94 protein-coding genes, 2 pseudogenes and 1 riboswitch are annotated in these 111626 nt (G+C 70.6%); of the genes and pseudogenes, 57 read left to right on the forward strand and 39 right to left on the reverse strand.

Features of this window, described 5'->3' with window-relative positions; all coding sequences use genetic code 11:
• Positions 1 to 656: 656 nt before the first annotated feature.
• From araB to mmsB (ACLQ3F_RS03635), 13 genes are all read left to right on the forward strand, one after another.
• Entirely contained in the window at positions 657 to 2339 is a 1683-nt protein-coding gene (araB, locus tag ACLQ3F_RS03575) for a ribulokinase (RefSeq protein WP_357205443.1), read from the forward strand.
• Positions 2336 to 3028 (forward strand): L-ribulose-5-phosphate 4-epimerase, encoded by a 693-nt coding sequence (locus tag ACLQ3F_RS03580; RefSeq protein ID WP_238686382.1) that lies wholly within the window; start codon positions 2336 to 2338, stop codon positions 3026 to 3028. The genes araB and ACLQ3F_RS03580 overlap by 4 nt, the downstream gene beginning before the upstream one ends.
• Before the next feature lie 128 nt (positions 3029 to 3156).
• On the forward strand, positions 3157 to 4164 hold the full coding sequence (locus ACLQ3F_RS03585; RefSeq protein ID WP_425845966.1) for an ABC transporter substrate-binding protein: 1008 nt from the start codon (positions 3157 to 3159) through the stop codon (positions 4162 to 4164).
• A 188-nt stretch (positions 4165 to 4352) separates the two neighbouring features.
• Positions 4353 to 5894: a sugar ABC transporter ATP-binding protein gene (locus ACLQ3F_RS03590; RefSeq protein ID WP_357205448.1), complete on the forward strand. Its 1542-nt coding sequence runs from the start codon at positions 4353 to 4355 to the stop codon at positions 5892 to 5894.
• Positions 5891 to 6961, forward strand: a complete 1071-nt coding sequence (locus ACLQ3F_RS03595) for an ABC transporter permease (RefSeq protein ID WP_355006878.1) — start codon at positions 5891 to 5893, stop codon at positions 6959 to 6961. Before ACLQ3F_RS03590 ends, ACLQ3F_RS03595 begins: the two co-directional genes overlap by 4 nt.
• On the forward strand, positions 6958 to 7947 hold the full coding sequence (gene yjfF / locus ACLQ3F_RS03600) for a galactofuranose ABC transporter, permease protein YjfF (RefSeq protein ID WP_425845970.1): 990 nt from the start codon (positions 6958 to 6960) through the stop codon (positions 7945 to 7947). The genes ACLQ3F_RS03595 and yjfF overlap by 4 nt, the downstream gene beginning before the upstream one ends.
• Before the next feature lie 26 nt (positions 7948 to 7973).
• A complete protein-coding gene (araA, locus tag ACLQ3F_RS03605; RefSeq protein ID WP_357205451.1) occupies positions 7974 to 9476 on the forward strand; it encodes an L-arabinose isomerase in 1503 nt (500 codons plus the stop codon).
• A gap of 341 nt (positions 9477 to 9817) precedes the next feature.
• Positions 9818 to 11938, forward strand: a complete 2121-nt coding sequence (locus ACLQ3F_RS03610; protein ID WP_425845973.1) for a family 43 glycosylhydrolase — start codon at positions 9818 to 9820, stop codon at positions 11936 to 11938.
• A gap of 411 nt (positions 11939 to 12349) precedes the next feature.
• Positions 12350 to 13336: a LacI family DNA-binding transcriptional regulator gene (locus ACLQ3F_RS03615; protein ID WP_357205456.1), complete on the forward strand. Its 987-nt coding sequence runs from the start codon at positions 12350 to 12352 to the stop codon at positions 13334 to 13336.
• Positions 13337 to 13637: 301 nt separating this feature from the next.
• On the forward strand, positions 13638 to 15293 hold the full coding sequence (locus ACLQ3F_RS03620) for a glycoside hydrolase family 27 protein (RefSeq protein WP_425845977.1): 1656 nt from the start codon (positions 13638 to 13640) through the stop codon (positions 15291 to 15293).
• Positions 15294 to 15605: 312 nt separating this feature from the next.
• Entirely contained in the window at positions 15606 to 16748 is a 1143-nt protein-coding gene (gene chvE / locus ACLQ3F_RS03625; protein ID WP_357263640.1) for a multiple monosaccharide ABC transporter substrate-binding protein, read from the forward strand.
• Between the two features lie 85 nt (positions 16749 to 16833).
• On the forward strand, positions 16834 to 18372 hold the full coding sequence (gene mmsA, locus ACLQ3F_RS03630; protein ID WP_124860735.1) for a multiple monosaccharide ABC transporter ATP-binding protein: 1539 nt from the start codon (positions 16834 to 16836) through the stop codon (positions 18370 to 18372).
• Positions 18369 to 19619, forward strand: a complete 1251-nt coding sequence (gene mmsB / locus ACLQ3F_RS03635; RefSeq protein ID WP_355006870.1) for a multiple monosaccharide ABC transporter permease — start codon at positions 18369 to 18371, stop codon at positions 19617 to 19619. The genes mmsA (ACLQ3F_RS03630) and mmsB (ACLQ3F_RS03635) overlap by 4 nt, the downstream gene beginning before the upstream one ends.
• Before the next feature lie 179 nt (positions 19620 to 19798).
• Here the strand turns inward: mmsB (ACLQ3F_RS03635) and ACLQ3F_RS03640 are convergent, their stop codons facing one another.
• The gene (locus ACLQ3F_RS03640; protein ID WP_425845981.1) at positions 19799 to 21178 is read right to left on the reverse strand and encodes a DUF7594 domain-containing protein; all 1380 of its coding nucleotides are present in this window, start codon (positions 21176 to 21178) and stop codon (positions 19799 to 19801) included.
• A 213-nt stretch (positions 21179 to 21391) separates the two neighbouring features.
• Between ACLQ3F_RS03640 and ACLQ3F_RS03645 the strand changes: the two genes are divergently transcribed.
• The 4 genes from ACLQ3F_RS03645 to ACLQ3F_RS03660 all read left to right on the forward strand — a co-directional run bounded on the left by ACLQ3F_RS03645 (position 21392) and on the right by ACLQ3F_RS03660 (position 26489).
• Positions 21392 to 22687 (forward strand): MFS transporter, encoded by a 1296-nt coding sequence (locus ACLQ3F_RS03645; RefSeq protein ID WP_425845984.1) that lies wholly within the window; start codon positions 21392 to 21394, stop codon positions 22685 to 22687.
• The gene (locus ACLQ3F_RS03650) at positions 22684 to 23667 is read left to right on the forward strand and encodes a TolB family protein (protein WP_425845987.1); all 984 of its coding nucleotides are present in this window, start codon (positions 22684 to 22686) and stop codon (positions 23665 to 23667) included. Before ACLQ3F_RS03645 ends, ACLQ3F_RS03650 begins: the two co-directional genes overlap by 4 nt.
• 215 nt (positions 23668 to 23882) lie before the next feature.
• Positions 23883 to 25049, forward strand: coding sequence for a peptidoglycan DD-metalloendopeptidase family protein (locus ACLQ3F_RS03655; protein ID WP_425845990.1), 1167 nt, complete (start codon positions 23883 to 23885; stop codon positions 25047 to 25049).
• Between the two features lie 66 nt (positions 25050 to 25115).
• On the forward strand, positions 25116 to 26489 hold the full coding sequence (locus tag ACLQ3F_RS03660) for an N-acetylmuramoyl-L-alanine amidase (RefSeq protein ID WP_425845992.1): 1374 nt from the start codon (positions 25116 to 25118) through the stop codon (positions 26487 to 26489).
• Between the two features lie 23 nt (positions 26490 to 26512).
• Here the strand turns inward: ACLQ3F_RS03660 and ACLQ3F_RS03665 are convergent, their stop codons facing one another.
• Genes ACLQ3F_RS03665 through ACLQ3F_RS03675 form a run of 3 tightly spaced genes read right to left on the reverse strand, consistent with a single transcriptional unit; the run spans position 26513 to position 30249 of the window.
• On the reverse strand, positions 26513 to 27094 hold the full coding sequence (locus ACLQ3F_RS03665; protein WP_357263625.1) for a TetR/AcrR family transcriptional regulator: 582 nt from the start codon (positions 27092 to 27094) through the stop codon (positions 26513 to 26515).
• Between the two features lie 51 nt (positions 27095 to 27145).
• Positions 27146 to 27811 carry a PH domain-containing protein gene (locus ACLQ3F_RS03670; RefSeq protein ID WP_425845995.1) on the reverse strand — a complete coding sequence of 222 codons (666 nt, stop codon included), beginning with the start codon at positions 27809 to 27811 and terminating at the stop codon, positions 27146 to 27148.
• Positions 27808 to 30249 carry a PEP/pyruvate-binding domain-containing protein gene (locus ACLQ3F_RS03675; RefSeq protein ID WP_425845998.1) on the reverse strand — a complete coding sequence of 814 codons (2442 nt, stop codon included), beginning with the start codon at positions 30247 to 30249 and terminating at the stop codon, positions 27808 to 27810. The genes ACLQ3F_RS03670 and ACLQ3F_RS03675 overlap by 4 nt, the downstream gene beginning before the upstream one ends.
• A 122-nt stretch (positions 30250 to 30371) precedes the next feature.
• Here ACLQ3F_RS03675 and ACLQ3F_RS03680 point away from each other — a divergent pair, with 122 nt between their 5' ends.
• The 3 genes from ACLQ3F_RS03680 (at position 30372) to ACLQ3F_RS03690 (ending at position 34504) form a co-directional block, all read left to right on the forward strand.
• Positions 30372 to 31031: a M23 family metallopeptidase gene (locus ACLQ3F_RS03680; RefSeq protein ID WP_357205107.1), complete on the forward strand. Its 660-nt coding sequence runs from the start codon at positions 30372 to 30374 to the stop codon at positions 31029 to 31031.
• Between the two features lie 72 nt (positions 31032 to 31103).
• The gene (locus tag ACLQ3F_RS03685; protein ID WP_354942245.1) at positions 31104 to 31334 is read left to right on the forward strand and encodes a DUF2188 domain-containing protein; all 231 of its coding nucleotides are present in this window, start codon (positions 31104 to 31106) and stop codon (positions 31332 to 31334) included.
• A gap of 206 nt (positions 31335 to 31540) precedes the next feature.
• Positions 31541 to 34504: a fibronectin type III domain-containing protein gene (locus tag ACLQ3F_RS03690; protein WP_425846002.1), complete on the forward strand. Its 2964-nt coding sequence runs from the start codon at positions 31541 to 31543 to the stop codon at positions 34502 to 34504.
• A 175-nt stretch (positions 34505 to 34679) separates the two neighbouring features.
• On the opposite strand, the gene ACLQ3F_RS03695 is transcribed toward ACLQ3F_RS03690, so the two are convergent.
• The 4 genes from ACLQ3F_RS03695 to ACLQ3F_RS03710 all read right to left on the reverse strand — a co-directional run bounded on the left by ACLQ3F_RS03695 (position 34680) and on the right by ACLQ3F_RS03710 (position 38826).
• A complete protein-coding gene (locus tag ACLQ3F_RS03695) occupies positions 34680 to 35603 on the reverse strand; it encodes a hypothetical protein (RefSeq protein ID WP_425846006.1) in 924 nt (307 codons plus the stop codon).
• A 76-nt stretch (positions 35604 to 35679) separates the two neighbouring features.
• The gene (locus ACLQ3F_RS03700; protein WP_425846009.1) at positions 35680 to 36225 is read right to left on the reverse strand and encodes a hypothetical protein; all 546 of its coding nucleotides are present in this window, start codon (positions 36223 to 36225) and stop codon (positions 35680 to 35682) included.
• Positions 36226 to 36374: 149 nt separating this feature from the next.
• Positions 36375 to 37397, reverse strand: coding sequence for a DUF4331 family protein (locus tag ACLQ3F_RS03705; RefSeq protein WP_425846011.1), 1023 nt, complete (start codon positions 37395 to 37397; stop codon positions 36375 to 36377).
• 169 nt (positions 37398 to 37566) lie between these two features.
• Entirely contained in the window at positions 37567 to 38826 is a 1260-nt protein-coding gene (locus ACLQ3F_RS03710) for a family 16 glycosylhydrolase (RefSeq protein ID WP_357205092.1), read from the reverse strand.
• A gap of 377 nt (positions 38827 to 39203) precedes the next feature.
• Between ACLQ3F_RS03710 and ACLQ3F_RS03715 the strand changes: the two genes are divergently transcribed.
• Entirely contained in the window at positions 39204 to 39602 is a 399-nt protein-coding gene (locus ACLQ3F_RS03715) for a hypothetical protein (protein WP_112585399.1), read from the forward strand.
• Between the two features lie 18 nt (positions 39603 to 39620).
• Here the strand turns inward: ACLQ3F_RS03715 and ACLQ3F_RS03720 are convergent, their stop codons facing one another.
• The 3 genes from ACLQ3F_RS03720 to ACLQ3F_RS03730 all read right to left on the reverse strand — a co-directional run bounded on the left by ACLQ3F_RS03720 (position 39621) and on the right by ACLQ3F_RS03730 (position 43495).
• Entirely contained in the window at positions 39621 to 41087 is a 1467-nt protein-coding gene (locus tag ACLQ3F_RS03720) for an aminotransferase class V-fold PLP-dependent enzyme (RefSeq protein WP_425846015.1), read from the reverse strand.
• On the reverse strand, positions 41077 to 42762 hold the full coding sequence (locus ACLQ3F_RS03725) for an ATP-binding cassette domain-containing protein (RefSeq protein WP_425846018.1): 1686 nt from the start codon (positions 42760 to 42762) through the stop codon (positions 41077 to 41079). The genes ACLQ3F_RS03720 and ACLQ3F_RS03725 overlap by 11 nt, the downstream gene beginning before the upstream one ends.
• Before the next feature lie 112 nt (positions 42763 to 42874).
• Positions 42875 to 43495, reverse strand: coding sequence for a TetR/AcrR family transcriptional regulator (locus tag ACLQ3F_RS03730; protein ID WP_355006852.1), 621 nt, complete (start codon positions 43493 to 43495; stop codon positions 42875 to 42877).
• Positions 43496 to 43563: 68 nt separating this feature from the next.
• Between ACLQ3F_RS03730 and ACLQ3F_RS03735 the strand changes: the two genes are divergently transcribed.
• From ACLQ3F_RS03735 to ACLQ3F_RS03780, 10 genes are all read left to right on the forward strand, one after another.
• Complete coding sequence (locus ACLQ3F_RS03735) at positions 43564 to 44280, forward strand: SDR family NAD(P)-dependent oxidoreductase (RefSeq protein WP_425846021.1); 717 nt, start codon at positions 43564 to 43566, stop codon at positions 44278 to 44280.
• Positions 44281 to 44430: 150 nt separating this feature from the next.
• The gene (locus ACLQ3F_RS03740) at positions 44431 to 44823 is read left to right on the forward strand and encodes a PPOX class F420-dependent oxidoreductase (protein WP_393221251.1); all 393 of its coding nucleotides are present in this window, start codon (positions 44431 to 44433) and stop codon (positions 44821 to 44823) included.
• A gap of 72 nt (positions 44824 to 44895) precedes the next feature.
• Positions 44896 to 46074: a glutathione-independent formaldehyde dehydrogenase gene (locus ACLQ3F_RS03745; RefSeq protein ID WP_425846024.1), complete on the forward strand. Its 1179-nt coding sequence runs from the start codon at positions 44896 to 44898 to the stop codon at positions 46072 to 46074.
• 542 nt (positions 46075 to 46616) lie between these two features.
• Positions 46617 to 48164, forward strand: coding sequence for a multiple monosaccharide ABC transporter ATP-binding protein (mmsA, locus tag ACLQ3F_RS03750; RefSeq protein ID WP_357207873.1), 1548 nt, complete (start codon positions 46617 to 46619; stop codon positions 48162 to 48164).
• Positions 48161 to 49459 carry a multiple monosaccharide ABC transporter permease gene (mmsB, locus tag ACLQ3F_RS03755; RefSeq protein WP_425846028.1) on the forward strand — a complete coding sequence of 433 codons (1299 nt, stop codon included), beginning with the start codon at positions 48161 to 48163 and terminating at the stop codon, positions 49457 to 49459. The genes mmsA (ACLQ3F_RS03750) and mmsB (ACLQ3F_RS03755) overlap by 4 nt, the downstream gene beginning before the upstream one ends.
• 52 nt (positions 49460 to 49511) lie before the next feature.
• Positions 49512 to 50615, forward strand: coding sequence for a sugar-binding protein (locus ACLQ3F_RS03760; protein WP_357207869.1), 1104 nt, complete (start codon positions 49512 to 49514; stop codon positions 50613 to 50615).
• Positions 50616 to 50727: 112 nt separating this feature from the next.
• Positions 50728 to 51990, forward strand: coding sequence for an ROK family transcriptional regulator (locus ACLQ3F_RS03765; RefSeq protein WP_425846031.1), 1263 nt, complete (start codon positions 50728 to 50730; stop codon positions 51988 to 51990).
• A 158-nt stretch (positions 51991 to 52148) separates the two neighbouring features.
• Complete coding sequence (locus ACLQ3F_RS03770) at positions 52149 to 53114, forward strand: ATP-binding cassette domain-containing protein (RefSeq protein WP_357263607.1); 966 nt, start codon at positions 52149 to 52151, stop codon at positions 53112 to 53114.
• The gene (locus tag ACLQ3F_RS03775; protein ID WP_425846035.1) at positions 53111 to 53941 is read left to right on the forward strand and encodes an ABC transporter permease; all 831 of its coding nucleotides are present in this window, start codon (positions 53111 to 53113) and stop codon (positions 53939 to 53941) included. The genes ACLQ3F_RS03770 and ACLQ3F_RS03775 overlap by 4 nt, the downstream gene beginning before the upstream one ends.
• A gap of 70 nt (positions 53942 to 54011) precedes the next feature.
• Positions 54012 to 55100 carry a DNA glycosylase AlkZ-like family protein gene (locus ACLQ3F_RS03780; RefSeq protein WP_425846038.1) on the forward strand — a complete coding sequence of 363 codons (1089 nt, stop codon included), beginning with the start codon at positions 54012 to 54014 and terminating at the stop codon, positions 55098 to 55100.
• A gap of 47 nt (positions 55101 to 55147) precedes the next feature.
• Here ACLQ3F_RS03780 and ACLQ3F_RS03785 read toward each other — a convergent pair whose 3' ends face one another.
• The 3 genes from ACLQ3F_RS03785 to ACLQ3F_RS03795 all read right to left on the reverse strand — a co-directional run bounded on the left by ACLQ3F_RS03785 (position 55148) and on the right by ACLQ3F_RS03795 (position 57514).
• A complete protein-coding gene (locus ACLQ3F_RS03785; RefSeq protein WP_425846040.1) occupies positions 55148 to 56134 on the reverse strand; it encodes an ABC transporter permease in 987 nt (328 codons plus the stop codon).
• The gene (locus ACLQ3F_RS03790) at positions 56131 to 57021 is read right to left on the reverse strand and encodes an ABC transporter ATP-binding protein (RefSeq protein ID WP_357206278.1); all 891 of its coding nucleotides are present in this window, start codon (positions 57019 to 57021) and stop codon (positions 56131 to 56133) included. Before ACLQ3F_RS03790 ends, ACLQ3F_RS03785 begins: the two co-directional genes overlap by 4 nt.
• An 85-nt stretch (positions 57022 to 57106) precedes the next feature.
• Positions 57107 to 57514, reverse strand: a complete 408-nt coding sequence (locus ACLQ3F_RS03795) for a GntR family transcriptional regulator (protein ID WP_357228121.1) — start codon at positions 57512 to 57514, stop codon at positions 57107 to 57109.
• Between the two features lie 263 nt (positions 57515 to 57777).
• On the opposite strand from ACLQ3F_RS03795, the gene ACLQ3F_RS03800 reads away from it, so the two are divergent.
• Positions 57778 to 59046 carry an Nramp family divalent metal transporter gene (locus tag ACLQ3F_RS03800; protein ID WP_425846043.1) on the forward strand — a complete coding sequence of 423 codons (1269 nt, stop codon included), beginning with the start codon at positions 57778 to 57780 and terminating at the stop codon, positions 59044 to 59046.
• Between the two features lie 72 nt (positions 59047 to 59118).
• Here the strand turns inward: ACLQ3F_RS03800 and ACLQ3F_RS03805 are convergent, their stop codons facing one another.
• From ACLQ3F_RS03805 to ACLQ3F_RS03815, 3 genes are all read right to left on the reverse strand, one after another.
• Entirely contained in the window at positions 59119 to 59250 is a 132-nt protein-coding gene (locus ACLQ3F_RS03805; protein ID WP_425846046.1) for a hypothetical protein, read from the reverse strand.
• A gap of 127 nt (positions 59251 to 59377) precedes the next feature.
• Positions 59378 to 59650, reverse strand: coding sequence for a hypothetical protein (locus tag ACLQ3F_RS03810; protein WP_357206283.1), 273 nt, complete (start codon positions 59648 to 59650; stop codon positions 59378 to 59380).
• 266 nt (positions 59651 to 59916) lie between these two features.
• Entirely contained in the window at positions 59917 to 60867 is a 951-nt protein-coding gene (locus ACLQ3F_RS03815; RefSeq protein WP_425846048.1) for a hypothetical protein, read from the reverse strand.
• A 150-nt stretch (positions 60868 to 61017) separates the two neighbouring features.
• Here ACLQ3F_RS03815 and ACLQ3F_RS03820 point away from each other — a divergent pair, with 150 nt between their 5' ends.
• The 4 genes from ACLQ3F_RS03820 (at position 61018) to ACLQ3F_RS03835 (ending at position 65023) form a co-directional block, all read left to right on the forward strand.
• A complete protein-coding gene (locus ACLQ3F_RS03820; RefSeq protein WP_425846050.1) occupies positions 61018 to 62130 on the forward strand; it encodes a hypothetical protein in 1113 nt (370 codons plus the stop codon).
• Between the two features lie 29 nt (positions 62131 to 62159).
• On the forward strand, positions 62160 to 63209 hold the full coding sequence (locus ACLQ3F_RS03825; RefSeq protein WP_425846053.1) for an NAD(P)H-dependent flavin oxidoreductase: 1050 nt from the start codon (positions 62160 to 62162) through the stop codon (positions 63207 to 63209).
• A 67-nt stretch (positions 63210 to 63276) separates the two neighbouring features.
• A complete protein-coding gene (locus ACLQ3F_RS03830; protein WP_425846055.1) occupies positions 63277 to 64374 on the forward strand; it encodes an SRPBCC domain-containing protein in 1098 nt (365 codons plus the stop codon).
• Between the two features lie 13 nt (positions 64375 to 64387).
• Positions 64388 to 65023 (forward strand): CG0192-related protein, encoded by a 636-nt coding sequence (locus tag ACLQ3F_RS03835; RefSeq protein WP_425846058.1) that lies wholly within the window; start codon positions 64388 to 64390, stop codon positions 65021 to 65023.
• A gap of 45 nt (positions 65024 to 65068) precedes the next feature.
• On the opposite strand, the gene ACLQ3F_RS03840 is transcribed toward ACLQ3F_RS03835, so the two are convergent.
• Complete coding sequence (locus ACLQ3F_RS03840; protein ID WP_425846060.1) at positions 65069 to 67105, reverse strand: glycosyl hydrolase family 28-related protein; 2037 nt, start codon at positions 67103 to 67105, stop codon at positions 65069 to 65071.
• Positions 67106 to 67324: 219 nt separating this feature from the next.
• On the opposite strand from ACLQ3F_RS03840, the gene ACLQ3F_RS03845 reads away from it, so the two are divergent.
• The 3 genes from ACLQ3F_RS03845 to ACLQ3F_RS03855 all read left to right on the forward strand — a co-directional run bounded on the left by ACLQ3F_RS03845 (position 67325) and on the right by ACLQ3F_RS03855 (position 69376).
• Positions 67325 to 68407: a PIN domain-containing protein gene (locus ACLQ3F_RS03845; RefSeq protein WP_357261474.1), complete on the forward strand. Its 1083-nt coding sequence runs from the start codon at positions 67325 to 67327 to the stop codon at positions 68405 to 68407.
• A gap of 323 nt (positions 68408 to 68730) precedes the next feature.
• A complete protein-coding gene (locus ACLQ3F_RS03850) occupies positions 68731 to 68952 on the forward strand; it encodes a hypothetical protein (RefSeq protein ID WP_030335934.1) in 222 nt (73 codons plus the stop codon).
• A gap of 265 nt (positions 68953 to 69217) precedes the next feature.
• Entirely contained in the window at positions 69218 to 69376 is a 159-nt protein-coding gene (locus tag ACLQ3F_RS03855) for a hypothetical protein (protein WP_357196921.1), read from the forward strand.
• 41 nt (positions 69377 to 69417) lie between these two features.
• On the opposite strand, the gene ACLQ3F_RS03860 is transcribed toward ACLQ3F_RS03855, so the two are convergent.
• The 4 genes from ACLQ3F_RS03860 to ACLQ3F_RS03875 all read right to left on the reverse strand — a co-directional run bounded on the left by ACLQ3F_RS03860 (position 69418) and on the right by ACLQ3F_RS03875 (position 73292).
• Entirely contained in the window at positions 69418 to 69966 is a 549-nt protein-coding gene (locus ACLQ3F_RS03860; protein WP_425846063.1) for a DUF1062 domain-containing protein, read from the reverse strand.
• Positions 69967 to 70182: 216 nt separating this feature from the next.
• On the reverse strand, positions 70183 to 71244 hold the full coding sequence (locus ACLQ3F_RS03865; protein ID WP_425846065.1) for a Gfo/Idh/MocA family oxidoreductase: 1062 nt from the start codon (positions 71242 to 71244) through the stop codon (positions 70183 to 70185).
• Positions 71245 to 71346: 102 nt separating this feature from the next.
• Positions 71347 to 72012, reverse strand: coding sequence for a response regulator transcription factor (locus ACLQ3F_RS03870; RefSeq protein WP_425846068.1), 666 nt, complete (start codon positions 72010 to 72012; stop codon positions 71347 to 71349).
• Entirely contained in the window at positions 72000 to 73292 is a 1293-nt protein-coding gene (locus ACLQ3F_RS03875) for a sensor histidine kinase (RefSeq protein WP_425846071.1), read from the reverse strand. Before ACLQ3F_RS03875 ends, ACLQ3F_RS03870 begins: the two co-directional genes overlap by 13 nt.
• A 162-nt stretch (positions 73293 to 73454) precedes the next feature.
• On the opposite strand from ACLQ3F_RS03875, the gene ACLQ3F_RS03880 reads away from it, so the two are divergent.
• The 3 genes from ACLQ3F_RS03880 to ACLQ3F_RS03890 all read left to right on the forward strand — a co-directional run bounded on the left by ACLQ3F_RS03880 (position 73455) and on the right by ACLQ3F_RS03890 (position 76622).
• Positions 73455 to 74150 carry an SDR family NAD(P)-dependent oxidoreductase gene (locus tag ACLQ3F_RS03880; protein WP_425846074.1) on the forward strand — a complete coding sequence of 232 codons (696 nt, stop codon included), beginning with the start codon at positions 73455 to 73457 and terminating at the stop codon, positions 74148 to 74150.
• Complete coding sequence (locus ACLQ3F_RS03885) at positions 74144 to 75778, forward strand: MFS transporter (protein WP_425846076.1); 1635 nt, start codon at positions 74144 to 74146, stop codon at positions 75776 to 75778. The genes ACLQ3F_RS03880 and ACLQ3F_RS03885 overlap by 7 nt, the downstream gene beginning before the upstream one ends.
• 76 nt (positions 75779 to 75854) lie before the next feature.
• A complete protein-coding gene (locus ACLQ3F_RS03890; RefSeq protein ID WP_355006822.1) occupies positions 75855 to 76622 on the forward strand; it encodes a TetR/AcrR family transcriptional regulator in 768 nt (255 codons plus the stop codon).
• A 3-nt stretch (positions 76623 to 76625) separates the two neighbouring features.
• Here ACLQ3F_RS03890 and ACLQ3F_RS03895 read toward each other — a convergent pair whose 3' ends face one another.
• Positions 76626 to 77447 (reverse strand): helix-turn-helix transcriptional regulator, encoded by an 822-nt coding sequence (locus tag ACLQ3F_RS03895; RefSeq protein ID WP_425846080.1) that lies wholly within the window; start codon positions 77445 to 77447, stop codon positions 76626 to 76628.
• 131 nt (positions 77448 to 77578) lie between these two features.
• On the opposite strand from ACLQ3F_RS03895, the gene ACLQ3F_RS03900 reads away from it, so the two are divergent.
• The 3 genes from ACLQ3F_RS03900 to ACLQ3F_RS03910 all read left to right on the forward strand — a co-directional run bounded on the left by ACLQ3F_RS03900 (position 77579) and on the right by ACLQ3F_RS03910 (position 80988).
• Complete coding sequence (locus tag ACLQ3F_RS03900; RefSeq protein WP_425846082.1) at positions 77579 to 78496, forward strand: SDR family NAD(P)-dependent oxidoreductase; 918 nt, start codon at positions 77579 to 77581, stop codon at positions 78494 to 78496.
• Between the two features lie 109 nt (positions 78497 to 78605).
• Positions 78606 to 78827: a hypothetical protein gene (locus ACLQ3F_RS03905; protein WP_357196895.1), complete on the forward strand. Its 222-nt coding sequence runs from the start codon at positions 78606 to 78608 to the stop codon at positions 78825 to 78827.
• Positions 78820 to 80988, forward strand: a complete 2169-nt coding sequence (locus ACLQ3F_RS03910; RefSeq protein WP_425846085.1) for a hypothetical protein — start codon at positions 78820 to 78822, stop codon at positions 80986 to 80988. The genes ACLQ3F_RS03905 and ACLQ3F_RS03910 overlap by 8 nt, the downstream gene beginning before the upstream one ends.
• A gap of 32 nt (positions 80989 to 81020) precedes the next feature.
• Here ACLQ3F_RS03910 and ACLQ3F_RS03915 read toward each other — a convergent pair whose 3' ends face one another.
• The 3 genes from ACLQ3F_RS03915 to ACLQ3F_RS03925 all read right to left on the reverse strand — a co-directional run bounded on the left by ACLQ3F_RS03915 (position 81021) and on the right by ACLQ3F_RS03925 (position 83107).
• The gene (locus ACLQ3F_RS03915) at positions 81021 to 81419 is read right to left on the reverse strand and encodes a hypothetical protein (RefSeq protein WP_355006817.1); all 399 of its coding nucleotides are present in this window, start codon (positions 81417 to 81419) and stop codon (positions 81021 to 81023) included.
• A complete protein-coding gene (locus ACLQ3F_RS03920; protein ID WP_357196887.1) occupies positions 81416 to 81865 on the reverse strand; it encodes a hypothetical protein in 450 nt (149 codons plus the stop codon). The genes ACLQ3F_RS03915 and ACLQ3F_RS03920 overlap by 4 nt, the downstream gene beginning before the upstream one ends.
• Positions 81866 to 82228: 363 nt before the next feature.
• Complete coding sequence (locus ACLQ3F_RS03925; protein WP_425846089.1) at positions 82229 to 83107, reverse strand: alpha/beta fold hydrolase; 879 nt, start codon at positions 83105 to 83107, stop codon at positions 82229 to 82231.
• A gap of 138 nt (positions 83108 to 83245) precedes the next feature.
• Here ACLQ3F_RS03925 and ACLQ3F_RS03930 point away from each other — a divergent pair, with 138 nt between their 5' ends.
• Positions 83246 to 86602: a BTAD domain-containing putative transcriptional regulator gene (locus ACLQ3F_RS03930; RefSeq protein WP_425846091.1), complete on the forward strand. Its 3357-nt coding sequence runs from the start codon at positions 83246 to 83248 to the stop codon at positions 86600 to 86602.
• 136 nt (positions 86603 to 86738) lie between these two features.
• Entirely contained in the window at positions 86739 to 88313 is a 1575-nt protein-coding gene (locus ACLQ3F_RS03935; protein ID WP_425846094.1) for a Na+/H+ antiporter, read from the forward strand.
• A 7-nt stretch (positions 88314 to 88320) separates the two neighbouring features.
• On the opposite strand, the gene ACLQ3F_RS03940 is transcribed toward ACLQ3F_RS03935, so the two are convergent.
• From ACLQ3F_RS03940 to ACLQ3F_RS03960, 5 genes are all read right to left on the reverse strand, one after another.
• Positions 88321 to 89067, reverse strand: coding sequence for an amino acid ABC transporter ATP-binding protein (locus tag ACLQ3F_RS03940; protein ID WP_355006812.1), 747 nt, complete (start codon positions 89065 to 89067; stop codon positions 88321 to 88323).
• Positions 89064 to 89837, reverse strand: coding sequence for an amino acid ABC transporter permease (locus ACLQ3F_RS03945; protein WP_425846098.1), 774 nt, complete (start codon positions 89835 to 89837; stop codon positions 89064 to 89066). The genes ACLQ3F_RS03940 and ACLQ3F_RS03945 overlap by 4 nt, the downstream gene beginning before the upstream one ends.
• A 39-nt stretch (positions 89838 to 89876) precedes the next feature.
• The gene (locus tag ACLQ3F_RS03950) at positions 89877 to 90743 is read right to left on the reverse strand and encodes an ABC transporter substrate-binding protein (protein ID WP_425846101.1); all 867 of its coding nucleotides are present in this window, start codon (positions 90741 to 90743) and stop codon (positions 89877 to 89879) included.
• A gap of 100 nt (positions 90744 to 90843) precedes the next feature.
• Positions 90844 to 90987, reverse strand: a complete 144-nt coding sequence (locus ACLQ3F_RS03955) for a hypothetical protein (protein ID WP_355006809.1) — start codon at positions 90985 to 90987, stop codon at positions 90844 to 90846.
• Between the two features lie 32 nt (positions 90988 to 91019).
• Positions 91020 to 91131, reverse strand: a riboswitch (SAM riboswitch).
• Between the two features lie 86 nt (positions 91132 to 91217).
• Entirely contained in the window at positions 91218 to 93176 is a 1959-nt protein-coding gene (locus tag ACLQ3F_RS03960; RefSeq protein WP_425846103.1) for an amino acid transporter, read from the reverse strand.
• Positions 93177 to 93331: 155 nt separating this feature from the next.
• Here ACLQ3F_RS03960 and corA point away from each other — a divergent pair, with 155 nt between their 5' ends.
• Entirely contained in the window at positions 93332 to 94465 is a 1134-nt protein-coding gene (corA, locus tag ACLQ3F_RS03965; protein WP_425846105.1) for a magnesium/cobalt transporter CorA, read from the forward strand.
• A 16-nt stretch (positions 94466 to 94481) separates the two neighbouring features.
• Here corA and ACLQ3F_RS03970 read toward each other — a convergent pair whose 3' ends face one another.
• Positions 94482 to 94667 carry a hypothetical protein gene (locus ACLQ3F_RS03970; protein WP_357196860.1) on the reverse strand — a complete coding sequence of 62 codons (186 nt, stop codon included), beginning with the start codon at positions 94665 to 94667 and terminating at the stop codon, positions 94482 to 94484.
• 208 nt (positions 94668 to 94875) lie between these two features.
• Entirely contained in the window at positions 94876 to 95391 is a 516-nt protein-coding gene (locus tag ACLQ3F_RS03975) for a 2'-5' RNA ligase family protein (protein ID WP_393221341.1), read from the reverse strand.
• A 78-nt stretch (positions 95392 to 95469) separates the two neighbouring features.
• On the opposite strand from ACLQ3F_RS03975, the gene ACLQ3F_RS03980 reads away from it, so the two are divergent.
• Positions 95470 to 95979, forward strand: a complete 510-nt coding sequence (locus tag ACLQ3F_RS03980) for a mycothiol transferase (RefSeq protein WP_357196854.1) — start codon at positions 95470 to 95472, stop codon at positions 95977 to 95979.
• 9 nt (positions 95980 to 95988) lie between these two features.
• Here the strand turns inward: ACLQ3F_RS03980 and ACLQ3F_RS03985 are convergent, their stop codons facing one another.
• Complete coding sequence (locus tag ACLQ3F_RS03985; RefSeq protein WP_357261501.1) at positions 95989 to 97035, reverse strand: NAD(P)-dependent alcohol dehydrogenase; 1047 nt, start codon at positions 97033 to 97035, stop codon at positions 95989 to 95991.
• 161 nt (positions 97036 to 97196) lie between these two features.
• Here ACLQ3F_RS03985 and ACLQ3F_RS03990 point away from each other — a divergent pair, with 161 nt between their 5' ends.
• Positions 97197 to 97646: an SCP2 sterol-binding domain-containing protein gene (locus tag ACLQ3F_RS03990; RefSeq protein ID WP_425846112.1), complete on the forward strand. Its 450-nt coding sequence runs from the start codon at positions 97197 to 97199 to the stop codon at positions 97644 to 97646.
• Complete coding sequence (locus ACLQ3F_RS03995; protein ID WP_425846114.1) at positions 97643 to 99706, forward strand: glycogen debranching N-terminal domain-containing protein; 2064 nt, start codon at positions 97643 to 97645, stop codon at positions 99704 to 99706. Before ACLQ3F_RS03990 ends, ACLQ3F_RS03995 begins: the two co-directional genes overlap by 4 nt.
• Before the next feature lie 45 nt (positions 99707 to 99751).
• Here ACLQ3F_RS03995 and ACLQ3F_RS04000 read toward each other — a convergent pair whose 3' ends face one another.
• Complete coding sequence (locus tag ACLQ3F_RS04000; protein ID WP_425846117.1) at positions 99752 to 100255, reverse strand: DinB family protein; 504 nt, start codon at positions 100253 to 100255, stop codon at positions 99752 to 99754.
• A gap of 134 nt (positions 100256 to 100389) precedes the next feature.
• Between ACLQ3F_RS04000 and ACLQ3F_RS04005 the strand changes: the two genes are divergently transcribed.
• Positions 100390 to 101295, forward strand: coding sequence for a DUF72 domain-containing protein (locus ACLQ3F_RS04005; protein WP_425846119.1), 906 nt, complete (start codon positions 100390 to 100392; stop codon positions 101293 to 101295).
• A 36-nt stretch (positions 101296 to 101331) separates the two neighbouring features.
• Here ACLQ3F_RS04005 and ACLQ3F_RS04010 read toward each other — a convergent pair whose 3' ends face one another.
• Entirely contained in the window at positions 101332 to 101703 is a 372-nt protein-coding gene (locus ACLQ3F_RS04010; protein ID WP_357196836.1) for a hypothetical protein, read from the reverse strand.
• A 198-nt stretch (positions 101704 to 101901) separates the two neighbouring features.
• Complete coding sequence (locus tag ACLQ3F_RS04015; protein WP_357196833.1) at positions 101902 to 102531, reverse strand: hypothetical protein; 630 nt, start codon at positions 102529 to 102531, stop codon at positions 101902 to 101904.
• A 197-nt stretch (positions 102532 to 102728) separates the two neighbouring features.
• Between ACLQ3F_RS04015 and ACLQ3F_RS04020 the strand changes: the two genes are divergently transcribed.
• Positions 102729 to 102899, forward strand: a complete 171-nt coding sequence (locus ACLQ3F_RS04020; protein ID WP_181541054.1) for a hypothetical protein — start codon at positions 102729 to 102731, stop codon at positions 102897 to 102899.
• Between the two features lie 19 nt (positions 102900 to 102918).
• Here the strand turns inward: ACLQ3F_RS04020 and ACLQ3F_RS04025 are convergent, their stop codons facing one another.
• Together ACLQ3F_RS04025 and ACLQ3F_RS04030 are read right to left on the reverse strand one after the other, a co-directional pair.
• A complete protein-coding gene (locus ACLQ3F_RS04025) occupies positions 102919 to 103782 on the reverse strand; it encodes an alpha/beta fold hydrolase (RefSeq protein WP_425846123.1) in 864 nt (287 codons plus the stop codon).
• 143 nt (positions 103783 to 103925) lie between these two features.
• Positions 103926 to 105182: a hypothetical protein gene (locus ACLQ3F_RS04030; protein WP_357230173.1), complete on the reverse strand. Its 1257-nt coding sequence runs from the start codon at positions 105180 to 105182 to the stop codon at positions 103926 to 103928.
• A gap of 353 nt (positions 105183 to 105535) precedes the next feature.
• On the opposite strand from ACLQ3F_RS04030, the gene ACLQ3F_RS04035 reads away from it, so the two are divergent.
• The 4 genes and pseudogenes from ACLQ3F_RS04035 (at position 105536) to ACLQ3F_RS04050 (ending at position 111483) form a co-directional block, all read left to right on the forward strand.
• Entirely contained in the window at positions 105536 to 107593 is a 2058-nt protein-coding gene (locus ACLQ3F_RS04035) for a DNA gyrase/topoisomerase IV subunit B (protein WP_425846129.1), read from the forward strand.
• Between the two features lie 101 nt (positions 107594 to 107694).
• Positions 107695 to 107952, forward strand: a pseudogene (locus ACLQ3F_RS04040) (DNA gyrase subunit A); the annotation flags it as partial.
• A 168-nt stretch (positions 107953 to 108120) separates the two neighbouring features.
• Positions 108121 to 108750: pseudogene (locus tag ACLQ3F_RS04045) on the forward strand (LAGLIDADG family homing endonuclease); the annotation flags it as partial.
• Between the two features lie 423 nt (positions 108751 to 109173).
• Complete coding sequence (locus tag ACLQ3F_RS04050; RefSeq protein WP_425846192.1) at positions 109174 to 111483, forward strand: DNA topoisomerase (ATP-hydrolyzing); 2310 nt, start codon at positions 109174 to 109176, stop codon at positions 111481 to 111483.
• The last annotated feature ends 143 nt before the right edge of the window (positions 111484 to 111626 follow it).

A 111626-nucleotide genomic window follows, 5' to 3' on the forward strand; every position in this document is an offset into this window, starting at 1 on the left:
CCGCGCGTTGGCCGCGTTGGCCGCGTTGGCCGCGTTGGCCGAGGTCGACCAGGCCGCGGTGGCCCGGTCCGAACGCGGCCGATCACTCCGCCCGCGACCCCGCGACCCCGCGATGTGAAAGAGAGCCCGAGTAGAGCTTTGCCTCCGGGTCGCCCGACGCGCCGTCGGGCGCGCGGGGCGACCGGGCGGGGCGGGCACACCAAGACGTTGAATGTTATCGATAACACTGGGTGGTGGACCGGCTTCGCGTCGGGTGGGTCGCCCTCCGGGGGCGCTCAGCCAAGAGCCAGCATGGTCGTCGATGGCTGCCGAGCGGGTTCGAGCACGCGACCGTGACGCCTCGGGAATGTTATCGCTGCCATCATCTCCGGGGGAGAAGTGGCCGCTATCGGACGGCGATGTCGCAATGTGCGGCGGACCAGACCTGTCACGTCGCCCTGTTGGCGGCTCTCCGGGCGGCGTTCGTACCCGGCGCGGGCCCCAATCGTCGGATGGTTGCCGCAGTTGAGGGCGAAATGGTGATTCTGGGCCGGTTTGCTATCTACCTCCCGAGTCGGCCCGCCTTTCGCGTTCCGTTACGGAGCTGTTGCGGGTAGATGTCTTGACGAGGCTGGATGTGAGCGTTAACACTATCCCCGTTAACGGTGGAGGTGAACATGAACCGTGTGGACGGAGCTGACGACCGCTACGTCGTCGGTGTCGACTATGGCACCCTGTCCGGGCGAGCTCTGGTGGTCCGTGTCGGCGATGGTGCCGAGTTGGGGACCGCGGTGCACGAGTACGGCGATGGCGTGATCAGTACGGCTCTCCCGGGAGGCCGAACGCTGCCCCCGGACTGGGCCCTGCAGAACCCGCAGGACTACCGCGACGTGCTGAGGTACGCCGTCCCGGCGGCACTGTCCGCCGCGGGGGTGGACCCGGCGGCGGTGGTCGGCATCGGCATCGACTTCACCGCCTGCACCGTGCTGCCGACGCTCGCCGACGGCACCCCGCTGTGCGAGACGCCCGAGCTGCGCGACCGCCCGCACGCCTGGGTGAAGCTGTGGAAGCACCACGCCGCGCAGCCGCACGCCGACCGGATCAACGCGCTCGCCCACGAGCGGGCCGAGCCGTGGATCGGCCGGTACGGCGGCAAGATCTCCGCCGAGTGGCAGTACGCCAAGGGCCTGCAGCTCCTGGAGGAGGACCCGGAGGTCTACGACCGGGCCGAGCGCTTCATCGAGGCCGCCGACTGGATCGTCTGGCAGCTCTGCGGCACCGAGACCCGCAACGTCTGCACGGCCGGCTACAAGGGCATCCTCCAGGACGGTCACTACCCCTCCGAGGGCTTCCTGACCGCTCTCAACCCCAACTTCGGCGACTTCGTGGCCAAGCTCGACGGCCCGTTGCTGCCCCTCGGGGCCCGGGCCGGCGCGCTCACCGCCCAGGCCGCCGCCTGGACCGGCCTGCCGGAGGGGATCGCGGTGGCCGTCGGCAACGTCGACGCGCACGTCACCGCGGCGTCCGCGCAGGCGGTGCAGCCCGGTCGGCTGGTCGCCATCATGGGCACCTCGACCTGTCACGTCGTCAACGGCGCGGAGGTCGCCGAGGTGGCCGGCATGTGCGGTGTGGTTGATGGGGGCATCAGCCCCGGCGCGTGGGGTTACGAGGCCGGGCAGAGCGGTGTCGGCGACATCTTCGGCTGGTTCGTCGAGCACGCCGCCCCGGCCGGCGTCGACTCGCACGAACGCCTCACCGAGCTGGCCGCGAGTCAGCCCGTCGGCGCGCACGGCCTGATCGCGTTGGACTGGTGGAACGGCAACCGTTCCCTGCTGGTCAACCACGACCTCAGCGGGATGATCGTCGGCATGACCCTGGCCACCCGGCCGGCGGACATCTACCGGGCCCTGCTGGAGTCCACCGCGTACGGCACCCGGATGATCATCGAGGCGTTCGTCGACGCCGGAGTTCCGGTGAACGACCTGGTGATCGCCGGTGGTCTGACCAACAACGCGCTGCTGATGCAGATCTACGCCGACGTGACCAGGCGACCGCTGAACATCATCGCCTCGGCGCAGGGGCCGGCGCTGGGCTCGGCGATCCACGCCGCCGTCGCCGCCGGTGAGTTCCCCTCGATCCACGAGGCGTCGCAGGCCATGGGTCGGGTGCATGAGGCCGTCTACCGTCCGGACCCCGAGCGGGCCCGCGCCTACGACGCCCTCTACGCCGAGTACCGGACGCTGCACGACCACTTCGGTCGTGGCGGCAACGACGTCATGCTCCGCCTGCGGGCGATCCGCAACGCGGCGGTCGAGACCGCCGCGACCACCCACGATGCCCCGTTGGAGGTGGTGGCGTGAACGCCGAGGTGACCCGACAGATCGCCGAGCTGCGCGAGACCGTGGCCCGCCTGCACGCCGAGCTGACCCGGTACAACCTGGTCGCCTGGACGTCCGGCAACGTCTCCGCGCGGGTCCCCGGCCAGGACCTGATGGTGATCAAGCCGAGTGGGGTGAGCTACGACGACCTCACCGCGGCCACGATGGTGGTGTGCGACCTCGACGGCGTTCTCGTCGAGGGCGACTTCGCCCCGTCCAGCGACACCGCCGCCCACGCCTACGTCTACCGGGCCATGCCCGAGGTTGGCGGGGTCGTGCACACGCACAGCTCGTACGCGACCGCCTGGGCCGCGTGTGGGGAGTCGATCCCCTGCCACCTCACCGCCCAGGCCGACGAGTTCGGTGGGGAGATCCCGATCGGCCCGTTCGCGCTGATCGGCGGTGACGACATCGGCAAGGGCATCGTCGCCACGCTCGCCGGGCACCGCTCGCCGGCGGTGCTGATGCGCAACCACGGCGTGTTCACCATCGGCCGTGACGCCCGCGCGGCGGTCAAGGCAGCGGTCATGTGCGAGGACGTGGCGCGTACCGCGCACCTGGCCCACACCCTCGGGCAGCCGGTCCCGATGGCGCAGGCCGACATCGACTCACTCTACGACCGCTACCAGAACGTCTACGGCCAACAACCAGTCGCACCGGCGGGTTCCTGACCCTGCACCGAAGACCCGGGACCCGTCGGTCTGCACCACGACGCACCAGCACGCACCACCCGCGTACGCCGCTCTTCGCACCTCTGCGGTCGGCGCGGTTACCCACCACATCCAGCCAAGGAGATTCGATGGGAAAGATGCGAACGCAGTCCGTTCGGTGGCGCGCTGCCGCGGTCCTCGCCAGCGTGCTGCTGGTCGGCGGCGTGGCGGCCTGTGGCAACAGTGACACCGGCGGTGGCGGCGGCACCAAGGACGACGGCAAGATCACCATGGGCTTCTCCCAGGTCGGTGCGGAGAGCGGATGGCGTACCGCCAACACCATCTCGATCAAGGAGGCTGCGACCGCGGCCGGCATCGAGCTGAAGTTCGACGACGCGCAGCAGAAGCAGGAAAACCAGATCAAGGCGATCCGCAACTACATCCAGCAGAAGGTCGACGTGATCGCCTTCTCACCGGTGGTGGAGTCCGGGTGGGACACCGTGCTCAAGGAGGCCAAGGACGCCGGCATCCCGGTCATCCTGACCGACCGCTCGGTGGACTCGGCCGACAAGTCGCTGTACAAGACCTTCCTCGGCTCGGACTTCGTCAAGGAGGGCAAGCTCGCGGGTGAGTGGCTGGTCGAGCAGAAGAAGACCGCCTCGGGTCCGGTGAACATTGTCGAGCTGCAGGGCAGCACCGGCGCGGCACCGGCCAACGACCGCAAGAAGGGCTTCGCCGAGGCGATCGCCGCCAACCCGAACCTGAAGGTCATCGCCTCCCAGACGGGTGACTTCACCCGGGCCGGCGGCAAGCAGGTCATGGAGCAGTTCCTCAAGGCCAACAAGCAGATCGACGTGTTGTTCGCGCACAACGACGACATGGGCCTGGGCGCGCTCGAGGCGATCACCGCCGCTGGCAAGGTGCCGGGCAAGGACATCACCATCATCACGATCGACGCTGTCAAGGACGGCATGCAGGCTCTCGCCGACGGGAAGTTCAACTTCATCGCGGAGTGCAGCCCGCTGCTCGGCCCGCAGCTGATGGACCTGGCCAAGAAGGTCAAGGCCGGCGAGACGGTGCCTGCTCGGATCGAGACCGAGGAGACCACCTTCACGACCGAGCAGGCCAAGGAAGCTCTGCCCAACCGCAAGTACTGATCGACGACGGGGTCGCCGCGTTCGCGTGGCGGCCCCGCCGCGTCGCTTCCCTACCCGAAACGGACCGGGCTTGGCCCGCGACGACCCCCGTACCCCGCCCGCCCGAGCGTCCCCCACGGACGACCGGGCGGGCGTGGCGGGAGCGTAGCGGCCCTTCCGTGTCGAGAACCCAGAAGAGGTCTGATGGGATGACGGATAGCCGTCCGGTCCTGACGATGACCGGGATCAGCAAATCCTTCCCCGGGGTGCGCGCACTCCATGACGTCAACTTCCGGCTCTTCCCCGGCGAGGTGCACGCCCTGATGGGCGAGAACGGCGCCGGCAAGTCCACCCTCATCAAGGTGCTCACCGGCGTTTACGACACCGACGAGGGCGCGATCACCCTCGACGGCGAGGCCGTGTCGTTCACCGGTCCGATGCAGGCGACCGCGGCCGGTGTGAGCACCGTTTTCCAGGAAGTCAACCTCTGCACCAACCTCTCGGTGGCGGAGAACATCTTCATCGGCCGGGAGCCCCGGGTCTTCGGCGCCGTCCGCTGGGGTGAGGTTCGCCGCCGGGCCCGAGACCTGCTCTCCCGCCTCGACCTCGACCTCGACGTCAGCGCGCCACTCGGCTCGTACTCGCTCGCGATCCAGCAGATGGTCGCCATCGCTCGCGCCATCGACATCAAGGCCCGGGTGCTGATCCTGGACGAACCGACGTCCAGCCTCGACGCCAGCGAGGTGGCGCAGCTGTTCCGCATCATGCGGCAACTACGCGACGAGGGCATCGCCATCCTGTTCGTGACCCACTTCCTCGACCAGGTCTACGAGATCGCCGACCGGATCACCGTGCTGCGCAACGGCGGGCTCGTCGGCGAGTACCTCACCACCGAGCTGCCCCAGCTCTCCCTGGTCGAGAAGATGATCGGCAAGGAGCTCGACGTCCTGGAGGGCATCGAGGAACACTCCCGGCGGGACCTGGCCGCGCTGGAGGAGGGCACCCCCCTGGTGGCGGTGTCGAACTTCGGTCGGGCGGGGGCGGTCGAGCCGTTCAGCCTCACCATCCACGCCGGCGAGGTGGTGGGCCTGGCCGGCCTGCTGGGCTCGGGGCGTACCGAGGTCGCGCGGTTGTTGTTTGGCGCCGACCGGAGCGACGGCGGCCAGGTGGCGATCGACGGCACGGCGAGCGGCCTGCGCACCCCCGCGCAGGCCATCGACCACGGCGTGGGCTTCTGTTCGGAGAACCGCCGGGCCGAGGGGATCGTCGCGGACCTCTCGGTCCGCGAGAACATGATCCTCGCGATGCAGGCGGCCCGCGGCTGGCTGCGGCCCATTCCGCGTCGCCGCCAGGACGAGCTGGTCGACAAGTACGTCAAGGCCCTCAACATCCGGCCCGCCGACCCGGAGGTGCCGGTCCGCAACCTCTCCGGCGGCAATCAGCAGAAGGTGCTGCTGGCCCGGTGGTTGATCACCGAGCCGCGACTGCTGATCCTCGACGAGCCGACCCGGGGCATCGACATCGGGGCTAAGACCGAAATCCAGAAGCTCGTGACGCAGCTGTCCGACGGGGGCATGGCGGTGCTGTTCATCTCCGCCGAGCTGGAGGAGGTGCTGCGCCTCAGCCACAAGGTGGCCGTCATGCGGGACCGGCAGATGGTCGCGCAGCTCGCCAACGACGAGAGCCTGGACGCCGACCGCGTCATGCAGACCATCGCCAGCGGATCCCACCGGGAGGAGGCAGACCGATGAACGACACCATGAGCCGCTATCGGACGATGATGGGTCACCGGCTGTTCTGGCCCGCCGCCGTGCTGTTCGTCATGCTCGCCGCGAACACGATCTACCGGCCCGGGTTCCTGTCCGTCGAGCTCAAGGACGGGCACCTGTACGGCACGCCGGTCGACATCCTTCGGCTGAGCGCACCGCTGATCCTCGTCGCGCTGGGCATGACCCTGGTCATCTCCACCGGCGGCATCGACCTGTCGGTGGGCTCGCTCTGCGCGATCAGCGGCGCGATCGCCTGCATGTACATCAGCAAGCAGCCCGACCAGAACAGCCTTGGCGTGGTGGTGACCGCCCTCGCGATGGCGATGGGCGTCGCGCTCGTGCTCGGTGCCTGGAACGGGGTGCTGGTGGCCGTGATCGGGATCCAACCGATCATCGCCACCCTGATCCTGATGGTCGCCGGCCGAGGTCTCGCCCAGCTGATCACCGAGGGCCAGATCATCACCATCAACTCCGAGCCGTACCGGGCGATCGGCCTGGGCCACGCGTTGACGCTGCCGCTGGCCATCTTCATCGCGCTCGCCGCGGCCCTGCTCGTCGCCGCGTTCACCCGTCGCACCGCACTCGGCATGATCATCGAGTCGGTGGGCGGCAACGCCATGGCCAGCCGGCTGGCCGGCATCCGGTCCGGCCGGGTCATCTTCCTGGCGTACGTGATCAGCGCCGCGTGTGCCGCGGTCGCCGGTTTCATGATGACGGCGAACGTCTCCAGCGCCGACGGCAACGCCGCGGGCCTCTGGGTCGAGCTGGACGCGATCCTCGCTGTCGTCATCGGCGGTACGTCCCTCGCGGGCGGCCGGTTCTTCCTGAGTGGCACGATCATCGGCGCGCTGATCATCCAGACCCTGACCACCACGGTGTACGCCATGGACATCTCGCCGCAGACCTCGCTGCTGTTCAAGGCGGTCGTCGTCATCGCCGTCTGCCTCATCCAGGCGCCGGCCTTCCGGGCCCGGTTCAGCCGACGTAGGCGCAACGTCCCGCCGCCCGCCACCATCGCCGACAAGCCGAAGGAGCAGGTGCCGGCATGACCACTGGAACGCTTACCGCCGGTCGTACCCGGTTCCGGCTGCCGAGGAAGCAGATACCGGTCCTGGCGACGCTCGCCCTGCTGCTGGTGATGTACGGCATCGGCGTCTCGCAGTACACGGCGTTCTCCAACGTCCAGGTCATCTTCAACGTCTTCATCGACAACAGCTTCCTGCTCGTCGTCGCGGTGGGCATGACCTTCGTGATCCTCACCGGGGGCATCGACCTGTCGGTCGGTTCGGTGGTCGCGATGACGGCGATGGTGTCGGCCGCGCTGCTGCAGGACGGCATGCCGGCGGCGCTGGTGCTGGTCATCGCCCTGCTCATCGGTCCGACGCTCGGCCTGTTGATGGGCTGCGTCATCCACTTCTTCGAGATCCAGCCGTTCATCGTGACGCTCGCCGGGATGTTCTTCGCCCGGGGCATGTGCACCTTCATCTCCGGCGCGTCGATCCCGATCACCGACGGGTTCTGGACCTCGATGTCGCAGGAGCGGATCGGGGACCCGCGGGGCAACTTCGTGTCGATCAGCGTGCTGATCGCCTTCGTGGTGGTCGTCATCGCCGCGTACGTGCTGGCCTACACCCGGTTGGGACGCAACGTCTACGCCATCGGCGGCAACCCGCAGTCGGCGCTGCTGATGGGCCTGCCGGTGGGGCGGACCCGGATCGCCGTCTACACGATCAGTGGTCTGTGCTCGGCCATCGGCGGGATCCTGCTGTCCTTCTACACCCTCTCCGGCGCGCCGCTGATCGCCGTGGGGATGGAGCTGGACGTCATTGCCGCCGTCGTCATCGGTGGCACTGTGCTCACCGGCGGCGCGGGTTACGTCTTCGGCACGGTGCTCGGCGTGCTGGTTCTCGGCGTGATCCAGACTCTCATCACCTTCGACGGGAGCCTCAACTCCTGGTGGACCAAGATCGTGATTGGCGGTCTGCTCTTCGCGTTCATCCTGCTTCAGCGCCTCATCGGAATCCGTTACAAGTGACCGCCCCTCTCGCGGAAGGCAACTCCATGGCACCACACACCGAACCCGAGATCTGGTTCCTCACCGGCAGCCAAGGCATGTACGGCGAGGAGACGCTCCGCCAGGTGGCCGAGCAGTCTCGCCAGATCGCGGCCGCGCTCGACGACTCGCCGCAGATTCCCGCCCGCGTGGTCTGGAAGCCCGTCCTGACCAACAGCGGTGAGATTCTGCAGGTCTGCCGGGACGCCGCCGCTCAGGGTGCCGTCGGGGTCATCGCCTGGATGCACACGTTCTCGCCGGCCAAGATGTGGATCTCCGGTCTGGACGCGTTGCAGACACCGCTGCTGCACCTGCACACCCAGGCCAACGTTCTGCTGCCGTGGAACGACATCGACATGGACTTCATGAACCTGAACCAGGCCGCCCACGGCGACCGCGAGTTCGGGTACATCCAGACGCGTCTCGGCGTGGCCCGCAAGACGGTGGCCGGGCACGTCAGTGACCCGCGGGTGACCAATCGGGTCGGGGCGTGGGCCCGCGCCGCGCTGGGCTGGTCGGCGATGCGGTCGCTGCGCCTGGCCCGTTTCGGTGACAACATGCGCGACGTCGCGGTGACCGAGGGCGACAAGGTCGAGGCCGAGCTGCGGTTCGGGGTCTCGGTCAACACCTACGGGGTCAACGACCTGGTCGAGGTGGTCGGCGAGGTCACCGACGCGCAGGTGGACGACCTGGTCAAGGAGTACGAGGACACCTACCGCATCGTCGGCGCGCTGCTGCCCGGCGGCGAGCAGCACGATTCCCTGCGGTACGCCGCGCGCCTGGAGCTGGGCATGCGCGCCTTCCTGGACGCCGGTGGTTTCCGGGCCTTCACGACGAACTTCGAGGACCTCGGTGGGCTGCGTCAGCTTCCGGGCATCGCCGTGCAGCGGCTGATGGCGGACGGCTACGGCTTCGGCGGTGAGGGCGACTGGAAGACCTCGGTCCTGGTCCGCACCCTCAAGGCGATGTCGGTGGGCGTGAGCGGCGGCACGTCGTTCATGGAGGATTACACCTACGACCTCACCCCGGGCAACGAGTTGGTGCTGGGCGCCCACATGCTGGAGGTCTGCCCGACCATCGCCTCCGACGTGCCCAACGTGGAGATCCATCCGCTGAGCATCGGTGGCCGGGAGGACCCGGTCCGGTTGGTGTTCGACGCCGCTGCCGGTCCGGCCGTGGTGCTCGGGCTGGCCGACATGGGGGAGCGCTTCCGGCTCGTGGCCAACGAGATCGACGTGGTGGCCCCGCCGCAGCCACTGCGTCGGCTGCCGGTTGCCCGTGCCGTCTGGCGTCCGCGCCCCGACCTGCCGGTCTCGGCCGAGTCGTGGATCACCGCGGGCGCCCCGCACCACACCGTCCTGTCGCAGGCGGTGGGCGTGGAGGAGCTGCACGACCTGGCGGAGATGAGCCGTACCGAGCTGGTCGTCATCGACGCCGCCACGGAGCCTCGCCGCTTCGCCGACGAGCTGCGCTGGAACCAGGCCTACCACCGGCTGGCTCGCGGCTTCTGATCAGCGCGGCCTGACGGCCCCCCTCGACACGGGTGGTCCATCCCTGCCTGCGGGCTGGGTGGACCACCCGTTCGCGTGTGTCCTGGCAGCGACGCGAGGCGGCTGTGTTACGGCTTGACTAACAGCATGTTATCGCTCACAGTCTATAGCCAAGATGGTCGATGTCTTTGGCTGTCCGGCCACGCGCGCTCCCCACCTCTCCCGGTTTCGGCATCTCGCCGCCGTCACTGTCGGGCTGGCGGTGTTAGCGATCACATGGCCGGGCTCGGTCAGATCGGCGCCCCGCCCGGTGCCGCGGACGCCGACCCAGATCGCTCGGTTCGCGTCAGCAGAGGAGGATCATGCTTTCCATCGGTCGGGTTTCCCGGGGTGCGCCCCGTCGGCGCGGGTGGCTGTCGAGACTTGCTGTCGCCGCGATGGCGCTGGTGGTCGGTGGCGCGGCCTCAGCCGTCGCCTCGTCGCCCGCGTCAGCGGCGACTGTCGACACCAATGCGTGGTACGTGTTGGTGAACCGCAACAGCGGCAAGGCGCTGGACGTCTACAACCTGGCGACGAACGACGGCGCGCGGATCACCCAGTGGACCCGCAACAGCGGCAACCAGCAGCAGTGGCAGTTCGTCGACTCCGGTGGTGGCTACTACCGGGTGAAGTCGCGGCTCTCCGGCAAGGTGCTGGACGTCTCGGGCTTCTCGACCGCCAACGGCGGCAGCATCGTGCAGTGGAGCGACACCAACGGCACCAACCAGCAGTTCCGGCTTGCCGACTCCGACGGTGGCTACGTCCGGTTGATCAACCGCAACAGCAACAAGGTGATGGAGGTGCAGGGCGCCTCGACCGCCGACGGCGGAAACATCGTGCAGTACGACGACTGGAACGGCACCAACCAGCAGTGGCAGTTCGTCCGCGTCGACGGCGGGACGGACCCCACGACGCCGCCCCCCACCACGCCGCCCCCGTCGAACGGTACGTTCTCGAACCCGGCCATCTGGCAGGACTTCGCCGACGTCGACATCATTCGGGTCGACAACGTCTACTACCTGACGTCGTCCACCATGCACTACTCGCCCGGCGCGCCGGTCCTGCGCTCGTACGACCTGGTGAACTGGGAGTTCGCGGGTCACGCCGTACCCCGACTCGACTTCGGGTCGAAGTACGACATGAGCGGCGGTAACGCGTACGTCGACGGGATCTGGGCGTCGACGTTGAACTACCGGCCGAGCAACAGGCAGTACTACTGGGCCGGGTGCATCGACTTCGCGCAGACCCACATCTACACCGCGTCCGCCGTCGACAGCACGTGGAGCAAGCACGCCACAATCCCCAACTGCTACTACGACGCCGGCCTGCTGTTCGACGACAACGACACCCCGTACGTCGCGTACGGCAACGGCACCATCAGCGTCGCGCAGCTCTCCGCGGACGGGAAGTCCCAGGTTCGTGCCCAGCAGGTGTACCAGACGCCGTCGAGCATCGGGACGCTGGAAGGCGCCCGCTTCTACAAGCGCAACGGCGCGTACTACATCTGGCTCACCCGCCCGGCCAACGGCCAGTACGTGCTGAAGTCGACGAACGGCCCGTTCGGCCCGTACGAGCAGCGTCAGGTGCTGCTCAACCTGCCCGGCCCGATCTCCGGTGGCGGTGTGCCGCACCAGGGTGGGCTGGTGCAGACCCAGAACGGGGACTGGTACTACATGTCCTTCGTCGACGCGTACCCCGGTGGTCGGATGCCGGCCCTGGCCCCGATCACCTGGACCGGCGACGGGTGGCCCGTGCTGCAGACGGTCAACGGCGCGTGGGGCAGTTCGTACCCGAAGCCGAATCTGCCCGCCCCGCCCCGGGCGGTCAAGCCGCTCACCGGCACCGACACGTTCGCCGGCACCACGCTCGGCCCGCAGTGGGAGTGGAACCACAACCCGGACAACAGCAAGTGGTCGGTCAACAACGGGCTGAACCTGCAGACCGCCACCGTCACCGGTGACCTGTACAAGGCGCGCAACACGCTGACCCACCGCATCCAGGGTCCCACCTCGACCGCGACCATCGAGTTGGACTACTCCACCATGCGCGACGGTGACCGCACCGGCCTGGCGGTGCTGCGCAACTCGTCGGCCTGGATCGGGATCAGACGCGACAACGGCTCCACCCGGCTGGTCATGCAGAACGGTCTGACGATGGACGGCAGCTGGAACACCACGAGTACCGGCAGCGAGGTGGCGAGCACCGCCGTCTCCGGTGGCCGGATCTGGTTGCGCGCCAACGCCGACATCAGACCAGGTTCCGGCCGACAGGCACGCTTCTCGTACAGCACGGACGGGGTGAACTTCACCTCGTTCGGCAACGCCCTGACACTGGCGAACAACTGGCAGTTCTTCATGGGCTACCGGTTCGCCGTGTTCAACCACGCGACGCAGGCGCTCGGTGGCGCGGTCACCGTGCGGCGGTTCGACCTGACCACCCCGTGACACCGATCACACGACGATCGCTCTGACCGGTGGCGCAGCGACGCAGGCCTGGCGGCATGTGTTGCCCGCGCCACCGCGTCAGGTCCTCGCCGGCCTGTTCCGCGCTCTGTCCAGGAGTGAGGAACAGGCCGGCGCACCACACAAGGACCATGTCCCGTACCGGTTGGTGCGGGATTCCGGACGGCACCGCGTTGTACGGCTTCGGCGCGTCGGGCGGTCCCCGCACACGCATGCCGTGTCCGGGGTCGTTGCTGGCGTAGACTGTCGGCGATCCAGCGCTGGTCACCTGGGATTCAGCACCGGCGTGGTGACTGAGCGAGGGGGATCGGGCCGGACCGCTCCAGTCGACGTCGACGGGCCGCGGGCCGGAGATGTAGCGGGGGGAGCGAAATGGCCGTCCACGGTCCCGCGATGACGGACGTTGCTCGTCTCGCCGGTGTCTCCCATCAGACGGTGTCGCGGGTGCTCAACGGGCACCCCAACGTCCGTGAGCAGACCCGGCTTCGGGTCCGCGCGGCGATCGCCGAACTCGGCTACCGCCCCAACGGCGCGGCACGCGCCCTGGTGACCGGTCGATCGCAGGTCATCGGCGTGGTCGCGCAGAACACGACGCTCTACGGTCCGGCATCGCTGCTGGCCGCGCTGGAGCAGACCGCCGCCGAAGAGGGCTTCGCGGTCAGCGTCGGCAGCGTGCGGAACCTGGACCACCGCTCCATCTCGGCCGCCGTGGAGCGGCACCTGTCGCACCGGGTCGCCGGCATCGTGGTCATCGCCCCGGTCGAGTCGGCCGGTGAGGCGCTGGAGCGCCTGCCCAAGGATGTCCCGCTGGTCACGGTCGACGGTGACCCGAGTCGGCCGGTGCCGTTGGTGACCGTCGACCAGGTGGCGGGCGCCCGGGCGGCGACGCAACATCTGCTCGACGCCGGGCACCGCACCGTCTGGCACGTCTCCGGGCCGACCGACTGGTTCGACAGCGTGGGTCGGATCGACGGTTGGAGGCAGGCGTTGCTGGCCGCCGGGCTGGATCCGCCGCCGCCGATGCCGGGGGACTGGTCCGCGGCCTCGGGTTACCGCTGCGGGCAGATGTTGGCGCGGATGCCGGAGGTCACCGCCGTCTTCACCGCCAACGACCATCTCGCGCTGGGCGTGCTGCGGGCGCTGCACGAGTTCGGCCGACAGGTGCCGCACGAGATCAGCGTGGTCGGCTTCGACGACGTGCCGGAGGCGGCGTACTTCATTCCGCCGCTGACCACCGTCCGACCGGACTTCGACGCGGTGGCGCGAGCGAGCCTGCAGATGCTGCTGTCGCAGATCGAGTCGGGCACCGGCGGGGCGCTGCGGCAGACCATCGCCCCCGCTCTGGTCGCCCGCGAGAGCGTCGCTCCACCTCGCCGCTGACCGTCGGAGCAACCGCAGGTCGCCCCGCGTAGTGCGGGGAGCAGTCCCACCGCAGCGCGTATGGGTCCGCGCCAGCGTGCGCGAATTCCGCCTTCCTCGTCTGATAAGACGTGACTCGATGGGTTGCACAGTGTGACCAATCGATGTCTAGCGATGCAGAGCGGTGAAGGTATTGAACCTCGTGAAATGTCGCCGTAACATGATGGGCGTCTCTGTTAACGCTAACAAAAATTGGCACCCAACTATCGGCGTACCGACCAGAGATCGTAATCACGGGCGGGCGTCACTGACAGGAGGCTCGATGAACCGCAATACCCGAGGTCGTCGCTGGGGGAGCGTACTGGCGGCCGGAATACTGCTCGCCGGCACCCTCGTCGGCCTCCGTGCCCCGGCGGCGCAGGCACTCGACAACGGCGTGGCGCGTACGCCCCCCATGGGTTGGAATTCATGGAACTCGTTCGGCTGCAACATCAACGAGGCGCTGATCCGGCAGACGGCTGATGCGATCGTCAGCAGCGGCATGCGCGACCTGGGCTACAACTACGTCGTGGTCGACGACTGCTGGTTCAACCCCAACCGGGACAGCTCCGGCAACATCCAGGGCGACCCCACCCGGTTCCCCAGCGGCATGAAGGCGCTCGGCGACTATCTGCACGCCCGGAACCTGAAGTTCGGCCTCTATCAGGTGCCGGTCGACAAGACCTGTGCCCAGTACTTCGGCTCCTACCCCGGCGCGACCGGCAGCCGCGGCCACGAGGTGCAGGACGCACGCCAGTTCGCCGCCTGGGGTGTCGACTTCCTCAAGTACGACTGGTGCTCGCCGGAGGGCAGCATCAACGACCAGGTGACCACCTTCGCCAAGATGCGTGACGCCCTGGCCGCCACCGGCCGACCGATCGTCTACAGCATCAACTCCAACAGCATCCACGCCAAGACCGGCCCGCAGCGCAACTGGGGCGACGTGGCGAACATGTGGCGAACCACCGAGGACATCACCAACGCGTGGGACACCGGCCAGAGCAACGGGTACCCGATGGGCATCCAGAACATCATCAACGTGACCGTTCCGCTGGCGTCCTACGCGCGCCCGGGTGGGTTCAACGACCCCGACATGATGGAGGTCGGTCGCGGCGGCATGAACGACACGGAGATGCGCAGCCACTTCGCCATGTGGGCGATCATGGCGTCTCCGCTGATCGCCGGCAACGACGTGCGGAACATGAACGCCGCCACGCAGACCATCCTCAAAAACGCCAACCTGATCGCGATCAACCAGGACTCGCTCGGGTTGCAGGGGGCGCAGGTGTCGTTCGACGGCACGCGTCGGGTGTTGGCCAAGCGGCTCGCCAACGGTGACGTCGCCGTCGCCCTCCTCAACCAGGGCGGCTCGACGACGACGATCTCGACCACGGCAGCGGCCATCGGCAAGTCCGGCTCGTCGTTCACCCTGGTCGAGGCGTGGACCGGCGGCACGAGCACCAGCAGCGGGACCATCAGCGCCAGCGTCCCCGCGCACGGCACCGTGGTGTACCGGGTCAGCGGTGGCGGGACGACTCCTCCGACGACGCCGCCGCCGACCACGTCGAGCGCGTATGCCAGCGCCGCCTCCGGCCGCTGCCTCGACGTGCCGAACAGCAACACGACGAACGGCACGCAGCCGGTCATCTGGGACTGCAACGGCGCCGCCAACCAGCGCTGGACCAGGAGCGGCCAGACCCTTCAGGCCCTGGGCAAGTGCCTGGACGCGCCGTCGAACGCCGCGGCCGGTGCCAAGGTGCAGATCTGGGACTGCAACGGCGGGACCAACCAGCAATGGGCGGTCAACTCCAACGGCACGATCAGCAACGCGCAGACCGGGCTCTGCCTGGACGTCAACAACAACGCGACGGCCAACGGCACCACGGTGATCCTCTGGACCTGCACCGCGGCGGCGAACCAGCGGTGGTCGCAGCGGTAGCCGACCGGGGTCGCCGACCGCCGAGGTCGAGGCGGCCCGCCTGATCCGACGGTGGTGCTGGTGCCCGCGGACGACAGATGTCGTCCGCGGGCATCCGTCTGTAGAGTGCGGCGGACGAACACGCAGAGTTGCCGCGTCCTGCCCTTCCGGCGGATCGGCCACATGGCTACGCTCGCCTGGATGCTCCGTTACGAGACCGTGACACCGGTATTTCGGATCTGGTGTTGACGCAATCTATGTGAGCGCTAACACTACCCGAAAGATGACAGTGGGCCCCGGCAGTCGGCGGGGGAGTCCAGAGAGGAGAAGCCCGTGGGCAGGAAATTCCTGGTTGCTCTCGGCGGCGCGGCACTCGCGCTGAGTTTGGCGGCGTGCAGCGGCGGGGGTGCGGGCAGCGGTGAGAAGTCCGGCGACGAGAAGCCGAGCGACCTGACCATCGGTGTTTCGATGCCGACCCAGACGTCGGAGCGGTGGATCGCCGACGGCAACGCGGTCAAGTCGAAGCTGGAGGCCAAGGGCTACAAGGTCGACCTCCAGTACGCCGGCGACGACATCCCCACGCAGTCGCAGCAGGTCGACCAGATGATCACCCAGGGTGCGGACGTCCTGATCCTCGCCGCGATCGACGGCACTGCCCTCAGCAGCCAGCTGCAGGCCGCCGCGGCCGCGAAGATCCCGGTCATCTCCTACGACCGACTGATCCGTGGCAGCAAGGACGTCGACTTCTACGTCAGCTTCGACAACTACAAGGTTGGCGTCGCCCAGGGCACCGCGCTGCTCGTCGGTCTCGGCCTGCTGAACAAGGACGGCTCGAAGGGCACCGCCAAGGGGCCGCTGAACGTCGAGCTCTTCGCCGGGTCGCTGGATGACAACAACACCCAGTTCTTCTTCGGCGGCGCGATGGACACGCTGAAGCCGTTCATCGACGACGGCACGCTCGTCGTCAAGTCCAAGCAGACCACCCCCGAGCAGGTAGCCACCCTGCGGTGGCAGCAGGAGACCGCGCAGAAGCGGATGGAGAACCTGCTGACCTCGGCCTACAACGACGGCTCGAAGGTCGACGGGGTGCTCTCGCCGTACGACGGCATCTCCCGCGGCATCATCACCGCCCTGCAGAACGCCGGCTACGGCAAGGGCGCGAAGAAGCTCCCCGTGGTGACCGGCCAGGACGCGGAGATCGCCTCGATCAAGCTGATCAACGACGGCGTGCAGAGCTCCACGGTCTTCAAGGACACCCGGCTGCTGGCCGAGCAGGCCGTGAACGCGGCCGAGGCCTTCCTTCAGAAGAAGGAGCCGCAGGCCAACGACACCAAGACGTACAACAACGGTGTCAAGGTCGTCCCGGCGTACCTGCTGCCGATCGCGACCGTCTACAAGGACGACATCAAGGCGACGCTGATCGACTCCGGCTACTGGACGGCGGAAGAGGTCGCCGCCGGTCAGGCCAAGAAGTAAGCCACTCGTCGGGCCCGGCGGTCACACCCGCCGGGCCCGACGCCTGGGCGTGTACCGCGTCCAGACCTGACGGAGGACAGTGACCATGGACGACACCATCCTCGAGATGCGTCGCATCACCAAGACCTTCCCCGGCGTGACCGCGCTGGAGGACGTCACCCTCGCAGTGCGCCGCGGGGAGATCCACGCCATCTGTGGTGAGAACGGCGCCGGCAAGTCCACCCTGATGAAGGTGCTGTCCGGCGTCTACCCGTCCGGCTCGTACGACGGCGAGATCCTCTTCGACGGCAAGCCGATGCAGTTCCGCGGCATTCGCGACAGCGAGGCCAACGGCATCGTCATCATCCACCAGGAGCTCGCTCTGGTGCCGTACCTGTCGATCGCGGAGAACATCTTCCTCGGCAACGAGCGGCGCGGCCGCAGCGGGCTCATCGACTGGAACTTCGCCAACGCCGAAGCAGCGAAGCTGCTGGCGTCCGTCGGGCTGCACGAGAACCCCGTCACCCCGGTCATTCAGCTCGGTGTCGGCAAGCAGCAGCTGGTGGAGATCGCCAAGGCGCTGTCGAAGAAGGTGCGCCTGCTCATCCTGGACGAGCCGACGGCCGCACTCAACGACATCGACTCGGCGCACCTGCTCGACCTGCTGCGGGCGCTCAAGGAGCAGGGCATCACCTGCATCATGATCTCGCACAAGCTCAACGAGATCACCGCCATCGCCGACTCGACCACCGTCATCCGTGACGGGCGCGCCGTGGAGACCCTCGACATGAGGTCGGACGAGGTGACCCAGCAGCGGATCATCCGCGGCATGGTCGGGCGCGACCTGGACAGCTTCTACCCCGACCGCGAGTCGTCGCCCGGTGACGAGGTCCTGCGCATCGAGGACTGGACGGTGCGGCACCCGGTCCAGGACCGGATGGTCGTCGAGGGCGTCGGGCTGTCCGTACGCGCCGGCGAGGTCGTCGGCATCGCGGGCCTCATGGGCGCCGGTCGGACCGAGCTAGCCATGAGCGTGTTCGGTCGGTCCTACGGGCGCGACATCCGGGGCCGACTCTTCGTCCACGGGCGGGAGGTGCAGGCGCGCACCGTCGCCGAGGCGATCGACAACGGCATCGCCTACGTCACCGAAGACCGCAAGCGCTACGGGCTCAACCTCATCGACGACGTGCGGCGCAACGTGTCCGCCGCCGCGCTGGACCGGCTGTCCCGCCTGGGCTGGGTGAACGGCAACGAGGAGATCAAGGTTGCCGAGACGAGCCGCAAGGAGATGAACATCCGCACGCCGAGCGTCATGGCGGTGGTCGGCAAGCTCTCCGGCGGCAACCAGCAGAAGGTCGTGCTGTCGAAGTGGCTGTTCACCGACCCGGACGTGCTGATCCTCGACGAGCCCACCCGCGGGATCGACGTCGGCGCCAAGTACGAGATCTACACAATCATCAACCGGCTGGTGGCCGCCGGTAAGGCAGTGATCGTCATCTCCTCCGAGCTGCCGGAGCTGCTCGGAATGTGCGACCGCATCTACACCCTCGCCGCCGGCCGGATCACCGGCGAGATGCCGGTGGCCGAGGCGACTCAGGAGAGCCTCATGGAGCTGATGACCAAGGACAAGGAGCTCGTCGGATGACCAGCATCAAGACCCCTTCGACGGAGCGCCCCACGCCCCCGGACAGCGCGCCCGGCGCAGCCCTGCACAGCGGGACGAGCGACCTGCGGGCGCTGGTGTTGAACAACCTGCGGCAGAGCGGGATCTACGTCGCCCTGGTCGTCATCGTCGCGCTCTTCGCGGTCCTGACCGACGGGGTGTTGCTGAGCCCCGGCAACATCACCAACATCGTCCTCCAGTACTCGTACATCCTGGTCCTCGCGATCGGGATGGTCATCCTGATCATCGGTGGGCACATCGACCTGTCAGTCGGGTCGGTCGTCGCGCTCACCGGAGCGGTCTCCGCCGTCCTGGTGATCCAGCAGGGTCACCCGTGGTGGATCGGCGTCGTGGCCGCGCTGGTCGTCGGCGTCGCGGTCGGCGCGTGGCACGGGTTCTGGGTGGCGTACGCCGGCATTCCGGCCTTCATCGTGACCCTGGCCGGCATGCTGCTGTTCCGGGGTCTGACCCTGCGGGTGCTCGACAACATCTCGCTGTCGCCGTTCCCGTCCGAGTACCAGCAGGTCGCGGCGGGCTTCCTCAACGGCCTGCTCGGTGGGCAGGGCTTCGACGCCTTCACGTTGCTGATCGGCGCCATCGCCGTGGCCGGCTACGCGGTCAGCGGCTTCCGCACCCGCGTGGCGCGTATCCGCTACCAGCAGCCCGTCGAGTCGTTCCCGCTCTTCGTCGCCCGGGTCGTGCTGGTCGGCGCGGTCCTCATGTACTTCGCCTGGCAGTTGGCGCACGCCCGAGGGCTGCCGATCGTGCTGATCATCCTGGCGGTCCTGGTGCTGGTCTACGGCCTGCTCACCCGGCGTACCGTCTTCGGTCGGCAGGTCTACGCGATCGGCGGCAACCTGTCGGCGGCGGCGCTCTCCGGGGTGAAGGTCCGCACCGTCAACTTCTGGATGTTCGTCAACATGGGCTTCCTGGCGGCGGTGGCCGGCGTTATCTACTCGTCGCGGTCCAACGGCGCTCAGCCCGCCGCCGGCAACATGTTCGAGCTGGACGCCATCGCCGCCGCCTTCATCGGCGGTGCGGCGGTCACCGGTGGCGTGGGCACCGTGGTGGGCGCGATGGTCGGTGGTCTGATCATGGCGGTGATGAGCAACGGCATGCAGCTGATGGGCATCGACCAGTCGACCCAGTCGGTGGTGAAGGGTCTCGTTCTGCTCGTCGCGGTCGCCTTCGACGTCTACAACAAGCGTCGCGCCGGCACCGCCCGCTGACGCCTGCACGAAGCCGAGATGGCCCCTGACCGCTACGCGGTCAGGGGCCATCTGCGTTCCAACCGACTCCGCGATCTTGCACTTGGTGTCGACGATCTGCGGCTTCTGCGGCAGAAGTCGGGACAGAAAGTGCAAGATCGACGGGGCGGTGGGGTGAGGCTGGGGTGGGGTGGGGTGGGTTAGTGGCAGTTGGTGGTGCCGGTGTCGGTGTAGGTCTGGCCGGCTACCGGTACGAACTGCCAGTCGTAGCTGTTGGAGTGGAGGGTGAACTTCAGTAGCCCCCACGCGGAGCTGTTACGCGCCTCGCTGTTGGGCTGGATGGTGCCGAAGCCGTAGTGGCCGGCGCCGCCCATCCCGGCGACGAAGCTGCGCAGACCCCGGCTGGAGTCGGCGCCACCGGCCGGGTTCATCGGGGCGAACCGCTCGTACACGTGGTTGTGCCCCCAGACCACGACGTCGGCGTTGTAGTCGTAGAGAGCCTGGTACAGCGGGCGCGTCGACGTCGACGGCGCGTGGTTGGAGCTGGACGTGAACAGCGGGTGGTGCCAGTACGCGATAGTGCACGGCTTGCTGCTGGCGGCCAGGTCCGCGCGCAGCCACTGCTCCTGCGTCGAGCCGGCCGACATGCTGATGTTCGAGTTCAGCGACACGACGTGCCAGTTGCCCAGGTCGAACGAGTAGTACCCGCGACCGCTCGGGCCGGCCGACGTACCGAAGTAGTTGTAGTAGCCGCTCGCGCCCGACGTGTTGTAGTCGTGGTTGCCCGGCGACGGGCGGGTGCGGGACTTGTGCCGACCCCAGGTGGGCTCGTAGTAGCTGTTGAACTGCGACGCCGTCCCGCTGTCGTAGACGTTGTCGCCGGTGGTGAAGACCGTTCCCGGGATGCTGTCGAGCAGCGTCGCTGTGGCGCTGTCGCCGGAGCCCGAGTCGGCGATGTCGCCGGCGCCGACGAAGACCGGGTCGCCCGACGGGGGCGGCGTGGTGCTGCCGGTGGTGACCACCAATTGCGGAGCGTCAGCGCCGCTCTCGCGGGTGTCGTAGTAGGCGCCGTCACCGCTGGTCGAGGTGGCACCGAAGCTGTACGTGCCATTGCCGGTGACAGCGGCAGTGACGTCGACCTCGTACCAGGTGTTGCCGCTGACCGCGCCGATCGTGCCGAGCGTGGCCCCGTCGATGGTCGGCTGGTTGTTCCAGGTGGTGCCGGTCTCCGACCAGGTCGTGTTGGACATCCGGCGGAACGTGCCACCGGCGTCGCTGCCGCTGTTGCCGCTGATCGTGCGCAGTCGCAGCTTGGCGCCGGTCACCGTGCCGCTGACACCGCTCACCGTGAAGCGCAGGAACGAGCGCCGCACGGGCGAGTTGTCGACCACGACCTGCGTGGACGTGCCGTAGTTGGTGGCCGCCGTGTCGCTCTGGACGTAGGTGTCGGCGACGGGCGTGAAGGTCACGCTCGCCGCCGACGCCGCGCCGGCGCCGGTCACGACGACGGCGGCGGTCGCGGCGACGATCACCGTGACCACCCCCAGCGTCACCGACGGACGGGGGAATCGAATGTCCATCCAGGACTCCTTACCTCGTGGGAAGAGCGCAAGGAATGTAGGAAGGTCGATGAGCCGGCGGGCGACGGGCGGATGAACAGTGCGTCCCGACAGGCGAACACCTCGCTGTTGGGAGCCTGTTAAACAGTCCCTCGCCCGGATGCCACCCGCGGTGCGTTGTGCCTCCTCCACTGAGTACGGACGATGGCTGCCCGTCGATCAGAGGAGATGCTCGTGTACCTGTCGACCGTCTCCCGACCGGTCGCCGATGAGCCAGGATCGGGGCCTCGCCGCCGTCGGTTCACGATGGTCAGCGGCAATGTCGTCGCGCTCGGCACGGTCAGTCTGATCACCGACGTGTCGGCCGAGATGGTGGCCGCGGTCCTGCCGCTCTATCTGGTGCTGGGCCTGCACCTCAGCCCGGTGGCCTTCGGCGTGCTGGACGGCGTCCACACCGGCGCCACAGCGCTGCTGCGGGTCGTCGGTGGTTTCGCCGCCGACCGGTTCCGGCGGCGCAAGTTGATCGCCGGCATCGGGTACGCGCTCTCGGCGGTCGCGAAGCTCGGTCTGCTGCTCGCTGGTCGGTCGATCCCGGCGATCGGCGCGGTCATCGCCGTCGACCGGATCGGCAAGGGGGTGCGAAGCGCGCCGCGTGACGCGTTGATCACGCTCTCCACGCCACCGGAGGCGCTGGGTCGGGCGTTCGGGGTGCACCGGGCGATGGACAGCGTCGGCGCGTTCCTCGGGCCACTCGCCGCGTTCGCGGTCCTGCTGGTCGTCGGGCAGTCGTACGACGCGGTGTTCGTCACCAGCTTCTGCATCGCAGCCCTGGCCGTGGTGGTGCTCGTGCTCTTCGTCAGGGAGCAGCCGTCCGGCGAGGGGGTGGACGGCGGGGCGGCGGACGAGACCAACGAGGCGAAGGTCTCCGTCCGCGAGGCGTTCGGGCTGCTGCGCGCAGGACCGGCCCGGCGGCTGGTGCTGGCCGCCGCGATGCTCGGGCTGGCCACCATCGGCGACGGCTTCGTGTACCTGCTGCTGCAACGCCGAATGGACCTCGGCCTGCGCTGGTTTCCGCTGCTCGCGGTGGGAACCAGCCTGGCGTACCTGCTGCTCGCCGCTCCGCTCGGCGTACTCGCCGACCGGATCGGTCGCCTGCCCGTGGTGATCGGCGGCTACACCGCCCTCGGCACGACGTACCTGCTGCTGGCCGGCCCGGTCGACGGTTGGCCGCTGATCGCCCTCGCGCTGACCCTGTACGGCGCCTTCTACGCGGCCACCGACGGGGTCCTCATCGCGCTCGCCGGTCCGGTGCTGCCGGCGCGTCTGCGGACCACCGGAATCGCGTTGGTGCAGACCGGGCAGGCCCTCGCGTACCTCGTCTCCTCCGTGCTGTTCGGTCTGGCCTGGCAGGCGTGGGGGCCGGAGAGCGCGATCCGCGCGGCGGCCGTGGCCGTCGCCGGCGTCCTGGTCGGCACGCTGCTCCTGCTGGCCTCCCCGTCCCGACTCACCACCCGGAAGGTGCCCCGATGACCGCGATGTCGACCCGAGCGAAGCTCGGTGTGGTGGTCGCCTCGGCCGTGCTGTTGGGCGCGGTGGCGGCCGGCTACGCCGCCAGGGCCGGGCAGGTTCCCCGGACGCCGCCACCCGCCGACGCCGAGCAGGCGGTCACCTTGACGTCCGGGCCGCGCCTGCTGGCGATCACCGACCGGCACGTCTCCACAGTCGCCGCGACCGACCCCGCCGGGCCGCGCACGATCGCCGGCCTGGAATGCCTCCGGGTGTACGCGGCCGGCGGCACCGGGGTCTGCCTGAAGCCGGAGACCGCGTGGTCGTACCAGGTCGTCGTCCTCGACGCGACGCTGCGCCAGACGAGGGCGGTCAGTGTGCCGGGGCTGCCGAACCGTGCCCGGGTGTCGGCGTCCGGCCGGATGGTCTCCTGGACGACGTTCGTCGGTGGTGACTCGTACACCTCCAGTGGCTTCTCCACCCGCACCGGGATCCTCGACGCCCGCACCGGCACCACTGTGGCCTCGCTCGAAGAGTTCGCGATCACCCGGGACGGCCGGAGCTACCGCAACGCGGACGTCAACTACTGGGGCGTCACCTTCACCGCCGACGACAACCGCTTCTACGCGACGATGGCGACCGGGGGCAGGAGATACCTCGTCCGGGGTGACCTCGCGGCTCGTACCGTCGAGACGCTGAAGGAGAACGTCGAATGCCCGTCGCTGTCACCGGACGGCACCCGGCTCGCGTTCAAGGAGGCGGTCGACGCCGACCCGGCGAAGGGCTGGCGGCTGTCGGTCCTGGACCTGTCGAGCATGCGGGTCACCGCGACCGCCGAGGTCCGCAGCGTCGATGACCAGGCCGCGTGGCTGGACAACGGCAAGCTGGCCTACACGCTGCGCCGCGACGACGGCCAGCCCGACGTCTGGAGCGTTGCGGCGGACGGGTCCGGCACGCCGACGCTTGTCATCCCCGGCGCGGAGTCGCCGTCCCCGCTCACCTGACGGTCCGGTCCGCGGCCCCGGCGGTCCGGAAACCTGTAGGAAACCTTCGATGAGCGCGTTGACTTCGACGTTTTACTACACAACAATCGTCATCAATATTTACGTCCGTCTCCGTGGTCGTGCGATAGCCCCTGGTCAACCCGCTAGTACCTCAACCCCTGGTGGCTGCGGGCGCCCCATCGCTCTGGCCTGGACCCGTCGGAAGTGAGGGCACGATGAAACACGGTCGACGATTGGCCGGCGGCGTCGCCGCGGCCCTGATGACGATCACGAGCCTGATCGGGGCCGCGCCCAGTGCCGCCGCCGCAGCCGTGACCCCCACGCTCACCAGTGCGGTGACCGCCAAACTGCTCGGCACCGCCGAGCTGTCCGCCGCCGATGCCCAACCAGAGACCCGAATCACCGTCAGCCGCACCAGCGGCCGGTGGGCCTTCGGCACCGCCGTCGCGCTCGCGCCCCGACAGAAGGACGCCCACCCGACCGGGTCGATCTTCATCGCCCGGTCCGAGCCCGCCGGGTGGCGCATCGCCTTCGACGGCGAGGCAACCTTCGGTGCGCTGGCCGCCGAATCGCCCCTGATGACAAGCCAGGAGAAGAGCGTGCTCACCACAACCCCCACCCCGATGTACGCGGGCGGGGACTACCGGACCGGAATGGCCCTGCCGTTCGGTGTGGGCCAGACGTGGACGCTCACCAGCGGCCCGCACGGCTGGGGCGGAACCGAGTCGCCGTACAGCTCCGTCGACCTGGCCGGTGGCGACCAGGTGGTCCGCGCCGCCCGCGCCGGGGCGGCGTACACGATGTGTCAGGGGTGGATCCGGGTCATTCACGACCGGGGCTACTCGACCGACTACTACCACCTGTGGAACAGCATCTCCGTCAACGGCGCCAGCGTCGGCCAGGGCGCCGTCCTGGGCAACACCGGCACCGACGTCACCTGCGGCGGAGCCGCCTACGGCCGGCACGTCCACTTCGGGCTCCGGCAGAACAGCGCGTACGTGCCGATCGCCGGCCACGACATCGGCAAGTGGGTACTCGCCAACGGCGCCGCCGCGTACCAGGGCGGGGCGCGGCACGGGTCGGCCTGGGCCGGTGCCGGCGGCGGCCTGTACAACTACGGCGCGCTCGGCTTCAACCAGGGGGTCGTCGACGCGAACGGCGGCGGGGTGCTCACCCGACGTGCCGGGCCGGGGACCGGCTACGGCTCGCTGGGCTCGGTGGCCGACGGCGCAACGGTCACCATCTCCTGCTCCGCCAACGGCACCTCCCACACCGGCCGGTACGGCACCACGGCGCTCTGGAACAGGTTGAGCGACGGCAGTTGGGTGTCCGACGCCTACCTGTCGACCGGTGTGAACGGCCCGATCAACGGCTGGTGCTGACGAGGTCCATCCCTGCGGGTTGGCGGCTCACCGGCCGCCAACCGGCAGTCACCGCAAGGAGGGCTCATGTCCGTTCGCACCTTCCACCGGGGCCGGCTCCTGCTCGCCCTGACCACCGCCCTGACCGGACTCGTCGCGGTCGCGTCACCGGCTGTCGCCGACCCCGGTGGAACGCCAGCGCCGGCCGCCCCGCTCGCCGTCGCCTTCGACACCGCCGCGGCGCGGTACGACGTGCCACGCGACCTGCTGGTGGCACTGGGGTACGCCGAGTCGCGGCTCGACATGCACGCCCGCACACCAAGCGCGGCGGGCGGTCACGGGCTGATGCACCTGGCGAGCGTCCCCGGCGTGCGCACCCTGGACGAGGCTGCCGCGCTCACCCGGCTCAGCCCGACCGCGCTGCGGACCGAACCCACGGCGAACGTGCTCGGGGCGGCAGCCGTGCTGCGCTCGTACGCCGATCAGGCCGGCCTCACCGCCGCGGCGCGCGACGACGTGAACGGTTGGTACGGAGCGGTAGCCCGGTACGGCGGCGCCAGCGAGGCGTCGGTCGCGCGGCTCTACGCCGACACCATCTACGGCCTGCTGCGGACCGGGTTCACCGAGCGCGGCGAGGCGGTGGCTGGGCGACCGGTCGCGCCCCGGCGGGGTGGCCTGGAGCGGGCCGCCGTGCTCGGCGGGATCGGCACCTTGAGCACCGACTACGGACCGGCCGCGTGGGCGCCGGCCAGCACGAGCAACTACACGGCGGCCAGTCGACCGGGCAGTTACCCGGTCACCCGCATCGTCATCCACCTGACGCAGGGCTCGTACGCCGGCGCTGTCAGCTGGTTCCAGAACCCGGCCGCCCAGGCCAGCGCGCACTACACCTTCGGCTCCTCCGACGGGGCCGTCACCCAGTCGGTGCGGGAGAAGGACATCGCCTGGCACGCCGGCAACTGGACCTACAACACCGAGTCGATCGGCATCGAGCACGAGGGGTTCGTCGACAACTTCGCCTGGTTCACCGACGCCATGTACCGCGCCTCGGCCGCGCTCACCCGCAGCCTCACCACGAAGTACGGCGTAGCCAGGGATCGTGCGCACATCATCGCCCACAGTGAGGTGCCCGGTGCCACCCACACCGACCCGGGCCCGAACTGGAACTGGACCTACTACATGCAGCTGGTGAATGGCATCACCGGCATCGGCTCCGGCACGGTGACCACCGAGGCGTCCAGCCTCAACGTGCGCTCCGGCCCCGGCGCCAGTTATCCGGTCGTCGGCTCGGTCGCCGACGGCGCCACCGTCGCCGTCTACTGCCAGGCCGTCGGCAGCACTGTCACCGGCCCGTACGGCACGACTGCCGTCTGGAACCGGATCGGCACCAACCGCTACGTCTCCGACGCCTTCGTGCTGACCGGCTACGACGGGTACATCCCGAACGTGCCGCGCTGCTGAGGGCGCGGTACGACCACGAACGCTCAGGCGGCCGCCGACGAGCCGAAGAGCAGGTCCAGCTGGGCGTCCAGCGCGCCCAGCGCCTGTTCGGCGGTGTACTGCCCGCCCAGCAGGTAGACACCGAGCCCCTCCATCAGCGCCAGCAGGCCGGCCGCGGCGGCGACGCCGTGCCGGTCGGGCAGGACGCTGGCGATGAACCCGGTGAACTGCGCGGTGTCCTCGTGCAGGCTGGGCGCGGCCGACGGTCGCACCGCCGTGTAGGCGAGGAACGCGAGCGCCACCCGCCCGTTGTCGCGGGTGCCTTCGTCGAGCGGCAGCAGCGCGGCGAGCATCGTCCGCAGCAGCAGTCGAGGTGACGGGGTCTCGCCCAGCCGTGCCACCGCCTCGGTGACCCGGCTCTGGCTGCGCTCCCGCACCACACTCAACGCGAAGGCCATCATCTCGTCCTTGGTCCGGAAGTAGTGCTGGACCATCCCCGCCGAGACCCCGGCCTCGGCGGCCACGTGACGAAGGCTGACGGCCTCCAGGCCCTGATCCGCGGCGACCCGCATCAGCGCGTCCGCGATGAGGGTGCGTCGCTCCTGGTGATCGACCTTCTTGGGCATGGCCTCGATCGTTTCACAGTGGGTGGCCCGGAGACTCCGCCAGCGCGGTGGTCACCGGCTGGCGGTCTGGCTCACCGGAGTGCCCCGCGCGCTGCGCAGCAGGCCGTCCGGGTCGTCGGCGTACAGTCGCAGCTCGTTCACCGGCGTGGACCCGGCCCTCGGCAGGTCGAAGGTCAGCGGCCGGCGCAGCAGGACGTCGATGCTGGTCTGGCTGCCGACCGAGATGGACACCACCCGCCGGTCGCCCTCCTGTTCGACCTGCACGGATCTGCTCGACGGCAGCGATCGGTAGCGCTTGCGCAGCGCCTCGACGTCCGTCCACGGGATCCAGATGTCGATGCCCGAGCTGAGCCGCACCCGCAGGCCCCGGTCGCCCACGACGTGGGGGTGGATCGTCATGCTGGCGAACAGGCCGATCATCCAGAGCAGACCCCAGATGCCGAGGCCCAGAACGATCCAGCGGGCGGGCCGCCACGGCACCACGTGGGTGACCACCACGTCGAAGATCGGGATCTCCACGACCGACAGGCCGATGAAGATGCCCAGGATCGGCTTGACCACGCCGAGGTAGCCGAACGGCTCGTCGCCGGGCCCCAGCGGCAGTGGACGACGCCGCGCCCACACGTACAGGCTGCGCCACGTCGCGGCCTCGGCCTCGGCCGCCCGACGCAGCAGCGGGCCCACCCGCGCCCTGGTCGGTGTCCTCGTGTCGGTCATGGTCGTCCTACTCGCTCGGGGGTCGACGGTCCGTGCGGCGTGACGGTTCCGGCGCCGCCGTCCACTGTGACGAGCTGCCCGGTGGTGATGGTCCGGGTGGCGTCCGGCACGCAGATGACGGCGGGAATGCCGTACTCACGGGCCACTGTCGGGCCGTGCGCCATGATCGCGCCGGTCTCGGTGACCAGCGCCGCCGCGGTGAGGAACAGCGGGGTCCAGCCGGGGTCCGTGGTCGCGGCAACCAGGACCTCGCCGGGCTCGACGTGGGCGGTGCCCGGGTCGTGCACGACCCGGGCGGGGCCGGTCACCCGGCCCGCCGACGCGCCCACTCCGGCGAGCGTCCCGTCGCCGGTCGATACCGCCGGCAGGACGGTCTCGACATCCGTACCGTCGGAGAGCAGTGCCACCGGCACGGTCCGACGCCGCAGCTCCCGGCGGTGCACCGCCCGCCGGGCGGTGACGGTGCCGCGCAGATCAACACCCTGGTGTACGGCGGTGTGCACCTCGTCGAGGGTCAGGAACATGATGTCGTCGGGCTGGTCCAGCAACCCGTGGGCGTGCAGGTCGGCACCGATGAGCAGCAGTTGGCGACGGGTCTCGCGCAGCGGGTACAGCCCGGCGAACTTGCCGGCCTCGCGCAGGCCGGCCAACGATCGCGCGCGGCGCAACAGGAAACCGGCGAGCCGGCCCCGCACCGGCCGCCGACGGCGCGCTCGGGTGACCAACTCCTCCAGCGCTGTCTCCGCCGCTGAGGCGGCCCGCTGGAAGCGCTGGTCGGGGCCCTGTTGCGGATCGGTCACCCGCAGGTAGTTGGCGACCGCGGCGAAGACCGGCGTGGGGTCCTCCGCCCAACGCGGCACCCCGAGGTCGACTTCGGCGACGCCCCGGTGCCCGTACACGTCCAGGAAGGCCGCCATGCCGATGTCGGGCAGCGTGCCGCGCAGGTGGCGTGCGGCCAACTCGGCCGGCGGGGTGTCGAGGAGAAGCCGGCGGTGGTCGCCCACGCCCTGGGCGAGCCGCCACAGGGCCAGGTCCATCTCGATGGTGACGTTGTGCGGCATGCCGCCCAGCACGGTGTGGATCTCGTCCGGGCCGGCGACGCCTTTGAGCAGCGCGGTCGGCAGGGCGGCGGCGAGCATCCCGGCGACGATCGGCCACATGATCGCGTCGGCGGTGTCGTCGGCGTCGGCGTCCTGCTCCTGCACGAAGCGCAGCCGGTCGCCGGTGGTACGCAGGTCGGCGGGGGCGGCTGAGCTCACCCTGAGCTGCTCGACCGCCTCGAACATCCGGGTCCGCGCGGCCTCGGGACGGGCCAGCGCCCGCAGGATCCCCGCCACCGCGCGACGGGCCGTCCGCAGCGACGCGGCTCCCGATGCCCTACCGCGCCGGTCGCCGCCGCTGGTCGGGGCGAACCGGGGATCCCCCAGCACGTGCTGCATCACCGCCTGGGCGCGCGGCCCGAAGTCGACAGCCAGGAGCTTCACCAGCCGTTTGCGGGACGACCGGTCGCGGGCCAGGTCGGTCAGGTCGCCGTAGAGGCGACCGCCGATGTCGACGATCTCGACACGTACCCCGAGCGCGGCGAGCATCGCGGCGATCTGCCTGCGCAGTGTCGACATGCCCATCGGGGTGACCGGTTGCAGCATGCCCTGGACGTGCCCGAACTCCAGGTAGACGCGGGGGAGGGGCTTCTCGCTGGACGGTGGGGCGGGGAACAGGCTGGTGATGGGCCGGGACTGGAGGAGCCACAGCACGTCCTCCGCGTCGATCGCCCACTCGACATCCTGTGGGCAGCCGAAGTGGGCCTGCAACCGCTCGCCGGTGGCGCGGAGGCGGGCCAGTTGCGGGGACGTCAGGCATCCGGCCTCGGCGCGCGTGATGTCGTCGAGAATGTAGTGGTCGACGGCGGCGGCGCCGTCCACCACTGTGGTGCCGAGGCCGGCAGCGGCGTCGACGGCCATCTCGTCGCGGCGCCCGGTCAGCGGGTTCGCGGTGAACAGCACTCCCGCCACAGTGGGTCTGACCATGCGCTGCACGACGACGGCCATCCGCACTGTCCGGGAATCGATGCCGCGGGCGTCGCGGTAGGCGGTCGCCCGGTCGCTGTGCAGCGAAGCCCAGCATTTCTCGATGGCGGCGATCAGCTCGTCGGTGCCGGTGACGTCGAGGACGGTGTCCTGCTGCCCGGCGAAGCTCGCGTCCGGGAGGTCCTCGGCTGTCGCGCTGGAGCGCACCGCCACCGGGCCCGCGCCGAGCCGCTGGTACGCGGCGACGACCTCGGCGGTGGGGACGACGCCGAGCCGGTGTGCCTCGGTGGTGACGCAGAAGCCGTCGGGGACCTGCTCGCCGTGCCGGATCAGCTCGCCCAGCCCGGCCGCCTTGCCCCCGACCAGGGCGGTCATGGCGTCGGTCACCTCGGACAATGCGATCACGTGCATGGGAGCCCACTCTCGTTGCAATACAACTGCATTGCATCTGACGGTATCTCGTTTGCGATTCGAGTGCAATGTCAAGGCTGTGGGGGTGCCACCTCGGAGCCGGGAGGTTGCCCGGATCTGCCATGCTCGGCCCGGTGACGACCGGTCGCCCCACCCGATCCCGCTCCCACCGCCGCCCTCGAAGCCGTGCCATCCGCATCCTGCTCGCGCTCGTCGCGGTGGCGGCCCTCGTGGGTGTCGCGGTGGTCGCGGTGCCGATGCTGCGACCGGCCGGTCCGCGCCCGCTCTTCCAGATGCCGGTGACCTGCGGCGAGACGTGGCAGCTCAGCACCTACCCCGGTCACGACGACTACGACGTCGACTTCTTCCCGGTCGAGGGCGAGACGTGGGGGCGGCCGGTGCTCGCGTCGTACGCCGGCACTGTCACAGTGGCGGGCATCAACGGCTCGCTGGGCGGCCGCAACCCGGAGAACCCGGAAGGCCCGCGGGGGCGCGGCGGCGGCTACTGGGTGAAGATCGACCACGGCGGCAAGTGGGAGACGCAGTACCTGCACATGCTCGAACCACCACTGGTCACCGTCGGCCAGAAGGTGGCCCAGGGTGACCAGATCGGACGGCTCGGCAGCACCGGCAACTCCGGCGCGCCGCACCTGCACTACGAGCAGCGCAAGGGCTGGGAGAAGGTAGAGACCCACTTCGACGGCGCGCCGTCGGGCATCACCACCGACGAACGCGAACAGATCCTCCGGCGGGTGAGCAACAACTGCCCGGCCGTCTCCTGAGGAATCCGGTTTGCCCCGCACGGCTCGGGGCACTGATTCGGGAGACAGTTCCGACGCAGGGAGGAGCCGGCCATGGCCAAGGGTGATGTCGACACGTACCACGAGGACGGGCAGTGGAAGAACAAGCCGGAGGGCCACGAGCGGGCCACCAGCACGCATGACGTGAAGGCTGACGCGCAGGCCCAGGGCCGCGAGATGGCGGCCGACCGCGGCGTCGAGCACGTGATCAAGAAGCAGGACGGCACGATCGGGGAGAAGAACACCTACCCCCGCAGCCGTGACCCCCGCGACATCGAGGGCTGACAGCTCCCAGCCCCGGCGCACCGACCTCCTCGGCCATGCCGAGGAGGTCGGTGCGTTTCTGAGGGCCGAGTCCTGGGCCGGCTTTATCCCCGTACGAGAAATATGGGTGTTTTTGGGGGATATAGTCCAGCTCGGGACTGGAGTGAAAGCTGGGAGTGGGCATGTCGTTTCGGGGCCGGCGTCGTCAGAGCAGCATCGCAACGCTGGTGGCAGCCGTGACCGTGGGCGTTCTCGCGGTCGCACCCCTCCCGGCGTGGGCGGCCGGTTCCGTCCTGTTCGACCAACCCTTCCACAACAACACAGCGAACGGCCTCGGCGCCGTGTCGGTGCCAGGTGTGCCCGTCGCGCTCGCGACCAACGCCGCCTGCCTGAGCGCAGCGGGCAACTCGACCACCGGGCCGCTGCTGAGCTGCACCACGTCCACCGACCCGCAGGGCTCGGGCAAACTGCGCCTCACCCCCGCCACCCTGAACCGGGAGGGCGGGGTGTTCGGGGCGGTCGGCGTGCCCACCTCGCAGGGTCTGCACGTCACCTTCAACACCTACCAGTACGGCGGCATCAGCACCGGTGCGGATGGCATCGCCTTCGTGCTGGCCGCCGTCGACCCGGCCAACCCGAGGCCCCCGTCCACCCTCGGTCAGCCGGGCGGCTCGCTCGGCTACTCGGCAGCGTTCAACGGCGCATCGGTGGGCCTCTCCAATGGCTACCTCGGCGTCGGGCTGGACGTCTACGGCAACTTCAGCAACAGCACCTACCAGGGCACCGGCTGCACCAACCCGCCGTACATCTCGACCACCAACGGGCGGGTCCCCGGGCAGGTCGTGATCCGAGGGCCGGGCCGCAACGGGGTCGGCTACTGCGCAATCAACAGCACCGCCACCACCACCTCGTCGGCGGCACTGGCGTTGCGGGCCGCCACCCGGGCCGCGTCCGTGGTGCCGGTCGAGGTGGTCGCCAACACCACCTCATCGCCGTTCACCACCGACACCGGCATCACCGTGCCGGCCGGGGAGTACCGGGTCAGGTTCACCCCGGTAGGCGGGTCGGCGCGGACCCTGGCGGGCAGCCTACCGGTCGTGTCGCCCAGCCTGTACCCGTCGCCGACCTGGCTCAACGCCAGCGGTTACCCACGGCAACTCGCCTTCGGCTGGGTGGGCTCGACCGGCTCGGTCACTGACTTCCACGAGGTCGACAACGCGCGGACGGTCAGCTTCAACCCGGTACCGGACCTGAGCGTGGCGCAGACCAGCGCGGTCGGGGCCACCCCGCAGCCCGGTGACCCGGTCACCTACTCGATCACCGCCGGGGTCGACGCCGGCGCCACCGAGACGGCACCCATCTCGGTCACCCAGACCGTGCCTGCCGGTGTCGTGCCGCGCGGCGCGTACGGCTCCGGTTGGGTCTGTGCCGCACCGTCCGGGCAGAGCATCACCTGCACCAACAGCAACGGCCCGTTCGCCGGCGGCACCTCCCTGCCGCCGATCACCGTCGTCGCGACAGTCACCGGCGCCGGTGTGACGCCGTCGCTGATCCAGACCGCCACGGTGGCGACCTCGTCGTCGATCGACGCCAACCCCGGTTTCTCCAACTCCACCACGCCTGCCGTGCCCGCCACCGCACCCAGCGGCGTCACCGTCACCCCGGCCCTGAGCTCGGTCTCCGGAGGCATCGCGGTCACCGTCGGAGGCAGCAACCTCACCGGCGCGACCGCGATCACCATCGGCACCGCCGCCGAGCAGCAGGCCGGCACGTCGGTGCTGCTGCTGCCGTGCACCTCCGGCCCGGCCGCCGGCTGTTTCACAGTGAACCCCAACGGCACCCTCGCCATCTCGTCCATGCCCGCCCGGTCCGGCCCGGCGACGGTCACCGTCAGCGTCGTCACCCGAGGCTCGGCCGGGTCGGCGAACTTCGTCTACGCCTCCACGCCAGGCACGCCCACCACCCCCACAGCGGTCGCGGGCGTCACCAGCGCCACAGTGAGCTGGACCGCACCGGACAACAACGGCAGCCCGATCACCAGCTACCTGATCACCCCGATCCGGGACGGCGTCACCCAACCGACCCTGACCTTCGACGCCTCCACCACCAGCCGCACCCTGACCGGGCTCACCGCAGGCTCGTCGTACGCCTTCCGGGTGGCGGCGGTGAACGCGTTCGGCACCGGGGCGGCCAGCCCACCCTCGGCGGCCGTGGTCCCGTACACAGTGCCGGGAGCACCGACGAACACCTCGGCCACCGCCGGCACCAACGCCGCCAGGGTGAGCTGGACGGCCCCGGCCAACGGAGGGTCGCCGATCACCGGTTACACGGTGACGCCGTACCTCAACGGGGTGGCGCAGACACCCCGGGTCTTCAGCGGAACCGCCACGACCCAGATCGTCACGGGGCTGACCGCCGGTGCCACGTACACCTTCCGGGTGGCCGCGACGAACGCTGGCGGGACCGGCCCGCAGTCGGCCCCCTCCGGGCCGGTGACGGTCAACGCGCCACCGACGCTGACCTTCCCACCGCCCCCACCCGGCAAGGCGTACGAGCCGTACCAGTACCAGCTCACGGTGACCGGCGGCACCGGCCCGTTCACCTGGTCGGTCAGCGCCGGGAGCCTGCCCGCCGGGCTGACCCTCGACCCGGTCACGGGCCTGCTCTCCGGCACGCCCACAGTGTCCGGGACGTTCCCGTTCACCGTCCGGGTGACCGACTCGTTCGACCAGTCCGCGACCCGACCGGTCGACCTGGTCATCACCCCGCTCGGTGGACTCTCCATCAGCGTCCCGGCGATCTCGGCGCTCGGCACCGTCACCTCGGGCACCACCGGCGTCTCGGGCCAACTCGGCCCGGTGACCGTCACCGACGACCGTGGCCCCTTCTCCGGCAACTGGGTCAGCGTCGTCTCCAGCACGAGCTTCACCACCGGCTCCGGCTCGGGGGGCGAGACCATCCCCAACAGCAACATCACGTACGCCTCGGGGCCCGCCCTCGCCAGCACCGGTGTCGGATCGTTCGTTCCGCAGCCCGGGGCGGTGCTGAACACCCCGCGGGTGGCCGCAGGATGGTCAGGTCAGGCGGGAGGCCCGAACTCCGCCACCTGGAACCCCACGCTGTTCGTGACTCTCCCGTCCGGCGTGGTGGTCGGCAACTACGTGTCGGTCGTGACGCACTCGGTCATCTAGCCCCCGCCCCGCCCCCCGCCCCAGCCCCGTCGATCAAGGAGTTGTGGTGGGTGGCGAATCGGTCTTTTAGATCGCAAGCCGCGCACCACAACTCCGTGATCGACTCGTGGAACGATGCTGCCCGGCCGTTCCGGGGGAACGGCCGGGCAGATGGGGTGGGGCGGTGGGTGGGTGGTCAGGCCCACTGGGCCTGGCGTCGGCGGACGAGGTACCAGCCACCAAGGGTGACCAGCACCAGCAGGGCGATGCCGCCGACCGTGTAGACCAGCCAACTCGGCCCGCTGGACGTCGCGACTGTCATCGGCGCCGCGACGGGTAGGACGATCTTCCCGGTCGCGGTGCGTTCCACGGTGCCGCTGGCGAGCTTCGCGTGCACGTCCCACGTCCCGGCGGGCAGGGCCTGGTTGACCTCGATCCGGACCTGACCGCTCTGGCCGGGCAGGATCGTCACGCCGTTGGTCACCTTGAACGGACCGGCCTGGACCGCCGCCTTGGTCAGCGACAGGGTGCCGGTCATGTCCAGCGCACGTTCGCCGGTATTGGTGACCTTCGCGGTGACCACGGGGAACTCACCGGCGCCCGGCTCGGCAGCCAACCCTTCGATCCGGAAGTCCGTTGGCGGCTCACCACCGGGACCGATGTCGAGGTAGACCCGGATGCCCACCCGGTGGATCTGGGTGACGTTGCCGGTGCGCTCCTTCGTGCTGGTGACCTGCGCCCAGATCGCGGCGTACCGCTCGCCCTTCGACGCCTTCTTCGGCACGGCGACCTCGACCTCGACCGGTCGTCGCTCGCCCGGGTCCAGCCGCATCGTGGCGGTCTTCAGCCGGATCCACCCGCTCAGTTCGTTACCCGTACGCCCCTCGGGCACTGTGAAGGCGTTGTTCTCGACCGAAGCGGCTCCGGAATAGAACTCGATCTTCTGCACCTCGGCGGAGGTGTTCTGCACCTCGACCCGGCGGTTGATCGTCGTGCCGGGTTTCAGGTGATCCACGATGTAGACCTGGGCCCTCGGGTCCTCAACCCGACTGGCAGGGATGTCCAGCATCCGGATGCTGATCGCGGCTTCCTCGGCCGGGTCCTGTCGCTGCTCCCGCACGGCAACGGCTGGTGCCGCCGAAACCCCGAGCGCCACGAGGGCGACCGAGGCCAGCAGCACCAGCCGGCCGAGCGGCTCAGAACACCGAATGTGTCACCGTCCCGGTGTAGACACCCTGGACGGTGCCGATGGGGATGTTCACCACCAGGGTGGGGTTCCAGGTGGCGAAGTTGTTGCCGGTGCCGCCGGTGTGGGTCATCGCCGTCCGGGGGACGTTGATGATCACCTGCTGGGCCGCGGTGGGTTGGCCCGGCGTGAAGGTGCCACTGCCGGCGGTCGCCGTGGCGGGGCCGGACCAGTACAGAACGTTGATGTTCGGGATCGTCTCTCCGGAGGAGCCGCCACCGGTGGTGAAGTCGGTGGAGATGACGCTGGCGGTCCAGTTGGGGGTGAGCGAACCTCGCTGGTCCAGCACGGTGACCGGGCCGAGCAGACCGGTGACGGTCGAGCCCTCAATGCCGTGACCGATGTTGGCCGTCGCCGGCACGGTGATCGACAGGCCACCGGCGGCGTCGACGGTGAGGGTCACGATCGTGTCGCCCGTGGTGTCCGCGACGGCCGGTCCGGCGAGCGCGACGACGGCGGCGACGCCGGCCAAGCCCGCGAGAATCTTTCTACGCATCGAGTCTCCTTTGTCCTAAAGAGCGCTGGGAAGCACTTAAGAGACTATCTACGCAAAACGCCCATACGGGCGCGAATGGCTCGAGCATCACCCGGGCGCGCACGGCAAGGGCTCGGCGCCGTACCGGCCGCCGAGCCCTACGAGCGGATTCAGGCCGCGACCACGTACGGGAACGTGGCGGAACGCGCGGCCTTCGTGACCTCCGAGGTGAGGCCGGCAGTGGTGCCGGTGTTGAGGACCAGGGAGAACATCACCTCGGGCGCGTTGTCAGCGAGGGTTCGTCCGTTGCGGACCGCGAAGCCGAAGTTCGCTGCCGTGCCGACCGTGTACGACAGCAGGTCGGGGTAGAGCTGCCGGGCGACGCTCCAGCCGTACGCCTGCGGATCCGGTGCGGTGCCGTTCGCCTTGACCACCCCGGCGACCGCGTTCGCGATCTCCTCCCCGCCCTCGGCGAGGTCGTTGCCGGGGTGCCGGAAGTTGGCGGGGTCGGAGAAGTCGGTGTCGTGGGGCCAGAAGATCGGCCACATCATGGGGTGGCCGGCGCGGTTGATCTGGCGCCACCCGCCCGCGTCGGTGGCCAGCATGGTGCGGCACCACACGCCGATCTCGGTGCCGTCGCGCAGCAGCGGCTCGTCGTGGGAGACCTCGAGGACGATCGACTCGACAGTGGTGCCGGCGAAGCTGTTCTTGGCCTGGTCGGCCCGCCACGCCGAGCGGTCCACCCGCGAACCGTTCTTGACCGCGCCGTTGATGGTGGCGAGTTCGTCGAGGTCGACGAAGAAGGGGTCGGCGATCCGGCCGGCCCAGATCCGGACGTTGCCGCCGGTCGTCACCTCGCCGGTTCGCCCCTCGGCGATGGGGGTGCCCATCGCGGCGTCGTCGCGGGCGTCCGCGCCGGTGAGCTCGTACAACTGGAGGGTCTGCCGGGCGTCGCCGTCCGGCTCGCCGAAGGCGAACCGGTACGTCAGGTCCTCCGCCTCGGTGCCGTTGATGTGAATCTTGATCTCGTAACGCGCCTCGGCGTGGAAGCCGCGCTTGATGTCGGCCTTGGTCACCGAGCTGTTGACGTCCATGACGAACACGGTGGCGCGGTCACCGTTGAAGACGTACAGGTCGTCGATGTACAACTGGCCGCCCTGAGCGGCCAGGGGTGTATCGAGATGGTGCGACATGAGCTCACTCCCGGACTGCCGGATTCAGGACTAATCCGAACATAGTGGTCATGAGCCTGGCGTCCCCGCCCATCGAGTCAATCTGGTTCGAGGAGGTGGGCGAAGGTCGCTACGGCGATGGGCCGCCCGAGTGACTCCTCGGACGGCCCACGCCTTGGTGCTCGGGTGATCAGATGCGGGACCACTTCTGGTTGGCGGCGCCGAGGCAGTCCCACAGGTGCAGCTTGCCACCGTTGTTGGGGTTGGCCTCCCGTACGTCGACGCACTTGTTGGCGTTGAGGTTGACCAGATCGCCGGCGCCGTTGAGGGTGAAGCGTTGCGCGGTGTTGCCGTTGCAACTGACCAGGTTGACCTCGGTGCCGTTGGCGGTGCCGGCCCAGGCCGGGTCCATGCACTTGCCCATCGCCCGGACCGTCCCGTCGGACGCGAAGGTCCAGCTCTGGGCCGCCGTGGTGTTGCAGTCCCAGATCTGGAGCTTTGCGCCCTCGACCGGGTCCGCGCCGGGGATGTCGATGCAGCGACCGCTCTGCGCGCCCCTGATCCGGTTGGTGCCCGGAGTGGGGTCGCCCCCGCCACCCGAGGTGTAGCTGGACACCCGGACGTAGTCGACCAGCATCTGCTGCGGGAACTGGGTCGAGCCGTCGGGGTAGCCGGGCCAGTTACCGCCGACCGCGACGTTGAGGATCATGAAGAAGGGGTGGTCGAACACCCAGCGGCTGCCGCCGAGCCGAGCGGGGTCGACCCGGTGGTACTGCACCCCGTCGACGTACCAGGTGATGACGTTCGGCTCCCAGTCCACCCGGTAGGTGTGGAAGGTGTCGGCGAGCGGCGCGCCGAGGGTGCGGCTGCCAGTGATGCCGCCGGCTCCGGAGTAGCCGGGCCCGTGCACGGTGCCGTAGACGGTGTTGGGCTCCCGGCCGATGTTCTCCATGACGTCGATCTCGCCGGCGTCGGGCCACCCGCCGCCGGTGCCGAGCATCCAGAAGGCCGGCCAGATGCCCTGACCACGCGGGATCTTGATCCGGGCCTCGAACCGCCCGTACGTCTGGGTGAAGGTGGCCGCCGTCAGCAACCGCGCTGACGTGTACTCGCAGCGCCCGTAGTGGCACTGGTAGTTGGCGGGATTGTCCCGGCGGGCGGTGATGACCAGGTTGCCCTGGCCGTCGTGGACCGCGTTGCTGGTGCTGTTCGTGTAGTACTGCCGCTCGTTGTTGCCCCAGCCGCCACCGCCGGTGTCGAAGCGCCACTTGTTCTGGTCGACGGGCGTGCCGGCGGGGGAGTTGAACTCGTCCTGCCAGCTGATGGGACCGATGGCGGCCTCGGCCCGGTCGGGGTGCGCCGGGACGACGAGCGCCGTCGCGGTCGCGACGAGGGTGGCCGCCAGGAGTACGAGCGGGCGGAAGCGGAGGCTGGGCCGGGCTGTGAACACGGGAGGCTCCTCAGCGTGGGGGTGATGGAGGCGGTTTACCAGGATAGAGAGCGCTCTCTAAGCGAAGCATGTCGATATGACGTCTTTCTGTCAAGAGTGTTTCCAATATCACGACCGTCCGTTACCGCCCGATGCTGACGAGTGAGCGGCGACGTGCCGACGCCGGTCGTCGCAGTGGCATCGCTCGATGCCTCCGAGATGGACGACGCCGACCCATCGAAGGAGCTCGGCGCGGCTGAGGGTTACTCGATAGCGGTCGAATCGACCCTTCCTATTGCCGTGGGGCGTCCACGCGGGACAGGATGACGAGGCGTGCCGGAAACTTTCCCGTAACCTGCGCGCTGCTGGTCTCTGTCACAAGGAAGTGGGAGTCAGTCATGAGCGAGGCGTCGACGGCGCTGGGTGTGCGCCTCTACCCGGATCTGGTCGAGCGGGGTGGCCTGGCCCCCGCGCTGATCGAAACTGCTGCCCGCCACGGGCTCGACGTCGGCCGGGTGACCGCGCCGGAGCAGGGGCGGGCCCGGTTCACCTGCGCCGAGCTGCACTCCGACGAGGGCGTGGTCTGCGTGGGGCTGGGATCGCAGGCCCGGTACTTCATGATTGACCTGCGCGTCTCGGGAGAGGTTCTCGCCCGCGGTGACGTCATGGACCTGGTGCAGGTCGCCCAGGTGGCCGCGGCCTGGCGGGCCGGCCTGACGTTCGCCGAGCTGACCGCCCGGTTCCCGTTCATGGAGGAGATCAAGCACCGCCCCGCGCCGGTGGCCCAGGTCAGCTAGTCGGCCGGGTCGGGCAGGTCAGCAGCGCAGCCGAGGTGGCAGTGGTGACTCCGTACCGGCACTCCGGTTGAGGTAGGTCGACTGGACGAAGTCGACGAGGCGCTCCGCGTCGGTAGCGGTCGAGGCCAGTCCGAACGAGACGCGGACCGCGCCGCCCGTCGGCAGCCCCAGCGTGGTGAGGTACTGGTCGATCGTGTCGACCCCCGCCAACAGCCGCTGCCGCATCGACGTCCGGCTCATCCCGAACGCGCCCTCGGCCGCGCCCGGATTGCAGAAACAGCCGGTCCGCAGGGAGAGGCCCGCCGCTGCCGCCTCCCGCGCCACGAGCCGTTCGTCGACCAGCGTGCCGTCCGGGTGGCGGAGGTTGAAGGTCACGGTGCCACCGCGCCCCGCGCCCGTCGTCGGCCCGTACACCTGGACCAGCGGCCCGCCGGTGTCGTGCCGCAGGGTGGCCAACCGCGTCAGCAGCCACTCGGTGAGCAGGCCGACCCGGGCGTGGACCAGGTCCACGCCGATCGAGTCGAGCCAGCGCAACCCGAACTCCACGTCCGGGATGCTCAGGAAGTTGAGCGTGCCGTCCTCGAACGCCGACTCGTCGTCCATCGGCCGGTGCCAGTCGCCCTGCACGCTCACCGCGCGGATCGTGCCGCCGGCGAACCACGGCCGGCGCAACCGGGCCAGCGCCGAACGGCGGGCCAGCAGCGCGCCGACCCCGGTGGGGTAGCCGAAGAGCTTGTACCAGCTCAGACAGACGAAATCCGGTCGGACGACGCTGAGGTCCAGCCGGTTCGTCGGCGCGAAGGCGGCCGCGTCGAGCAGCACGTCGTAGCCCTGCTGCTGGGCCAGCTCCACCCAGCCCAGCGGGTGCTGCACCCCGGAGAAGTTGCTCTGCGCCGGGTAGGCGAACAGCCCGTGACGACCGGGCCGGCCCCACCGGCGGGTCAGGCCACCCCGGCCGGCGTCGAGCGCCGCGACCAGCTCCGACTCGGCGATCCGCAGTTCCGGCCCGTTCAGCGGCAGGTAGCGTACGGACGCGCGAGCCGACCGGGCGTACTCACGGATGCCGTTGACCGAGTTGTGGTTGTCCCAGGTGAGCACCAGCGGCGCGGCCCGGCCGAAGTCGTACGCCTCGCCGACCAGCCGGCAGGCGCCACTGGCGTTCGGGGTGAAGATGACCCCGTACTCGTCCGGGTCGGCGCGGAAGAAGTCGAGCACCGCGCGTCGCGCCGACTCCACCAGCGAGCCCGCCGCCACGCTCGTGGGGTTCTCCGAGTGGGGGTTGCTGTAGAGGCCGGCGAGCAACCGGTCGTGGTGGGCGCGAACCTGCGCCTGGGCGGCCACCCCGGCTCCGGCGTAGTCGAGGTACACCTGCCCGCCGGTGTCCAGGTGTCGGTACTCGGTGGCGCGCAGCTCGTCGATCCGGCCCGTGGCGGCGTATCCCGGCAGCGCCGTGGGGGAGGCGGGCGGCATCGGGTCAGGACCCACGACGAGGATCCCGTCGGAGCAGGACCGCCCAGGCCGCGCCCAGGAAGAGCAGCACGAAACCGCCGAGCACCAGCCAGTCGACCCACACCGGCCGGGAGAAGCTGTCGCCGTACGTGGCCAGCAGCGGCGGGCCGAGCGGGGAGCCGCCGTCGCGCCAGAGCCGCTCCACCCCGGCGGTGTGCCCCAGGCCCTCGAACGCCCACCGGTTCGACATCGCGTAGCTGAGCCACTGACCGCCGACCGCCATCGCCGGCACCGGCAGGATCGCGCCGACGAACAGCACCTGTGGGAAGCAGAGCATCGGCAGCAGGAGCGTCGCCTGGGCCGCGTCGGACACGGCCGCCGAGCAGAGCAGACCGAGGGCGAGCGCCGCCGCCGAAGAGAGCAGCAGTGTCGCGTACAGGGCGGCGAAGTCGGCGCCGCCGACCGGCGGCAGCCGGTCCATGCCGCGCAGCACCCCGAGCAGGGCCAGGTCCACCAGGGCCAGCAGCGGCAGCAGCACCGCCACCTTCGCCAACAGGTACGGGACCAGCCGGACCCCGGCCAGCCGCTCCCGGCGCAGGATCGGCAGCTCGGTGCAGATCTGGAGGAGCCCGTAGGTCAGCCCGAAGAAGAAGCCGCCGAACGCGATCCAGAACAGGATCATCACGGTCACCGTCGGGCTGGGTCTGGTCGGCTCGAACGCCCCCGGGCGGAACAGCAGCGCGAACATGCCGAGCACCATCAGCGGCGAGCCGAGCAGGATCGCCAACGTCAGTCGGTTGCGGACGACGATCTCCGTGTTGCGCGCGGTGAGCACCGCCCACTGGCGCAGCCGGCCGATGCGCCGGGACGGCGTCGCGGCGACGTCACCCCCGTCGGGAGTACGGGGCGGCTGTTCGGCCGCGCGCCGCTCGGCGAAGCGATCGGGCCACTCGGCCGGCTGCGTCGCTTCGTCGAGCCGGAGGTGCACCTCGGCCAGGGACCGCAGGCCGAAGAACTCCCGGGCGGCGGTCGGGGTGCCGGTGAACGCCAACCGGCCCTGACGGGTCAGCACGACGACACTGTCGCAGTGGTCCACGTCGGTGACCTGGTGAGTGGTCAGCACGACTGTGGTGCCCGTGTCGGCGAGCGCGCGGAGCACCCGGAGCAGCTCCACGGCGATCGCCGGGTCCAATCCGGAGGTGGGCTCGTCCAGGAAGAACACGCCGGGTCGGGTGAGCAGCTCGACGGCGATGCTGGCGCGCTTGCGTTCACCGCCGCTGAGCAGGCCGACCGGCGTGGTGGCCCGGTCGGTGAGTCGCAGCTCGGCGAGCACCTCCGCGACCCGGTCACTGATCTCGGCCGGCCCGGCGGTGGAGGGCAGGCGCAGTCGGGCCGCGTACCGCAGGGTGCGGGCCAGGGGCAGCTCGCGGTGGATGATGTCGTCCTGGGGAACGACACCGATGGTGCCTGCCGTGGTGTTGCCGTCGTACGTGACGGTGCCCGCCACCGGGCGCTGCACTCCGGAGAGGATCTCCAGCAGGGTGGTCTTGCCGGCGCCGCTGGCACCGATGATCGCGACCAGCTCACCCGGCGCGATGCTCACCGAGATGTCGGTCAGGATCTGGCGACCGCTCCGGACGCTCTGACCCAGCCCCTGAGCGGCGATCCTGACACCGGCACGTGGGGGAGACGTGGTCTGCTCGGTCGTCATGTCGGGTGCTCGATTCCGGTCGGGAGTGGTCCGCCTGAATATCGTGCCTCGCCGATGTTACTGAGCGGCCGCGCAGTGCGCCCGGAGTGGACGGTCAGCGACAGTCGTCCGTTCAGCCGGTGGTGGTCCGTGCCTGTGCCGGCACCTGGAGGAGGTCGAGGCAGTTGCGCCACAGCGTCTCCAGCTGGGTCGGATCGTTGAGCAACTTCGCGAGCAGGACCCGCCCCTCGATCTGCGCGACTATCGATCGGGCGGCCTCCCGGCTGTCGACCGACGGGCCCGCCAGGCCGCGCTCCTTGGCCTCGGCGACGACCTGCTCGATGAGGCCGATCTGCTCCTCGAAGATCTCCTGGAGTCGACCGCGGATCTCCTCGGCCTGGTTGCTCAGTTCGAGGGCGAGGTTGCCGAACAGGCAGCCCGCGACCACTCCGGCTTTCTGCTGGCCGACGCGCTGGACCTCCTCGGTGGCCTCGAACAGGTCCCGGAGTCGCTGTAGCGGGTCGCGCTCGCTGCCGAGCAACTGCTCCCACTGGCGGCGCTGGGTGACCCAGTGCTCGTCGATGACGGTGCGGGCGAGCGCCTGCTTGGACTCGAAGAAGTAGTAGAAGCTGCCCTTCGGCACGCCCGCCGCCGCGCAGATCTCGGCGACCCCGAGCGCCGTGTAGCCGCGCTGCTCGATGAGCGTGGCGGCCGCGTCGAGGATTTTGTTCTTCGCGTCACTGGTCCGACCCATGCTTCGACGATACACGACCGGTCGGCTAGCGTTTAGTCGACCAGTCGTCTAGTGAAGGTGGTTTCCTCATGAACAGCACTCAGGGCCAGAAGGTCGTCGTGATCACCGGCGCTTCCCAGGGCATCGGCGCCGGCCTCGTGGACGCCTACCGCAAGCTGGGGTACGGCGTCGTGGCAACCTCTCGGTCGATCGGCGCGTCCGACGACCCGGAGATCGTCACGGTCCGGGGTGACATCGCCGAGGCCGACACCGCGGAGCGGGTGGTGCGTGCCGCTCTGGACCGGTTCGGGCGGATCGACACCCTGGTGAACAACGCCGGCGTCTTCGTCGCCAAGCCATTCACCGACTACACCGACGAGGACTTCGAGCAGGTCACCGGGGTCAACCTCGCCGGGTTCTTCCACCTCACCCAGCGCGCGATGCCGCACCTGCTGGCCAGCGGGGCCGGTCACGTCGTCAGCATCACGACGAGCTTCGTCGACCAGCCCAACTCGAACGTCCCGTCGGTGCTCGCGTCATTGACCAAGGGTGGCCTCAGCTCGGCGACCAAGTCGCTGGCCATCGAGTACGCCGGTCGCGGTGTCCGGGTCAACGCCGTCGCACCCGGCGTCATCAAGACCCCGATGCACCCGGTCGAGACGCACCAGACGCTCGCGGGTCTGCACCCGGTGGGCCGGATGGGCGAGACGAGCGACGTCGTCGACGCCGTGGTCTACCTCGAGTCCGCACCGTTCGTCACCGGCGAGATCCTGCACGTCGACGGCGGGCAGAACGCCGGTCACTGATCCCTCGGACACCGCGCGGGCCGCAGGTTCGGCTGAAGTGGCGGGCAGATTCGCGCCGCTCGTGTGGATCTGCCCGGCGGCGTTGATCATTCCGTGCGACCGTTGGCGCGTGATCAACACGAGGTTGGTCACCCGGAAGGAGACCCTGCCGTGGATCTGCCCGACGACCTGCTCACGTTGCTGCGCGAGCCGAGCACCTGCTTCGTCACGACGCTGATGCCCGACGGCTCGCCACAGCTCACCCAGACCTGGGTGGACACCGACGGCACGCACATTCTGATCAACACCGTGGAGACCCACCAGAAGACCCGGAACGTCCGGCGGGACCCACGGGTGGCGGTGGCGATCTCCGACCCGCAGAAGCCGGGTCGCTACCACGAGGTCCGGGGACGGGTGGTGCGCACCAGCACCGAGGGCGCCGCCGAGCACATCGACCAGTTGGCGCAGCGTTACCTCGGTGGGCCGTACCCGTGGTTCGGTGGCCAGGACCAGGTCCGGATCATTCTGACCATCGAGCCCGACCGGGTGCGGTCGATGGGCTGACAGTCGGCGGTGGGTATGAATGGCCCGGTCAGGGGAAGACCGGCCGTTCCACCGCGGAACAGGAGAGCCGGGATGAGAGCCGTCGTCTACACGGACGTCCGGACGGTCGCGGTGCGGGAGGTGCCCGACGCGATGCTGGAGGCGGAGACCGACGCGCTCGTCCGGATCACCTCCACCGCCCTGTGCGGTACCGACCTGCACATGTACGACGGACGGACCAGCGCCGAACCCGGCCTGGTGCTCGGTCACGAACCGCTCGGCGTGGTGCAGGAGGTGGGCGCCGCGGTGCAGACCGTCCGGCCGGGGACCCGGGTGGTGATCCCCACGCACCTGTTCTGCGGGACGTGTGTGATGTGTGCCCGCGGGCTCTCGGCGGCCTGTCTACGGGCCCGGGCCGAGGGGCCGGGCGCGGCATACGGGTACGCGGGGATGGGTCCGTACCGGGGCGCGCAGGCCGACCTGCTGCGCGTGCCGTGGGCCGACGCCAACTGCGTGGCCCTCCCGGGCGAGCCGGGGGACGCGTACGAGGACGACTTCGTGCTGCTCGCCGACGCGTTCGTCACCGGGTGGCATGCCGCCGCCTCCCTCGCCGAGGTGGAGCCCGGTGACACCGTGGCGGTGTTCGGCGCGGGCACCATCGGTCTGCTGGGCGCCTACGCGGCGCTGCTCCGAGGCGCGCGGGTCGTGTACTCCGTCGACGGGGTCGACGCCCGACTCGACAAGGCCGGCGAGATCGGCGCCGTGCCGATCGACTTCCGCCGGGGCGACCCGGTCGAGCAGATCCGCGCCGACCGGGCCCGGACCGGGCTGCCGCTCGGCGAGGAGAAACTGGGTGGGGTCGACAAGGTCATCGACGCGGTCGGGTTCCAGGCCCGAAACCGGGAGCACCCCGCTCGGGAGCGTCCGAACCAGGTGATCGCCGACGCGGCCCGGCTGGTCAACCCCGCCGGTGCGATCGCGGTCGCGGGCGTCTATCCGGACCGGGACCCGCACCCCGGTCCCGGCGCGGACGGTCACGAGAACCTGGTCGCGCCCTGGGGTGCGCTGTTCAGCAAGGGGGTCGCGGTCCGCTTCGGTCGCACCCACGACCGCCGCTACACGGTCCTGCTGCGGGACCTGGTGGTCGCCGGTCGGGCACGGCCCAGCGTGATCGTCACCCACCACGGCACTCTGGCCGACGCCCCCGACTTGTACCGCCGCTTCGACCGCCGGGAGGACGGGGTGATCAAGGCGGTGCTGCGCCCGTCCTGAGCCGTCGACGCGGGAGGGGCGGTGGCGCAACCGGCCCGATCCGCGCTTAAGGGACGTTAAGTCGCACGTCCCCCTCCTGGTCGCGCACCTGACGAGACGATCACCGTCGATCGGGCCTCAGGACCGAGGCGTGGGTCACACCGTCGGCCATCGGTCGTCGTCGCGTCGTGGGTGCGACGTCGGCGTCCTGGTCGAATCACGATCACTCGATGACGACGAGACCGCCCGCCCGCCGCTCGCGCTCGGCCGGTAGTGGATCGTGCCTGGTGGCGGGCCTGTCGAGGATGATCCGAGCTGATCGCGCCGTCGCGCTACATTTGACAACGTTGCCACCGGCAGGCCAAGGTGCCCGAAGGGGCTCCTGAGGTAGCAGTGACAGGCGAATACTCTGCTACGTCTATATTGCCGGATTGTTACTTTTTCAACAGTCCCTCGCCTTGCGGATGGCCCTCCGGCCGCAATACGTTGCCGTCAACAACAAAACCAAGTGAAGGTTCAACCTTCCGGAGGCAACCGATGACGTTGGCGAGGTGGTACGAGCAATGAGCAACGTGCCGACCCTCCTTGAGATGCGCTCCATCACCAAGGAGTTCCCCGGAGTCAAGGCCCTCTCCGACGTCAACCTGGTGGTTCGCGCCGGCGAGATCCATGCCATCTGCGGCGAGAACGGTGCGGGCAAGTCCACCCTGATGAAGGTTCTCAGCGGGGTCTACCCACACGGCACCTACGACGGCAAGATCATCTACCAGGGGTCGGAGAGCAAGTTCTCCGACATCCGGGCCAGTGAGAACGCCGGCATCGTGATCATCCACCAGGAGCTCGCGCTCATTCCAGGGATGTCGATCGCCGAGAACATCTTCCTCGGCAACGAACCGCGCAAGCGGGGCGCGATCGACTGGAAGGCCGCGAACCGGATGGCGCTGGACCTGATGGCCCGGGTCGGTCTGGAAGAGGACCCAGACACCCTGATCAAGGACATCGGGGTCGGCAAGCAGCAGCTCGTCGAGATCGCCAAGGCGTTCGCCAAGGACGTGAAGCTGCTCATCCTCGACGAGCCCACCGCGGCGCTCAACGAGGCCGACTCCAAGCACCTGCTGGACCTGCTGCGCGGGTTCCGCTCCCGCGGCATCACCTCGATCATGATCTCGCACAAGCTGAACGAGATCGAGGCGATCGCCGACCAGATCACCATCCTGCGCGACGGCCGGACCGTGGAGACCCTCGACGTCAAGGCGGACGGGGTCGACGAGGACCGGATCGTGCGGGGCATGGTCGGCCGCGAGTTGAGCAGCCGGTTCCCGGACCACACCCCGAAGATCGGCGACGTCTTCTTCGAGGTCCGCGACTGGAACGTCCGGCACCCGATCTCCGCCGAGCGGCAGGTCTGCAAGAACGAGAGCTTCGTGGTGCGCCGCGGCGAGATCGTCGGCTTCGCCGGTCTCATGGGCGCGGGCCGCACGGAACTCGCGATGAGTGTCTTCGGCCGCTCCTACGGGGTGTTCGAGTCGGGCACGATCATCAAGGACGGCAAGGAGATCGTCCTGAAGTCGGTGGCGGATGCCATCGACAACGGCCTCGCCTATGTCAGCGAGGACCGCAAGGCGATCGGCCTCAACCTGCTCGACGACATCAAGACGTCGACGGTGGCCGCCAAGCTGTCCAAGATCACGCACCACGGCGTCCTGAACGAGGTCGAGGAATACCAGGCGGCTGAGTCGTACCGCAAGGAGTTGCGGACCAAGGCCCCGACGGTCGACGAGAGCGTCTCGAAGCTCTCCGGCGGCAACCAGCAGAAGGTCGTCCTGGCCAAGTGGATGTTCACCGACCCGGACCTGCTGATCCTCGACGAGCCGACGCGCGGCATCGACGTGGGTGCCAAGTACGAGATCTACGGCATCATCCAGCGGCTCGCCGACCAGGGGAAGGGCGTCATCGTCATCTCCTCGGAGCTGCCTGAGCTGATCGGGCTGTGCGACCGCATCTACACCGTGTTCGAAGGCGCCATCACGGGCGAGATCGCCCGGGCCGACGCCACCCCGGAAACCCTCATGAAGCAGATGACCTCTACGAAGAAGATGGCCACACGATGAGCCGATTGAAGGACCTTCAGAAGAACCTGTTCGGAGGCACCACCTCCAACGCTCGCCAGTTCGGAATGATCTTCACCCTGGTGGCGATCGTCGTCCTGTTCCAGATCCTGACGGACGGCCTCACCCTGCGGTCGGACAACCTGATCGCGCTGTTCCAGCAGAACTCGTACATTCTGATTCTGGCCATCGGCATGCTCATGGTGATCGTGGCCGGGCACATCGACCTCTCGGTCGGCTCCGTCGCGGCCTTCGCCGGCATCCTGGTCGCCAAGTCGATGACCGAGTGGGACCTTCCCTGGCCCGCTGCCATCGTGTTCGGCCTCGCCATCGGCGCGGCGATCGGCGCCTGGCAGGGCTTCTGGGTGGCCTACATCGGGGTGCCGGCGTTCATCGTCACCCTGGCGGGCATGCTGCTCTTCCGGGGCGGCAACCAGTTCATCGGTAACGCGAGCACCGTCCCGGTGCCGGAGGGCTTCCGGGAGATCGGCTCCGGCTTCCTGCCCGAGTTCGGCCCGAACACCGGCTACAACAACGCCACGCTGCTCCTCGGCCTGGCCGCGGCATTGGCGGTGGTGTGGCGGGAGATCCAGGCCCGCAAGACCCGACGGGCGATGGACGCCGACCCGGCACCCATGTGGATCTCCATCCTGCGGATGGCCATCATGGTCGGCGTGATCGCCTTCGCGGCGCTGCGCTTCGCCAGCGGTCGCGTCGGCACCAGCTTCCCGATCTCCGGCATCATCCTGCTGGTCCTGGTCATCGCGTACTCCTTCTACACCCGCAACACGGCCGGTGGCCGGCACATCTACGCGGTGGGCGGCAACTCCCGGGCGGCCGAGCTGTCCGGTGTGAAGCTCAAGCGGGTCAACTTCTTCGTCATGATGAACATGTCCGTCCTGGCTGCCCTGGCCGGCATGATCTTCGTGGCCCGTTCGGCGGCCTCCGGACCGCAGGACGGCAACGGCTGGGAACTGGACGCCATCGCCGCCGTCTTCATCGGTGGCGCGGCCGTCGCCGGCGGTATCGGCACCATCAGCGGCTCCATCGTCGGTGGTCTCGTCATGGCCGTGCTCAACAACGGCCTCCAGCTCATGGGTGTCGGCACCGACCGCGTCCAGATCATCAAGGGTCTGGTCCTGCTGCTGGCCGTCGCGATCGACGTCTACAACAAGAGCCAGGGGCGCTTCTCCATCATCGGGAGCCTGATGCGGCCGTTCCGCCGCGAGGACTCCGTCCCACCCGCCTCACCGCCGGACGCGGAGCGCGAGCCCGCCAAGGCAGCGGTGTCCGGCTGACGGCCACCGACCTCTCTACCCGCCTCACCATCCAGAAAGGCAAGTCCTCACCATGCGTAAATTCTTCGGCACTTCGGTGGTGGCCATCAGCGCCGCCGCGATGCTGGCCCTCGCCGGCTGCGGTTCCGGCCGCGACGGCGACAGCGGCTCCGGCGGCGAGGCCGCCAAGGGCTTCCCGGCGAACTCGCTGATCGGCGTGGCCCTGCCGGCCAAGACCTCGGAGAACTGGGTCCTCGCCGGTGACCTGTTCAGCAACGGTCTCAAGGAGGCCGGCTTCCAGGGTGACGTGCAGTACGCCGGCGCGTCGACCACTGTCGCCGACCAGCAGGCTCAGATCACCGCCATGGTCACCAAGGGCGCCAAGGTCATCGTGATCGGCGCGACCGACGCCGCGCAGCTGTCGACCCAGGTCGCGGCGGCCCACACGGCCGGTGTGAAGGTCATCGCCTACGACCGGCTCATCACGAACACCCCGGACCTCGACTACTACGTCGCCTTCGACAACTTCAAGGTCGGCCAGCTCCAGGGCCAGGCCCTGCTGGACGGCATGAAGGCCAAGAAGCCGAACGGCCCGTACAACATCGAGCTGTTCTCCGGCTCGCCGGACGACAACAACGCCGGTGTCTTCTTCAACGGCGCGATGGACGTGCTCAAGCCGGAGATCGACAAGGGCAACGTCGTCGTCGCCTCGGGTCAGAAGGACGTCAAGCAGACCGCCATCCAGGGCTGGAAGGCCGAGGGTGCGCAGGCCCGCATGGACCAGCTGCTGACCTCGACCTACGGCAACAAGGAGCTGGACGGCGTCCTCTCCCCGAACGACACGCTGGCCCGCGCCATCCTGACCTCGGTCAAGGGTGCTGGCAAGCCGACCCCGGTCGTCACCGGCCAGGACTCCGAGGTCGAGTCGGTCAAGTCGATCGTCAAGGGCGAGCAGTACATGACGATCAACAAGGACACCCGCAACCTGGTGAAGGAGACCATCAACATGGTCAAGGCTCTCCAGGCCGGCGACCAGCCGCAGGTGAACGACACCAAGTCCTACAACAACGGCAGCAAGGTCGTCGACACGTACCTGCTCCCGCCGGTCGCCGTCACCAAGGCGAACGCGGCTGAGGCGTACGCCAACGACCCGAAGCTCGCGCCGCTCACCAAGTAATCACCGCACGGTAGGTAGCAACGCCGATGGGTCCCGGGTCTCCTCTACCGGGACCCATCGTCGTCCCTGCACCCCCGCACCAACCGGCCTCGACCCGGAAGGAGGTCTGACCGTGGCGACACCAGTACGGGCCAGGCCAGCCGGCGTCGGCCGCAACGCGGAAACCCCGCTGCCGGCGCTCCCCGGCGCCAGCCAGGAGGAGATCCGGCGGCAGAACCTCGGCGCTGTGCTGCGCTACGTCCACCTGCACGGACCGACGTCCCGCGCCGAGCTGACCAGCCGGCTCGGCCTCAACCGAAGCACCATCGGCGCCCTCGCGGCCGACCTGGTCACCAGCGGCCTGGTCACCGAGGAGGTGCCGGCCACCACCCGCCGCGCCGGCCGACCCTCACTCGTGGTCAGCCCTCGCTCCGACCGGGTCTACGCACACGCGTTGAGCATCGACGCGGACCGGCTGCGTGCCGCCCGGGTCGGCCTGGGCGGGCAGATCCTCGATCTGCGGGAGATCCCTCGCCCCAGCGGCATGTCGGCGATCGACGCCGTCGGACCCCTCGGCGACCTGGTCCGTGACATGGAACGCTCGGTGGCCGGCGACGGCCTGCTGGTCGGCGGCGCCGCGGCGGTCACCGACACCACCCGCGACCCGGACGGCAGGCTCCGGATCGCCAGCATCGACGAAACGCTCGGCGTCGCGCTGGAGGCGGAGTTCAGCACCGGGCCTGGTTTCGTCGCCGGGGACCTGGCGGACATCGCCGGCCTGGCCGAGCACGCCAGGGGCGTCGCGGTCGGCATCGACGACGTCATCTACCTGCACGGAGACCTGGGCATCAGCGCCGGCATCATCGTCGGCGGCCGACTGGTGATCGGCCACCGGGGCCACAGCGGCAAGGTCGGCCACATGGTCGTCAACCCCAACGGCCTGCCGTGCGGCTGCGGTTCACGCGGCTGCTGGGAAACCGAGATCTCCGAAGCCGCGCTGTTGCGGCACGCCGGCCGTGATCCGAGCGACCGCGCGGCGGTGGCCGAGGTCCTGCGCGCCGCGGCTGCCGGCGACCCGACCGCTCGCGCGGCGGTCGAGCAGGTGGCGGACTGGCTCGGTTTCGGCGTGGCGAACCTGGTCAACGTGGTCAACCCGGACGCCGTGGTGTTCGGTGGCTCGCTGCGCGACATCTTCACCGCCGGTGCGGACGTGGTCCGGGACCGGCTCGACACCATGCCACTGCCCGCCTCCCGCGAGCACCTGCGGTTGCGCGCGGCGGCGCTCGGCCGCGACGCCGTTCTGATCGGCGCCGCCGAGTTGGCGTTCGACAAACTCCTGGCCGACCCGTTGAACGTCGGTGTCGTGGGCCAGGTCGGGACCGCCGACCCCGAGTAGCCGCGACTTCCCACCGGCGTGTGATCCAACGTCTGCCGCGACGCTCTCCGCCGGCACCGTTCTGCCCCCCATTCGATCGGGCCTTCATGGGCGTTCCCGTACGCGCTATCGTACGTCGTACGGTAACGGGGACACGGTTTCAGGAGGGGAGCGCTCTGATGACAGGAGCCGACGCGATAGTGGCGCACGGGCTGCGCAAGCGGTATCGGGACCGGTACGCGCTGGACGGGTTCGACCTGCGGGTGCCGCGGGGGACCGTGTGCGGCCTGCTCGGCCCGAACGGGGCCGGCAAGACCACCTCGGTACGGATCCTCACCACCCTGCTCCGACTCGACGAGGGTCGTGCCGAGGTGGCCGGCTTCGACGTGACCAACCAGGCCGATCAGGTGCGCTACCGCATCGGGCTGGTAGGACAGCATCCCGCGCTCGACGAGGCGCTGAGCGGCCGGCAGAATCTGGTTCTCTTCGGCCGGCTGTTCCACCTGGGCCGCCGCCGGGCCCGTCAACGGGCGGTCGAGCTGCTGGAACGCTTCGGTCTCGCCGACGCCGCCGAGCAGCCGGTCAGCACGTACTCCGGCGGCATGCGCCGACGGCTCGACCTGGCGGCCGGCATGATCCTGGCCCCCGCGGTTCTCTTCCTCGACGAGCCCACCACCGGGCTGGACCCGCGTGGCCGCAACGAGGTGTGGGAGTCGGTCCGGGAGTTGGTGCGTACCGGCACCACAGTGCTGCTGACCACCCAGCAACTGGACGAGGCCGACCAACTCGCCGACCGGATCTCGGTGGTCGAGGCCGGCCGGGTGATCGCCGAGGGAACTCCGGACGACCTCAAGACCCGGCTCGGCGGCGATCGCATCGAGGTGGTCGTCGCGGCGCCGACCGACCTTGCCGCCGCCGTCGCCCAGATACGCCGGGCGGCCGACGACGAACCGACTGTCGACGTGGACCGACGGATGGTGAGCGTCCGGGTCGGCCACCAGGCCGGTGCGCTCGTCGACGTGTTGCGGGCACTCGACGCCGTGAACGTCCCGGTGGCGGACGTCGCGCTGCGCCGCCCAACCCTGGACGACGTGTTCCTGCACCTCACCGGTCACCGGGCGGCGACCGCGGAGGTGGCGGCATGAGCGCGGTGAGCATGCCGGCCCGGCCGGTGGATCTGACGCCCGGCCGGCCCACCCTCCTGGCCGACAGCGGCACGTTGATCTGGCGCGCCCTGGCCCGGTGGCGACGCGATCCCGGCCCGCTGGTCGCGTCGCTCGGCTTCAACATCCTGATCGTGCTGATGTTCGCCTACCTGTTCGGTGGCGCGTTGCAGGTGCCCGGCGGTGGGAGCTACCGAGAGTTCCTGATGCCGGGCATGTTCGTGATGACGATGGTCTTCGGCATCAGTCTCACCACGATCGCCGTTGCCGAGGACCTGGAGCGCGGGGTGACCGACCGGCTCCGATCGATGCCCGTCTCACCGCTGGCGCCGCTGGCGGCCCGGGCGGTGGCCGACATGCTGTTCGCGCTCGTCACCCTCGGGGTCCTGCTGCTGACCGGTCTCGCGATCGGGTGGCGGGCACACGGTGGGGTCGGTGCCACGCTGGCGGCGGTGGGGTTGATCCTGCTGCTGCGCTTCGCCCTGATCTGGGTCGGCATCTTCCTCGGGTTGGTCACCCGCGGGCAGACGGCCGTGGTGGCCGTGCAGACCCTGGAGTTTCCGCTCGGCTTCCTCTCCAACGCGTTCGTCGCACCGTCCACAATGCCCGTCTGGCTCGGTGCGGTGGCCGCGTGGAACCCGCTGTCGGCGACCGTCGGTGCCACCCGTGAGCTGTTCGGCAACCCCGGTTGGGGCGGCGACTCCTGGGCGGCCCAGCACTACCCGGTGCTGGCGGTGCTCTGGCCGCTCGTTCTGGTCGCGGTCTTCCTGCCGCTCTCGGTGGTCCGGTACCGACGGCTGGCCGGCTGAGCCCGGAACGGACGTGGGGTTCGACTCTCCGGGCCCGATCGGTGTCGGTGGTCGTCGTTAGGCTCACGGCGTGGATGTGCACCGACTCGATCGGGCCCAGGCGCGGCGGATCGCCATCCGGGCCCAGCTGCTGGCCGCTCCGCGTCCGACCGACCTGCTGACCGTGGTCCGCCAGTTGACGCTGGTGCAGATCGACCCGACCGCTGCCGTCGCGCCCAGCGCCGACCTCGTCTGCTGGAGCCGGCTCGGCTCGTCGTACCAGCCGGCGCACCTGCGCGAGGCCCTCGAACGGGACCGGACGCTGTTCGAGCACCACGCGATGGTGCGACCGATGGATGACCTGGGGCTCTTCCTCGCCGAGATGGCGGCCTCGCCCGGTCATGATCGTCACCGCGAGTGGCTGCGCGTCAACGACTCGTTCCGGCGCGACGTGCTCGACCTGCTCGGCCGCCGTGGCCCACTGCTCTCCCGTGACATCCCGGACACCTGCGTCGTGCCCTGGCCGTCCTCCGGTTGGACGAACAACCGCAACATCACCCAGATGCTGGAGTTTCTGGTCCTGCGCGGCGAGGTCGCGATCGCGGGCCGCCAGGGGCGGCAGCGGCTCTGGGACGTCGCGGAGCGGGTCTATCCGTCCGGGGTTCCCGTCATCGAGCTGGAGCAGGCGCGCCGGCTTCGCAACGAGCGACGGCTGCGGGCTCTGGGCATCGCCCGGCGGAAGGCGGTCATCGTTCCCGGAGAGCCCGCCCAGGTCGGTGACGCGGGGGAGCCGGCGGTGATCGAGGGCGTCGTGGGGGAGTGGCGGGTGGATCCGGCCGCGCTCGGGCAACCCTTCACCGGGCGTACGGCGTTGTTGTCGCCGTTCGACCGGCTGGTGCACGATCGGGTCCGCCTGGCCGACCTCTTCGAGTACGAGTACGTGCTGGAGATGTACAAGCCCAGGGCGAGTCGACGGTGGGGCTACTTCGCGCTGCCGATCCTGCACGGCGACCGGCTGGTCGGAAAGGTGGACACCACTGCCGATCGGCGGCGCGGCATGTTCACCGTGCACGCCATCCACGAGGACGTGCCGTTCGCCCCGGAGGTGACCCGGGCCGTGCACGAGGAGGTGCGCGACCTGGCGTCCTGGCTGTCGCTCACCGTCGAGGGTCTGCCCTGACGGGTGATCGCCGAGCCCCGTGGCCCCGGCGATCACCCGTCGTCGAGCTACGCGATCCGGCGCACCCGGCGAATGGCGAGGTAGAGCAGCAGGAAGGCCAGAGCGACGAAGATGCCGGTCTCGATGCCCTGGAACAGCCAGAACCGGTCCGCCGGTTGGTAGAGCTGCCAGTTGTACGCGCCCGGTTCGAGGCCCAACTCGGCCCCGCAGACCCGACCGTCCGGCCCCTTACCGCCCGTTGGGCACTGGATCCGGCCGTCCGAGATCAACTCTCCGTCGGGGTTACGGATGCCCTGGGCGAGGACCCAGTCCCCCCGGCTGATCTCCGGCGGCCCTTCCCCCTCGATGGGGAAGGTCTGGGTGCGGGCCGGCTGGTAGTGCGGTCGGGCCAGGATCGCCACAGCCGCTCGTACCCCGATGTACCCGGCGAGGGTGATGCCCATGGCGGGCAGCATCCGCTTCGAGATGGTGCCGACGAAGACGCCGAGCGCGACGGCGAAGAGGGTGTAGCCGATCGGAGCGACGCCCTGAAGGTCGAAGACGATCACGCCGAACCGACCCTCGAACGCCGCCTGGGTGAGCGGGTCGACCCACCACGACATGCCCAGCCCGTAGACCGCCGCGAGGAGCACGACCGCCGTGCCCACCAGCCCGAACTTCACCACGGCCCAGCGGGTCCGACCGACGCCCTGGGTCCAGACGAACCGGTGCGTGCCCTGCTCCACCTCGCGGGCGACGAGCGGGGCACCCCAGAACAGGCCGACAAGCGCCGGCAGGGTGATCAGCAGTACGGCCACCAGGTTCAGGCTGCCGTACTTGTTGCTGAAGCGGTGGAACCCCGCGTCGCAGGTCTCCCGGGTCGCCTGCGCCACGTCGGCGCGGGCGAGTTGGCTGGCACAGTCGGTCAGTCCGAGGTCGGCGAAGGTGTGCCGCATCGCGATGCCGATCGGTACCAGCAGGGCGGCGAGCGCGGCGAGCGCCAGCAGCGTGTAGAACGCCTGCTTGCGGTGTTGCCGCCAGGTCAACCAGATCATGCTGCTACCCCCCACTCGCTGTGACTGGTCTTCGTGGTGCCGTCGGCCAGGTATGCCAGCACGACGTCCTCCAGGCTCACCTCGCGGACCGTCCAGGCCGGATCGGTGACCGGCCCGTTGGCGCGGACCAGCAGAGTGGACTGCCGGTCGGTGTGGCTGGCCCGGATCACTGCGGCGACGCCCCCGATGACGCCGCCGTCGTGTCGTGGCCCGACGAGCTGCCGGTGCTCGGCGACCAGGTCGTCGACCGCGCCGGTGAGCTGCACCTGGGAGGCGTTCAGCACGATCAGGTAGTCACAGACCCGTTCCAGGTCGGCCAGCAGGTGCGAGGAGAGCAGGACGGTGGTGCCCGACTCCGCGACGCTGCCCATCAGCGACTGGAGGAACTCCCGTCGCGCCAGCGGGTCGAGGCTGGCGACCGGCTCGTCGAGCAGCAGCAGTCGGGGCTGCTTCGCCAGCGCCAGAGCCAGCGCGACCTGGGCCCGTTGACCGCCGGAGAGCTTGCCGACCGGCTTGTCCGGCGGGATGCCGAGCTGCGCCAGCCGCTGGCGGGCCAACGCCGCGTCCCACCGCTTGTTCAGCTTGCCGCCGGCGATGACCAACTCGGCCGCCGTGAAGTCCCGGTACAGCGGGGTGTCCTGGGCGACGAAGCCGATGTCGGCCAGGCCCTCGGTGTCGCCGTACGGGGATCGGCCGAACACCCGGACCGCACCGGCATCGGGCTTGAGCAGCCCGACGGCCAGGTGCAGCAGCGTGCTCTTACCCGCGCCGTTCGGCCCGACCAGCGCGGCGATCCGGCCGGCCGGCAGATGCAGCGAGCAGTCCCGCAACGCCCAGGTGCTGCCGTACCGCTTGCCGAGCCGGTCTGCTTCCAAGACCATGTCCATCCCTTGTCCTCTCGTTCCGTTCACGCCACCGCTTCGCGGTCGCGCGAGCGCTCGTGGTGCCTGATGGTTCGTTCGCCCTGCTCGCTCACGCGCGTTCCGGCTGTGGGGCGTCGTCGGCGAGGGTGGCGCGCAGCGTCGTCTCCACCAGGGCGATGACGTCCTCCGCCGTGAGGCCGGCCGCCTGCGCCCGGTGCAGCCACGCGACCAGGTCGTCGCGCAGCTCGGCCTGGTTGGGCAGGGACGCGCTGGCCAGCGTGCGCTGGACGAACGTGCCCACCCCGGGTCGGCCGCCGACCAGACCCTCGATCTCCAACTCCCGGTACGCCTTCAGCACCGTGTTCGGGTTGATCGCCAGGGATTGCGCGACGTCCCGGACCTTCGGCAACTGGTCGCCCGGCGTCAGCAGGCCAACCCGTAGCGCCTGTTTCACCTGCTGCACGAGCTGCATGTAGGTGTTCACCTTCGACCGGCTGTCCAGTACGAACTCGATCACTCCCGATGATCCTTCCTGTTGTCCTACGACAGTAGGACTAATAGACAGCTTCATCGGTGGCCCACCGGCTGTCAAGCCCGAAGGGGCACGTTCTGTTCGGGCGCGGCGCGTCTCGCCCGGCGCGCCGCGTTGCGTGCCGGCGGGGGCATCGAGTCCTGCCAGGCGGGCCGACCCAGGTGGCACCGGCAGGCCACCGGTTGGCACCCGAGGGTCAGCACGGGGGGAAGGGACCGGCAGCGATCCGCGTGGACGGGAGGTGTTCGATGGTCACCAACGAACTGACGACGTCGAGGGCGACTCCACTACAGGCCGCTCGCGCCCGGGGCCGCGTACGCGGGCGGTTGATCCTGCTCGGCCCGGCGTTCGTCGCCGCCGTCGCGTACGTCGACCCCGGCAACTTCGCCACCAACTCCGCCGCCGGGGCCCGCTACGGCTACCTGCTGGTCTGGGTCGTGGTGGTGGCGAACCTGATGGCGATGCTGGTGCAGACGCTCACCGCGAAGCTCGGGCTGGCCACCGGGCGCAGCCTGCCCGAGCTGTGCCGGGAACGCCTGCCCCGACCGCTGAACCGGGTGATGTGGGTGCAGGCCGAGTTGGTGGCCATGGCCACCGACCTGGCCGAGGTGATCGGTGGCGCCGTCGCCCTGTACCTGCTCTTCGGCATTCCCCTGCTGCCCGGCGGGATCATCATCGGCACTGCCGCCTTCGCCGTGCTGGCGTTGCGCTCACGCGGGTACCGCGCCTTCGAGATCGCCATCGCCGTCCTGCTCGGCGTGATCGTGCTGGCCTTCGCCGCCAACCTGCTCGCCTCCGGCTCCGATCCCGGCTCGGCCATGGCCGGCATGGTGCCGCGCCTACAGGGCACCGACAGCGTGCTGCTGGCCGCCGGCATCCTCGGCGCGACAGTCATGCCGCACGTCATCTACGTGCACTCCGCGCTCACCCGCGATCGCATCCCTGCCGCCGACGACGGCGAGCGTCGGATCCTGTTCCGCGGCCAGCGCACCGACGTGCTGCTCGCCCTGAGCGCCGCCGGCGCGGTCAACCTCGCCATGCTGCTGATCGCCGCGGCGAGCTTCCGTGGTGGCGGCCCGGGTGGCGCGGAGAGCCTGGAAGGGGTGCACGCCGGGCTCGGCCAGACCATCGGGACCGCCGCCGCGTTCGGCTTCGCCGTCGCACTGCTGGTCTCGGGGCTCGCCTCCACGAGCGTCGGCACCTACGCCGGAGAGGTGATCATGCAGGGCTTCCTGCGGCGGCGGATACCGCTGCTGCTGCGTCGGCTGGTCACCCTGCTGCCCGCGTTGGCCGTGCTCGCCATCGGCCTCGACCCGACCCGGGCGCTCGTGCTGTCCCAGGTCATCCTCAGCTTCGGCATCCCGTTCGCACTGATCCCGGTGGTCGCCTTCACCCGCCGACGCGACCTGATGGGCAACCTGGTCAACCACCCGCTGACCACCGCCGCCGCGTCCCTGGTGGCCGTGCTGGTGGTCGCGCTGAACGCCTTCCTGCTCTGGCAGGTCGTCGCCGGGTGAGTAGCCCGATCACGCGTGAACAACCCCGTCAACCAGATCGACCGACAACGGCTCGGCTGGTCAGGCTGGGGCTCACGGGTTCACGACCCGGTAGGAGCCGGAGCGCACGTCGTCCGGCAGGGCGGGACCGCTGGTGCTCCAGCCGAACGTGTCGCGCGCCTTGTGGGAGGTGATGCCCGCCGAGGATCCGAGCAACGCGGCCATCGCCCCGATGCATGCAGCCACCGATTCGCAACAGCAGCAGGCCGCAGCCGTCGCCACTACCTCGATGTCGTACTGAACGGGATCCGGACCCGCTGAGCGCCGGGGGATCGAAGTCTGACCTGACGCGTCACGTCCGACGGCCCTCGTCACGGACGGGAATCTCCTGGAGCTGTTCGAGGGCGTCCGCCGGGTTGGCGTCGGCAGGCAGGGACGTCACCTCCTCCAGCGTGCCCGCCGGAAGGGCGCCCTGCTCGGCCAGGTCCGCCTCGGACGCTTCGGGGTCGACGTCACCCGACACCCGGTCCGGCGGCCCGACGTCGAACGCGTCCTGTCGTTGCTCCTGGGCATCCGCCTCCGGAGGAGGAAACGTTTCGCCCTGATCGTCCCGGTACGTACTCATCGGAGCCTCCCACCCGGCGGGTGTCGACATGCCGCCGGGCCGCTGCCTACCCGCCAGCGCCCCAGTCAGGCCGGCACGCCAGCGGAGATCTCGGCAGTTTCCGGGACAGTGCTGCCTCCGCAGCGGCGGAAGCAGCACCATCCCGGTGGTTGCGCGGATCTTGAGAGGGGTATCGCGTCATGCGCGCCGGCAGTGGCCGGCGGTCGGCGTCCGTACCGTGGTGGGTGACCCCAGGTCGCGCAGGCAGGTGACACCGGCCGTGACGGTCAGCGGGCCGGCGTGCCGGCCCGGCGGGTACCGGCGGCCAGCCCCAGCGCCAGCAGCACGCACACCGCGCCGACCAGGAAGAGCAGCGACGCGGCCGGCTGGCCCAGCCACTCCCAGTACGGGTGCCAGGCCGGGTGCGGTTCGCCGAGGTGGTGCGACAGCAGGGACGGGACGCTCAGCGGCAGCGGCAGCCACCACAGCACCGTGGCCACACCCATCAGACCGTTCACAGTGCCGCGGCTGCGGCGTCCCTCGGTGCGTCGGCTGACCCAGCCGAAGACCAGCCAACCGGCCACCGCGCCCAGCACCGTGCCGAGCACCCCGGCGGGGACCACCAGGGGTGGCGGCGCGCGGTGCAGCTCGACCGAGAGGTAGTTGGCGTCGACGGCTGTCTGCGAGGAGATCGAGGCGTTCAGGATGGTGTCGCCACGTCGGGCGGTCAGCGCGGTGTCGATGACCGCCCGCGGGGTGGCGCACATCTTGTCCGCGCAGGTCACGCGGTCGGAGACCTGTGGGTCGTACACCCGCCAGCCGGCACCGGTCAGGCGCTCCCGGGCCACCGTGACGATCTGCTCGGCGGGCGCCGGTGGCGCGCCGAGGGCGCCGGCGCCGGTGGCGCTCTCCTGGTACTCGCCGCCGTCACCGAGCACCAGGGTCTTGACCGTCGACAGGCGCAGCGCGTGCCCGTAGACGACGAAGAGCGCCGGCGGGGTGTCGATCTCGCCGAGGTCGTGGCCGGGAAAGACCTCGGTGAGGATGGCGGCGGCCTCGGCCCGGTCGGGTTGCGGTCGGGAGGTCTCCCAGGCGGCCCGGCTGGCCAGGGCGCCGGTGAAGAGGCCGCAGACGACAGCGGTGAGCGGCACCCAGGCGACGGCGGCGCCGCTGGCTGGCCGGCCGAGGCGGCGCAGCAGCCGCCGTGCGAACCGGGTGGCCGGCGCGGTGTCGCTCACGGACATGTCCACCCCCGGCGTGAAGATCAGGCGGAGCGACAGTACATCGACCAGGGGTCCCGGCGCGTCCCCCCGATCACCACCGACCGTGGCCGGGATCGGCCAGGATGGGCGGGTGGCCGGTCACGGCCGCGACGAGGAGGGTGGGCGATGCGGGTACGTGGACGGTTGACCTGGGGGCGGCGTGCTCGTGCGGGGGCGGTGGTGACCGCGTTGCTCGCGGGCGTGCTGCCGCCGGCCGTGGTGCTGGTGCCGGGCGCTGCCACGGCAGGCGCGGCAGCGGGGACGCCGGTCTGCCAGGTGCGCGACGACCGGCTGCGCGAGATCTCCGGGATGGTAGCCACCGACGACGGGTACGTGGTGATCAACGACGGGGCCGACGACGAGGCCCGCCGCCGGATCTTCTACCTCGACCAGCGCTGCGCCGTGGTGCGCACCGTCTCCTTCCCGTCCCGGCCCCGCGACACCGAGGACCTGGCCATCGGCCGGGACGGCACCGTCTGGGTGGCCGACATCGGTGACAACGACCGCTCCCGGCCGACGGTCGGCGTGTGGCGGCTGGCACCGGGGGCGAAGCAGCCGGTGCTGCACCGGATGACCTACCCGGACCGTCCGCACGACGCCGAGGCGCTGCTGCTCGACGCCTCCGGTCGGCCGCTGATCGTCACCAAGGGCGGCAGCGGCACTGTCTTGCTCTACGCGCCTGCCACCGCGTTAAGGCCGGACGCGACGACGCCGCTGACCGCGCTCGGTCAGGTGACAGTGCCCTCGACCACGACCAGCAACCCGTTCTCGTTCCTGGGGCGCGGCGTGATCACCGGCGCGGCCAGCGCGCCGGACGGACGGCGGGTGGTGCTGCGCAGCTACGCCGACGCCTTCGAGTACGACGTCCCCGACGGCGACGTGGTCCGCGCGTTGACCACCGGCACCCCGCGGATCACCCCCTTGCCGGACGAGCCCCAGGGCGAGTCGATCACCTACAGTCGCGACGGCCGGTCGTTGCTGACCGTCTCCGAGTCCGCCGGTCAGCCAGCCGGCACCCGCTCGACGATCCTGCGCTACCCGGCGACGGCCACCACTGTCACCGCCGTGCCCTCCACGGAGTCCGTCGACCCGGTGTCGCCCACGGCGGTCCGTCCGGCTGCCGGAGCGGCCGGCGCAGGGGGTGGGCGGGCCTGGCCGCTGGCCCTCGGCGCGGGGACACTGCTGGTCCTGCTCGGGTTCGGCGGCGTGCTGTGGTGGAGACACACCGCGCGCCGCTGAGCGGGCCGGCGCTGCGGCAGGATGGGGGGATGTCCGTCCTGTCCACGTTGCGCCACCCGATCATCGCCGCCCCGATGGCTGGTGGCCCGTCCACGCCCGCGCTGGTGGCCGCCGTGTCCGCCGCGGGTGGGCTGGGCTTCCTCGCCGCCGGGATGATCGACACCGGCCGGCTGCTCGCCGACGTCGCCGAGGTCCGCTCGCGTACCGATCGGCCGTTCGGTGTGAACCTCTTCCTGCCCGACCCCGGCGGCGTCGACGAGGCCGCCGTCCGGGCGTACGCCGAACGGCTCGCCCCGCAGGCCGCGCAACGCGGCGTGAGCCTGGGCGAGCCGGTGGGCGGCGACGACGCGTACCCGGAGAAGCTGGCCGCGCTGCTCGCGGACCCGGTCCCGGTCGTGTCCTTCGTGTTCGGGTTCCCCGATCGGGCGGCGGTCACCGCCCTGCGCGAGCGGGGCACCGAGGTGTGGGCCACCGTCACCCGCCCGGACGCCGCGACCGCCGCCGCCGACCTGGGTGTGGACGCGGTGGTGGTGCAGGGCACCGAGGCCGGTGGGCATCGCGGTGGTCTGCCGGACGACGACGACTACGGGTTGCTGCCGCTGCTCCGGCTGACCGCCGCCCGCTGCGACCGGCCGTTGGTGGCCGCGGGTGGCCTCGTCGACGGCCCCTCGGTGGCCGCCGTGCTGGCCGCCGGCGCTGCCGCCGCGCAACTCGGCACGGCCTTCCTGCGCTGCCCGGAGGCGGGCAGTTCGCCGATGCACCGGGCGGCGGTGGCCGGTGCCGCACCGACCGCGTTGACCCGGGCGTACACCGGTAAGCGGGCCCGTGGCGTGGCCAACGACTTCCTGCGCGAGCACGACGCGGTGGCACCGCGTGGTTACCCCCAGGTGCTGCACCTGACGCGGCCCCTGCTCGCCGCCGCCCGGCGCGACGCGGACGCATCGGTGGCCAACCTGTGGGCCGGGCAGGCGCACCCGCTGGCCCGGGACGTGCCGGCGGCGCAGGTGGTCGCCGAGGTGAGCGCAGACGCCCGTGCCGCGCTGGCCACAGTGGTCGAGCGGTCCAGCCGCTGGGGCTGACCAGGCCGTCGGCAACCGGCTCGGGCGGGCGGGACAGGCCGGGCGGGCAACCCGTTAGAGTCTCGCCGTGATCGAGATCGGTGCGCAGGTCGAGCTGTCCCACCCGGCTGAGCGGGTCTGGCGCGCCCTGACCGATCGGGAGTTGCTCGGCCGGTGGTTCGCCGAGGCCGAGATGGTCGAGGGCGTACCGGACCGGGTGCTGCTGCGCACCGCCGGCCTGCCCGGCTTCCAGGCCGATGTCGAGGTCGAGGTCACCGAGCGGCAGGAGCCGGACCTGCTCGTGCTGGCCTGCGACGAGGCCGGTCGGCTCAGCGAGGTGACCTGTGACGTCACGGCCACGACTCAGGGCTGCCGGCTGGAGGTGCGGGAGGTCACCACGCACGGCGGGTGGTCGGTCGAGCAGCAGAAGCCACGCGAGCAACAGCTCCGGCAGGCGCTGACGGTACGACTGCCGGCAATTCTCGACTGGCTCGCCTTCCAGCAGGTCGACCTGAGCCGGGCCGACGGTGGGATGACCGCGGAACTGCCGCTGATCGGCGTACGCGGCAGGGCCGGCCGCAACCCCCGTCGGCGTCGCACGGTGGTCGCCGTGGTCGCCGGGGCCGTGCTGCTGGCGGGGACGGCGGCATGGGTGACGTTGCCGCGCGACTCGAAGCCGGTCGCCGCGCCAGCAGCGACCGCGACCGCGTCCGCGTCGCCGACCGCGACGGCCGGCAGGGCGACGGGCGTCTCCACGGCGACCCCCTCGGCGCGCCCCTCCCGGGCCACCGCATCGGCGACCACCCGGCCGAGCCGGACCCCGTCGGCGAAGCCCTCGCTGACGCCCACGTCGGCGGCGCCACCTCCGCCACCGGCGCCCGTCACGGCCCGCTACGAGACCGAATCCGACCGACTGTTCGGCTACACCGGAGAGATAGTGGTCGGCAACCCCGGCGGCGCACCGGTGGCGGACTGGGCAGTGGTGGTCACCCTCGCCGAAGGCACCACTGTCGACGACGTCGAGGGCGCGAACTGGCGACAGGACCGACGGGTGATCACCTTCACCGGAGCCGCCGTGGCGGCCGGGGGATCCCAGACGATCAGCTTCGACGTCCGCGACAGTCGGCCGAACGCCCGGGAGCCGGAGAGCTGCACGATCGGCGGGCAACCCTGCGCGGGCCTCTGACTAGGCTGCCGTCATGGCATTGCTGCACAGGGCGACCCTGCATCCCACGAAACTGGACCTGCTGACGGCCTGGCTGCCCACCCGACAGTGGTACGCCGGACCGACCGGTGTCGAGGTGGTGAGCCGGGGCGCCTACCGCTTCGACGACCCGGCCGGCGAGGTCGGCATCGAGACGATGCTGGTCGGCACCCCCGACGGGCCGGTCCACCATGTTCCGCTCACCTACCGCGCCGCGCCCCTCGACGGTGCGGACGGCTGGCTCGTCGGCACCACCGAGCATTCGGTGCTCGGCAAGCGCTGGGTGTACGACGGCTGCGTCGACCCGGTCTACGCGGCCGCGCTCGCCCACGCGATCCTCACCGGCAGCGGTCAGGCGGAGCAGTACTTCGAGGTCGACGGCCGACGAGAGGTGCGTGAACCGACGGTGACGGTCGTCGTCGACGGCACCGCCGCCGCCCAGGTACCGGCCGTCGGCGCGGTGCGACGGGTGGTCGAGGAGGACCGCACGCTCATCGCCACCGACACCGTCGAGCTGATCGTCGTGCGCCGGCCGGGGGCCGGGGTCGACGGGTCGACCGGGGGCACGCTGAGCGGCAGTTGGGACGGTCAGTCCACGACCGTTCCGCTGGCGTACGCCAGGACGCGCTGATCCGTGTGCGGTGGGCGGCCCGATCGATCGGGCCGCCCACCGCTGTCACCACTGTGCCGGAGGCGGGGGCGGCGACACGGGCGGCCGGTCGTCGCAGGTGATGGTGTTGGGCAGCAGCCACGGCGCGAGCCACCCGCCGTCGTTACCGCCGAGGTCGGTCAGTGTGAACTCCGAACCGGCCGGGGTGAAGTGGAACGATCCGCAGTTGTTGACGCCGACCGCGCCCACGTTGCGAGCGTCCACGTTGGCGAACGAGGCGGACCCGGCAGCGCGGGCGCTGAGCACCGAGGTGCCGGTGCCGTCGACCCGGACGTCCCGGAACCGGGCGTCGGAGATCGAGTAGAGGTCCTTCACCGGCCAGTCGCTGACCAGCATGATCGCGTTGTACGTGTTGTCCAGGTACGCGTCGCCGGTCACCTCGATGGGCGCCTCGATGCTGCGATCCAGGGCGAAGACCCAGATCGCGCCCAGCCCGATGTTCCAGTTCAGCTCGTACGTGCCGGCGCGGGCCGTGGTGTTGTTCGTGAAGCGCAGGTGCCCGGTGAACGGCTCCGCGCCGAAGCGGGCCCCGGCGTGCAGGCCGCTGCCCTCGCGTACCGGGTCGGCGACCAGGTTGTGCGAGACGGTGGTGTCGGTGCCGCCGTAGATGGCGATGCCGTTGGCAAGGGTCGGTGACTGCACGGTGTTGTGGTCGAACGTGTTCCGTGCGTTGGCCGTCTTCTCCGACCACATCGCCAGGCCGTCGTCGCCGGTGTTGCGGACGAAGTTGTGCGACACGAGGGAGTCGGTCACGCCGGTGTGGAAGTTGAGCGCGTCGGCGATCTGGTCGACGATGATGTTGTTGGTGACGCGGACGTTGCGCATCGGGCCGTCGAACCACAGACCTGCCTTGGTGTGGTGCAGGTAGAGCCCGTCGATCGTGGAGTCGCTCATCGCACCACCGATTGCGTTGACCTGGTCGGTGTCGATGCGTTCCCGCACGTCGCCCTCGATGGCGAAGCCGGAGAGGTGCACGTTGCGGCTGCCGCCGTCGGCGGCGTCCCGCCCGTAGAACCCGACCCCGGTGTGCACGGAGCCGTCCGGCGCGGGAGTCGGCAGGGCGACCTCGCGGCCCTTGATCGTGGTGTACCAGTTGCCGGCGCCCTCGATGGTCACGTCGTCGACGATGATGTGTCGGTTGACCTGGTAGGTGCCCGGCGGGATGTAGACCTTGAGGTGGGCGCGCCGGGCGAAGGCGATTGCCCGGTCCAGCGCGTCGGCGGAGTCCCGCCGGCCGGTGGGGTCGGCGCCGAAGGCGAGCACGTTCGCCGCGAGCAGCCGGACGTGCGGCGGTGCCACCAACTCGGAGTCGAGCAGGTCGATGACCGTCCAGGCGGCGGCGCTGCCGGGCGGCGCGGTGAGCCGGACCTTGTCGCCGGCCCGGTAGGTACGCCCGAGCAGCAGCCGTTGCTCGTCGTAGAAGTGGGTGGGCCGGAACGGCTTGGTGATGCTCGGGTACGGCGTGGTGGCCGACGGCACGCACTGGCACTCGGTGATCCACCAGTCCGGGTGCAGCAGCCCGGCCTGCGGGTCGTTGGTGAACGGGTACTGGTTGTAGAGCCACGAGTACTGCGATGTGAGCGTCATGGTGCGCAGGTGCTTGCCGTTCACGGCGACCCGCAGCGGCGCGGTGATCCCGCCACCCTGCGGCGCGTCCGGGATGCTGTACCGCACGGTGATCCCGTTCGCCGCGCTGGGCAGGACGAACTCCACGTACTCCCCGGGGGTGAGCCGGACCGCCCGGCGGCCGGAAGCCTCCGCGGGCAGCGTGTAGGCGGTGCGGTCGGGCCCGATGATCTCGCCGTTGGTGCGGGCGTTCTCCGCTTCCTGCTCAAGGAAGTCGACGTCCGCGCCGCGTCCGGCGACCAGTGCCGGATCGAGGGCGGCCCGGGTGACCACCGGCTGCGCGCCGGCGGACGCGGGTGGACTGGCGACGGCCGCGGTGGGTCCGGCGACCAGCACGGCGAGTCCGGCCGCGAGCGCGACGGCGGTGCCGCCGGACCGGCCGGGGCGTCCCCGCGCCGGCGTGAGGCTGCGAAACATCGGTGACCCTCCTGGGTGGGTGGTGGTGGAGGTCCGCCCGGCGTCCCCCCGACGCCCGACATTGATCGTCATGATGCAGCACCAGACAGGGCGCTGCAAGACAACTATCGAACAACGAAAATAAACGACTATCAGGCCGCAAGAAATGGACGGTCGTCGAGTTGAGGTGCCGCGCGTCGCCTGCCCCCACCAGCTCACGCCCGGCGTAGGCTGATCCGCGTGGATCAAGAAGACCGGATTGCCCTCTTCCTCGACTACGAGAACCTCGCGTTGGGCGCGCGCGACCATCGTGGCGGCGCGGCCTTCGACTTCCGGCCCATCGCCGACGCGCTGGCCGAACGAGGTCGGGTGGTCGTCCGACGGGCGTACGCCGACTGGTCCTACTTCGACGAGGACCGCCGGATGCTCACCCGGTCCCACGTCGAGCTGATCGAGATCCCGCAGCGGATGGGCGCGTCCCGTAAGAACGCCGCGGACATCAAGATGGCCGTCGACGCGATCGAGTTGGCGTTCGAACGCGACTACATCTCCACCTTCGTGATCTGCAGTGGTGACAGCGACTTCACCCCGCTGGTGCACAAGCTGCGCGAGCTGAACAAGCGGGTCATCGGCGTCGGGGTCGAGGGGTCCACCTCGGGGCTGCTTCCCCCGGCGTGCGACGAGTTCCTGTACTACGACCGCTTGGAGGGCGTGGACATCCCGCCGGCCCGTGGTCGGCGCGCTCGTCCCGCCACCCGGCAGGCCGGCGCGGACCAGCGCCCACCCGAGCCGGAGCAGGAGCAGGAGCGTCGTACACAGGACGCGGAGCCCGATCGGGATGTGGACGCCCTCGCGGTGCTCGTCGCCCAGTCGGTCGCCGGGTTGCAGGGCAGCGCCAACGGTGAGGTCACCGCCTCCCGGCTCAAGCGGACCCTGTTGCGCAAGGACCCCACCTTCAGCGAGTCCGACTACGGCTTCCGCACCTTCGGCGAACTGCTGCGCCACCTCGCCGAGCGCAACGTGATCGAGCTGGCCGAGGGGCCGGCGAAGGGTGACCCCGAGGTCTCACTGCCCGAGCACGGCGACCGGGAGGTGGCGTTCGGTCTGCTCCGGGGCGTCGTGGCGGACCTCGGCAGCGGCGGCAACCCGGTGGCGTTGTCCGGGTTGAAGAACCAGGTACGCCGGGCCCGCCCCGACTTCAGCGAGAAGAAGCTCGGCTACCGCAGCTTCCTACAGTTCTGCAAGGCCGCCGCCACCGCCGGCGTACTGGACCTGCGCTGGAGCCCCGAAGCCGACGACTACCTCCTGACAACCCAAACCTGACCGCCGAGCCGACCCGCGCCCCGCCCTCCGCGCCGCCCTCCGCCCTCCGCGCCCCGCCCCGCCCGCCCGCCCGAGCTGATCAAGAGGTTTCCGTCAGTGGGAACCCGATCCCTGACGCGAACTTCTTGATCAACAGGGTTGGGGATTGCGGGCGGGCTGCACGGTAGAGCTTCCTGATTCGCAACTCAGGAGCGGGAGAACCGCCCGTTATGGTTTCGAACCGCCAACGGTTGGCCCGAAATGCGCCTGGATTGTCGCCCTTGCCCCGGTCCGGGCATACCTGCGCCGTACCCTCCGCGCGGGAATTGCTATACGGTCGGCGAATGAAGGTGGAGGAGCACTGGTGGAACGGAGACACGACCCCGCGCGGGCGCCGGGACGTGTACATCCGTACTGACGGGCAGGGTTGGGAGGTCCGCGCCCAGATCGGTGGGGCGTCGGGTCGTGAGCGGGTGCAGCAGTGCCCAAGCCGGGCCTCGGCGGCCATCCTCGCCGACGCCTGGCGCGGCACCCACCCATCCTGGCGCGAGCTAAAGCAGCGCTGATCCGGCACCGGGCCGGGTCGGCAACGCTCCCGGGCTACAGCCCGGCGCGCCCGCCGACCGGGCCCGGCGCTCGGTAACCACTCCACAAATCGGCTGGCCGGCTCAACTACTCCTCATCACGTGATCAGGTGATGAAAAGTAGGTCCCGGGGAGCGGATTGAGCTACTTTTCATCACCTGATCAAGGGATGGCGGCGGATCTCCGTGTCCCCGCCCTCAGGTCGGGTACCCGGAGGGCTGCCGGTCGCGCCCGATGGAGGTCGCCCATGTCGCAGGGTCCCGATGAGGAGAACTCCAGGATCGACGAGGAGGTCCGAGAGGCCGAGCGTCGGCTCGCCAACCTCGGCGCCTCGTCGGACGACGCACTGACCGACGATGACGCCCGCGCGCCGGACGGTGCTCCCACCGAGGAGAACGCCGATTAGGGCCTGCCAGGCGTCCTGCCGGACAGGCCCCCATGATCGGCTCAGCGCTTCAGCGTGAAGGTGAAGTCGCCGGAGAGCTTGCCGCTCAACCGGAACGCCGAAACGACCTTGCCCTCCATGATCAGTCGGTCGATCTCGCCGCGCGACAGACGGCAACCCTCAGCGATCAGTCGGGTCGGCCGGACCGGGACCCGTGCCGCGTTGCGGACCGAGACGTCGATCACGTCGAGGTCCAGGTGCTCCGATCCGCCGGTGTCGAGACGCCAGGCGTCGGTCCAGTCCAGGGCGAATCGGTTCCGGTGCTGGACGGCCGGATCCTGGAGCAGCTCGGCGACCAGGCCGCCATCGTTGGCATGGAGCCGGTCCAGCAGTTCGGGTGGGATGGTGCGCACTGTTATCCGTTCCAGGACGGTGAGTTTCGCCGTCTCCCCACACTCGGTGCAGAGCACGAGAAGCCAGACGTCGAGGAGCTTGTGGTTGGCGTTGACACGGAACTTGCCGCTCGCCCGAAGGCGTTGGGACGGGCACGCGTGGCAACGGCGGTTGACGATCGGCAGGCAGGTGGGCACGACGGCCCAGTGAATGAGCACAGAGGTACACCGGTTTCAGTGAGAAGTCCGCAGCAAAAAGGAGCGCGGCGCACAGGCGCGACGCGCGACAGATCAGCTCTCGGGAGGTCTCACAGGGTGTACAACGGCACGTCCTTGCCTAGACGACCTGGTTGCGCAGCACGGTAACGGCGCACGGCGGCGCCGCTCCACTGGTTTTACGCGTCAGGAGCCCGGGTGGCGGGACGAACGAACCGGTCAGGCCTTCGGCACCGGCAGGACCACGCCCTCGGCCACCGACCGGTGGGCCAGCTCGATCAACTCGACAGTGTGGACGGAGTCCCGTGGGTCCACCGGCATCGGCGTGCCGTCGCGCAGCGCAGCCGCCACCTGGGCGTAGAAGCTCTGGTACGCGCCGGGTTCGGTCGGCACCGGCCGCAGGTCACCGTCGACGCCGAGCAGGCCGTAGCGGTCCGGCGGAACCTCACCCCAGCCCGGCTGGTCCGGGCGGCCACCGTCGTGCAGCGCCGCCTCCTGCACGTCCAGCCCGTAGCTGGTGTAGCCGGCCCGGTCGCCCAGCACCCGCAGGCGCGGCCCGAGCTGAGCGGTCACCGCACCCATCCACAGGTGCGAGTGGACCCCGTTGGCGTGGGTCAACGCCACGAAGGCGTCGTCGTCGACGGCCGCGCCCGCGCGGCGACGGTCCACCTCCGCGTACACCCGCTCGACCTGGCCGAACAGCTGCACCGCCTGGTCGACGAGGTGGGCGCCGAGGTCGAAGAGGGCGCCGCCGGCCTCCTCCGGACCGGCAAGCTCCCGCCAGCCCGGCTTGATCGTCGGACGGAACCGCTCGAACCGGGACTCGAAGCGCAGCACCTTCCCCAACTCGCCCTGCTCGACCAGGCGGCGGACGGTCAGGAAGTCGCCGTCCCAGCGCCGGTTCTGGAAGACCGTCAGCGGCACCCCACGCTCGGTCGCCTCGTCGATCAGCGCGCGGCCCTCCGCCGCGGTGGGGGAGAGGGGCTTGTCGACGACGACCGGCAGGCCGGCGGCGAGCGCCGCGCGCGCCATCGGCACGTGCTGCCGGTTCGGCGTCGCCACCACGACCAGGTCCAGGGCGTCCGGGGTACGCCACACCTCGTCGGCGTCGTCGACCAGGCGGGCGTCCGGGAAGTGCTGCCGCGCCTGCTCGCGTCGCTGCGGATCACGGGTCACGATGGCGTCGAGCCGCAGCCCGGGGGTCGCGGCGATCAGCGGCGCGTGGAACACCCGGCCCGCCAGCCCGTACCCCAGCAGACCAACCCGCAGCGCCTTCGCCATGCCGTGCCCCCGTCTCCCTGGTCCGCGCCCTGACCTGGCGCCGGTACCGCTGAGAAGAATCTACGCCGGGGGCGGCCGGGCCCGATCTCGGCCCGGTGCCGGTCAGGTAACCGGGTCGGCGCGCAGGTAGGTGAGGACCGCGAGCACCCGCCGGTTGGTGTCGTCGCTGGGGGGCAGGTCGAGCTTCAGCAGGATGTTGCCGACGTGCTTGCCGACCGCCGCCTCGCTGACGTGCAACCTGGCGGCGATCGAGGCGTTGGACCGCCCTTCGGCGAGCAGCGCCAACACCTCGCGTTCCCGGGCGGACAGCGCGGCGAGCGGGTCGCGGGGGCGGTGCAGCAGTTGCCGGACCACGTCCGGGTCGATGGCGGTGCCGCCGTCGGCGACCCGGCGCAACGTGTCGACGAACTCGGTGACCTCGGCGACCCGGTCCTTGAGCAGGTAGCCGACGCGTTGGCCGTCGCCGCTGTCCAGCAGCGCCGCCGCGTACCCGGTCTGCACGTACTGGCTGAGCACCACGACCGGGAGGTCAGGTCGCTCGGTGCGCAGCGTGACGGCCGCGCGCAGCCCGTCGTCGCGGCGGCCCGGCGGCATCCGGATATCGGTCAGCACCAGGTCCGGTTGGTGGTCGCGGGCCGCCGCCAGCAGGTCCGGTGCGGAGCCGACGGCCGCGCACACGGTGAAGTCGAAGCGGGTCAGCAGCGCGACCAGACCCTCCCGCAGCAGCACCTCGTCCTCGGCGAGCACCACCCGGGTCACCGACGACATGGCAGCTCCACCCGGACCACTGTAGGGCCGCCGGGCGGGCTGGACAGGAGCAGCCGGCCGTCCACCGCGGCGACCCGGTCGGCGAGCCCGGTCAGGCCGGTGCCCCGGGCCGGGTCGGCGCCGCCGTGACCGTCGTCGGTCACCTCGACGACGAGGTCACCGCCGACCCGGGTGAGGCGTACGTCGGCGCGGGTCGCCTGGGCGTGCCGGGCCACGTTGCCCAGCGCCTCGGAGACCACGAAGTAGGCGGTGGTGTCCACGATCTCCGGCAGTTCGTCGTGCAGGTCGGCGTGCACGGCGACCGGGATGGTGGTGGCGGCGGCCAGCTCGCGGACGGCGCCGGCCAGGCCGAGGTCGGTGAGGCTCTGCGGGCGGATGCCGTGCACCAACTGCCGCAGCATCACCATCAGGCCCCGGGCCTGGTCGTGTGCCACGGCGAGGGGGCGGGACGCGGGGGAGTCCTCGGGTACGTCCAGCCGGGCCAGCCCGAGCTGGAGGGTGAGGCTGGTCAGCCGGGGCTGGGCGCCATCGTGCAGGTCGCGCTCGATGCGACGGCGTTCGGCCTCGTACGCGCCGACCAGTCGGGTGCGGGAGCGGGTGACCTCGCGCAACGCCGCCGCGTCCACCGGGTGGGCCAGCAACCACCGGGCCACGGCTGCCTGGGCGGAGGCGAGCAGACCGACGGCGTACCAGAGAACCGGGACCAGCAGCACCCCCACGATGGCGTACGGAACGGCTTCGCCGGTGCTGTCGATCGGCTGCCAGATCACCACCGGCTGGTTGGCGTCTCCGGCCAGCCAGGGGCTGGAGATCATTCCGAGGTCGAGCAGCACCAGCACCAGGAACACCCAGTAGGCGACCGGGGTGAACCCGCCCAGCCAGAACAGGTAGGCCACCTCCCGCCAGGTCGCGGCGTTGCGGTAGCGGGCGACCAGGCCCGGCCACGGCGACGAGGGCAGCGGGCGACCGTCGACGAGCCCGACCCGCCACCGCTCGACGACGGCCACCGGGAAGCTCACGAGCGGGGCCAACGCCAACAGGATGAGGCTGCCGGTCGCCAGGAACAGCATCAGCGCGATGCTCGGTGGTCGGCCGTGCAGGCGGAGCCCGTTGGCGGCGGCCAGTAGCGGCGCGCCGATGACGAGCAGCCCGACGCCGAGCACGCCGGCGATCGGCACCGTGGTGACCAGGTAGGCCAGCGCGCGCCAGGGCCACGCGGAGATCAGCCAGCGGCGGCGGCGCAGCGCCTCGGCCAGGTGCGAAGGGTGTTCCGTGGTCATGCAGCAGACGCTAATCGGGGGCGACCGGGTGCCCCAGCCGTCCAGATCCCCTCTTCGGGGTATGCCCAGCACTACCAGCGAGCGGGTGTGCGGGGCCCGGAAACGGGAAGACCGCGAGGTCACGCGACCCGCGTGACCTTTGCTGGCGGCGGCTGGAGAGACATGGGTGCCAGAACCTTCGTGGTGGTCGGCGGGACCAGCGGTCTCGGCCTCGCGGTTGCCCGACTGCTCGTCGACGAGCATCAGGTGGTGGTGTTCGGCAACGTGCCGGCCGAGGTCGCCGCCGCCACCGACGAGCTGGGTTGCGACGGCGCCGTCTGCGACATCTCCTCCTACGAGCAGGTCCGTGACGGGTTCGCCGAGGTGGTCGAGCGCTACGGCACGATCGACGGGGTGGCGGCCTGCGCCTCCATGTGGGCCGGCGGCGACCTGGGGGACCTGTCGGTGGAACACATCCGCCGGGCCGTGGAGATCAACGTTCTGGGCATCACGTACCTGCTGCGGGAGGCGGTGCAGCACCTGCACCGGCAGGGCCACGGCAACGTCGTCTACATCGGCGCGCTGGCGCTGGCGGCCCCCCGGCCCGGCATCCCCGTCTACCGGGCCACCAAGAGCTACGGCAGCAGCCTTGTCGATTCGCTGGCCGAGGCCCAGCACAGCAACCGGGTCAAGGTGATGCAGCTGCACCCCGGGCCGATGCCGACCCGGCTACAGGAACGGGTGGGTGCCGAGTTCCTGGACGAGGTGTACGCCATGCCCGAACAGGTCGCCACCGAGGTCGTCCGGTTGCTGTTGCTCGAACCCGATGACCTCTACGTCTCCGGTGAGCGCGTGCTGCGCGCGGACGGGCGGTGGTGACGGCAGCAGCCGGACCCGCCGACCGTCCGGTCTCGGCCTGGGCGCCGCTGCGGACGGCGGTCTACCGCAACCTGTGGCTGGCCCTGCTCGCCGCCAACATCGGTACCTGGATGCAGACCGTCGGCGCGCAGTGGCTGCTGATCAACCACTCCAACGCCTCCACCCTCGTCGCGTTGGTGCAGACCGCCAGTCTGCTGCCGGTGCTGCTGCTGGCGTTGCCCGCCGGGGTGCTGGCCGACAGCTTCGACCGCCGGCACCTGCTGATCGCCGTGCAGCTGTTCCTGGTGGCGGTGGCGGTCGTGTTGACGCTGCTCACCCTGACCGACCGGATGCCGCCCGCGCTGCTGCTCACCCTCACCTTCGCGTTCGGTGTCGGGCAGGCGCTGACCCTGCCGGCCTGGGCGGCGGTGATCCCGGAGCTGGTGCCGCAGGAACAACTCCGGTCGGCGTCCGCGCTCGGGTCGATAAGCGTGAACGTGGCGAGGGCGGTCGGACCCGCGGTGGCCGGCGTGCTGATCGCCCGTACCGGCGTCGCCCCGGTCTTCGGCATCAACGCGGTCGCCTTCGCGATCTTCGCGTACGCGCTGTGGCGCTGGCGGCCCGGCAACGCCCGCGCGGTCGAGGTGCCGGAGCGGTTCACCGCTGCGTTGCGCGCCGGCAGCCGCTACGTACGCCACTCGCCGATCGTCCGCCGGCTGTTGCGCCGTGCGTTGGTCTTCGTGGTCCCGGCCAGCGCGCTGTGGGCGTTGCTGCCGTTGGTGGCGAGTCGGCGGCTGGGGCTGGGCTCCGGCGGGTACGGGGTGCTGTTGGCGGCCCTCGGCGTGGGCGCCATCGCGGGTGGCGTGCTGCTGGCCGTGATCCGCACCCGGCTGACGGCCAACCAGCTCCTGCTGATCGCCGGGGCGCTGTTCACAGTGGCGCTGACCGTCGTCGGCACCGTCCGGGCGGTGCCGCTGGTGCTGCTCGCCCTGCTGCCCGCCGGGATGGCCTGGGTGACGGTGCTGGCCAACGTCAACGCCGAGATGCAGCTCTTCCTGCCCAGTTGGGTACGGGCCCGCGGCCTGGCCGTCTACCAGGTGTGCTTCGCCGGTGGGCAGGCCGCCGGCGCGCTGCTGTGGGGTCTGGTGGCCGAGATGGCCGGGCTGCTCCCCGCGTACCTGGCGGCGGCGGCCCTGATGCTTCTCGGCACCCTGACGAGTCGGATCTGGCCGTTGCCGGACCTGCGCTCGGTCAACCGGGAACCGGCTGCCTACTGGCCGCAACTGCACCTGGCGCGGGAGCCGGACCCGGGGGTGGGGCCGGTGCTGGTGACGGTGCAGTACACGGTCCGGCCGGAGCGGACCCAACAATTCCTGGCGGCGATGGACCTGGTGCGTGGCGCGCGGCAGCGGACCGGCGCGATGCGGTGGGGGCTGTTCCGCCCGGCCGAGACGGTGGACCGGTTCGTCGAGGTGTACCTGGTGCCGTCCTGGGACGAGCACCTGCGCCAGCACGGCGGCCGGTTGACAGGTGAGGACCGCGCGGCCGAGCAGCGGGCCCGGGAGTTGACCGACGGGGAACTGGAGGTCCGACACCTGGTGCCCGCCGCGGCCGGCCCGACGCTCTCCGACGACCGCGAGGCGCTCTGACACCGCGCGGCACCCCTGAGCAGGGGCCGGCGCGGCCGCGTACGACGTACGGTCTCGTTGTTAGGATGGCCGCACCATGGCGAGTGAGCGTAAGGCGACCGCGGACCCGGCCCGCAGCCTGGCCCTTCTCTGGCGCACCCGGGAGCCGACCAGCCGCAGCGCCGGTCCGGCGCTCAGCGTCGATCGGATCGTCCGGGTCGCGATCGACATCGCCGACGCCGAGGGTCTCGACGCGCTGACCATGCGCCGGGTCGGTGAGGCGCTGGGGGTCGGCACGATGTCGGTCTACACCTACGTGCCGGGCAAGGCCGAACTCGTCGCCGTCATGATCGACACCGCGTACGGCGAGATGCCACGCCCCGCCGTCGAGGGCGACTGGCGTACGCGGTTGGAGCGGATCGCCCGCGACAATCTTGCGCTCTACCAGCGGCATCCCTGGATGCTGCGGGCCGAGACGACCCGACCGGTGCTCGGTCCGCACCTGATGGCCAAGTACGACTACGAGCTGAGCGCCATCGTCGACATCGGGCTCACCGACGTCGAGGTCGACGCCGTGCTCACCCTCGTGCTGGGCCACGTGAAGAGCGCCGCCCGGGCCGCCTCCGAAGTGGTCGACCTGGAGCGCGAGACCGGCATGACCGATGGCCAGTGGTGGCAGTCGCACGCGCCCTGGCTGGAGACATTCCTGAAGCCCGACGCCTACCCGACCGCGTCCCGGGTCGGCACCGCGGCCGGCCAGCAGCACGGTGCCGCGTACGGCCCGGAGTACGCGTTCGAGTTCGGTCTGCAACGCGTCCTCGACGGGATCTCGGTGGTGGTCACCGAGCGGGCGGCCAACCGGTAGCCGCTAGCGCGGTGCTGCCCGTCGAGCCAGCCGGGCCAGCGAGCGCGCCGACGGGCTGCCCGGCTCGGCGTGATAGACCACCAGCGATTGGGTGGTGCCGCTGATCGTGAGCTTCTCGTAGCGCAGCGCCAACTCGCCCACCTTCGGGTGCTGGAACACCCGCACCCCACCGCCGGCGCGGGCCGTGACGTCGTGCCGGGCCCACAACTGCCGAAACCGTTCGCTGCCGGCCGTCAGCTCCCGCACCAGCTCGACGAGGTGGGGGTCGTCCACCTCGGGGCCGACCTGTGCGCGCAGGCCGGCCACCGCGTTGGCCGCGACAGCCGTCAGACCCGGGTAGAGCGCCGGCACGCTCGGGTCCAGGAAGACCGCGCGCAGGAGATTCACCCCGGCGGTGAAGATCGGCGCCAGCGCGGTCGCGGCGGGGTTGGCGAAGAGCACGTCCAGGTGTCGACCGTGCACGAAGGCCGGTGTCTCGGCCCACGAACCGACCAACTGCCGGATGCCCACCGGCACCCGCTCCGAGGGTCGCGCCGCCCGGCGGGCCGGCACCGGCCGGGCCAGGGCGTGCAGGTGCGCCGCCGCGTCCGCGTCCAGCCTCAACGCGCGGGCCAGCGCCTCGACCACCTGCGTCGACGGGTGCCTGTCACGCCCCTGCTCCAACCGCAGGTAGTAGTCCGCGCTGACGCCGGCGAGCAGGGCGGCCTCCTCGCGCCGCAGGCCGGGGACCCGCCGACGGCCGTGCGCGGGCAAGCCGACGTCACCCGGCCCGATCAGCTCACGCCGGGCACGCAGGTATTCGCCCAGCGGGCCGGCCGCGCTCACCCGCCCATCGTAGGAGCCGCCACCGACCGCCCATCCTGGTCCTGCCACTACCAGGAAAAACAGGGAACCGGCTAACGCCTGCCGCCCGGGTGACAGTGTCGGAGTAAGCGTGATCGAGAGACGGGACAGCAATGACAGAGCGCCTCACGACCCCCTTCGGTTTCGCCTCCACCGCCGACGAGGTCATCGCCGGGGTGGACCTCAGCGGCAAGCGGGCCATCATCACCGGAGGTGCCGCCGGCATCGGCATCGAGACGGCCCGTTCGCTCGCCGCTGCCGGCGCCGAGGTCGTGCTCGGGGTCCGCCGGGTCGCGGCGGGTGAGCAGGCCGCCGGCGACATCGCGGCCAGCATCGGCGCGGAGCGGGTCACCGTCCGCGCGCTGGACCTGGCCGACCAGGATTCGGTACGCCAGTTCGTCGCCGGCTGGGACCAGCCGCTGCACATCCTGGTCAACAACGCCGGGATCATGGCGCTGCCCGAGTTGGAGCGCACCGCCGAGGGCTGGGAGATGCAGTTCGCCACCAACTTCATGGGGCACTTCGCTTTGACCGTCGGCCTGCACGACGCCCTCGCCGCGGCCGGCGGCGCCCGAGTCGTGTCGGTCAGCTCCAGCGGCAACCTCTTCTCCCCGGTGATCTTCGACGACCTGCACTTCGCGTTCCGGCCGTACGACCCGCTGCTGGCCTACGGGCAGTCCAAGAGCGCCGAGGCCCTGCTCGCCGTGGAAGCCACCCGCCGCTGGTCCGGCGAGGGCATTTACGCCAACGCGCTGAACCCGGGCGCCATCGCCACCGGGTTGCAGAGGCACACCGGTGGGCTGAAGTCGCCCAGGGAGATGCACAAGACCCCGCAGCAGGGCGCGGCGACCTCCGTGCTGCTCGCGGCGTCCCCCCTGCTGGACGGTGTCGGCGGTCGCTACTTCGAGGACTGCGCAGAGGCCCCGGTCGTCACCGAGCGGCCCGCCGACTACAGCGGCGTGGCCGCGTACGCGGTCGACCCGGGCAACGCCGCTCGGCTCTGGGACGTGGCGTCGGACCTGATGTCGTAGCGCGGCGTCGCCGCTGGCCGGCCCGGCTCGGCGGAACCACGCCGGGCCTGGCAGTCCGGGTGGTACGACTGGGGCGGCGGTGGCAGCTGCGGGCCGGGGAAGGATGGCGATGGCGGGCGGGCTTCCGGGACGGCTGCTGCTCCGGCGGGAGAACCCGGGCAGGGCGTCGTTCCTGGCCCTGGGCGTCATCGGCCCCGCGCTGTTCCTGACCGCCCAGCTGCTGCTCATCGTCCTGGTCGACGGGATGCCCGGCCTGCGGGGATACGCGCGACAGATCAGCGGACGGGACGGGTCCGACCAGCGGCGGCACGGGGAGCGGCCCGATGCCTGAGAGAGAGCCGGACCACGGCGACCAACCGCGCAGACCCGACGTGGTGGAGTTGCGGGTGCACGGCGTGTCCGGGGGCGACCCCACAGTCATCCTCGACCGCCCGGGAGTCCGGCAGGTCGCCGGCGACGACCGCGGCGGCTTCCACCGCCCCGACCGGTCGGAGGGCACCGACCCGGACGGGGTGACGCTGGAGGCGTACCGCTGGGGGGACCTGCCCGCGGGCACCGTGGCCCGGACCCTCTCCATGGTCTTCCTGCTGCCGTTCATGTTCAGCAACGTGGCAGTGTGGATGCTGCCCACCGGCCGCCGCCGTGCCGCCGGGGTCACCATGCTGTGCCGGCTCCTCGCGCTCAACCTCACAGTGCTGTACGTGGTGTCCATCGCCGGGGTCGCCCTCGACCTGTTCGCCTGGCGGTGTCTCGGTGCGGCCCGCTGCCGTGAGCCCTTCGACACGATGGCCGGGCTCGACGGCCGGCACCTCGGGCAGCGGCTGTGCGTGCTGGCACTCCTGCCGATCGCCGCCATCGTGTTCCTCCTACTTGTCGGCAAGCGCCGGTCCCACCCGGCCGGCAAGGCGGTGTGGACTGTGGAACCGCTGGTGCAGCGGCTGCGAGCGATCCACGTCGCCGCCGCGCTCGCCGTACTCGATCTCATGCTGCTGGTGGCCCGTCACACCGGCGGCGCGACGCTCGGGACGACGCTGCTGCTGACCCTCAGCCTGGTGGTGCTGCTGGTCTGCGTCGGTCTGCTCGCCGCCCCCGGGCTGGCTGACCGGGCCGCGATGGCGCGAACCGCGCAATGGACCGCCCGCAGCACAGGCGTCCTGGCCGTCGGTCTGAGCGTGGCGACCCTCGTCCTCGTCGCGCGCGACGACCATGGCTGGCCGTCGTCGACCGGGATGCCCGGCTACGGCGGGATCGCGGCCGGGGCCCTGTTCGGTCAGATGACCCTGCTGGTGGTGCTCAGCGGGCTGGTGCTGTGGCACCGTGGCCGTGCGGGCGGACGGTCCACGCTGCGGCGCGGCCTGGGCGCGGCGGTCGTCGCCGCCTTCGCGGTCGGCCTGGCCGGCGGGCTCTCCGCCGGTCTCGTCTACCAGATCGGGCAGTTGCTCGGCGGTTACTCCGGCGACGGTGGACCGCCGCTGCCGTACCGCTGGACGCTCCTGTCCTTCTTCCTGCACGTGGTCGCGGGGGTGCTGGTGTGTGGCGCCCTGACCCTCCTGTCGCGGCGACGACGACGCGCTGCGGCAACGGCGATCACCCGTCTCGACTTCCCGGTGGTTCCGCCGGAGGCGGCGGGGCGGCTACGGCTGACGATGACGACCATCGCCCGTGCGAGGTTCACCGAGTGGCTGGGTCTGATCGCGACCACGTACGCGGTGCTAGCGCTGATCGGACTGATCACGAGCCTGCTGGGGCGCACCGGGCGTGAGCCGGAGGAGTTGGCGCGACAGGTGTTCGGGCTGCCGCCACGAGTCGTCGAGATGGGGCTCACCGGAAGCACCTATCTTCTCGCGGGACTGCTCCTCACACTGTTGGCCGGGGGTGTGTTCGCCTATCGGACCGCGTGGTTCCGCCGGCACGTCGGCATTCTGTGGGACCTGGGCACCTTCTGGCCCCGGGCCGCGCACCCGTTCGCCCCGCCGAGCTACGCCGACCGGGCCGTGCCGGAGCTGGCCGACCGGATCAGCCAACTGGCCGAGCGGCACGCCGGGGTGTTGCTCTGCGGGCACAGCCACGGGTCCGCGCTGCTGGCGCTGGCGGTGCTGCGGCTGCCTCCGCGCGTACGCCGACGGGTCGCGCTGCTCACCTACGGTTCACCGCTGGACCGCCTGTACGCCCGGCTCTTTCCGGCCTACCTCAACGAGCAGGTGCTGCGGGAGGTGGGGGAGCGGGTCGAGTGGCGGTGGCTCAACCTCTGGCGGGAGACCGACCCGGTCGGCGGCTGGGTGTTCGCCGCACACCGACCCGGTGATCCAGCTCCGGACCCGGCCGATCCGGCGGGCCAGGTCGACAGGCGGTTGCGGGACCCCGCACACCTGCTGCCGGCACCGGGAGAGCGGTCCGCGCCGCCGCTGCGGGGGCATCATCCGGGCGAGACCGACCCCGAGTTCCGGGCTGCGGTGCGCGAACTCACCGAGCGCCTTCGCGACGCCAATTGAGGGTTACCGGCCACAGGGGGCAGCGACGCCGGTCAACGATCCATCTCAGGAATCCGGTCGGACTCCGCCACCGTCGCGCGGACCTTGCGCAGGGTGGCGTCGGGGGCCCGGATCGCGGCCCGCCAGCGGTCCAACGTCCGGGTGAGCACCCGGACGACGAACTGCAACTGGTTGACCTGCTCGCGGAGCGTGCCCAGCTCGGACCGGGCGCTGAACGCCTCGACCTCCAACTGGGTGATCCGTGTCTGCAACGGCTGCACGAGCGTGAGGGCGGCCTCGGTGAGCGTGTCGGCGGCATCGGCCTTGAACTTGCCCCGCTGCACCACGACTGTGGCGATCGCGGCAAGGCCGGTGCCCCCGCCGAGGATGCCGAGCACGCTGAGCGCCACCTGCACCCAGTGCGGTGCAGCTGGCGCGGGTGCGGTAATCACGTGACACCTGCCTGCAACTGTTCGTAGGTCACAAATTCGCATGCTCGCGCCAGGCGACGTAGGTCGATCGCTATCTGCGCGGCCCGCCAGAGCGACCCGACCGTCACCGCCATCACGAACGACGTGGCGACGATGGAGTTTCGGCCCGACATGACCAACAGGGCCACCGCGTACATGCCGGTGATCGTGCCGAGCACCAGCACCGACGCGAGTTCGAGGCCGAGCCCTGTGGAGAGCCGACCGGGCCACAGGATGCCCAGTAGTCCGCCCACGCCCACCGCGACCAGACCCAGCTCCCAGGCGACCTGGATGGGCTCCGGCATCGACGTCTGAACGGACGTCGGCCGGACGTTGAGGGTCATCATCAGAACGCCGCAGAGAGGTGCTGCGGCCAGGACAGCGATCTCGTACGGCTGGTGGCGGGATCGGATACGAAGGTTTCCCACGGCAACTCCTTGGTCGAGGACCGGCGTCCGGCAGCGCCCGGTAGGCCGGTGCCGTTCGGTCGCGGCCGTGGAGCCGCGAATCGTGCGGCGGAGCCCGGTGGTGCGTTGCCTGTGGACGGTCGTTGGGCGAGAAAGTGAAGCGACTCGACGTCGTTGGCTGCCGGTATCTGCCTGTGTATCACCGATGACCGGTTGGCGTCCACCTGTGTAACGTCGCATTCCCGCAGGTCAAGGGGCATTGCACGCTGGTTTTTGGGCGGTGGGAAGGGTGAAGCGCGGCGACCCGGCCGCACGATCGCCTGGTGACAGCAAGTGTCGTATATCTTCCCCAGGGTGACGATCGTGGGCCGGGTCGCCTGTCGATCAGCGAGCGAGCAGGGCGCGCAGCGCCCGGAGCACCTCGGCCGGGGCCTCCTCCGCCATGAAGTGCCCGCAGCTGACCGTCTGGTGGTCCAGATCCGGCGCCCAGGCCCGCCACACCGCCGCCGCGTCGTAGCCCAGCGCCGCGCCCCAGTCCTGCTGGAGCACCGCCACCGGCATCCGCAGCTGGTTGCCGGCCGCCCGGTCAACGGCGTCGTGGGCCACGTCGATCCCGGCCGACGCCCGGTAGTCGGCGACGATCGAGGGGACGGCGTCGCGGGACGCGCGCAGGTACGCGGCACGCACCTCAGTCGGCAGAGCCTCCGGATCACGGGTCCAGACGTCCAGGAAGTGACCGAAGAAGGCGTCCGGGCTGCCGGCGATCAGCTCTTCGGGCAGGCCGGGCGGCTGCGCCATCAGATAGAGGTGAAACGCCACAGCGGCGCTGGCGCCGTGCAACACGTCCCACATGTCCAGCGTGGGTAGCACGTCGAGCAGGGCCAGGTGACTGATCGCCGCCGGATGGTCGAGGCCGGCCCGGAACGCGACCAGGGCGCCCCGGTCGTGCCCGGCCAAGGCGAACCGCTCGTGACCGAGCGCGCCGGCCAGCGCCACGATGTCGGCGGCCATGGTGCGCTTGGCGTACCTGGTGCCATCGGTGTCGAGGGGCTTGTCGCTGTCGCCGTAGCCGCGCAGGTCCGGACAGATGACCGTGTGGTCGGCGGCCAGGTCGGCGGCGACGTGCCGCCACATGAGGTGAGTCTGCGGAAAGCCGTGCAGCAGCACGATCGCCGGCCCGGAACCGCCCACGGCGGCGTTGAGCGTCACCCCGTCGGCGACGGTGACGCGTCGGTAGTCGAATCCGTTGATCTTCGGGTCCACGGGGAACCTTCCTGGTGAGCAGTCCCGGCGGGGGCGGTGGCCCGTCGCCGTCGTACCTCACCGAGCCTGCCCGGCGGTGATCAGCAGCCGGTCAGCGTCGGATCAGTGCCGGCCGGGCCACGGGCCTAGATTGGTGCCATGACCAGGCAGCTGACGGCGCCCGTCGCGGTGACCTTCGGTGTACTCGGGCCGGTGATCGCCGCGACCGAGCGCGGCCCGGTCGCCCTGCGGGGACACCGGCAGCGCCTGGTGCTGGGCCGGCTGTTGATCGCCCACGGTCGGGTGGTGCCGGTGGATCGTCTCGTCGACGACCTGTGGGAGGTCGCACCGGACGGCGCTGTGGGCGCGATCCGGACCTTCGTCGCCGACCTGCGCCGGGCCCTGGAGCCCGATCGGCCACCCCGGCAGCCGCCCCGGATCCTGGTCACCGAGCCACCCGGGTACGCGCTGAAGGCCGCCCCGGACGCGGTGGACGCCGGACAGTTCGAGGCGGCCGTGGGTGAGGCGGCCCGGCTGCTGGCGGCCGGGCGTCCCGCGCCGGCCCTGGCCGCGCTGGAGTGGGCGCTCGGGCTCTGGCGCGGGCCCGCGTACGCCGACTGCGCCAACGAGTCCTGGGCGGTCGCGGAGATCAACCGGCTGGACGAGCTGCGGATGCTCGCCGTCGAGCGGCGGGCTGAGGCGCTCCTGGCGCTGGGCCGACCGGACGAGGCCGCCGCTGACCTGCCGGCACACCTGGCCAGCCATCCGCTGCGCGAGGACGCGTGGCGGCTGCTCGCGACGGCCCGGTACCGCGCCGGCCGGCAGGGCGACGCGCTGGCCGCACTGCGGGAGGCCCGCCACGTCCTGGTGACCGAGCTGGGGGTGGACCCGGGGCCCGAGCTGCGACGGCTGGAAACCGACATCCTCGCCCAGGCGCCGCACCTCGCCCCGCCCCTCGACCGGGCCGCCACCCCCGGCCCCGGGGAACCCGCGCGACCCGTCGAGACGGAGCAGCGCCCGTTCGTCGGCCGCGACGCGGAGCTGGAGCGGCTGCGGCACGCCGCCGAGGCCGCGTCCCGCCGCCGCCAGCCCACGCTCGCCCTGCTCAGCGGCGACCCGGGTGCCGGCAAGACGGCGCTCGCCGAGGCCCTGACCCGGCAACTCGCCGCCGAGGGCTGGACCACGGCGTGGGGACGCAGCCCGGAGTACGAGGGTGCCCCACCGGCGTGGCCGTGGACCCAGATCACCGACACGCTCGCCGGGACCGCCGCCGCGCCGGCCGCCGTCGCTGCCGACCCGGAAGGTGGCTCGGCTGACGGTTCGGCCGACCCCGCCACCGTGCGGTTCCGTCGACACCGCGCGGTGGCCTCGTTGATCGCGGCGGCCGCCGACCGGGAGCCGGTCCTGCTGGTCCTCGACGACCTGCACCGCGCCGACGGCGACACCCTGGACCTGCTGACCGCACTGCTCACCGGCCCGCAGCCGGCCAGCGGGCCGGTGCTGATCCTCGGCACCTACCGGGCCACCGAGATCAGCACGGAGCTGACCGCCACGCTGGCCCGCGCCGCGGGGCTGGAGCCGGTCCGGGAGTACCTTGCCGGCCTGCCCGCGTCGGCGACCGGCGAGCTGGCCGGCGCCATCGTCGGGACGGAACTGGATCAGGCCACCGCCCGGTCGATCCACCGGCGCAGCGGCGGTAACCCGTTCTTCGTCCGCGAGCTGGCCCAGCTCTACGCGAGCACGGGGCAGGCAGGGCTGGCAGCCGTGCCGCCCGGGGTACGCGACGTGATCCGGCACCGGTTGGCGCAGCTACCCGCCTCGACCCGTACCGTGCTGCGGCAGGCGGCCGTGCTCGGTCGGGACCTCGACCCGGACGTGCTGGGCGCGTTGGCCGGTGACCCCACGGCAGCGCTGGACGCCGTGGACCGCGCCCTGGCGGCCGGGTTCCTCAGCGAGCGGGAGTCCGACGGGCGGCTGCGCTTCACCCACATCCTGGTCCGCGACACGCTCTACGCCGACCTGTCAGCGCCGCGCCGCGCCGCCTGGCACGCGGCCGTCGCCGAGGTGCTGCGACAGCGGGAACCCGTCGAGCCGGCGGCCCTCGCATACCACCTGCTGCGCGCCGGCGGGCCGGTCCACGCCGCCGAGGCGTCGACGTACGCCCAGGTGGCGGCCGAGCGGGCCGAGCGGGGCGGCAACCCGCACGAGGCGGCCCGCCTGTGGGGCCAGGCGATCGACGCGTACGACAGTGCCGGCGGGGCCGAGCCGCGTGGGCGGGTGACCGCGCTGCTCGGCCTGGGGCGGGCGCTGGCCGTGACGGGCCGGCTGGCCGAGGCGCGGCTACGGCGTGCCGAGGCGATCACCGTCGCCGAGTCCACCGGCGACCCCCTGCTGATCCAGGAGGCGCTGGCGGGCTTCGACGTGCCCGCCAGTTGGACGCGCAACGACGACGACCTGCTCTCCGGGCACATCGTCCGGGCAGCCGAACACGCCCTGACCGCGCTCGGCCCGATCGGCTCGGCGCAGCGCAGCCGGCTGCTGAGCACCCTCGCGCTGGAGCTGCGCGGCACCACCACCGATCGTGGCCGCCGCGCCGCCGCCGAGGCCGAGACGATCGCCCGCGACATCGGCGATCCCGCTCTGGTGGCGTTCGCGCTCAACGCCCGCTTCATGCACTCCTTCCACAGCGTCGGTCTGGCTGACGCACGGGCGCGGATCGGCGTGGAACTGGTCGAGCTGGCCGCCCGGAACCATCTGGTGACCTTCGAGGTGCTCGGCCACCTCGTCCTGGTCCAGGCCAACTGCGCGCTGGCCGACCGGCCCGCCGCCGACGCGCACGCCCGCGCCGCCGACCGCCTCGCCGAGGCGTACGAGCTGCCGTTGGTCGGTGTCTTCACCCGGTGGTACGCCGCGCTGCGGCTGGCGTTGGGCGGCGACCGGGACGCCGCGGCAACCGCGTACCGTGCTGCCGCCGAACAGCTGCCCGCCGACGGTATGCCGGGCCTGGCCCAGGGGTTGCTGCCGCTCGCCCTGCTCGGCCTGCGCTTGGCCGACGCGGTCAGCGACGCCCCGCCGGCAGGTGACCCCCGGCTGGCCGCTGCACTGCGGCCGATTCCCGGGCCGGACGACGAGGACTGGGAGCGGCTGGACTGGGGCCCGCATGAGCCCTGGGTGCGGCCCCTGCTGCTCGCCGCCGCCGACGACCCCGGTGCTGCCACAGCGGCGTTGCGGGCCCTGCCGGACGGGCCGCACGACCTGCTTCGGGAGGTGCGGCTGTGCCTCACCGCGCGGGCGGCGCTGGCCGTCGGCGACCGTCTCACGATGGAACGCGTCGCCCGCGCGCTCCGCCCGGCCGCCACCGAACTGGCTGCCGGCAGCGGGGTGGTCACCGTCGGCCCGGTGGCAGAGCACCTCGCCGATCTGGCCGCTGCGCTGGGCCGCGACGAGGAAGCCGCCGAGCACCGCCGTACCGCCCGGGTGCTCCTGGCGCGCGTCCGCGCCGACGACCCATCCTGAGCGCCGAGGCGGTGTGCCTGGCCAACGCGCTCTGGCTCCCCGGCGACTTGCCGGTTTCGGCCGGAACCAGCCGTGGGGTGCGGTCAGATGGAACCACCGGCGCGCCCACCGTCGGCCATGATCCAAGGGGGTACGCGTGCAGGCGCTCGTCCTGATCGTGGCACTCGGCGTCACCGTCCTCGTCGGCACCACCCTCGGCGGCCGGTACCGGGTCGCCCCGCCGATCCTGCTCATCGCGTTGGGTGTGCTGCTCGGGCTCACGCCGCCGCTGTCCGAGGTCACCCTGGAACCCGACCTGGTCCTGTTGATCTTCCTGCCGGCCATCCTGTACCGGGAGAGCCTCACCATCAGCCTGCGGGAGATCCGGGCCAACCTGCCGGTGATCGGGCTGCTCGCCGTGGTGCTGGTGGTGCTCACCATGGTCACCGTGTCGTTCGCCGCACAGTCGTTCGGGGTGAACCCCGCCGCCGCCTGGGTGCTCGGCGCGGTCCTCGCGCCGACCGACGCCGCCGCGGTCACCGGCCTGGCCAAGCGGCTGCCCCGGAAGTTGCTCACCACCCTGCACGCGGAGAGCCTGATCAACGACGGCACGGCGCTGGTGATCTTCGCTGTGGCCGTGGGGCTGCTCAGCCACAGCGCCGAACCCGGTGTGCTGGGCATCGGCGAGGAGTTCGTCGGCGCCAGCGTCGGCGGTGTGGTCGCCGGCCTGCTGGTGGGGGCCGCAGTGGTGCTGATCCGCAAACGGCTCGACGATCCGTTGCGGGAGGGCGCGCTCAGCGTGCTGACCCCGTTCGGTGCCTTCCTGCTGGCCGACTCGGTGCACGCCAGCGGTGTGCTGGCGGTGGTGGTCGCCGGCCTGGTGCTCGCCTACGCCGGCCCACGGGTGATCCGCGCCCGGTCCCGGGTCCTGGCGTACGCGTTCTGGGACCTGTCCACCTTCCTGATCAACGGCGGGTTGTTCGTCCTGCTCGGCACGCAGATTCCCCGCGCGGTCCGGGGGATCACCAGCACCTCGCCCCAGCGGGCTCTGGTGATCGTGCTGGTGGTCACCCTCGTCGTGATCGGCACCCGGCTGGTCTTCGTCTACCTCAACTCACAGATCGCGAGGCTGCGGCGTCGCCGCATCATGGACCCGAGCCAGGGGCCGTCGAGCTGGCGGGTCGGAACCGTCGCGGGCTGGTCCGGTTTCCGGGGCGCGGTGTCGCTCGCCGCCGCCCTGGCCGTCCCGACGGTGATGGTCGACGGTCGACCGGTGGTCGAACGCGACCTGATCATCTTCGTCACCGCGCTGGTGATCGTGCTGATCATGCTGCTTCAGGGCACCACCCTGCCGTTGGTGGTGCGCTGGGCCGGGCTCACCGGCGACCCGGAACGCGTCGACGAGGCCCGCAACGCCCGGCGGCGGGCCACCGAGGTGGGCCTGGCCGCCCTACCGCAGGTCGCCGCGGCGGTCGGTGCCCAGGACGACTCGGTGCGCCGGCTGGAGGCCGAGTACCGGCGGCATCTGGAGGACCTCAACGAGAGCGGCGGGAGCACCGCCGAGGAGCGCCGGTTGGAACACCGACTGCGCCTCGGCGTCCTCGCCCACAAGAGGCGGGAGGTCACCCGACTGCGCGACAGCCGGGAGATCGACGACCTGGTGCTCCAGGAACTCCAGTCCGCGCTGGACAACGAGGAGATCCGGCTGTTGGGCCGCGGACCCACCGAGTGACCAGTGCTCAGAGCACCTGGTCGAGGAACCGGCGCAGCCGCGGGTGCTCGGCCCGTTCGAAGATCGCCTCGGGTGGGCCGGCCTCCAGCACCACGCCCCGGTCCATGAAGGCGACGGTGTCGGCGACCTGCCGGGCGAAGCCCATCTCGTGGGTCACGACCACCATGGTCATGCCGGCGGCGGACAGGTCGGCCATCACCCCGAGGACGCCCTTGACCAGCTCCGGGTCGAGCGCCGACGTCGCCTCGTCGAAGAGCATCACCTCGGGGCGCAGTGCCAGCGCGCGGGCGATCGCCACCCGCTGCTGTTGACCACCGGAGAGCTGCGCCGGCCGGGAATCCGCCTTGCCGGCCAGCCCCACCAGCTCCAACTGGGCCCGGGCCACGGCCTCCGCCTCGTCAGTGTCGAGCTTGCGCAGCCGGCGCAGCGCCAGCGTGACGTTGCGCAGCACGCTCATGTGCGGAAAGAGGTTGAACTGCTGGAACACCATGCCGACCCGCTGCCGCAGCGCGTCCGGGTCGTCGCCCAGCACGCTGCGCCCGTCCAGCAGCACGTCGCCCCGGTCCGGTTCGATCAGCCGGTTGATGGTGCGCAGCAGTGTGGACTTGCCCGACCCGGACGGGCCGATGACGCAGGCCGTCGCGCCCCGCGGCACCGAGAGGTCGACGCCGCGCAGCACCCGGTTCGGCCCGAAGGCGAGGTGCACGTCGCGTACGTCGAGGCTGACCGAGGTGGTCGTTTCGGTGGTGGTCATCGCCGGTCTCCCTGGGTGGCGGTGGGCAACAGGGGCTCGTCGTCCTCGTCGTCAGGTGCGGCGGCCGGCCGGCCGTTGCGCAGCCGCCGGTCGATCCAGTTGACGACGTGCGTCAGCGGGACTGTCAACGCCAGGTAGAAGAGCCCCGCCAGCAGCAGCGCCGACTCGTTGCCGGTGGTGGCCGCGTAGTCCTGCCCGATCCGGAACAGCTCCCGCTGGCTGGCCACCAGGCCGAGGAAGTAGACCAGGCTGGAGTCCTTGATCAGCGCGATGAGCTGGTTGACCCAGGCCGGCAGCACCCGCCGGATGCCCTGCGGAATGATCACCAGCCGCATCGCGTCGGCCCAGGAGAAGCCGAGCGCCCGGGCGCCCTCCAACTGGGCGGCCTCCACCGACTGGATGCCCGAGCGGAAGATCTCGCCGATGTACGCGGCGGCGATGAGCGACAGCGCCAGAATGCCCAACGGGTAGGGATCCGGCCCCCAGACCTGCATGCCCAGCGGGGCCAGCCCGACCCCGATCAGCAGGATCGTCGCCGCGGCCGGAAGCCCCCGGAACACGTCGGTGTAGACCCGCGCCGGCCAGCGCAGCCAGCGGCTGCGGGAAATCCCGGCGACGGCCAGCAACAGGCCCAGCACCGAGCCGAGCAGGGCGGCGGAGACCGCCAGGATCAGCGTGTTGGGCAACCCGACGGTCAGCATCTCGGGCAGCGCCTCGCGCATCGCGTCCCAGTCGAAGAAGGTCTCCCACAGGGTGCTCAACGGATCCATCGGTTGCTCCTCCTACCGCCCCGCTCGCTCGTCACCGGCTCAGGACGCGGCCGACGCGGACGCCGACGGCGCGACCTTGACCGCGCCGCTGCCCGGGGCGAAGTCCGCCGGGATCGGACGGCCCGGGTAGTACTGGGCCTGCAACCGGGCCCAGGTGCCGTCGGCGATGACCTCGTCGAGGGCCTTGTTCAGCGCCTCGCGCAGCTTGTCGTTCCCCTTGGCCACCGCGTACGCGGTCGGTGCCGGGCTGAGCTGCTTGGCCGCCACGGTGATCTTGCCCTTGCTGTCGGCGGCCGACTTCTCACCGATCTCCGCCGGGGCGATCCAGGCGTCGGCGGTGCCCGCCTTGAGCTGGTTGATCGCGCCGTTGTAGTCCGGCACCCGCACCGGGTTGAGCTGCTTGCCGGTGGCGTAGTCGTCCTGGACGGTGCCCTGCACCACCACGACCCGCTTGCCAGCGAGCTGGTCGAAGCTGGTGATCGGCGAGCCGGTCGGGACGTCCAGGCCGAAGTAGCCGAAGTCGTAGCCGTTGCCGAAGTCCACAGTCTTCTTGCGGGCCTCGGTGATGGTGATCGAGGAGCTGCCGACGTCGAACTTGCGGTTGTTGACCTGGCTGAGCAGCGCGGAGAAGTCGGTGCCGACGAACTCGACAGTGAGGGAGAGCTTGCCGGCCACGGCGGTCAGCAGGTCATTGTCGAAGCCGGTGAACTTGCCGTCCTCGAGGTACACGTTCGGCGGGGCGTCGGTCAGCGTTCCGGCGCGCAGCACTCCCGACTGGGCCAGGCCGTACGGGTTGGCGTCGGCGTCGGAGGAGCTGTCGTCTCCGCAGGCGGTGAGGGCGGTGGCGGCAAGGATCGTGACAGCGCCCAGGGCGGCGGCGCGGGTCAGGGCAGGAAGGAATCGCACTGGTGTCTCCGAAGGGTGGTGTCTCGGCGCGCACGGACGTGCGCCACCGACGGCGCGCCCGATGGGCGTACCGGTGGGAAAGGAGCTCGGGAAGGGGGTGCTAGAGCGCGGTGCCGCGACGACAGGCGGCGCTGCACATTCGCATCATGTCCACGTGCCGTCGCCGGATCAGTGCGGGCGAGGGTCGACCGGTGCGGGAGTCCGCGACGTCGGTCGGTGGGGTGGTGCTGAGGATGATGCGCATGGTTCTCCCGGGTCTGTGCTGACCTGGGTGCCAGGCCACGCTTGCACCGACGTCCTGCCGGTGCCTGGTCTTCACCCGGGGCACCCCACCGCGGAGGAGGGTTGCCGGCCAGCGAGCCGGGGCTTCGCGCTGGCGCTCATGACCTGCGCCGAGGCTAGCAGCAGGAACGGGTGGATCGTCCAGTCGGTATGACCACGCTCACTGTGCGCGACGGACTGCCGGCTCGCAGGTCAGCCGGCATGCACGTGCGGTCGACGGTGCGGGTCGGGCTCCTGGCGACGCAGGATCTCCCGGGTCACCGAGGCGATGGCACCCTGTCCGAACGCCAGGTAGCGCAGGAAGTTGCGGGTCGGGCCACCCTCGGACCACTCGAAGTAGATGTGAGGGCGTCGACGGCTGCGGTCGCGGATCTCCAGCAACAGTGCGGCGAGCGCGGTGGGCACCGACGAGCTGGCCAGGCTGAGCACCGGGAAGCGGCCGCCGACCACCCCGCCGCTGACCAGCAGCTCGGTCTCGAAGTCGGACGGGTCGGTGACAGTGACCTCGACGAAGATGACGTCGCTGTCGTCGGGAAATTCGTTGTCCGCCATGGTCTGCGCCAGCTTGGCGCGGTACTCCGCCTCGTCGCGCCGGTCGGGTTCGTGCGCGATGAGGCGGATCCGCCGTCCGGCGCGTTCGTCGATCATCCGAGCGGCGGTGTCGTCCAGCTCGACGTGGTTGACGCGCAGCTCGTAGGCCCGCATCAGCCGGGACAGCACCGACACCAGGATGATCCCGCCGATGAAACAGCCCGCGATCTTGACACCGTCCGGGCGTTCCACCACGTTCGCCGACGTGGTGTAGACGAAGATCACCGCGATGACGCCGAACACGATGGTACGGCCGCGCTGACGCTGCCGGCGCGCCGCGAGCGTCACCGCCGTCGCGGCCGAGGTGATCAACACCAGGACCCCGGTGGCGTACGCGCCGCCCTGCGCGTCCACGCTGGCCCCGAAGACGATCGTGATCAGAAACGCCACGGCGGTGAAGACCAGCACCAGCGGCCGGACGGCTCGCGCCCAGGTCGGCGCCATGCCGTAACGGGGCAGGTAGCGCGGCACCAGGTTGAGCAGACCAGCCATCGCCGATGCCCCGGCGAACCAGAGGATTCCGATCGTGGACAGGTCGTAGATGGTGCCGAACACCTCGCCGAGGTGGGCATGCGCCAGGTAGGCCAACGCGCGCCCGTTCGCCGGTCCACCCGGCCGGAAGGCCTCCGGTGGGATGAGCACCGTGGTCGTCACGCTGCTGGTGATCAGGAAGACGCTCATGATCAAAGCTGCGGTGGTGAGCAGCCGGCGCGCGCCACGGATCCGGCCCAGCGGGCGTGCCTCCGAGTCCTGCGGGTCACCCCGTACGCTCGGCATGACCGCCACCCCGGTCTCGAAGCCGGACAGACCCAACGCCAGCTTCGGAAAGACCAACAGCGACAGCCCGACCACCATCCACGGATCGCCGTGCCCGGTGGTCAGCATCGTGGTCCAGTCGCCGACCGCGCTCGGATGCGTCGCCACCCGCCACAGCGCGTCGGCCACCACCACCGCGTTCAGCGTCAGGTAGACCGCGACCAGGACGACGGCGATCCCGATGGCCTCGGTGAATCCCTTGAGGAACACCGCGCCCAACAGCGACACCAGCAGCAGCGTGACCAGTACCTCGTGACCCTTGAGCCCGCTCGGCCAGAACGGGTTCTCGTCGATGTGCGCCGTCGCGTCGGCGGCCGAGAGGGTGATGGTGATGATGAAGTCGGTGGCCACGAAACCGAGCAGCACCAGCACCAGCAACTTGCCCGGCCAGTAGCTCAGCAGGCGTACCAGCATCGCGATGGAGCCCTCACCGTGCGGGCTCTCCACCGCCACCCGCCGGTAGACCGGCAGCGCCCCCAGCAGGGTCACCAGCACCAGCACCAGGGTCGCCACCGGTGAGAGCGCCCCGGCGGCCAGCGCCGCGATGCCCGGCTGGTAACCCAGCGTGGAGAAGTAGTCGACCCCGGTCAGGCACATCACCTTCCACCACGGGTGGTGCCGGCGCTCCGGCGGGCGCCCGTGCGGCCCCGGGTGCTGCACGGCCTGGTCCGAGCCGGCTTTGAGCAGCCACCCCCGCAACCGGCCGGTGCGTCTGTCGACCTTCACCGGCGCGTCCCCCGTCATCCCGCCCACGGTCACCGTGAGTATCCGCCCGGCGGGCCGGCTCCGTCCGCCGGTGCGCGGAACCCAACCGACGCCACTGCGGGTTTCAGGGCCCAGGACAGAGGGGAAGCAGCGCCCCGGGCTGGTCGGGACGGCACCGGGGGAGGGGACAGGGCATGGTCGGCGGCCGTCGCTTCCGCCCGGGTGGGGGCTTCGGCCGCCAACTCGACGAGTACGAGACGAGGGTCGGTGTGCCGCCGCCCACGGAGTCACCCGCCGCCGCGTCCCACGGCGGCCTGGTGGACAGTGCGGTCTACATCCGTGGGCACCGGTTCGCCTCGCCGTCCGGCCTCGCGGAGACGTACCGCTGCCTGCAGGAGCAGGACGGCGCGATGGCCTGGATCGGGTTGTACCGGCCCGACATCGAGCAGATCACCTCGCTGGCCCGGGAGTTTCGGCTGCACGACCTGGCGGTCGAGGACGCGATCAACGCCCACCAGCGGCCCAAGCTGGAGCGCTACGGGCACACCCTGTTTCTGGTGCTGCGTGCCGCCCGCTACGACGACCTCCGGGAGGAGGTCGAGTTCTCCGAGCTGCACCTGTTCATCGGCCCGGGGTTCGTCGTCACCGTCCGACACGGTGAGGCGCCCGACCTGGCCGCGGTGCGGCGGCGGCTGGAGACCGAGGCGCAGATGCTCGCCCGGGGGCCGGAGGCGGTCCTGTACGCGATCCTCGACCAGGTCGTCGACGGGTACGCGCCGGTGGTGGCCGGACTGGAGAACGACATCGACGAGATCGAGACCCAGGTGTTCGGTGGCGACCCGAACGCCAGCCGCCGCATCTACGGGCTCAGCCGCGAGGTCATCCAGTTCCAGCGGGCTGCCCGCCCGCTGCTGAGCGTGCTCGACGCGTTGGCCGACGGCGCCGGCAGCGCCAGCGCCGACGAGGAGCTGCGCCGCTACCTGCGCGACGTGACCGACCACCTGACCCAGGTGGTGGAGCGGGTGGACGGTTTCCGGCACCTGTTGCAGAACATCCTCACCGTCAACGCCACCCTCGTCTCGCAGCAGCAGAACGAGGAGATGCGCAGCCTCACCGCGGCCAGCTACAGCCAGAACGAGGAGCTGAAGAAGGTCTCCTCCTGGGCGGCGATCCTCTTTGCTCCCACGCTCATCGGCACCGTGTACGGCATGAACTTCGTCCACATGCCGGAGCTGAATTGGCGCTTCGGTTACCTCTTCGCGCTGCTGTTGATGCTGCTGGTCTGCGGCACCCTCTATGTGATCTTCAAGCGGCGCGGCTGGCTCTGACCCGCGCGGGCGGGATTCACTCGATGCCGCGCAGGATGTGCCGTTCGTCCTCGACGTCGTCGTCGCCGGCACTGATCCGGCCGAGCAGTACGGCGGCCGCCCAGATCGTCAGTGGCGTGGCCGCTCCGGTCATTCCCCCGCCGGTCCGGTCTTCCCGGGTCTGGCTCCGCTCCGTGCGCGGTGGCCTGCGCTGAGCCTGCATGGGCCCTGCCTCTCCTCGTCGAGCCGCCGTGGGCGGCGCGGGGTGAACCCGCGCCACACCGGCCGGGCGGACCACCTGTGAGCAGCCCACCACCGGTACGACAGCCACTCGAACCTTCCCACGCCCGGCCGCATCCGCACCGCTTGTTTTCGGGTTTCCGACTGCCGCCCGCCAAACCGGACATTACGCCTCGATGGTCGAGGTGCGGTCACGGCAGCGGGTGGGCGATTCCTCGCGCGTGGTCGGTGAGCGCCGCGCCGACCACTGTCGCGCTCAGCGGCAACACCTCCAGACAGCGGCGCACCGCGGCGGCCATCAGCGTGTTCGGCACCCGCATGGAGAGCGTGCAGTGGGGCACCCACCGCCCCGGCCGGTAGTGCTCGGCGAGGGCGATGCCGGCGGCGGCGAGCCGGTCGTGCACCAGCCGGTGATGAGCGAGCAACTCCGGGGTGGGCGCCGGCCCGAGCCAGAGCACCCGACCGACGAACTGGCCGGCATGCTGGAAGTCGAGCCGCAGCGGGGCGGCCACCACAGTCCCCTGTAGCGCCTCGGCGACCTGCTCCGGGTCGAAACGGGGCGCCACCATGAGCGAGACGTGCGGACGGTGGCGCTGCTCCAGCAGCGAGCGCATGCTCTGCACCCCCTCGGCCTCCAGCGCGTCCCAGAGCACCCGGATCCGGCGGGTGGCGTCCGGGTCCAGGTACAACTCCACCGCGGCGACCATTCGATCACCGTAGCGGCCGAGGTTTGCGCGCCATGGGTTGGCGGTACCTGTTCGGAAACCGACCTGGAAGGCGTACCCGTGAACGTGAGTGACCTGCTGACCGAGGCGTACGACAGGCTGCCCGACCTCGTCCGCGCGGCGGTCGACGGCCTCAGCCCCGAGCAACTGCGCCACCAGCCCGGGCCGGGCGCCAACTCGGTCGGCTGGCTGGTCTGGCACCTCACCCGGGTGCAGGACCACCACGTCGCCGACCTGCTCGACGCCGAGCAGATCTGGGTGAGCGGCGACTGGGCGGGTCGGTTCGGGCTCGCCGCCGACCCCGACAACACCGGCTACGGGCACTCGCCCGCTCAGGTCGCCGCCGTGCGGCCGGAGAGCGCGCAGGCGCTGATCGACTACTACGAGGCGGTCGCGGCGCGTACCGGAAGCCTGCTGGCCGGCCTGGGCCCGGCGGACCTGGACCGCGTGGTCGACGAGGCGTGGGACCCGCCGGTCACCCTCGGCGTCCGGTTGGTCAGCATCGTCGACGACGACCTGCAACACGTGGGCCAGGCCGCCTACGTGCGCGGCCTCATCCAGGCCGACTGACCACCGGGCTCACGGCACGATCACCGCCCGGCCCTCAAGGGTCCCGTCGCGCAACTGGCGGTACGCGTCCAGCGCGTCGTCCAGCGCGAAGGTGGTGGTCTTCGGACGGACCAGGCCCCGGGCACCCAGGTCGAGCACCTCCACCAGCTCGGGGCGGCTGCCCCAGTACGTGGTCGCGATACTCACCTCGTAGGGCACGGAGAAGAACGACACCCCCACGGTGCCGCCGCCGATCCCCACGATGGTCAGGTCGCCCACGGTGCGGGCCGCCGCCACGCCGAGCGCCAGGGTGGTGTCCGTGCCGACGAAGTCCAGCACCACGTCGGCGCCCCGCCCGCCGGTGGCGTCCCGGATCTCCTCGGCGGCGGTCGGGCCGGAGGTCACGGTGCGCTCGGCGCCGCACTCCTCGGCCAGCCGCAGTGCCTCGGCCCGGGTGTCCACGGCGATCACTCGGGCGGCTGTGGTGGCTTTGAGGATCTGCACACCCACATGCCCCAGCCCGCCGACCCCGATCACCACGGCCGTGCTGCCCGGTGGCAGCTTCGGCCAGGAGCGCCGGACGGCGTGGTACGGGGTGAGCCCTGCGTCGGTGAGCGGTGCGGCCTGTGCCGGGTCCAGACCCTCCGGAAGAGGCACGACGTGCCGCGCGTCCGGGACCAGCTCGAACTCGGCCATGCCGCCGTCCAGTCCAAGGCCGCCGCCCCCGCTCGGCACCGGCGCAGCGGACTGGTTCTCGCAGTACGGGTCGATCCCGACCCGGCATCGGGCGCAGGTGCCGCAGCCCCACGCGCCGAAGACGGCGACCGGTTGGCCGACCGACAGCCCGGTCACCCCGGCACCGAGGGCGTGCACCCAGCCGGCGTTCTCGTGCCCGAGAGTGAAAGGTGGGTTCCAGGGCATCGTGCCGGGCTCGAACTCGTCCATCAGGTGCAGATCGGAATGGCAGGCGCCGGCACCGCCGATCCGGACCACCACCTGACCCGGCCCCGGCGTCGGATCGGGAACCTCGACCAACTCCGGTTCCGACTTCCACTCCCGCAATCGCAGCGCGCGCATAACCGGTGCTCCCGTCCGCTCGGCTGAACCACTGGGCTGCCCACCTCGTCCCGGAGCAAACGGGCCGACGCCGCAGCAGATCTGGCACCTCACCTGTTTCGGGTGAACCGGGCTCACCCCGACGCGGGTGATCCTGCGGGGAACCGTGGGGAGGGGAGCCGATGGGCGCGACGGCGGAGCAGTACCTGCGACAGCTGGACACCGGTCGGCGGCCCGACCTGCCGGAGACCACAGCGGGAACGCTGCGGCTGGACGTGCGCGACGACGGCAGCACCGATCACTGGTACCTGACAGTCGCCGACCAGCAGGTTCAGGTGGCACGGTCGGCCGACGACGCCGACCTGGTCGTCAGCGCGGACCGGTGGGTGTTCGACCGGATGGTCAACGGACAGCTGCACCCCGGCGCGGCTCTGCTGCGCAACGACCTCGCCCTTCACGGCGACATGCGACTGCTGATGCTGCTGCGGCGGATCTTCGCGGGGCCGAGCGGCGCCCGGCATCCCCGGGAGCTCGGCCGCGCTGCCCTTGCCGCTCGGCCCTCCGACCGGAGCGCGGCGGGTGCCCAGGCCTCAGACCGTCGCCCGGTGCACGCCTGGGAGGGACGGTCGTGAGGCAGGAACTGCTCCACGTGATCGCCGGTAACGTGTTCGCGATCTCCGACGCTCAGGGCGACATCGAGGCCGACCCGCGGTCACCCGTCGGGCTCTTCGCGTACGACACCCGTTTCCTGTCCCACTGGGTGCTCAGGATCGACGGCGAACGGATCAACGCGCTCTCCCGCGACGACCTGACGTACTTCGAGACGCGGTTCGTCCTGGTCCCCGGCGCGGCCAGCCACTACGTCGACGCCGACGTGTCGATCATCCGCCACCGCTCGATCCACGACTGTCTGCACGAGAGCATCACGGTGCTCAACCACTCGTCGGAGCCGGCCGACTTCACGATACGAGTGGAGATGGGCAGCGACTTCACCGACATCGCCGAGATTGGGCACCTCCGCCAGCGGGCCGTCGAGGTCGCTGCGGACTCGACGAACCAGCAGCTCGTGCTGCGGTACCAACGGCAGCGCTTCGTCCGCCAGACCACAGTGCGGAGCACCGAACCGGTCGAGGTGGACGAGGGAGGAATGACGTTCCGGGTCCGGATCGCCCCGGAGGGGCAGTGGGAGACCGACCTGCACATCTCCATGACCATGGGCGGTGCGGAGGGGCAGGACGTCCGCGACTCCCTGGAATCCCACCAGCGGGCCGTGCGTACCGGGATGCGCGAGAGCCTGGCGAACTGGATGGACCAGGCGCCGCAACTGGTGGCCGAACGCGCCGGGCTGGAGGAGATGTACCGGGGCAGCCTGGCCGACCTGGCGGCACTGCGGTACCAGCCGCTGTCGTACGACGCCCGTGTGCCGATCGCCGGTCTGCCGTGGGCGATGTGGTTGTGCGGACGGCACAGCATCATCACGTGCCTGGAGACGCTGGCGTTCACCCCGCAACTGACCCCCGCGACGCTGCGGATGCTGGCCTTCATGCAGGGCGGCCACCTCGACGACGAACTGGACGAGGAACCAGGCAAGATCCTGGCCCACCTCCGGTACGGCGAGTCCGGCGCGTTCGGCGACCGGGCTAACGCGCTGTACTACGGATCGGCGGACACCAGCCCGCTCTTCGTCGTCCTGCTCGACGAGTACGAGCGGTGGTCCGGTGACGGGGACCTGGTACGCGAGTTGCGCCACCCGGCCCGGATGGCGCTGGACTGGATCGACGAGTACGGCGACCTGACCGGAGACGGCTATGTGCGCTACCAGCGTCGAAACGAGCGCCACGGCGCCGTCAACCAGTGCTGGAAGGACTCCCCGGACGCCATCACCAGCGCCGACGACAGGCAACCCGCATTCCCCCGCGCCACCTGCGAGTTGCAGGGCTACGCGTACGACGCGAAGAGGCGGGGCGCCCGGCTGGCCCGGGAGTTCTGGGACGACCCCGCGTACGCCGACCGGCTGGAGCGGGAAGCCGCGGCGCTGAAGGACCGCTTCAACCGGGATTGGTGGCTGCCCCACCGGGACTACTACGCGTTGGCACTCGACCCGTACGGTGAGCCGGTCGACGCGTTGGCCTCCAACATGGGGCATCTGCTCTGGAGTGGGATAGTCCCGGACGACCGCGCGGAGACGGTCGCCGAGCATCTGGTCGGACCGCGCTTGTTCAGTGGTTGGGGGGTGCGCACCTTCGCCACCGGGCAGCGCCCGTACAACCCGGTGGGCGCCCACCTGGGGGCGGTGTGGCCGGGCGACAACGCTCTGATCGCCGCTGGTCTGCGCCGTTACGGCTGCGACACGCACGCGGCCACGATCGCGGGCGGCATCTTCGACCTGGCGCAGACTCTCGGCGGCGCGGTGCCGGAGGCGATCGCCGGGCACGAGCGCAGCCTGACGAAGTATCCGGTGCAGTTGCCGGGGGCCGCGCGCCCGCAGTCGTGGTCGTCCGGGGCACTGCTGATGCTGTTGAGCACCACCCTGGGGTTGCGACCCACCGGCGACAACCTGCTGGTGAACCCGGCCGTGCCCGAGGGGTTCGGTCGGCTGGAGCTGCTGGACATCCCGGGCCGCTGGGGCCACTCCGACGCCTACGCCAGGGACCGCACCACCGGGGTTCGGGCACGCACCCGACTCCGCTGAGGCTTGTCGGCGACCACCGCGCGACCCGCCCGCGCGGTGGTCGGGTCAGCCCATCGTCTTGGCGCCGTCGATCGACTCCCGCAGGATGTCGGCGTGCCCGGCGTGCTGGGCCGTCTCGGCGATCAGGTGCAGCAGCACCCGCCGGACCGTCCAACTCGCTCCCGGCTCGAACCAGGGCGCCTGCGGCAGCGGGTGCGCCGCGTCCAGGTCGAGGGTGGCGGTCAACTCGTCGGTCCGGGCGGCCACCTCCTGGAAGCGCTCGACCAGCCCGGCGAGGGTCTCGCCCGGCAACATCTGGAACTGACCGACCCAGTCGATCTCCTCGCGGTTCATCGCCTCCGCGCCACCGGCGGCGAAGAGCATCCACCGGTGCTCGACGCCGGACACGTGCTTGATGAGGCCGCCGAGGCAGAGCCCGCTGACGGTGGGGTGGCTGGCCGCCTGCTCGTCGGTGAGCCCGTCGACCGTCTGCAGGAGGAAACCGCGGTGCCTGCGGAGTGTCTGCAGGAGATCGGCGCGCTCGCCGGTGAGCTGCTCAGTGCTGGTCATGCCGCCACCCTTCGTTGATGTCCACCCGGTGCCACCGTAGGGCGAGGCACCGACACTTCCCGGGCACGACACCTCCTCGACCGAAGACCCGCCAGCGGTTGCCGATCCGCGCCGATGGCGGTCCACTGAATGACATGGGTGTGATTAAGGTGGGCACGTCGTCCTGGGCGGACCAGTCCCTGCTGCGTTCCGGGTGGTACCCACGCTCGGCCAGCACGCCGGCCCGTCGACTGGGCTTCTACGCCAGCCAGTTCCCGCTGGTCGAGGTGGACACGTCCTACTACGCCATCCCGGTGCCGGAGACGACCCAGGGCTGGGTGGACGCCACACCGGACGACTTCACCTTCGACGTCAAGGCGTTCAGCCTCTTCACCGGTCACCCGACACCGGTCGCCGTGCTGCCACGGGACCTGCGACCGGCCGGCGGCCCGAGCCGGATCCGCCGCCGGGACCTGCCGGAGCCGGCGTACGACGAGCTGTGGGCCCGGTTCCGCGCGGCCCTCGACCCGATCGCGGCGGCCGGCAAGCTCGGTGTGGTGATGTTGCAGTTCCCGCCGTGGCTGGTGCGTAGCCCCGCTGCCGAACGCCGGATCGTCGAGCTGGCGCAGCGCTGCCGCCCGTGGCGGGTCGGTGTGGAGCTGCGGCACGGCTCCTGGTTGGACGACGACGCGGCGGCGGACACTCTGGACCTGCTACGCGCCCACGACCTGTCCCTGGTCTGCGTCGACATGCCACAGGGGCACCCGTCGTCGGTGCCGCCGATCCTGACCATGACGGCGGAGCCGGCGATCGTCCGGTTCCACGGTCACAGCGACGCCTGGCGTGAAGGCGACAAGCAGGAGAAGTTCCGGTACGCCTACGCCGAGGACGAGCTCCGACACTGGGCCGCGCTGCTGGCCGAGTTCGCCGACCTCTCCGACGAGCTGCACGTGCTGTTCAACAACTGCTGCGCCGGGCAGGCCCAGCGCGACGCCACCCGGCTGGCGCAACTGCTCGCCGAGACGATGCTCGTCGAACAGGCCGTTCCGGCGACCGGCTGATCTCCGCACCGGTCACCCGGCCCGACGCCGGTCCGCTCAGGACCGGCGTCCCCGGCTGCGCAGGGCGTCCTGGGTCGACTCGCCGATGTCCGCGTCGTCGGGGAAGCTCCTGCCGCTGGGGGCGGGATCGGGTGGGGCACCGGGTCCGGCCATCGTCGTACGGGTCGGCTCGACCGAGCCGAAGCCGTGTCGTCCCGCCGGGTCCGACCGGCCCACCGGGGCACCCGCGCGTCGCTCTCCGCGCCGTCCCGCGGGCACCGCGGTCTCCTCGCTGCCCTCGTCCATCGGTGAGTCGTCGCCGGTGCCCCAGGGCGCGTCGGCGTCGAAGTCGTCGCCGGTGCCCCACGGCTTGGTCGCCTCCGGCTCGAGCCGGTCGTTGTTCCCGCTGCGTCCCTCGTGCGCCGTCATGGCCACCCCGCTCGTCGGTCCGCCGCTACGGCGGACGATGTGCCGTCCTCGGGCCGGGACCGCCCGCCCGAGCGCGGCGTACGACATGTCGCCGGCACGCCCGCCGCCCGCGCGGGACCCGTCATCGCTCCGGTGCGCGAGCAGCCCGGTCAGCGCCCCGCCGTCGAGGTGGCGGCGGGACGCCGACCGGCTTGCCGTTCAGCGTCCGGCCATCGCCATCGGCCGCTTGCCGTTGCTCATTCCCGCCATCTTGATCATGCCCTTCGAGGCGCCCTTCATCCCACCGGCGCGACCGAGCATCCCGCGGAACACCTGGCCGGGCTTCTGCTGCTCACCCATGTACGCGGTGACCACGACCAGGGTCCCGGTCAGCGCCGGAATGGCCCACTGGAGCAGCTTCATCTGCCGCTGCGACGAGGCCACACTGGCCGGTGTCTGGTGGTTCGGCTCGGTGGCGCCGCTCACCGACGGACCGCCCGCCTTTTCCAGCCGCATGCCGACCAACCGGCTGTAACCGGTGACCGCCAGCGCGCCGATGGTCAACGCGGTCTTGATGGCGCTGGCCCGGCCCACGCCGGCCTGGGCCGCCACCCGTGGGCTCTCGGTCACCAGCTCGCCGACGGCGCCGGCCAGGTGGGCGCCGATCGCGGCCGCGTTGACTGGTGTCCACTTGGACCATCCGGCCGAGGCGACCGGGAGCCGCTGGGTCGAGTCGCTGATTTTCGCCGCTGCGCCGTTCACACCGAAGGCACCCATGAGGGAGCCGCCAAACCAGGCCGCCAGGCCCAGATCGTGCATCGAGCGCAGTGCGGTATGCCGTTCGGACATGTGATCCCCTTCCGCCGTGTCGGGCGGTGCGGCTTACCCGCCGGTCGAGCGGCTAACCCCGCCCCGGGCGGGCCGATCACCGCCGTGGCGGGCCGCTACCGGACATCAGCGGTGTCGGCGGTTCTACCTGCCCAGGGCAGGAGTCGTTCGCCCGGCGGCGGGTAGATCCCGAGCGACGCCGACGAGAGGGGAACGGGATGTCGCAGCCGGACGAGAGCCGGGAGAAGACCCCCAAAACAGACGCGGTGCTCATGCACCCCGACAACGACCCACACCGGAACACCGCAGAGGTCCCACCCCGCAAGGAGCATGCCGAGATCCAGGTGGAACGGGACGGGGAACTCGTGCCGCTGGACCAGGACGAGTGAGCCGACCGGCCGGTACGGCTCAGCGGGGCGGCAGGTCGCCGACGAAACCGGCGATCCGCCGCGCCAGCGGGGCGCTCGCGCGGACCCAGGTGAAGTGGTCCAGTGTCGCCCCGGCCTGCGCCACTGTGTAACGCTCCCGGGTCACCGGCGCGTCGACGAGCTTCGCGCAGAGGTGGTCCATTGTCTCGTGCGGGGTGAACTGGTCGTCGTCCACACTGACGGCCAGCACCGGGGTCCGCACCGCGCGGACCGCCGCCTCGCTGTCCGTACCGTCGAGCCGGGGGAAACGGCCGCTCCGCGCCGTGTACGCCCAGTCACGGACCACGCCGCGCGCCTGCCGGCCGCCGAAGCCCCAGCCGGGCCAGACCCCGAGCAGCGCCGCCGTCGCGGCGATCCCCTGGGTGAGAGGCAGCACGCCGAGGCCGCGCCGGCCCGGGTAGGTCCGCCAGTACGGGATGCCGACGGCGATGAGCGCCAGGCCGTCCACCTCGTCGGTCCCGTGCAGGGCGAGATGCAGCAGGCTGGCCTGCCCGCCGAGTGAGTGCCCGAGGAGCAGTCGGGTGCGCCCGTCCAGTCGCGGCTTGAGAGCGGCCAGGACGGCGCCGACGTCGTTGGCCAGATCGGCGTAACCGTGCCGGTCCGCCCGACTCGGCGTGGGCGTGCTCGCCCCGGTGCCGCGCAGGTCGGCCACGACCACGGCGAGCCCGGCGGCGCGCAGCTCGGCGGCGAAGGGCCGGTAGTACCGGGCCCGGACCCCCATCGCCGGCCAGATCACCACCACCGGCGCGCCGGTCACCCCGGGCGGCTCCGGATAGACCTGCACACCCAGCCGGCCACCGTCGACGTCGACGAACTCCTGCGCGTATTCCGGGTCCCCGTTCACCGACCCAGCCTACGGCCTGACGTTACCGGCGGGTAGTAGCCGGCCGTGCGGCCCCACGACAGCGACGGGCAGACGTGCCGCGCGCTCGCTGGACGCGACGGAGGGCCCCGCCGATCGGCGGAGCCCTCCGAAGGGCGCTGTGGTCAGGAGACCGAGATCGCCCCGTTGCTGGCCCGGACGCAGGCCACCGCTCGGGCGCTGGTGGACGCCGCGCCGCTCAGGCACTGGCCGAGCACCTGGTGCCCGGTGGCGTTCGGGTGCCACGACTCCTGGCAGGTCTGGAAGTAGCTGACGCAGGTGTTGGCGATGCGCTGGATGGCGATCTTGTCCTTGCCGGCGAGGCTGGTGACGAAGGTGCCGGTCGCGCCGTCCTGGAGCCGGATCGGGGTGGCCAACGCGCCACTCGGGCTGCTGGTCTGCTCGCAGAGCCGGGCACCGTTGAAGGCCTGCTGCACGTTGAGGTACACCAGGTCGTCGGCGGGGAACTCGGCGGCCAGAGTGTCCCGGGTGGACTTCACGATGCCGCCCAGACCCTGGGAGAAGCGGTGCCCCGGCGCCAGGCTGGCCCGGTGGATCGGGCAACCGGCCGCGTACCGCTCGGCACCCAGGTCACGGAACTTGTCCCGGGTGTCGTCCCGGCTGTCCTCCTCGTGGAACTGCTGGTTCAGGTCCAGCGGCAGTGGGTTCGTGTAGTCCTGGAACACCACCCGGTGCTGCCCGTCCGCGTCCACCTGGTCGAGGGTGGTCAGGATCTGGCGTACGGCTGCGGTGGTCTCCGCGGTCGCGGCGCTGAGCTGCGCGGCGGTGGCCAGGTCGGCGTCGCTGCACGGCTTCTGCTCCACCGGCCCGTTCAGGTACGCCCAGAACTCCCACCAGCCGGTCCAGGCGTCGGCGATGAACCGGTTGGCGCACTTCTCAGCGACGCTGCCGAAGGTGAACGAGCTGTTGTTGGAGCCGAGGCCGATCAGCACCAGGTCGATGTCCTGGGTCTGCGCGACGGCGCGCAACTGGCTCAGCTGCGAGGCCACGGTACGACCGTTGGTCCGCGCCTGGGAGGCGTTGGCGATGTCGTGTGGCTGGCCACCGGAGCAGGCCAGGTTGAACCGGTTCTGGATGCCCGGCAGGTTGGCCTGGTTGAGCGAGGCGTTCGCCGACCGGTGGCAGAAGAACGCGTTGTTGTTCGCCGCCGTCCAACCGGGGAAGCCCTGGCTGACTCCGTTGACGTCGACGACCGGGGTGTACGCCCCGGCGCCCTCGCCACTGATGAAGCTGTCCCCGAGTGCCACCGCGGCGGTGGGCAGCGCGGCAGCCGCGGGTGCGGGCAGCGCGACGGCGGTCGACAACGCGGCCATGGCGATCGTTAGTCCCGCGGCGAGCGCGGTACGCCGGAACCTGGGCATGGGGCCCCCAACCATCGAAAGATGAAAGATTCTCTGAGAGCGCGATCAGATCACCCCGGCGCGACAGGCGTCAATGGCCCGTAACAGATTCGTTCGATGAAAGACACGGGCGCGTAGGCATGACCCGCTACCGCGTCGAGTTGGCCCCGCGTGCCGGTAGGCGGTGTCTCTGCGTGGTTTCATGATCACCCGAACGCTGTTCGTTGGCTCACGTCCGGACGGCCACGCGCGGCGGGTCGCGTAGGTCCTCCGGTAGTTGTCCTAGCCTCGGGCTAGGCTCGCTGCGGCGCGCCACGCCGGCTGATGTCGCCGGTGACCGGCAGCACACCGCCGAGACCGGGGAGTACGACCAGTTGACCGCAGAGCCAGACACCCTGTACGGGGCCGATGACCTCACCCACCTTGAGGGCCTGGACGCTGTCCGCAAGCGGCCCGGCATGTACATCGGTTCCACCGACAGCCGTGGCGTGGGTCACCTCGTCAACGAGATCCTCGACAACTCCACCGACGAGGGTGTCGCCGGTCACGCCAGCCACGTCGAGGTAATCCTGCACGCCGACGGCTCGGTGCAGGTCGACGACGACGGCCGGGGCATCCCCACCGACGTGCACGCCAAGTCCGGCATCTCCGGCGTCGAGCTGGTGCTGACCCGGTTGCACGCCGGCGGCAAGTTCGGCGGCTCCGGCTACAAGACCTCCGGGGGTCTGCATGGTGTCGGCGCGTCGGCCGTCAATGCGCTGTCCCGTCGCTTCGACGTGACCGTCCGCCGGGCCGGCAAGGTCCACGCGATGTCGTTCCGACACGGCGTCCCGGGCATCTTCGACGGCGACGGGCCGGAGGCCCCCTTCACCGCCGGCCCCGGGCTCCAGGTGACCGGGGCCATGAAGCGCGGCCAGCGCACCGGCACCTCGATCCGCTGGTGGCACGACGCCCGCTACTTCGAGACCGGCGCCGCGCTCGACGTCGACGCCGTCCGGATGAAGCTGCGCAACACCGCTTTCCTGGTCCCCGGCGTGACCTACCTGCTCCGCGACCTGACCGGTGAGGCGCCCGCCGAGGAGCGGTTCCACTACCCCAACGGGCTCAGCGACATGGTGGAGTTCCTCGCCCCGGCCGGCGACCGGCCGGTCTCCGGCACACTGCTGGTCAACGGCGAGGGCACCTACCGGGAGAACGCCGCCGACGCCAACGGCGTCATGCAGTCCAACGTGCAGCGGCGCGCCGAGGTCGAGGTGGCGTTCCGGTGGGGCACCGGTTACGAGCGCACCGTCGAGTGCTTCACCAACACCATCCGTAACGCGCACGGCGGAACCCACCGCAAGGGTTTCGAGCGGGCCCTCGTCCGCGCGCTCGCCGACGCGATCCGTAACACCCGCGGTCTGCTCAAGGCCAAGGAGGAGCCGCCCACCCTGGACGACGTCCTGGAGGGGATGACGGCGGTGGTGCACGTGCGGATCCCCGAGCCGCAGTTCACCTCGCAGACCAAGGACGAGCTCTCCACCACCGGCATCACCAAGGTTCTCCAGTCCCTGGTCGACGCGCACATCAAGGCATGGCTGGAGGACCGGCGCACCAAGGCCGAGGCGCGCACCGTCCTACAGAAGATCGTCGACGCCGCCCGGGTGCGGCTCACCCAGAAGCAGCAGAAGGACGCCGCTCGGCGCAAGACCGCCCTGGAGGGCGCGTCCATGCCGCCGAAGCTCGTCGACTGCCGGGCCACCGGCATCGATCGCAGCGAGCTGTTCATCGTCGAGGGTGACAGCGCCCTGGGCACGAGCCGGATGGCCCGTTCCTCGGAATACCAGGCGCTGCTGCCGATCCGCGGCAAGATCCTCAACGTGCAGAAGGCCAACCTCCAGCAGGTTCTGGACAATGCCGAGTGCGCGGCCATCGTGCAGGTCCTCGGCGCCGGCTCGGGGCGCACCTTCGACCTCTCCGCGCTGCGCTACGGCCGTGTGCTGATCATGGCCGACGCCGACGTGGACGGCGCCCACATCCGTACGCTGCTGATCACTCTGTTCGCCCGGTACATGCGACCGCTGATCGAGGCCGGTCGGCTCTACGCGGCGATGCCACCCCTGCACAAGATCACCACCAAGGGGCGCAGTCCGCAGACCGTCTACACCTACACCCAGGCCGAGATGGAGACGACGGTCCGCAAGCTGGAGAAGGCCGGCAAGCAGATCGTCACGCCCATCCCACGGTTCAAGGGTCTCGGTGAGATGGACGCCGACGAGCTGTGGGACACCACGATGAACCCGGCCACCCGGGCCGTCCGCCGGATCACCCTCGACGACGTCGATGCCGCCGAACGCATCCTCGAACTGCTGATGGGCGAGAAGGTCGAGCCGCGCCGCAACTGGCTCATCGACTCCGCCGACCGCGTCGACCGGGATGCGATCGACGCGTGAGCGAGCGACAGCGAGCGAATCTCGATACAGCGCGATGGTGTCTCCTGCCGTTGCGAAGCGACGGCATGAGCGCCCGATCCGTTCCGATGGAGAGCTGAGTCATGGCACGCCGTAAGGAAAACAAGGTCGACCTCTCCTCGTTCGACCAGGCCGGCGCGCGGGTCTTCGACAACCCGCTGGTCACCGAGGTCTCCGACTCCTACCTGGAGTACGCGTTCTCGGTCATCCACTCCCGCGCGCTACCCGACGCCCGCGACGGCCTCAAGCCCGTGCACCGGCGCATCCTCTGGTCGATGTACGAGCAGGGCTACCGCCCCGACCGTGGGCATGTGAAGTCCGCCCGAATTGTCGGGGACTGCTTCGTTGCCGGCACGCTGGTCTCCACGCCTGATGGCCTGCGACCGATCGAGGAGATCGAGGTCGGAGAGCTCGTGCTGGATGGTGAGGGCGCTTCGGTCCCGGTCACCGCCGTGTATCGAAACCCGACCTCCGACCTCGTGCGCGTCACCTGGAGTAATGGGCACACGATGCTCGTCACCCCAGGCCAACGCTTCCGGGTGGTCGCGGACGACCTCTCGGTGCAGTGGGCCGAGGCTCGGGATCTGGCGGGACGCCTTTCGCTGGCCTACGGGAACCGCCGTAGCGAGGTGTCGACGCAACCTGGCAACGTCTACGACTACGTGCGCGGACTGCTGGTAGCCGAGGGCTTCCCGGCCGACCGGAACCGCGCAGCGGACGGCCGGGTTCGGATCCACATGTGTGACATCGAACCGCTCGATGTCGCTCACGGCTGGGCCATCGCCAGTGGGGTGAACGTCTCCCGAGGTAAGCGCGAGGCGCGCAACCCCCTCCATCGCGACCAGCACATTCTGACCTTCAGTCGTCACGAGGGGCTACTGGAAGCGACGCGTTCGCTCAGCCGAGACAAGTCCGTACCGCACGACATCATCGCGAACCGGTCGGCTTGGGTGCCGTTCCTCGCCGGCTTCTTCGACGGAGACGGCTACGTCCGTAAGCGCTTCAGGGAGATCGTCTTCGTCAGCACGAGCGAGGTGCTGGTGCGGCAGATCTACGCCATGCTTGCAGACCAAGGGCTGCACGGGCACCACTGGACCAGCGGTCGCGCCTCCGCAGGCAACCCGCTCTTTGGCCTCTCGGTCTCTGGGCGGGACGCCGCAGACCTTGCCCGGTTGCTGCTGCCCTGGGTGCGGATCGGATACAAGCAGGACGGCTTGCAGCGGGTCGCCGACATCGGCTACGAGTACAGCGGCAAGCAGGGCGACGACCGGTTGCCGTACGGTCCGGTCGTCGCGGAGTTCACGGCCGCGCACCAGGGCGGCGGGTGGTTCCGGGACCAAGACGGCCAGGCGTTTCGCGCCTCGCTCTCGGCGAGCGGCGGACCGAAGGTACGGTACGGCAAGGACCGCAATGGCGTAGCGCTTGCGGACCGGTCGTTCCAGTTGGAGCGTGCGGTCCGGGACGGTTGGATCGACAAACTCCACCGCCTCGGCTCTCCACTCGCAGCTCGACTGGAAGCGTTGGTCGGGAGTTCGTTTCTCCGAGTCACCTCGGTCGAGGAGGTGTCACCCGACGTTACGTACGACATTCAGGTTGGCAGTGACGAGCACGCGTTCGTCGCCGAGGGCTACGTCGTTCACAACTGCATGGGAAAGTACCATCCGCACGGCGACACGGCGATCTACGACGCGATGGTCCGCCTCGCGCAGGACTTCTCGCTCAACGTGCCCCTCATCGACGGGCATGGAAATTTTGGATCTCCAGACGACGGCCCGGCTGCCAGCCGTTACACCGAAGCCCGAATGTCCCGCGAGGCCATGCTGCTCGTCGGTGAGCTGGGCGAGGACACCGTCGACGTCGAGCCCAACTACGACGGGTCGCTGACCCAGCCGACAGTGCTGCCGGCGGCCTTCCCCAACCTGCTGGTCAACGGCGCGTCCGGGATCGCGGTCGGGATGGCCACCAACATGATCCCGCACAACCTGGCAGAGGTCGTCTCCGCGGCCCGCTGGCTGATCAACCACCCGGACGCCACTCTGGACAAACTCATGGAGTTCGTCCCCGGCCCCGACCTGCCCACCGGTGGGGTGCTGCTCGGCCTGGACGAGGTGCGCCGGGCGTACGAGACCGGCCGCGGCGTGGTGCGGATGCGCGGCAAGGTGGAGATCGGCCCGATCGAGGGCAGCCGGGGCCGTCAGGCGATCACCGTTGTCGAGCTGCCCTACGGCGTCGGCGCGGAGAAGGTCATCGCCGCGATCACCAACGAGGTCACCAAGACCAAGCGGCTGACCGGCATCGCGGACGTCAAGGACCTCACCGACCGGGAGAGCGGCACCCGCCTCGTCGTGGAGTGCAAGGTCGGAGTCAACCCACAGGCCCTGCTCGCCGACCTCTACCGGTTGACCCCGCTGGAGCAGTCGTTCGGCGTCAACAACCTGGTCCTGGTCGACGGGCAGCCGCGCACCCTGGGCCTCAAGGCGCTGCTGGAGGTCTTCCTGGCCCACCGGTACGAGGTGGTCACCCGGCGCACCTCGTTCCGTCGGCGTAAGCGTCAGGAGCGGCTGCACCTGGTCGACGGCCTGCTGATCGCGCTGCTGGACATCGACGAGGTGGTCCGGCTGATCCGGGGCAGCGACGACGCGCAGGCCGCGAAGGACGGGCTGATGAGCCGGTTCGGCCTCTCCGACATCCAGGCCACGTACATCCTGGACACTCCGTTGCGCCGGCTGACCAAGTTCGACCGGATCGAGCTGGAGGCCGAGCAGGAGCGGCTGCGCTCCGAGATCGCCGAGCTGAGCAAGATCCTCGATGACGAGCGGGTGCTCAGAAAGGTCGTCTCCGACGAGCTGGCGGCCGTGGTCAAGCAGTTCAGCACCGAACGTCGCACGACGCTTGTCGACGGTGACCTCAAGGAGGTGTTGGCCGCGTCCGCGCCGGCCGGCCCGCTGGAGGTCGCCGACGACCCGTGCCAGGTGATCCTCTCCGCGACCGGGCTGGTCGCCCGGACCGCGGCCGAGTCGGAGGAGAGCTCCGAAGGGCGCCGACGCAACGGCCGGGTCAAGCACGACACGGTACGCGCCACAGTGCACTCCACCGCCCGTGGTCGGGTGCTGCTGTTGACCAGCGCCGGTCGGGCGTTCAAGGTCGACGTTCTGCCGCTGCCGGTGCTGCCCGAGCAGGCGGGCACCGTGTCACTGCGTGGCGGTATGTCCGCGGCCGAGCTGGTGCCGTTGGCGGCGGGGGAGACCGTCGTCGGCCTGGCCCCGCTCGGCGGGCAGGCGGAGGGCTCACCGGGGCTGGCGTTGGGCACCCGGCAGGGCGCGGTGAAGATCTGCTCGCCGGAGTGGCCGGTGCGCTCGGACGAGTTCGAGGTGATCGGTCTGCGCGACGGTGACGAGGTGGTCGGGGCGACCTGGCTGACCGACGGCACCGAAACGCTGACCTTCGTCACCTCGGAGGCGTCGCTGTTGCGCTTCCCCGCCGGGCTGGTGCGGCCGCAGGGCCTCAAGGGTGGCGGTATGGCCGGCATCAATCTGCCGGTCGGGGCGCGGGTCGCGTTCTTCGGCGCGGTGCGCACCGACGACCCGGGGCACGGCGAGCCGATGGTGGTCACCTCCACCGGCGCGACGGTCAAGGTGACGCCGTTCAAGGCGTACCCGGCAAAGGGCCGGGCGACCGGCGGCGTGCGCGCGCACCGCTTCCTCAAGGGTGAGACGGACGTGGCCGTCGCCTGGGTGGGCCCTCGACCGGTCGGCGCGACCGGCACCGGCGAGCCGGTCGAGTTGCCCGCTGCGGACCCACGCCGCGACGGAAGCGGCTTCGCGGTGATGCTCGGCCCAACGGTGGTAGGCCACCTGATCGAACGCGACTGACCCCTCACCCGTTGTCGTGCCGCCCTCGGGGGCACGCCCCGGCCCCAAGATCCGCACAACGGGGGGGGGGGGGTGTCCCTATGGGTTTCGTCAAGCGGGGACGGGTGCCTGATCTGTCGGCCGTGGTTGGTAGGGGATCTTGT

The organism is Micromonospora sp. DT15 (assembly GCF_049841475.1).
GTDB lineage: Bacteria > Actinomycetota > Actinomycetes > Mycobacteriales > Micromonosporaceae > Micromonospora.

Coding starts and splice junctions, on each gene's coding strand:
- araB (WP_357205443.1), top strand. CDS start 657: ATGAACCGTGTGGACGGAGCTGACGACCGCTACGTCGTCGGTGTCGAC.
- ACLQ3F_RS03585 (WP_425845966.1), top strand. CDS start 3,157: ATGGGAAAGATGCGAACGCAGTCCGTTCGGTGGCGCGCTGCCGCGGTC.
- ACLQ3F_RS03590 (WP_357205448.1), top strand. CDS start 4,353: ATGACGGATAGCCGTCCGGTCCTGACGATGACCGGGATCAGCAAATCC.
- ACLQ3F_RS03595 (WP_355006878.1), top strand. CDS start 5,891: ATGAACGACACCATGAGCCGCTATCGGACGATGATGGGTCACCGGCTG.
- yjfF (WP_425845970.1), top strand. CDS start 6,958: ATGACCACTGGAACGCTTACCGCCGGTCGTACCCGGTTCCGGCTGCCG.
- araA (WP_357205451.1), top strand. CDS start 7,974: ATGGCACCACACACCGAACCCGAGATCTGGTTCCTCACCGGCAGCCAA.
- ACLQ3F_RS03610 (WP_425845973.1), top strand. CDS start 9,818: ATGCTTTCCATCGGTCGGGTTTCCCGGGGTGCGCCCCGTCGGCGCGGG.
- ACLQ3F_RS03615 (WP_357205456.1), top strand. CDS start 12,350: ATGACGGACGTTGCTCGTCTCGCCGGTGTCTCCCATCAGACGGTGTCG.
- ACLQ3F_RS03620 (WP_425845977.1), top strand. CDS start 13,638: ATGAACCGCAATACCCGAGGTCGTCGCTGGGGGAGCGTACTGGCGGCC.
- mmsA (WP_124860735.1), top strand. CDS start 16,834: ATGGACGACACCATCCTCGAGATGCGTCGCATCACCAAGACCTTCCCC.
- mmsB (WP_355006870.1), top strand. CDS start 18,369: ATGACCAGCATCAAGACCCCTTCGACGGAGCGCCCCACGCCCCCGGAC.
- ACLQ3F_RS03640 (WP_425845981.1), bottom strand. CDS start 21,178: ATGGACATTCGATTCCCCCGTCCGTCGGTGACGCTGGGGGTGGTCACG.
- ACLQ3F_RS03650 (WP_425845987.1), top strand. CDS start 22,684: ATGACCGCGATGTCGACCCGAGCGAAGCTCGGTGTGGTGGTCGCCTCG.
- ACLQ3F_RS03655 (WP_425845990.1), top strand. CDS start 23,883: ATGAAACACGGTCGACGATTGGCCGGCGGCGTCGCCGCGGCCCTGATG.
- ACLQ3F_RS03660 (WP_425845992.1), top strand. CDS start 25,116: ATGTCCGTTCGCACCTTCCACCGGGGCCGGCTCCTGCTCGCCCTGACC.
- ACLQ3F_RS03665 (WP_357263625.1), bottom strand. CDS start 27,094: ATGCCCAAGAAGGTCGATCACCAGGAGCGACGCACCCTCATCGCGGAC.
- ACLQ3F_RS03670 (WP_425845995.1), bottom strand. CDS start 27,811: ATGACCGACACGAGGACACCGACCAGGGCGCGGGTGGGCCCGCTGCTG.
- ACLQ3F_RS03675 (WP_425845998.1), bottom strand. CDS start 30,249: ATGCACGTGATCGCATTGTCCGAGGTGACCGACGCCATGACCGCCCTG.
- ACLQ3F_RS03680 (WP_357205107.1), top strand. CDS start 30,372: ATGCTCGGCCCGGTGACGACCGGTCGCCCCACCCGATCCCGCTCCCAC.
- ACLQ3F_RS03685 (WP_354942245.1), top strand. CDS start 31,104: ATGGCCAAGGGTGATGTCGACACGTACCACGAGGACGGGCAGTGGAAG.
- ACLQ3F_RS03700 (WP_425846009.1), bottom strand. CDS start 36,225: ATGCGTAGAAAGATTCTCGCGGGCTTGGCCGGCGTCGCCGCCGTCGTC.
- ACLQ3F_RS03705 (WP_425846011.1), bottom strand. CDS start 37,397: ATGTCGCACCATCTCGATACACCCCTGGCCGCTCAGGGCGGCCAGTTG.
- ACLQ3F_RS03715 (WP_112585399.1), top strand. CDS start 39,204: ATGAGCGAGGCGTCGACGGCGCTGGGTGTGCGCCTCTACCCGGATCTG.
- ACLQ3F_RS03725 (WP_425846018.1), bottom strand. CDS start 42,762: ATGACGACCGAGCAGACCACGTCTCCCCCACGTGCCGGTGTCAGGATC.
- ACLQ3F_RS03730 (WP_355006852.1), bottom strand. CDS start 43,495: ATGGGTCGGACCAGTGACGCGAAGAACAAAATCCTCGACGCGGCCGCC.
- ACLQ3F_RS03735 (WP_425846021.1), top strand. CDS start 43,564: ATGAACAGCACTCAGGGCCAGAAGGTCGTCGTGATCACCGGCGCTTCC.
- ACLQ3F_RS03745 (WP_425846024.1), top strand. CDS start 44,896: ATGAGAGCCGTCGTCTACACGGACGTCCGGACGGTCGCGGTGCGGGAG.
- mmsA (WP_357207873.1), top strand. CDS start 46,617: ATGAGCAACGTGCCGACCCTCCTTGAGATGCGCTCCATCACCAAGGAG.
- mmsB (WP_425846028.1), top strand. CDS start 48,161: ATGAGCCGATTGAAGGACCTTCAGAAGAACCTGTTCGGAGGCACCACC.
- ACLQ3F_RS03760 (WP_357207869.1), top strand. CDS start 49,512: ATGCGTAAATTCTTCGGCACTTCGGTGGTGGCCATCAGCGCCGCCGCG.
- ACLQ3F_RS03770 (WP_357263607.1), top strand. CDS start 52,149: ATGACAGGAGCCGACGCGATAGTGGCGCACGGGCTGCGCAAGCGGTAT.
- ACLQ3F_RS03775 (WP_425846035.1), top strand. CDS start 53,111: ATGAGCGCGGTGAGCATGCCGGCCCGGCCGGTGGATCTGACGCCCGGC.
- ACLQ3F_RS03785 (WP_425846040.1), bottom strand. CDS start 56,134: ATGATCTGGTTGACCTGGCGGCAACACCGCAAGCAGGCGTTCTACACG.
- ACLQ3F_RS03790 (WP_357206278.1), bottom strand. CDS start 57,021: ATGGACATGGTCTTGGAAGCAGACCGGCTCGGCAAGCGGTACGGCAGC.
- ACLQ3F_RS03800 (WP_425846043.1), top strand. CDS start 57,778: ATGGTCACCAACGAACTGACGACGTCGAGGGCGACTCCACTACAGGCC.
- ACLQ3F_RS03805 (WP_425846046.1), bottom strand. CDS start 59,250: ATGGCCGCGTTGCTCGGATCCTCGGCGGGCATCACCTCCCACAAGGCG.
- ACLQ3F_RS03810 (WP_357206283.1), bottom strand. CDS start 59,650: ATGAGTACGTACCGGGACGATCAGGGCGAAACGTTTCCTCCTCCGGAG.
- ACLQ3F_RS03820 (WP_425846050.1), top strand. CDS start 61,018: ATGCGGGTACGTGGACGGTTGACCTGGGGGCGGCGTGCTCGTGCGGGG.
- ACLQ3F_RS03825 (WP_425846053.1), top strand. CDS start 62,160: ATGTCCGTCCTGTCCACGTTGCGCCACCCGATCATCGCCGCCCCGATG.
- ACLQ3F_RS03835 (WP_425846058.1), top strand. CDS start 64,388: ATGGCATTGCTGCACAGGGCGACCCTGCATCCCACGAAACTGGACCTG.
- ACLQ3F_RS03840 (WP_425846060.1), bottom strand. CDS start 67,105: ATGTTTCGCAGCCTCACGCCGGCGCGGGGACGCCCCGGCCGGTCCGGC.
- ACLQ3F_RS03850 (WP_030335934.1), top strand. CDS start 68,731: ATGAAGGTGGAGGAGCACTGGTGGAACGGAGACACGACCCCGCGCGGG.
- ACLQ3F_RS03855 (WP_357196921.1), top strand. CDS start 69,218: ATGTCGCAGGGTCCCGATGAGGAGAACTCCAGGATCGACGAGGAGGTC.
- ACLQ3F_RS03865 (WP_425846065.1), bottom strand. CDS start 71,244: ATGGCGAAGGCGCTGCGGGTTGGTCTGCTGGGGTACGGGCTGGCGGGC.
- ACLQ3F_RS03870 (WP_425846068.1), bottom strand. CDS start 72,012: ATGTCGTCGGTGACCCGGGTGGTGCTCGCCGAGGACGAGGTGCTGCTG.
- ACLQ3F_RS03875 (WP_425846071.1), bottom strand. CDS start 73,292: ATGACCACGGAACACCCTTCGCACCTGGCCGAGGCGCTGCGCCGCCGC.
- ACLQ3F_RS03880 (WP_425846074.1), top strand. CDS start 73,455: ATGGGTGCCAGAACCTTCGTGGTGGTCGGCGGGACCAGCGGTCTCGGC.
- ACLQ3F_RS03890 (WP_355006822.1), top strand. CDS start 75,855: ATGGCGAGTGAGCGTAAGGCGACCGCGGACCCGGCCCGCAGCCTGGCC.
- ACLQ3F_RS03900 (WP_425846082.1), top strand. CDS start 77,579: ATGACAGAGCGCCTCACGACCCCCTTCGGTTTCGCCTCCACCGCCGAC.
- ACLQ3F_RS03905 (WP_357196895.1), top strand. CDS start 78,606: ATGGCGGGCGGGCTTCCGGGACGGCTGCTGCTCCGGCGGGAGAACCCG.
- ACLQ3F_RS03910 (WP_425846085.1), top strand. CDS start 78,820: ATGCCTGAGAGAGAGCCGGACCACGGCGACCAACCGCGCAGACCCGAC.
- ACLQ3F_RS03930 (WP_425846091.1), top strand. CDS start 83,246: ATGACCAGGCAGCTGACGGCGCCCGTCGCGGTGACCTTCGGTGTACTC.
- ACLQ3F_RS03940 (WP_355006812.1), bottom strand. CDS start 89,067: ATGACCACCACCGAAACGACCACCTCGGTCAGCCTCGACGTACGCGAC.
- ACLQ3F_RS03945 (WP_425846098.1), bottom strand. CDS start 89,837: ATGGATCCGTTGAGCACCCTGTGGGAGACCTTCTTCGACTGGGACGCG.
- ACLQ3F_RS03955 (WP_355006809.1), bottom strand. CDS start 90,987: ATGCGCATCATCCTCAGCACCACCCCACCGACCGACGTCGCGGACTCC.
- ACLQ3F_RS03960 (WP_425846103.1), bottom strand. CDS start 93,176: ATGACGGGGGACGCGCCGGTGAAGGTCGACAGACGCACCGGCCGGTTG.
- corA (WP_425846105.1), top strand. CDS start 93,332: ATGGTCGGCGGCCGTCGCTTCCGCCCGGGTGGGGGCTTCGGCCGCCAA.
- ACLQ3F_RS03970 (WP_357196860.1), bottom strand. CDS start 94,667: ATGCAGGCTCAGCGCAGGCCACCGCGCACGGAGCGGAGCCAGACCCGG.
- ACLQ3F_RS03975 (WP_393221341.1), bottom strand. CDS start 95,391: ATGGTCGCCGCGGTGGAGTTGTACCTGGACCCGGACGCCACCCGCCGG.
- ACLQ3F_RS03985 (WP_357261501.1), bottom strand. CDS start 97,035: ATGCGCGCGCTGCGATTGCGGGAGTGGAAGTCGGAACCGGAGTTGGTC.
- ACLQ3F_RS03990 (WP_425846112.1), top strand. CDS start 97,197: ATGGGCGCGACGGCGGAGCAGTACCTGCGACAGCTGGACACCGGTCGG.
- ACLQ3F_RS04000 (WP_425846117.1), bottom strand. CDS start 100,255: ATGACCAGCACTGAGCAGCTCACCGGCGAGCGCGCCGATCTCCTGCAG.
- ACLQ3F_RS04005 (WP_425846119.1), top strand. CDS start 100,390: ATGGGTGTGATTAAGGTGGGCACGTCGTCCTGGGCGGACCAGTCCCTG.
- ACLQ3F_RS04010 (WP_357196836.1), bottom strand. CDS start 101,703: ATGACGGCGCACGAGGGACGCAGCGGGAACAACGACCGGCTCGAGCCG.
- ACLQ3F_RS04015 (WP_357196833.1), bottom strand. CDS start 102,531: ATGTCCGAACGGCATACCGCACTGCGCTCGATGCACGATCTGGGCCTG.
- ACLQ3F_RS04020 (WP_181541054.1), top strand. CDS start 102,729: ATGTCGCAGCCGGACGAGAGCCGGGAGAAGACCCCCAAAACAGACGCG.
- ACLQ3F_RS04030 (WP_357230173.1), bottom strand. CDS start 105,182: ATGCCCAGGTTCCGGCGTACCGCGCTCGCCGCGGGACTAACGATCGCC.